Here is a 115,343-nt window from a genome sequence, read left to right as displayed (position 1 = left end):
TGAAGTTGAGAAATAACATGTATGAAAAGGTGAAGATGAGTATGCTCCCAAACATCATCCAATTGGTTCTGGGCGTGATCTGTCTATCGGCCATTTTAAAAAATCGATTTTTTTTCATCTGTTATCAAAGCCATCCATTCTTAATTCATTTATTTTGCGCAAACAGTTCTTTATTAAAATAGTCTAATTTTTGATTGCTGCTACAAATTGTTTATCGCAACTTTGATTTCAATTATTATATATCACTTCATAAATAAATATTGTACCTGCATCATTCTGACTTTGTTTGATAAAGGAAATATTTTGATTGCTAAATTTCTCTAATGGATTATAAGAAACAATATATTTCACATCAAGTTTTTCTAAATCATTTATGCTCAGTATGATTTTTATATGATCTGTACCAATCAGCTCAAACTTAGTTTCCTCCAAGTCATTAAACTCTATTTCAATATGTGCAAAACGATTATATATTGCGTAATCATCTGTATTGTTGCTTATCTGCGCCCACAATCTATTGTTTGGATAGTAATGGACACTGTTGAGTACTTTTCCGCCTTGAGCAAGTATATAATCAGGCAATGTTATCGAATCATACCCTATCCATAGACCTTCCGGATCTTCTTCAACCACTGCCTGTATTGATTTAGCAAGTGCCGTTTCATAAATCGGCGCGAGCCCTACATTAATTGGATTGACAAAGAATCCCGGAATGACTGAAATAAAACAAACACAAATCAAAACTGGATATTTTTTCCCCGCAATGAAAAAATAATTCGCCATTAAGAAAATCATTATTGTCATTCCTGTTCCAATTATTCCTAAATAGCTGATTGCTTTGTCAAAATAAAGCGCCAACAGAAAATAACAACCTAAAAATGAAAGAAAAGCGATGATTCCTTTTTTACTGAAGCCCTGACTCTCGTTCAACTGACTAATGACAATGCAACTAATATAGACACCCAGTAATCCTGCCCCCATTAATGACATTTGAGGGGTGACCATATACAACAATGTATATTTTGCAAAAAATTCTGGAAAGGGTAGTAGTATCCATAATGCAAACATAATATAAAATGCTATAAATATCTTCAAATAGTTATTGTCAATGTACTTTTTTTCTTTCCATCTTTTCAGAATAATGACTAGCGATGCCGGAATAAAGGTCACGTAAGCACTGGCAATGCAATTATTCAACAATGTTTCCGGTGGAACATCAACGTGAGGGATTAACCAGTTGTACAAATATCTGGATAAATCAAATATGCTCATTCCGCCGCCTGTTATCATTCTGCTACCGGGATATGAAGTTGACATCATAATGGTTATATCAGAAATTGACGGAATAATCGTAACTGCTACGACTACTATTACGAAAATAATCGATAGGCTAATGAAGGCAATATCTAACTTTCTGATCTTCTTGTAATTTTTACATACTAAATAACTGAACAATCCTAAAAAAACATATCCTAATACAATTTGAAAAGCGGGATATAAATCTAAAATAAAGTTCAGTCCAAAAACAATAACCATGGCCAGCAGCAATATCTTTTGATAAACCCGACTAACCCTAAAATAATAAAAAACCGCTACAAACAACGCTTGAAAGGCAATGACTATTTCAATAACTGAAGTATCGTACCACCAGGCTATCGTTGGTGAAAAAGCTATCCAAAACGCACCAATAAAGGCCACGTATCGACTTTCCTTCGTAATTATATACAAAAACTCATATGAAAACAAAAGCAATAATAATAATTTTAAAACCCAATGCCAGGCATAACCTTGTTCAATGGACAAGAAAAAGTATCCCCAATTATAAGGATTACCAATTGTAGAAATATGGTTTATTGGCGTTTTGGTACTCATAAACAGCATATTTTGGCCATCAACTCGAATGTCCTCATTCTCTGTTGGAAAGCCCTCGTTATACTGAGATAAAACCCACGGTGTTTCCACCAGCCACTCATCAGATCGAATTGGTCTTTCCTGTCCAAATATGACAGAGTGAGATTCCTCATGAGTGGTTGTCTCCCAAAATGCCAGAGATGAAAAATTGATTCCTAATACGACCAATATGACAAATACAATCGCTGCTATTCGATATCGATAGTCAATAAAAAAGTCGAATAGAATTTTTGTTGATACAAAACAACTCTTTCCCTGTTGATTCATTTTTATAAAATACAGTGTCAAAATCAAAATCATAAACACACACACTGCAAAAAAACTAAATGCTATTTGGTTTCCAATAACAACAATGTTCTGAAACTCATTTTTCCAATAATATATTAAACCGCACAGCAAGATCGCAATCAGAAATCCCAATACGCAGAAGAGTATTTTATTTTCTATATCTCTACTCAATATTTTTGCTTTTTTATTCATCCTTATATTTTTCTCTTTCATTATTTATATTACTAATCAAGGTGATTTTAATACTTTTTTGTTTTATAATTCCAGGCAGTCTCAATTATTTTTTCAACACGTGTATAGTGGGGTTTCCATCCCAATTCTTTCTTCGCCTTATCACTCGATGCAATTGAAACTGCGATATCACCTTCCCGTCGTGGTGATATTTTCACTGGAACATCTCTTTTTGTTACCTTACGAGATGCTTCAATCATCTCTTTAACAGAAAAGCCCTGTCCGTTCCCAAGATTATAAATTCCACTTAAATTTCTATTAAGTTGCATGATTCCTAAAATATGCGCATCTACCAAATCCACGACATGAATGAAATCCCGGACGCCAGTGCCATCCGCCGTTTCGTAATCATCTCCGTATATTTCTATATACGGTCTCTTTCCCGCCGCTACTTCCAGTATAATTGGTATCAGAGCAGTATTCTTTACCACATTCTGCCCAATTGGATATTTTTCATGTGCTCCTGCAACATTGAAGTATCTAAAAATACAGTAATTCATCCCATATGCCTGTCTGCAACTCTCCAAAATGTTCTCAACCATCGCTTTGGTCATACCGTATGGACTAATGGGTGAAATTGCATCCATCTCCTCCACCGGTATTTTTTCTGTATTTCCGTATACAGCCGCCGTTGAAGAAAATATAATTTTCTTTACTTCGTTTTCAATCATCACTTCTAATAAAGAAATCGTTCCTGACACATTATTGTTGAAATATTTTAAAGGATCTTTTTCGCTCTCGGCAACCACAATATCTGCCGCAAACTGCATAACAACATCAATTTTTTCTTTTTTAAGAACCTCATTTAAAGACTTTTTATCACGAATATCACATTGATAAAATACTGCCCGCTCATCAACCGCATGTCTGAAACCTTTAGATAAATTGTCCACCACAACGACATCGTAACCTTGATCTAACAACTGGACGACTGCATGACTACCTATATAACCTGCCCCGCCTGAAACCATTACTTTCATAACATACTCCCAATTTTTCTATAAAATATTAATTCAATTAAACTTTATTTTCTCGACAATGCTATATTATTTATATTAAACTTTCATGCTATAATGTATGCCAATGAAACACTCGTTCCCCCTAGCAGATATTCCTTTTGTGTCATAATTGCTCTTGGCACTACCCCAATATAATTTACCTGTTTTAAAATCATTACTAACAGAAAAATGGGGACATACGCTAACTTACTTACTGTTATTAAAACAAAGTAACTTGTTATCATTGCTGTATCGATTATTGTCAGCGTCTTTTTTTTAATATCCATTCTATAATTAAAGCAAAACAAAAAAGCTTAAACCATTAATTACAACAACCGCTGAATAGGCAAGGTGCAAATATATAACCAATAGCCAAGCTTGGTTGATATACCATTCATATTATCAGTTTTTTCTGTATCATTATAAGTTATCTCAATATTAACATTTTGATTAAAAGAGTTTATATCAAACTCCAATTTGTTAACATACTGATGAATATCATCTAACTGAATATAGGCTCCATTATCAAGGATTTTGTAATTTCCATCATCCATAACCATAAGATCCTCTGTGGTGATGGATAAAATTTCCACACTTTGGTTTCCTCCGGTAAAAAAATTTATATTAAATACAAAAATATCTATTACAAGCGATACGATCAGTATCATAATTCCTATTATGATTGATTTTATAAGATATTCGACTTTTCGCTCTTATGATAAAAATGAAAGATGATCCTTGCAATCGGTGCCGGCCAGAATTTTTTCAGCATCATCAGATCTTCCGCCGCTCTTTTCTTGTTTTCAATCGTATTGGAGGTTTCACTTTCTTCATGGATGCGATGATACATCAGGGGTTCCTGAATATAAACGAATCGTCCCCTGCATTTTGAAATTTTCTCCCATGCTGCCCAGTCCAAACTCGTAGTCAACTGCGTATCAAACGCGAAATTTCCAAGCAAATTTTTATTGTAAGTCACTGCTGGACAACAGATCGGATTGCCGAGGGAAAGTATTCTTCTCCGCATAAATCGATTTCGGTTCAGATGTTTCAATGGCGACAGCATCAATTCTTTGATCCTGATATTGACGTTTGGATCTGCTATCTGACTATTTCTGATTTCACGATAATTGGAAAAGGCAATCAGGCAGTCTTCATATCTGTCCAGTTCGGTCAGAACCTTCTCTCGATAGTTCTTTTTATATACATCATCCTGATGAACCAGGGTAACATATTTTGAATCGGCACATGCGTAACCGGCATTCCAATCGATTCCAATGCCGCTGATTTCATGCGTTCTGATCGCAATCCGATATTTTTCTGCAATGCCTTCGATGTGAGCATTGGGTGTTGACGTCGATATGATAATATTTTTTCTCTCTGTCTGTTCAAGCAATGAAAGAATGCACTCTTCTAGAAACCGCGATTTTCCATAGGCGCAAACGATAAAAATATGATCATTCATCTTTTTTATTCTCGATTCTGTGATTTTCCAATACTCTGACTCTTTTTTCCAATAGTGCGACAGCTTGTATGAGTTGTCTGTTTTTTTCATTTAAATGAGAAACAATCGCAGTTAATGACAAAACAATCAGCAGTACAAACATGCCTTCCAAAACAAATACACTATTTACAACATCAACAATACCTACGAATGAAGTAAACGTGATGATAATTTCCGGAAAAATCGATACAAGCAACATCGACACTGCCGAAAATATCCATATCAATGAATACCTGAGATTCAGCTCTCTTTTTTTAAGAAAATGTATGATTATTCCCAAATAAATCAGAATGCTAACAATTAAAAAAAATCTTAAACTTATATTCATAGTTTCCGCTCTCTCACATTTTTAAAAGATCCAATTCGGTAAATAAATATAGCCAGTGAAACCTTTGCCATATAATAAATAGATTTAAACGCGTTTATTGATGATTCACCACCTTGACGTTCATGCATAATAACAGGCACCTCGCAAACCCGGTAGCCATTTAAAACTGCTGCAATTATTGCCTCGGGTTCTGGATAATCCTGAGCATATTCAAGAGAAAAATGTTTCGTTAGTTCTTTTGAGCTAGCTCTGAATCCACTGGTCGTATCATTTATTTTTACTCCGCAGCAAATCTTTATCAACCATTTTAAAAATCTTATACCCGTTCGTCTCATCACTGAAGATTGGAATCCATCATTGGTTATAAATCTTGAACCAATTACCAAATCAAAACCATCCTCTATAATTGGTTTTATAAGACGATCAATGCCTTCAGGATCATGTTGTCCATCTCCATCCATTTGAATAGCAATATCATAATCATTTTCAACTGCATACCGATAGCCGGTCTGAACTCCCCCACCGATTCCAAGATTAACAGGTAGATTGATATAATTAAAGCTATTATTTTTACATATTTTCACCGTATTGTCTGTCGAACAGTCATTAATAATAATATAGTCTACCTCAGATTGAGTAATTTTCAGTTTATTCACCACTTCTTCAATTGAATCTTCCTCATTATATGCCGGGATAATCACCAATATTTTCATTTTTTCTCCAGTCATCATATCTATACGGTTTTAACATTCATCAGAACCACTCCACCCAAAACCAGAGCGATTCCCAGCCATTGAAACGTCCCGATTTTCTCACCCAGGATAAAAATCGAAGCTGCAATGATCAGTACTTGCGATAAACCAGTTGCCATGGGTGCAATGTAACTCAAATTGTATTTCTGCACAATCACAATCCACATTAGAAAGCTGATGATATACAGAAACAATCCCAATAACGTGGTATACGATAATGATAAATTAAAGAAGCTGCTGTTCAATGCAAAGGCATTATTATTCGCTCCAAATTTTACCAGTGTCAACCCACTAACTGTGCAGACCAAATAACATAAAAATAATATAATCATAAAATCCTTTCTCTCATGGATAATCAGTACCCACTCTCAAACACTGCTTTGAATGTCATAAAAAACACTTTTATATCAAACCACAATGTCCATTTTTCAATATATTCGATGTCGCACTCAATTCGTTTATGAATCGAAGTGTCCCCGCGCCAGCCGCTGACCTGAGCCCAGCCGGTGATTCCCGGGCGGACATGATGCTTGATCATATATTTCGGAATCTCATTTTGAAACTGGGTCACATAATGCGGTCTTTCCGGCCTTGGCCCAACAATGCTCATATCACCTTTTAAAACGTTAAAAAACTGGGGCAGCTCATCAATGCTTGTTTTCCTGATAAAAGCACCGAATTTTGTTTTTCTGGGATCATTCTCGGTGGTCCATCCCACATCACCCGATGCAACAGATGCCTCACACCGCATCGACCGGAACTTATAAATCCAGAATTCTTTGCGCCCCATGCCAACCCGGATCTGTTTATAAATAACCGGACCGGGTGAAGTCATTTTCACAAGAATCGCTGTCACAAGCATGATCGGCGAAACCAGAATCAGAATAACCAGGGAAAGTATGATATCCGCAATTCGCTTGATCCACTTGTTAGAAGGCTGATCAAGCGGAATATACCGTGTATTGATCAGCGGTATCCCATCCAGTTCATCAAAATAGGCTTTTCTTCCCTGAATCAGATGGAAATAATCCGGGATAATCTGAGTTTTTATGCCCTGATACTCACAAATATCAATCACTTCATCGATTCGCTTATAACTGGTATTGGGCAGGGCGATGATCACTTCATCGACCTGAAACTCTTCCAGGATTTCATTCATTTCATGCGTCGTACCCAGGATGGGAATGCCATTTTTTTCGATTTTGTGATAATAGTCATCCACATAACCGGTGATTTTATACCCCAGTTGCCGATCGCCGGTTATTTTCGATGCGAAAGTCTGGCCGATACTTCCCGCTCCAACGATGATGACGTATTTGATGTTAAAGCCTCGTTCCCGAGCCATGCGTAGTATTTTTCTGATTGAACCGCGTTCTATCATCATGACGATCGTCGACGTTGCAAAGAAAATTCCCAACATATAGCGGGAAAAATGGATGTTCTTTCCGGTAAACAGTACCGCCATCAGAATGGTAATGCCAATGATATTGGCAACAATTATTTCGCGGCACTCTTTATAGAAAGGCTGTTTTCGATATGGCTTATAGAGTCCAAAAGCAGTAAAAAGAATCAGATAAAGCGGTATGATAATGCCAAGCAAGTCCACATATGCCCGGAGATCCATGGTCCGGACCCCATCATCAAAAAATGGTGACACAAATCGAATGTACCATGCAAACAACAGGGAAGCAGTAACAACGGAGACATCAAACAATACCAGTATAAAATTAAAAAAGCGCTGATTACTTTTAATCATTTGTATTTTTCCTCGTCTGTCTTTATTTTCTGTGTTTGTTTTTGTGCAAAGCCATTTTTTTCATCAGGGATGTTCCCGTCATCACGCACCAACGCGTCAATTTGCTGTACTTGTTCTGGTAATGTTTACTGTAGAAAATACCCATGGAATCATAAAAAGCTTCAATCACCTTGGGGTTTCTCTTGCCAATGCCGCTGGCTTTTTTATGATGAAAAATCCGGACTTCCGGGTAATACATGATCTGATAGCCCGCATTTTTTATCCGATAGCACCAGTCCACATCTTCCCCATACATAAAATAATCCTCATCCAGCATACCAACCTCATCGATCACTTTTCTGGGCACCATCATAAATGCGCCCATAATACAATCGATGGAACAGGTTTTATTTTCATCTGCGTAAGTGAGGTTATAAGCGCCGAGACGTGTATTATCCGGAAAAGCGGTATCCAAATTCAGGCTGTGATAAAGACCGTTTGCAGGTGTCGGAAAACTCCGTTTGCAGGCCGCATCAAGCTTTCCTGAAGGCAACAGTATTTTACAGCCTAACGCCCCGATGTGTTTGTGATCTTTAATGAATTCCAGCGCGCCCTTAAGTGTATTAAACTCAACAATCGTATCGGAATTCAATAGCAGGATGTAATCCCCTTTTGCTGTTTTAATGCCCAGATTATTGGCCTTTGAAAACCCCTGGTTTTCACGGTTCCTGATAATTTCAACCTGCGGGAAGGCCTTTTCGATTGCTTCAATGCTGCCATCTTCAGAAGCATTATCGACAACAATGATTTCGTAGTTCAATCCTTTTGTATTGCTTTTGACGATCGAATCAATACAATTTGATGTCAATTCCTGTGTTTTATAATTAACAATAATAATTGATAAATCCATTTTCAGCCTTTCCTATGCGTTTTTTCATCTAAAAGACATTATATTATACCATGCGTATTTTGAATATGGAAGAAAAGAAATGAAATTGCGCCCTATCGCACTAATTTATTGAAAACATGTCGAAAGAGATTATGAATCAGCAGAATCTCAATCAGTATATAGTGGCCCAGATTTTTTGATTGGACCGGTACTTTTTTCATCTGCCGGCAGTTTTTTAAGCCCTCTTTAATCCCTGCCGAGTAGTCCTTGCCGTAACCTCGTTTCCAAAAAAGCAGGTATTTGATGAAAAAACCAAGCAGCAAAAAAGGACTGTTGATCAGAAGCTGGAACGTCGGCATATTTTTATAAGCCACATAAATATTATTTCTTGCTGAAATTTTCACTTTAAAAGGACTGTATTTTTGCCCGTCAGCCGTGGTGGCGCTGCCAATATGATAACAGACCGCCTGTGGTTCATAATGATTCTGATACCCATAAATCAGTCCCCGGTAGGAAATATCCACATCTTCTAGATAGGCAAAAAATGTTTCATCGAACAAGCCGATCTCATCCAGTACCGAGCGACGGTAAATGCCGGCACCGGCACAGGTGCTGAAAACTGAAGTCCGTTTTTTATATGCCTCAACCGGTTTTCCATCGCCCCGCTTGTACGCCCAGCCGAAAATATTATAAAAATCCCCTGTATCATCCAGTTTATTCCGCTCGTAATAGCGCACCATTTTTGAGCTGACAGAAAACACATTGGGATTTTCGTCGATGTGTCGGTACAGGTATTTGACAAAATCGCGGTCGACCACTACATCATTGTTCAAAAGCAGACAATAGGTCCCGCTGCTCGCCTTGATACCCTGATTGACCGATTTATCAAAGCCTGAATTGACCGGATTTATCTCCAGCTTTACTTCTTGATATCTTTTAATAATATTGACGCTGTCATCGCTGGAGCAGTCATCCACCACGATGATTTCCATCTGACCAAATTCATAAAAACTTTGGTCGAGAATACTCTCCAGGCAATTGGCAATATATTTTTCCCCATTGAAATTTGGAATAATAACCGAAACATCACTTTTCATATAAACTTCCTTGCACCATGATATTAAATTCGTTCTATTATAACACAGGATCTCATTTTCGCTAAATAAAAAAGAGACTATTATCAGTCTCTCTTTATTGCTATTTCTTTTAGTTGATATTATTGTAGGGATTATGGAAATCAATCCATATTTCCGGATCAACGCAGGCATCGTCAGCATTGGCAATGGCGCCAAAATGAAGATGGGATCCATAGGCATTATCGATGTAATTCCTGTTGGCATCGTATCCCGATCCACCAACTGATCCAATCTTTGTTCCTGTTCCGACCGCTTGGCCGACACTGACATTTATTTCCTGAAGATGACCATAAAAGAAAGAAACACTCTCTCCGTAGCGGTCAGTCGTGCGAATTCTGACATATCTTCCGTATCCCATAAAATAGCCTGCTCGTTCAACGATTCCGTTGCCGACTGAATAGCAGCTGGCGTAGCGATCCGCCGGTATATCGACGCCTTCATGAATATCTCCCCACCGCGCACCAAACCAATCGGTGGGATCATCGGGATTGGGCTGATACTGTGTATCTAAAGGATAGGCGAAGTAGCCATAAACCGTTACCGTGTTTTGTTTGATCGTTCGGAAAGACTGTGCTGCCATCACCGAATTACCGTTGCCATCAACCAGATAAGCATGGGTAATAAAAGTATCGACAATTTGATTGTATTTTTTTAAATCCACCGTTGTTTCCCAGGTATGATTTCCAATATAAGTTGTCGGTTCCCAGCGGATATCATCCTGTCCGTTTGCCTGGCTCCAGGTTGGCAACATGACTCCGGAGACGCCATTTTCATTGCTGACATTTTTTATCCTCATTTTAAACACATTATTTAAGACGGCGTTGTCATACTCAAAGGTCGGCGTCGTTTGCTCCAGCGTGAATGAATTGCTCGAAAATGCAATGTTTTCATTGCCATTGCCACGCAGGTAAGCATGGATCTGATACGGGCCTGTTTCAAAGCCATGATTTTCGATATCCACCACTGCACTGTACTCGCCGTTGCCTCCCAATGTCCCCTGAAGCCACTGGATATCATCCTGCCCGTTTCTTGTCGTCCAGACCGGAAAAAGCACATCGCCGATGCCGGATTTGCCGCTGCAATTCGTTGTGCTGACGACAAACTTTGAGACATCAGGATCCGGCTGGATCTCCAATTCCAGCGGTTCTGCCGCAAAAGGATTGTCGATGATCATTTCCGTTTTGGCGATATATTGCAACTGTTGATTCCCTTTAACCACATAGGCATGAGTTTCAAAGGTATCATAACTGCTCCGGTAATTTCTGAGATTGATCGTTGCTTCCCAGGTGTCGTTTCCCACATAGGTCCCGCTTTCCCAGCGGATATCATCCTGTCCATTGGCTTGGCTCCAGGTCGGAAATAAAACACCGCTGACCCCTTCTGAACTGCTGACACCGGTAACTGCCACTTTGTAGCTGTCATTGCTCACTTCACCGGCACTGATGTTTGGCGTTGAGGCCGCGACGGTATAGGTATCAACCGCTGTTTTGATCACATCTCCCCGCAAACCGTAAATGTAGGTATGGACATTATACGTTCCGGTTTCAAAGTGATGATCCTTAGTGTCGATGGTCACACTGTATTCTCCATCGCTTCCCAGGGTTCCCTGATACCACACGATCTCATCCTGTCCATTTCTTTCTGTCCATGTTGGAAACAGCACGCTGCCAATCCCGTTTTTTTCCGCACAGCCAAGCGTACTGACCGTGAATTGCGTTGTACTATCCGGATTCTGGATGATATTGACAGCAACATCACCAAGCGGATTTTCGATGGTTTTCTCGGCAATTCCTGAAAACGTCATTTTTCCTGATTTATCAATCACATAGGCGTGACTGATAAAAGTATCAAATGTCTGTTGATAGTCTTTTAAATGAATCGTTACTTCCCACGTGTCATTTCCCACATAGGTTCCGCTTTCCCATCGGATATCATCCTGTCCATTGGTTTGGCTCCAGGTCGGAAACATAACCCCGCTGATTCCATCCGGATTTCCGACCCCGGTAATACTCACAATATAGCTGCTATTGACCGCTTCACCGGCACTGACGCTGACGGCATTGTTTTCCTGAGCCTCAATATACTCGGGCAAACATCCCGAAATCAAAACAAAGGCCAAACACAAAATAATCCCTTTCATTCCGAACTTCTCACGTATCATTTGCATTATTCCCTCTTCTCCCACAATTCGATTATTTACTATATATTTATCGACCGATTCAGCATAATTATTAGCATCCACTCGAAACGTCATAAAAAAAAACAGGATTGATTTTCATCAATCCTGTTTTTTTATCTAGAACTTATTCATGATCGCTTTGACTTTTCCGGCATAGGTCTTATCCGCAGCCCACGTTCCTGCCAGTTCTTCAACCGACAACGCTCTTAGTCTTAACGAATTATTCCACCTTGGATCAACTTTTGTCTGATTTAAAGGCTGATCACTGGCATAACACTTCAAATGCTGGACATGACCTCTAATTCCGGTCTGAAGCCCAGCGCTGGAATTGCCGTAGGTTGTTGAAAAATCGTAACCTGGCACGCCGCCAGTTGCCCCTAATCCGGCAAAATTAAACTGACTGACCTTGACATCGCCGCCAAATTGAAGATTGCCGGTTTCAAGCATTGCCTGGGCAAAAGCTACCTCCGCCCGAACGCCTTCAACCGCGCACTCCTGGATATACATATTGACAAAAGTATCCAGATTCACACCAATATTTCCATATATCTGCGGGAATGTACATCCGGTAGCCTTGTAATAGGCAATCAGATCGGCCGCCGTCACGGTCGTTGCTCCCATAATGGGTGTTTCCACATATCTGACACTCACCGATGTATTGCCAAGAAATACATTTCGGCCATCCGCTTCCACCCCATAAACATGGACGGAATAATTTCCGCTGTCTCCATTATGATCTTTTGCATTGATCGTTGCCTGGTAATTGCCATCGCTTTGTTTGATTGCAGTATACCAGACGATATCATCTTGTCCACCGTTGTCACTCCATGTTGGTACCAGCATATTCTGAATGCCATTTGGCGCAGTAATGCCATCGATATTGACGGTAATGATATTATCCGCAAACGTCGCCGTGATATCATTTGCCGTCATGGGTGAAGTAACTACCGAAACACTTGTATTCCCCAAAAACGTCGTTACATTTGATGCATCAGTTCCATAGGTGTGAATCAAGTAGCTGCCGCTATCATAGTTATGATCTTTGATATCAATAGTCACTTGATAGCTGCCATCACTTTGTTTAACTGCTGTGTACCATTTCAGATCGTCCTGTCCATTAACATCACTCCAAACTGGCACGCTAATGGTTTTAATTCCGTTTGGTGCAGTGATGCCCTGAATTGTTGCTATAATCTGACTTCCACTTACACTGGCTTTCACACTGCCGGCCGTCATTTTCTCAACCACAATACTGGCCGTTTTCATTTCTTTCAGTATTGTAAAATTCCCGGAATCATCCACGCCATAGCAATGAATATTATATACGCCGGCATCATTGTTATGGTCTTTGATCTCAATGGTCAGGCTATAGCTTCCGTCGCTTTGTTTAGTTGCTGTGTACCATTTGATATCATCCTGTCCGTTAACCTCGCTCCATGTGGGTACATAAACAGTCTGAATGCCATTCGGCGCCGCAATCCCGCTGATACTTACATTAATCTGATTGCCGGATACCGTATTGGTAACACTGCTGGCACTCATCGCCTGGACACTGCCGCTGACACTGACCGTTTTTTCTCCCAATAATGTATATTTTCCGTTACTATCGACACCATAACAGTGAACATGATAGATTCCACTATTATAATTATGATCTTTGACGTCGATACTCAGGCTGTAGCTTCCATCACTTTGTTTGGTTGCTGTATACCATTTGATATCATCCTGTCCACCGGTTTCACTCCATATCGGTAGATAAATCGTCTGCAAACCATTCGGTGCCACAATGCCGTTTACCTTTACGTTAATCTTGTCACCAGTCGCGCTGGCAGTAAGATTTCCTGTTATGAATTTCACCGTTACATCCGCTGTTGTTGCTCCCAGCATTGTCATCTTCCCAAAGTAATCTGCTGCATAGCAATGGATGTTGTAGGTGCCAGTATCATTGTGATGTTCTGCAATATCAAAAGTAACTTTATAACTGCCGTCGCTCTGTTTGATGCCCTCATGCCATGTGATATCATCCTGCCCGTTATTGTCGCTCCATACCGGGAAATAAAGGGTGCTTACCGCATTCGGTGCATTGATACCGGTGACCATAGCCGTAACCTTGGTATCGGAAACTGTAGCTTTGACACTGTCTGCCGTAAGAACGACATTTTCCGTTCCAAACAACTGATTGACGCCGGCCGCTATCTGATTAGCCATTTTCTGCTGATTATTGCCATCTGCCAGTGCCAGAGACTCGGCATCATTGGATACAAAACCGCCTTCAATCAAAACCGAAGGCATACTGGTCTTTCTGGTGAAAGCATCATCCCGTTCAACAATCCTGTTTCGGCTGGGAACATAATCCAAATTACTGAAATAAGCATTTAGAATATTAGCAAATTCCTTTGATTTTAAAGCAATTACCGAAGGCGTCGAATCCAATGTTGCCGTCGAGCCATCCCCCCATAACCCAGTTTCCTCATAGAGGCCGTCGTTGTCAACCGCCGGGTGATAACTGCTCCAGTAGAACTCATAACCGCTGGCCGATGAACCACCGGAATTATGATGAATACTGATCAGCAGATCCGCGCCCAGTTTATTGGCCGCATTGGCGACCTGCGTTGAATTGTTGGTTGTCGTCGCCTGTAAAGTCGGCAAGCCCATCGTATTTTCTGGAATCTGATGACTTAACATGGCATTGTAACCACTGTTTCGCAAAGTTGCCACCACCTTGACTGCCAGTGCATTGTTCAGACCCACTTCAGTAATACCGGTATCACCGTTTGCCGCTCCAGAATCCGTTCCTTCTTCATGTCCGGGATTAATGACGATTGTTTTTCCTGCCGCATCGGCTGATGGAGTATAATATGAGAAAAAAGTCAGAAATAGAAGCAATAACATTACCCCCAAACTCACTAACCGATTTCTTTTTTTTGCGCTTTCCAAAATAATCCTCCTTTCCACTTTATTTATAATTTCGAATATAAAAATCTTCAATTATACTTGTCACGATAATATCACGAAACCGCAGTTGCGTCAATTTTTTTGTTACATCTGTTACGTTTATTTGTGGCTCTTTCCATCGTCTGTTTCATCAAAACCCAAATCTGATTCTTTTCCTTTTACATACCCTACAATATCAACGCAAATCGCGTAATTTCCATCGACTCTGGTCAGATTTGTGTTGTAATAGGGATCATTTTTTATAAAATTCAACCAGTGCTTTTTCATGTAGTTGATTTCCGTATTGAAGCGTTTATATTTCTGATAGGTATCTTCCGCTCCTCTCGATTTCGATTCATAATGGTACAATTCAACATCATGCAGCCATACATTAAACTTGCCTTTTGCATAGAGTTTCAGGCAAAAATCAACATCATTAAATGCTACCGTCAATTTTTCCTCAAATCCGCCAACGTCATCAAAATCTTTGCGTTTCACCATCAGGCAGGCTGCCGTGACAGCGGAATAATTATTGTTGATTACCAGTTTTCCAAAATAACCATAATCGCCACGGGGATACCCACAATGCCCATGGCCGGCAACCCCACCCATGCCGAGCAGAACACCGGCATGCTGAATGGTATTGTCCGGATAGTAAAGTTTCGCCCCAACGGCGCCAATCCGTTCCTGCTGGGCAACGCTCATCATCCGTTTAATCCATCCCTGGGTGATGACTTTAATGTCATTATTCAAAAACAGCAGATATTCACCATTTGATTCCCGAACAGCCAGATTATTGATCTGCGAAAAATTGAATGGCATATCCAGCCGAACCACTTTAAACTGTTCCTTATATTTTTTCGTATAAACTTCAAATAACTTGAGCGTTTCTTCTTTTTCACTGCCATTATCGGCAATGATGATTTCAAATTTTTCGTCTTCCGCTTTTTCGAAAATCGAATCCACGCATTCCTTTAAATCTGCTGCATTGTCCCGGGTTGGGATGATAATCGATACCAGTCCGTCATTGACGATTTCGTACGCCACATTATAGACGCCCGGAAAAGCGCCGTGAGAAACAGATCCTTTAATGCCTCTTCTATCCAATGCATCTTCCAGTGATTTTTTCCCGGCTTCAAAGGCATAACCTTTGGAATCCGGATTAACCGCTGTTGAATTGCTGATCATGCGCCAGTGATACAAAACTTTTTGGATGTGATAAATGTGCTTCGTTTTTTCGGTAAAGCGAAGCACCAGATCATAATCCTGAGCACCTTCATAGCCTTTTCTGAAGCCACCGATTTCATCGATGATCGTTTTTCGATAGACACCCAAATGACAGATATAGTTTGTTGCCAGTAATATATCCGGCGCCCAGTCCGTTTTAAAGAAAGGCTGGCTCCGTTTGTTGTCTTCGCTTAGTTTATCTTCATCACTGTAAATAAGATCAGCTTGCGGATGTTCATTTAACAGTTTGACCACTTCATACAGGGCGAAATCCGCCAAAGTGTCATCATTATCAAGCAGGGCTACAAATTCACCGGTTGCAATTTCCAGTGCTGAGTTGGAAGATTCTGAAATATGTCCATTTTCTTTTCGATACACGACCTTGATTCGGGAATCCTGTTTTTCATAGGCTGCCAGTAACGGCTTGATATGTTCATCCGTTGAACAATCGTCGGCGATGCACAATTCCCAGTTTTGATAATACTGACTCAAAACGGAATCGATACAGGCGCTCAGCCACTTTTCCTCAACATTATAAACCGGCATAACGATCGATATTTTAGGTGAATAGCTGAATTTACTTATCTCTTCCAGCACTTTCTTGGTATCGTAATCTTCATGGACCTCAATCCAGAAATCATAATTCTCCTGATTTTTGTATTTCAGTTCAAACTTGATTTTTCGAATCGTGTTCTTTAATCCGTTCCGGTTAAAATAACCAACGGTTCGTGTGACCGCATTGGCAGCTCTGACGGCATTAAAAAGATTTGGCTTTTTGAGATAATCGTAATCTTTTTTTAAATTTAATTTAACGATCCTTGATATCCGGTTGTCCTTAAGTTTCAGTCTTAACTTTTCACCATAGGTGTTTTCATCGAATTCAATAATAAAACCAACTTTTGCATCGTCCGGCAGAAAATACTTATTATTCACATCAATTCTAAAATCCCGTTTAAAATTAACGCCTTCCGATTCACGACCGACGATATACAAATCAACCGGTTCTTTGGTTTTCGTATTAAAAGCCCACCCCTGAACACTCGCGCATCGACTTTCTTCATCTTTCACGATTTTATCGATAAAATATTTTATCTCTTCCTGTTCAACAACTGATTTTTTCGCCATTTTTCAAACCCTTCTTATCATTTCTCATTAATTTTCCAATGGTGTTCCATATGTACCAAACCTTCAGTAAAATAATCGGCTGAAACGGTCAATACAAAGGCTCCCGTTCTGTAATCAAGATTCACAATGCTCTTATTGGCAAAAAGGCCGATATCGACTTCATATTTACCTCCCAGTAGAGGCAATTTCGGTACCACATAACTGACATGATGGATGCCCTTTGTTTTGGGAATGTCAATACCATCCAGGTAGGTATTGGGACCAAAAATATACTGTCGGTCAAGCGTATAGAAGGCCACCCCCAGTAACGGTTCACTGGCAAGATCGTCATACAATTCATACTCGATATCGACTGCAAAATCATCAAACGTATTAAGTAATTCGTTGGTGCAGCTCACTGATTTTATTTTCCCCAGATTCGCTTCAAACTCACCTGGATTCACAGGCGAACTTCCATTTTCGCGTTTTTTCTGCTCCATCGATTCTTTCAGCATTTCACTTTCGTACATATCGATGACGTGATTCACGTCCCCAACCATACGCATTTCGCCTTTGTCAATCCAGACGCCTTTGGTGCAAAACCGTTTTATTTGTTCAAGCGTGTGCGAAACAAATAAAACCGTTTTGCCGGATGCCTTGAATTCTTCCATTTTATTGATGCATTTAATCTGGAACTTGGCATCCCCGACCGCCAGCACTTCATCGACAATCAGAATCTCCGGATCGACATTAATCGCGGTCGCAAATGCCAATCGCGCAAACATCCCACTGGAATAAGTCTTGACCGGCTGATAAATATACTCTCCGATCTGAGCAAAATTGATGATATCATCCAATTTTTCATCCATCTCTTTTTCACTGTAACCCATAATGAGACCATTCGAATATATGTTTTCAATTCCCGTATACTCCGGATTAAAACCCGTTCCCAATTCAAGCAGCGCTGAAACTTTTCCATCGACATAAACATCGCCTTCACTTTGAGTTAAAACGCCCGAAATTATTTTTAAAAGTGTCGATTTTCCCGATCCATTCTTACCAATAATGCCAACGGATTCCCCTTTAAGGATTTCCAGATTGATGTTTTTGAGAGCATAGAATTTATGATGATATTCTTTTTTTCTGACCAGACTCATCGATTCCTTCAAGCGATCCATCGGACGCTGATACAAACGATATATCTTTGTAACATTTTCGATTTTTACTGCAACTTCTGACATCTTTTCCTCCAATGATACTGCTCACTTTTTCTATAAAACATCAGAAAAATGTGGTCTTAATTTCCGATACACTGCAATTCCAACGAGTAGCAGCACCAATGTGAATACCCAAAAATAGGCCGTCATTGCCGGATGCTGCCAAAACCACCCTTGTCCGAAAAAGGACTCCCGATATCCCTGAACGATATAGTAGAGCGGGTTCAATTTCAGAATCGTCAATAATTGATCAGGAAAACTCGGAAACATGCTTACATCCCAGAGAAAGGGTGTTCCCCAAAACAGAACCTGCATCCCGACATTGATGAACTGCAGGATATCCGTAAAAAACGGCTGCAAGGAAGCTGTTATCCAGGTCAATCCGGTTAAAAAAACAATCAGACAGAACAGATAATAAACAATCTGAAGCATATATGGTGTGATGGAATAACCATACAGCACGACCATCACCAATGCAAAAACAATGAAGAAAACATGCGTATACAGTGATGATATTATTTTTACCGTCGGTAATATTTTTATGTTGAACGTCACTTTTTTGACCAGGTAATTATATTCCCGAAAACAGTTGGTTCCGTTGACCAGACCTTCCGAAAAGAAAAAAAACACAATAATTCCGGTTATCAGGTATACAACAAACGGAATATTACCAGCTGGTGCGGATTTCAACCCATATGAAAAGACAAACCAGTACACACCAATGGTGACAGTCGGCTGAATAAACGCCCAGATAATGCCCAGAAAAGATCCGGCATATCGGGATTTAAAATCATTTTTTGAAAATTTTTGAATCAGTTTCCGATTTGCATACAAATCCTTGAAATAATCCAATAAATCTTTAATCAAATACAAATTGACACCTCATATTAACTCTCAATTGAAAAAGCACAATAAATGTGCTTTTATTCTAAATTATTTCACTTTTTTTGAATACATATTTTCATAGTATTCTTTATACCCACCGGATTTCACCCGTTCCAGCCATTCCTGGTTATTTAAATACCATTCAATGGTTTCAACGATACCTTCTTCAAAGGTATAGGATGGTTTCCAGCCCAGCTTTGTCGTAATTTTCGTGTTGTCGATGGCGTATCGTCGGTCATGTCCCAAGCGGTCTTCCACATAGGTGATGAGATCCTTGCTGATTTTTGAGCCGTCATTATCGATATCATATTTTCCGGTTCGCAGCTTTTCGCCCACATTTTCAATAATAAGATTGACAATCTCGATATTGGCTTTTTCATTGTTGCCGCCGATATTATAGACTTCGCCTGCCACACCTTTTTCCAGGATGGTATCAATGCCGCTGCAATGATCCTTCACATGAAGCCAGTCTCTGATCTGCATGCCGTCGCCGTAAACCGGCAGGCTTTTCAATGCGATGACATTCGAAATCATCAGGGGGATCAGTTTTTCCGGAAAATGGTAAGGACCATAATTGTTTGAGCAGCGGCTGATCGTTACCGGCAGTTTGAAAGTCTGACCGTAAGACCGGACAACCAGATCCGCGCTGGCCTTGGATGCTGAATAAGGACTGTTGGGCGCAATCGGTGTAGTTTCCGTGAACATTCCCGTTTTTCCCAGCGCCCCGTATACCTCGTCGGTAGAAACCTGATGGTAGCGGACGCCTTCCCGATAGGTTGGATAGCCATTTTCATCTTTTCCTGTCTGCCAGTGATTTTTGGCTTCATCCAGAAGCACCAGCGTTCCCATAACATTGGTCTGGACAAATATTTCCGGATCCTCAATGCTTCGGTCCACATGCGATTCAGCGGCAAAATTGACCACCGTGTCAAAATCATATTTTTCAAAAAGATCCTGAACAAAGGGGCGATCAGCAATATCTCCTTTGGCAAAGACATAATTCTTATTCTCTTCAATATCCGATAAATTTTCAAGATTCCCGGCATAAGTCAGGACATCCAAATTCACTATTTTATAATCCGGGTGCTGATTCAGCATGTATTTTACAAAGTTAGAACCAATAAATCCGGCACCACCGGTGACTAATACTGTTTTCATCGTTACTCCATTCTATTTCTTATTCAAATCTCAAGGTATCTTTGATCTCACTCAAAAAAGGCAGTTTTGTATCCTTTTCTGAAAGCAGCAGATCGCCGATTCCATCAAGTGGCCATTCAATGCCAATTTCCGGATCGTTCCAGCGGATGCCGCCGTCGTATTCCGGTGCATAAAGATTGGTGCATTTATAGTTGAACACCGCTTCATCGGACAAGACCAGGAAGCCATGAGCGAAACCTTCGGGTACATAGAACATTTTTTTGTTTTCTTCAGTTAAAACTACGCCAGCCCATTGTCCGTAGGTCGGCGAGCCTTCCCGCAGATCCACCCCGACATCGTAGACGGCGCCTCTGGTTGCGCGCACCAGTTTGCCCTGACAGAATTTCCGCTGAAAATGAAGCCCTCTGAGAACGCCCTTGCTTGATTTTGATTCGTTATCCTGAACAAAACGCATGGTCAATCCCGCTTGATGGAATTCCTCTTCGTTGTAAGTTTCCATAAAATAACCGCGTTCATCGCCAAAAACGGAGGGTTCAATGATAACCAGACCTTTGATGTTTGTTTCTGTGATATTTATTTTTGCCATAATGTCTCCTACTTTTCTTCTGCACACTGGATCAGGTATTGCCCATAAGCAGTTTTCTTTAATGGTTCCGCCAGTTTCAAAAGTTGCTTTCTGTCAATAAAACCGCGTCGGTAAGCAATCTCTTCAATACAGGCCACATAAAGTCCCTGTCTTTTTTGAATGGTCTCAACAAAGTTCGATGCTTCAATTAAACTGTCATGTGTGCCGGTATCAAGCCAGGCCATACCGCGTCCAAAGAGTTCAACCTTCAGATTGCCCTGTTTCAGATAGGTTTCATTCACCGTGGTGATTTCCAGTTCGCCCCGTGCCGACGGTTTAATGTTTTTCGCAATTTCAACAACCGAATTGTCATAAAAATAAAGCCCCGGCACTGCAAAATGGGATTTCGGTTTTTCCGGTTTTTCTTCAATCGAAAGCACCGTGCCGTCTTGGGCAAATTCCACCACGCCGTAACGTTCCGGATCCGTAACCGGATACCCGAAGATAATCGCGCCGCCTTCTAACTCAGCGGCATTGCGAATCGCACCGGTAAAGCCATGTCCGTAAAAGATGTTGTCACCCAATACCAGGGCAACTTTCTCATCGCCAATAAATTTTTCACCAATAATGAAGGCTTCTGCCAATCCATTCGGTGCATCCTGCACTTCATATGAGAAATTCAAGCCCAGTTCTTCGCCGGAACCAAAAAGCCGTTCAAACATCGGAAGATCGTGCGGCGTTGAAATAATCAGTATATCTTTGATTCCCGCCAGCATCAAGGTCGCCAGCGGATAGTAAATCATCGGTTTGTCGTAAATAGGCAGCAGTTGTTTTGATACCGCCCGTGTGATCGGATAAAGTCGTGTGCCGGAACCTCCGGCCAATATAATACCTTTCATGATTGCCTCTTTCCTTTTATTATGCGTTCAGTTTTTTCAAATATTCGGCTAATGATTCACGCCAGGGTCTGAAATGATTCATCTTCAAGTCCTTCAGCCCTTTATTATCCAGGACCGAATATTTGGGACGCGGCGTCTTGCTGACAAATTGCTCCGAAGTGATGGGTTCCACCGAAATGTCAATTCCGGACATTTTAAAAATCTCCACCGCAAAATCATACCAGCTGCACTGGCCTTCGCAGGTTCCATGATAAAGCCCGTAATTCTCGGTCTGAATCAAATCGATGATCGCAGCTGCCAAATCCACGGTGCTTGTCGGCGAACCGATCTGATCATTCACAACCGTGAGCTTCGGATGCGTGGCTGCCAGCTTCAGCATGGTTTTTACAAAATTGTTGCCGTCGCCATACAGCCAGGCTGTTCGAATGATGAAATGCTTCGGGGCAATTTCCGCAACCGCTTTTTCTCCGGCTGCTTTGCTCTCGCCATAGACCGTCAGGGGATCAATCGGATCAGTTTCCACATAAGGCCGCAGCTTCCCGTTTTCTGCGATGCCGGCTCCTTCAAAAACGTAATCGGTTGAAACCTGCACCAGAACAATATCCTGATCGCGGGCAATTTCCGCCAGATATTGGGGCCCCACGGCATTGATCGCGAAAGCCGCTTCTTTCTGGGTTTCACAGCCATCCACATTCGTCAGGGCACCACAGTTGATGATAACAGTCGGCTGCTCTTTATCGATTATATCGGTAATCTTTTTTTTATCAGTAATGTCAAACTCGGGAATATCATAGCCAACAAAGTTTATCTTTTTTTCATTAAGCTGTTGCGTGAGTTCCCTTCCAAGTTGACCGTTAGAACCTGTCAATAATACTTTCATACTTCACCTGATTTCTTAAGTTTTAACCCATAAAAATTCATTGTCATTATACTCGATATCCCATTAAAAGTCTATTTTTTTCTGGATTCTTTCTCCTTTTTAAGATTGCCAGGGAAATTCAAAAACCCGCTTTTTCCCAACAATTTGCATTTTCCCTTCGTTTTAAATGTATTTTTAAGCAAGTTTATGGTATTATATATTGATATGATTTTAACTCGTAAAGCGAAAGGAAACTTTATGAAAAAGAAAATAATTCTGGTCATACTATTCTTGATTGCCTCACTCATCGGCACCGGAATCGTCTATGGCTTTAACACACTCGGTCAAATCAACCAAATGGTAGCAGAACCTAAACTTGATGAATCAACATTAAATGTAAATAATAATCTGGATATCGATACCGTAAACATTGCTGTTTTTGGCATCGACGGACGAAGTGATCTTGATGGTGATCGTTCCGATACGATCATGATTGTATCAATGGATTTCAGGAATGGGAACATTCGCGTCACTTCGATTATGCGTGACTTACTGGTTCAGATTCCAGCCGGCAAATCGAACAATGAAACCTTCGACAAGATCAATGCCGCTTATTCATATGGCGGTCCTGAACTTACGGTTAAAACGCTCAACCAGAACTTCGATCTGAATATCACCGATTATGTGGTTGTCAATTTTGATGCGATGGTGGATACAGTTGATGCTCTCGGTGGCGTTGAGATCAATGTCCTCGATGAAAATGTCCTTGAATGGACCAACAAATACATCGATGATGTCAATGACAAAGTTGGAAAAGGCGACGCCTACCTTGAAACGACCGGTGTTCAAACCGTAACCGGTGTTCAGGCATTGGCCTATGCCCGAAACCGCTTCAGTGATGACGACTACCATCGAACCGAACGCCAACGCGAGGTGGTCGGACAGATTGCCAAAAAAGCATTTAAAATCGATGCGATAACCGGTGTCAACCTGATCAGTAAAGTGTATCCCTATATCAAGACCACCCTTTCGATCAGTGAAATAACGACTTATGCCAAGGCATTTTTAGGGTCTGCCGATAAGCAGTTTCTGGAATTCAGATTGCCGACCGATGCCTACGTCAAAAATGCCATGATCAACAGTATTTCTTATGTGGTGCCCAACACCCTTTCAGAGAATGTGGTTGCACTTCATGCGTTTATTTACGGTCCCGCCACAACCGCTGCCACCTCGGGGACCAGCAGTTCAAGTACCGACAGTTCTTCCAGCACCGGCAGTTCGAGTGCGAGCGGTACATCCGGCACCAGCAGTTCCGGTACCAGCAGTTCTTCCGGCACCACCGGTTCCAGCGCAAGTTCTTATACCGCCTATGTTCCATCTGATACGGTGGAGGAAATAAGCAAGGCCATTGCCGCCTATGCCGGTTCCGGATCGTCTTCATCCTACACCGAATCAACCAGCTCGGACAGCACCTACGAAGAACCATCGTCCTATTCAAACAGCTCTGGTTCATCCAGTTCAAGTTCTTCCGGATCGGGTTCTTCCAGCTCAAGCTATACTGACTCCGGTTCAAGCTATACTGATTCGGGTTCCGGTTCATCCAGTTCCGGCTCCACCGGATCAAGTTCTTCCGGGTCAGATTCATCCAGTTCCAGTTCTTCCGGATCGAGTTCATCTGACTCCGGTTCGTCCAGTTCCGACTCCTCTTCAGGCGGAAGTAGCTCCAGCTCCGGTGGCAGTTCTTCCTCTGACAGTTCAAATTAAAACAGACCATAAAAAAAGCATACTCCCGAATTTTTGGGAGCATGCTTTTTTTTAGTTTAATTCTCGATTAAATCCGTTACTATTTTTTTCAGAAGTTCTTTTTTTGTTGCCGCTTCAGCTTCGCTTTTTCCAGTCACTGAGAAATATATTTTCAGCTTCGGTTCCGTCCCCGATGGCCGAAGCGCAAACCATGAATAATCATCAAAAACGAATTTCAGAACATTCGACTTGGGAAGATCAATCATCTCTTCGGCACCGGTTTCTAAATCCCGGCTGATACTTTCTTTGTAGTCATTGAATTTCGCCAATCTGGCATCAGCAAACCCCGTCAGCTCAGCCTTCCGGAATTTGTCCATGATCGCAATGATTTTGGCCTTTCCCTCTATCCCTTCGAGTGTCAATGCCATCACATCTTCTATGAAATAGCCATGTTTTTCATACAAGGCAATCAGTGCCTCAAAAAGGGTCAGCCCCTGTTTTTTGTAATAGTCCGCCATTTCACAAACCAGTGCTGACGCCACCACCGCATCCTTATCGCGAGCGTAGTTTCCCGCCAGATACCCATAGCTTTCTTCATAACCAAAAGCAAATGTGTATTCACCGGTTTTCTCATACTCCGTCATGCATTCGCCGATGTATTTGAAGCCGGTTAAAACATCGACCACATTGGCACCGTGACTTTTGGCGACGATTCCGCCGAGTTCACTGGTCACAATGGTCTTGATGATGACTTTGTTCTTGGGCAATTCCGGGCGGGTTTTGAGATAATAATCCACCAGCAGCGCTCCGGTCTGATTGCCGGTAAAGACATCAAATTCACCCTTGGGATTTCTCCCCACCACGCCAACCCGGTCACAATCCGGATCGGTGCCGATGATGATGTCGGCCCGGCACTGATCAGCCAGCGCCATTGCCAAAGTAAATACGGAACGATCCTCCGGATTGGGATATGGCGCCGTGGTGAAGTTGCCGTCCGGCAGCTCCTGCTCCGGCACAACCACCACATCCTGATATCCCAACTCTGCCAGAACCCGGCGAACCGGTTTGTTTCCCGAGCCATGAAGCGGCGTATAAACTACTTTTAACGGACTACCCGGATTGGGATGGCAAATTGATGTCACCGCTTTGGTAAAGGCCGCATCCATTTCTTCCCCCACCATTTGAATCAACCCCTGATTCAGTCCTTCTTCTACCGACATCCTCTGGATATCGAAAATATCTTTAACGGTTCCGATTTCAGCAATCAGTGCATCCGCCGCAGCCGTGACCATCTGCCCCCCGTCCGGGCCATATACTTTATACCCGTTGTACTCCTTCGGATTATGGGATGCGGTAATCACAACTCCACCCGCCGCATTTAAATACCGCACGGCGAAGGAGAGCTCCGGCGTCGGGCGAAGCTCTTCAAAAAGATATGCTTTCACACCCATTTTTGCCAGCACACCAGCCGTTGTTTCGGCAAAGGTTCTTGAACAGTTGCGGGAATCATAGGCGATGACCACGCCCTTTTCCGAGTTTCTTTTATCCATTTTCAGAAGATAGCTTCCTAATCCGTAGCTCACCTTCCCGATCATGTAGATATTCATCCGGTTTGTGCCGGCCGCCATTTTTCCCCGCATGCCGCCGGTTCCGAATTCCAGTTCCGTATAAAAACGGTCCTCGATTTCTTTTTCATCCGTGACGGCTTCCAGTTCCTTGCGCAGACCCGGTTCCAGGTCCTTCTGATTGAGCCATTCCTGATATGTTTTTGTGTATTCCATCCTGCTTCCTTTCTTCACCATACCCGGGGCGATTAGCTATCGCCCGTAAACCTCATGGTTGCAACTGACGCACGGGCGGGTAATACCCGCCCCTACAAATAAATAACCAAACTATTCACCCTATAATATATTGTTCTTCACCATACCCGTAGGGGCGATTAGCAATCGCCCGTGCACGTAAATTTAAAAACTCGACGTCTGCGGGCGGGCAATGCCTGCCCCTACAAAACAATATTAATTTTTCAGTTATGCTAATAAGGTCTCCAGATATTTCCGGAAATCCGCACCCAGCTTCTGATCTCTTAAACCAAATTCAACCGTCGCTTCCAGGAAACCCAGTTTATCGCCCACATCGTAGCGTTTTCCGATAAAATCATAAGCAACCATTTTTTCAATGGTTGCCAGCGTTTTAAGTCCGTCGGTGAGCTGGATTTCACCACCCGCCCCTTTACCGGTATGCTCCAGAATTTCAAAAATCCCCGGTGTAATAACATAGCGGCCCAGTATCGCCATCGTGGAAGGCGCCGTTCCAATTGCCGGCTTTTCCACCAGATCATTGACCTGATGAACCCGTTCTGCGACCTTCGTCCCGGAAACGATCCCGTATTTATTGACCTGATCCGGGGCTACCTGCTGAACCCCGATGACCGAAACCCCGTAGGCTTCATAAACCTCAACCATCTGCTGCAGTGCCGGTTTGCCGTCATGATAGACAATATCATCCCCCAGCACTACCGCAAACGGTTCATTGCCGACAAATTCTTTGGCACAAAGCACGGCATGACCCAATCCCTTGGCTTCATTCTGCCGGACCGAAAATATTTTAGCCATATTGGTAATGGCCTCCACTTCTTTCAGGGCATCGTTTTTTCCGCCCGCTCTCAAAAGTGCTTCCAGTTCCGGTACCTTATCAAAATGATTGATGATGCTTTCTTTGTTGCGGCCGTTGATAATCAGGATTTCTTCAATTCCAGATGCCACAATTTCTTCAATGATATACTGGATCGTCGGTTTGTCGACGATCGGCAGCATTTCTTTTGGCACTGATTTGGTAATCGGTAAAAATCGGGTTCCCAAACCGGCAGCCGGAATAACCGCTTTACGTACCTTGCTCATCTAGAGCACCTCCTTCTCTGGAATTCCCAATCCCGAATAGATAAAGCCTTTCGGCGGATGTTCGCCAAAGATATTTCTTAAATCAAATAGATAACGTTCTTTCATCACCCTTTTCACCCGTTCCGGATCAATGCCCTTGAATTCGCGCCAATTGGTTAAGATCACCAGTGCGTTTGTTCCTTCGGCTGCCTCGTAGACATTGTGGCAATAGGTAATCTCATCTTTTTCGTTATGCAGACGCCATTTTGCTTCCTGGATGCCTTCCGGACAGTAAATACGAATCGTAGCGCCAGCTAAAACCAGCCCTTTGATGATGTTGATCGACGGGGCCTCCCGCATATCGGTCGTTTCCGCTTTATATGAAAGGCCCAGAATCCCGATGGTTTTACCTTCCAGATTGCCCAGAACGCGTTTGATTTTTTCAAGCATTTTGTTCTTTTGTCTTTCATTGGCATCAATCGCCCCCTGCAGCACCTTCAATTCTTCGCCATACGCTTTGGCAATCCCGATCAGCGCTTTTGAGTCCTTGGGCAAGTCGCTGCCCCCATAACCGGGTCCCACATCCAGGTACTCCGGCCCGATTCGCGAATCGCGGCCGATCCCCTTTGCCACATCAATGATATTCGCATTGGCATTTTCGCACAGCAAAGCGATTTCATTGATGAATGAAAGTTTGATCGCCAGAAAGGCATTGACGCCGTATTTTATCATCTCCGCACTCTGCGGGTTGGTGATGATATAGTTTTCATCATGAACATGAAGACTGTCGTAGAGACTTTTCAACCGTTCGACCGCCACGTCAGATTCTGAACCGATGACCACCATTTCCGGGACTAGACAATCCTTGATCATCGAACCTTTTCTGGCGAAATCCGGATTGCTGACCACATCAAAAGGAATGTCAGCCTTGCGCTCATCCAGCGTCTTTTTGATGATATTCTTGATAATCTGGCAGGTTCCCGGTGGCACCGTCGATTTGATAACCACGGTCGCATAATTATCGATATGGTTTCCGATGCTCTGGGCAATGGGTTTCATAAACCGCAAATCCGGGAAACCGTTGTCATCAATTGGCACTAAGCAAGTAATAAAAATAATTTCACTCTTTTTTATCGCACGCTGAATATTTGAACTGAATCGGAGCCGTCCTGTAGCCTCGGATGCCGCCACCAGAGCCCTGAGTCCCGGCTCGTAGATCGGCATTTCCCCCTCTTTCAACATGTTAATGGTTTCCTCATCTGTGTCGGCACAGATAACATTGACGTCTGAATCAGACAAAATCGAACCATAAGTGATGCCTAAAATGCCCATTCCGATAATACAAATATTCATCTTTTATCCTCCCTAAAATTGTGTTTTCCAACCGTTTCATAGATCATTGCCAGTATAATCGCATTCCGATTCTTTTGTAAATTATAGCATATAAATTATTTCAATTAAACACCTCTACCGAATAAAATGCCAAAAGCCGGGATTCTTGCGAATCCCGGCTTTCATTTTTGATTGTACTTTTTATATTATTTTCGTTCTTTTGTACTGATTCGAATAATTGCTCTCTGCAAGGCAACTTCAGCCCGATCTGCATCGTACTTGCTGTCTTTAAGACGCTGCAATGCTCTTTCCCTGGCTTCTCTGGCCCGTTCGATATCGATATCTTCCGGCCATTCAGCTGCATCGGTCAAAATAATCGTTTCATCGGAGTTGATCGTTGCAATACCGCCCAATAGCGTGCCGTATTTTTTCGTCCCATCTCCCATGATAATATTAAATGTCCCCAGTGCAAGAGTGGTAGTGAAAGGAATATGATTCGGAAGAACTGCAAATTCTCCCTCTGTTCCTCTGACTACAATCCTTTCTGTTTCACCTTCGTAAAAGACGCCGGTAGGAGAAATGATTTTTAATTTGAAAGTACTAGCCATTAAAGCTCACCTCAACTAACCTTGTAATTTTTTTGCTTTTGCAACGGCATCTTCAATGGTTCCAACCATTAAGAAAGCATTTTCTGGTAACTCATCATGTTTGCCATCAAGAATTTCCCGGAAACCTTTAATGGTATCGCCAATCGGAACATACACACCTGGCGTACCGGTAAATTGTTCGGCAACGTTAAACGGCTGAGACAGGAAACGTTCAATTTTTCGGGCCCGGGCAACGGTAATTTTATCCGCATCACCCAACTCGTCCATACCTAAAATAGCGATGATATCCTGCAGCTCTTTATAACGCTGGAGAATTTCCTGAACTTCACGGGCCGTTTCATAATGTTCCTTGCCAACAACCTTTGGTGTCAGAATATTGGATGTCGAATCCAGTGGATCCACCGCTGGATAGATTCCTTTTTCTGTAATCGCACGGTTCAGTACCGTTGTCGCATCCAGATGGGCGAAAGTCGTCGCCGGAGCCGGGTCAGTCAAGTCATCGGCCGGTACATAGACAGCCTGAACCGATGTGATGGAACCCTTGCTGGTAGATGTGATCCGTTCCTGCAGAGCCCCCATTTCAGTAGCCAGTGTCGGCTGGTAACCAGCAGCACTTGGCATACGGCCCAATAGCGCCGATACTTCAGAACCTGCCTGGGTAAATCGGAAAATATTATCGATGAACAGAAGCACGTCCTGTCCTTCAACATCACGGAAATATTCAGCCATGGTCAGTCCGGAAAGGGCGATACGCATTCTGGCTCCTGGTGGCTCATTCATCTGGCCGAAGCACAAAGTTGTCTTGTCGATAACTCCTGATTCGATCATTTCGTAGTAAAGGTCATTCCCTTCACGGGTACGTTCACCAACCCCGGCAAATACGGATAAACCACCATGCTGGGTTGCGATATTGTTGATCAGTTCCTGAATCAATACGGTTTTACCAACACCGGCACCACCGAAAAGACCAATCTTACCACCACGAACGTAAGGGCAGATCAAGTCAACAACTTTAATACCGGTTTCGAACATTTCCGGTCGTGTCTGTTGTTCTTCAAACGTTGGTGGATGACAATGAATCGGATTCGTTTGAACCCCGGTCATATCAAAAGGTTTCCCATCAATCGGTTCGCCCAAAACGTTAAACATTCTGCCGAGGGTTGCTTTCCCTACCGGCACGCGTATTGGCCCTCCGGTATCTACTGCCTCCTGGCCTCTTACAAGACCATCAGTAGAGTCCATCGCAATACATCTGACTACATCATCCCCGAGCAACTGAGCTACCTCAATTACCAAGGTATGACCATCTTTTTCTATATTAATTGCATTGTTCAATTTTGGCAGCTGGTCTTTTTTAAATTTGACATCGACGACCGCGCCAATAACCTGAACAATCTTCCCTTTATTTTGGGCCATTCCCTGTAACCTCCTTGTGCAAATCATTTACACTTCTAATTTATACATTCATCACGATATCGCCTCTGTTCCATCGACGATTTATTACTTAGCTTAAAGCATCAGCGCCACTGACAATTTCAGAAATTTCCTGTGTAATTGCCGCTTGACGGACTCGGTTGTATTGAAGCGTTAACTCATCGATCATTTCATTGGCATTTTTAGTTGCCGATTCCATGGCGGTACGACGAGCACCCTGTTCACTTGCAGCACTTTCGATCATCGCACCATACAATGTATTTGCGATATAATTGGGAATCAGATATTCCAGAAGCGATTCCGGGTCCGGTTCATAAATCATCCCCGTCAAACTCTTCTTTTCCGCTGCTTCTTCAAACTTTTTCTTCGGTTTCAGTCCCTCTGCATCGAGAGGCAAAAGCTTCATCAGATATGGATGCTGCGAAATCGTCGACAGGAATCGGGTATAAACCAGATAAACCTCATCAAATTCTCCGTTTTCATAAGCTTCCATGATGCCGGCCGAAATCTTTTTTGCATTGAAGAAATCAGGGTTTTCAGATATTCCCAAATATTCACCTTGTATATTGTAATCACGATTTCTGAAATGATCCCGTCCGCGAGATCCAATCGTGTATAAAACAGCATTTTCCTTGCTCTTTAAGTGGGACTCAACCCGTTTGCAAACATTTCCGTTATAGCCGCCCGCCAGACCTTTATCGCCGGTTATGACAATATAGGCCGTCTTCTTGACATCGCGCTGGTTCATGAAAACATTCTTGCTTTTTCCAGTTCGCTCCACAATATGACCCATACTAACAATCATTGCTTCGAAATAAGGATATCGTTTCTCAGCAAGCTCACGACTTTTTCTCAGCTTTGCTGAAGCTACCATCTCCATGGCATGGGTGATTTGTTTCGTGCTGTTTACACTTTTTATCCGACGTTTAATATCTTGAACATTCTCTGCCACTAGAAATCACCTCCGATGACAATCTATTTAGATTGCAAGAAAACTTTTTTATAAGCCTCTAAGCATTCTGCAAAACCTGCAACAACCGCATCAGAAAGGCCTTCTTTTCCTCTAGCCTTTGCCATGATTTCCGAGTAGTTTTTATGGGCAAACGGCATCAAGCCTTTTTCAAATTCACGAATATCTTTTACTTCGATATCCAGCAGGAATCCGTTGGTTGCAGCATAAAGGATCAAAACCTGATCTTCAACTGCCATCGGGTCATTGACGTCCTGTTTCAGGATCTCAACGATTCGTTCCCCTTTGGCCAGCTGCGCTTTGGTCGCTTCATCCAGATCTGATCCGAACTGGGCGAAAGATGCCAACTCACGATATTGAGCGTACTCAATACGCAGCGGTCCAGCAACTTTTTTCATCGACTTGATCTGAGCGTCGCCACCAACACGGGATACCGAGATACCAGGGTTAACAGCCGGACGAATACCGGAACGGAACAGTTCCGCTTCCAGGAAGATCTGTCCATCGGTGATGGAAATAACGTTGGTTGGAATATAAGCGGATACGTCACCGGCCTGGGTTTCGATGATTGGCAGCGCCGTGATGGAACCACCGGCTTTCAACTTGGCGGCCCGTTCCAAAAGTCGTGAATGCAGGTAGAAAACGTCTCCCGGATAGGCTTCACGTCCTGGTGGACGACGAAGAATCAGGGACATGGCACGATAAGCAACCGCATGTTTTGATAAATCATCATAAATAATCAGGACATCCTTCTGCTGTTCATTCATGAAGTACTCACCCATTGTTACCCCGGTATAAGGTGCCAAATACTGGAGTGGCGCCAATTCGGCGGCACCAGCGGCTACGATAATGGTATAACCCATGGCATCATTTTCTTCCAGTTGTCCAACAATCTGGGCAACGGTTGATTCTTTTTGTCCAATAGCAACATAGATACAGATAACATCTTCACCTTTTTGATTGATGATGGTGTCGACAGCCAAAGCTGTTTTTCCGGTCTGTCTGTCGCCGATGATTAACTCACGCTGGCCACGTCCAATCGGAATCATCGAGTCGACCGCTTTGTAACCTGTCTGAATCGGCTGATTTACACCTTCACGGGCAATTACGCCAGGTGCCTTAACTTCAACTGGGCGACGAAGGTCTGTGACAACTGGGCCTTTTCCATCAATTGGAGCCCCCAGTGTATTCACAACACGACCGATCATGGCCTCACCAACCGGTACTTCAACAATACGACCGGTACAACGAACGATATCGCCTTCAACAATGTTGTCATCATAACCTAACAGAACACAACCAACGTTATCTTCTTCAAGGTTCAGTACCATCCCATAAACATCGTTCGGGAAAGCCAATAGTTCGCCAGCCATGGCATTTTCCAGGCCGTGAACACGAGCAACTCCATCCCCTACTGTTATGACCGTACCGACATCGACGACTTCAAGTTTATCCTGATACCGTTCTATTTCATTTTTAATAATTTGACTTATTTCCTCTGGTCGGAGATTCAACTTTACTCACCTCGTTTATCATAGTCTTAAACTGTTCATTTGCGTTTTCATTTGATTTAACTGATTTTTTATGCTGCCATCGATAATCTGATCCCCAACATAAACCACGGCACCGCCGATAATGCTTTCGTCAATCTGATTCTTGAGAAGGACTTTTTTATCAAAGCGTTTTTCCAGGTTTTTTTCGAGAGCAGCTCGAAGGGTTTCGTCCAAGGGCACCGCCGTTTTCACAACAGCTTCAACGGTATTTTTATAAGGAAATACCAGCTGTCTGAAAGTTTCATTAATTTCTTCCACATATTCAAAGCGATTCTTATCCAGAAGGATATTCAGAAAATTCTTCAAATATAAATTAATTGATTCTTCCCCGTAAACCCGATTTAAAATTTCCTTCTTTTCAGAAGTATTAATTGAAGGGGTCAGCATGAGATTCATTAACTTTTCCTCGGACTTGAAAAGATCAATTACCGTCGAAAACTCATCGAACACCTCATCAACAACATTTTTATCAACGGCAGTGTCAAATAAGGCCTGGGCATATCTTTTCGCTACTAAACTCATTTAGCTTCTCCTACCTTGTCAATGAAGTCCAAAATCATGGCTTCATGTTGTTTCTGATCCATTTCCTTATGAATAATCTTTTCAGCTGCAAAGAGCGAAAGATCAACGATGTTCGTTTTAACCTCATTCATGGCCTTGCTCTTCTCAAACTCGATTTCAGCATTCGCCTTATCAAGAATCGCTTTCGCTTCGCCATGTGCCTTATCAAGAATTGCCTGCCGCTGAGCCTGCGCTTCGGCATTGGCATCCCGGATAATTTCACGTTCTTTTCCTTTGATGTCAGCCAATAAACCCTCGTATTCGAGTTTCAATTTTCCAGCTGAAGCATTTTTTTCTTCAGCACCGGTAATATCAGCGTCGATACTATCCTGCCTTTTTGTGATGACATCTTTTATCGCTCCATAGAAGAACTTTTTGATGATCAGAAAGAAAACGAGAAAGTTTATCAGTGTTGCGAGCATTACTCTAGCGTCGATGCTAATTAGTCCTGTTGTTTCCAATGTTATAGCCCCCTTTCCAATTTAAAAGCATTGAAGTGTTTCATATCAGAGCCACCCAATCTTAAATAAAGGGATTAGCAAAGATTAAAATTAATGCAACGATTAATGAGTAAATACCGCAGGTTTCACCTACCGCCTGACCAATAAGCATGGTTTTGATGATGTCGCCCTGTGCTTCCGGCTGACGTCCTACGGCTTCTGACGCTTTACCAGCTGCATAACCCTGGCCAAGCCCTGGTCCGATACCGCCGATCATTGCCAATCCTGCTCCAATTGCTGAAGCTGCTTTAATAATACTTAATCCGTCCATGTTTTTCCTCCAAATTTTTAATAAAATTTTCTAATTTTCTGAGTTCTAAACTGCTTAAATAAAAGGGTTTGCAAAGATTAAAATCAATGCGACGATCAATGAGTAAATACCACAGGTTTCACCTACCGCCTGACCAATAAGCATGGTTTTGATGATGTCGCCCTGTGCTTCCGGCTGACGTCCTACGGCTTCTGATGCTTTACCAGCTGCATAACCCTGGCCAAGCCCTGGTCCGATACCACCGATCATTGCCAATCCTGCTCCAATTGCTGAAGCTGCTTTAATAATACTTAATCCGTCCATTTCTTCCTCCTAAAAATTTCCAAACTATTTTTCCCCGAAAAAGGGATTCACAAATAACAAAATCTTCCCGATAAAATGCTACAACTGCTACAGGCTTTGGCCATTGCTGCCTGTGCCAGTCTTAAAGCGCACTGTCAACCATCATCCTATTCGTTTTTTCGAATATTATTCGACATCCATTCCTCTGGCAATGAAAACCATCGTCAGGGTTGTAAAGATAAATGCCTGGATACATCCAACAAATAGATCTAAATAGAAATGCAGTGGAATTGGAATAAATAACGCCAAGCCCATTAAACCAGTCAAGCCTTCATAACTCAGAATCATGATGATGACTCCGCCTAATAAGTTTCCGAAGATACGAAAAGTCATCGAGACCGGTCTTGAAAGTTTTTCAATAATGTTAATCGGAAACATAAAAGGGAATGGTTCTATGTATTCCTTGAAATAGCCTTTTGGGCCTCTTCCCTTCCAAGTAAAGACTTCAATCAATACAAATGTAATTAATGCTAGCGTCAATGGAAAGCTGATATCTGCTGTTGGTGCTCTCAGATCATACATTCCGCAGGTATTTGCAAAGACAAGAAACATCATCAGCGATAGTATGTATGGTGCAAAAAACATTTTATCTTTGCCCATATTTCCAGCGACAAGATTATCTATGGCATTTATAATCATTTCCCCTATTACTTGAAGCTTCCCCGGGTGTTTTTTCAAATTTCTTGTGAACAGAAAACACACCACAAAAGCAATGGCCATGGTTATCCATGTATTGACGATTGTTTCGGTTATCGGAATTCCAAAAATATAACCGTAAAGCTCTGGACCATTCATTGTTCTTTCACCTCATTGTCCAGACTCGTTTGAATTGCCTTTTCAAACGGTCTTTTGTGATTTTTCACGCTTCATTTCCTGAAACGCTTTTTTTTGATAAAAATTCATTAAGATAAATTGAGAGTCTTACAGCAATTAAACCCAGAAAAACCGCGATGACATTCACAAATGGATTAATAATTGCCACATATATAACAACACCGGTAATCAGGTACCTCAAGAAATATCTGGCCTGAATATAATTTGAAGCCTTTCCCGGTGGCATTTTTATTGCCTTATTACAAGTCAATTGCAACAATCTGAAATTGAGAATACTGTAGAGTCCTCCGAAAAAAACCCCAAGTATATATTTTACAGGCTCTGCTGTCATAAAAGCAAACAGCATGAGTACCAGACAAATAAATCCGGCGCCAATCATTATTTTGGCCGGAAAAGACAGATTAGTCGTTTTCATTCTTGTTCACACTATCCTTTTTGTTCTCTTTTTCTTTTTTCTCGTCATATTCTTCTTGCTCTCGCTTATTATATGCCATCGTCTTCATATTCATTTTCATAGGAATTTCATACAGCTCCCGAAGGCCTGCAATTACACCCAGGAGGATGCAGATAATCATCACCATCGGTCCGGTGTTGAAAAAGTAATTCAGCGCTTTCCCTACAAAAATCATCAGGATGATCGGCATAACCGTCGATATCGCAAGTTGTGTAATTATGGTAAGATACTTGTAAGGCGACTCTTTTTTAGGGGAATCTTTTTTTGAATTCATTGACCTACTCCATTCTCCTAAGCAGCAGCAATATTTTCGTCTTTTTTTCTCTTCTTTTTATTGAACAACTGCGTTCCAGTAAAAAACCGCATTTTTTTTATAAAATCCGGCGCATTTTTGTAACTTTCACCCATAATATCACAATTTTTTAGACTTGTATATACAGCAAGCTGTTTTTTTAGCTTTTAGTATACTTTTTCTCAATGTCATGAATCTTATCGATCCGGCGTTGGTGACGCCCGCCTGCAAATTCAGTATCCAACCAAACCTTGACAATTCGCATCGCCAAACCTTCACCTAAAACGCGTGCTCCCAATGCCAGCACATTGGCATCGTTGTGTTCCCGTGACATCGCCGCCATAAATTCATTGGTACATACCGCGCAGCGGATGCCGGGTACCTTGTTCGCCGCCATGGATATGCCCAAACCGGTGCCGCAAATGACAATGCCCCGGTCGCAGTCACCAAAGCTCACCGCTTCCCCCACTTTTTCACCATAGATTGGATAATCACAGGACTCATTGGAATTCGTTCCGAAGTCTTCAACTTCGAGACCCTGTTCAATCAAATAAGTTTTGACAGCGTCTTTCAAGTCAACGCCCCCATGATCGGCACCAATTGCTATTTTCATTATCATCCTCCTTTTTTAAATAAATGTATAACCTGCCGCTTTATACAGCCGATTTATCAAAGCCAGTGTTTCATTGTTCAGCGGAATATCCTCGGCAAATATCCTTTCCACCCCAAGCTCGTCAAAGGTGCGTAACCGTGAAAACAGATTCTTGGCCATTTCCCTGGGATCCTTCTGACTCCCCAGTGAAATAATGAATCCTTCATGGTAACAGCCCATGGTCTCATCGCTTGCCAGTATCCCAACCGTCATGGGTTTCCCCCGATAGCGGGCAACTGCATTGTTGATTTTCTCGCTGATCTCCTTCTTTGTCCCTTTAACCACCACCATCTCGCCCTTGGGAGAATAGTGGGTGTATTTCATTCCCGGCGAAGAAACCTTTTCCGGTACCACATTTTTGGTGACATTGGATGAAACCGCCACCTCGCCCAGAACCTCACGAAGCTCGGCCACCGTCACATCCCCAGGCCGCAGCACCACCGGCGGTTCCACCGTCATATCAATCACGGTGGATTCCAGCCCGATTTCCGTATCCGCAGACAGGATAATCGCCGCTACCCGGCCATCCAGATCTTCAAGCACATGTTTTCCCTGCGTCGGACTGGGCCGTCCCGACCGGTTCGCACTGGGTGCGGCGATCGGACAACCCGACATTTTTATGAACGCCCGGGCAATTGGATGATCCGGAAAGCGAATGCCGACCGTATCCAGCCCCGCACTGACCTCATCGGGAATCCGCGCTGATTTTTTCATGATCAGCGTCAGTGGTCCCGGCCAGAAGACTTCCATGAGCTTGATCGCCTTTTTCGGAATTTCAGCAACCAGCGGTTCCACTTGTGCTATTTCCGAAATATGGACAATCAGGGGATTATCATTGGGGCGCCCCTTGGCGACAAAGATTTTTTTAACCGCTTCCGGATCAAAAGCATTTGCCCCCAAACCATAAACCGTTTCGGTCGGAAACACAACGGTTTCGCCGTTTTTTATCAGCGCTGCCACTGCCTGCAGCTCTTTTTCGCCAGCCTCGTCGAGACTTTCTATATCAATTATTCTCGTTTTCATTTTTTTATTTCCATTTTCTGCCGAAATGACGTTCTGATTTATTCAGCATCACTCAGCAACTGTTGTTTCAATGACCAGAGTTTTTCAGACAGATCGACATGGTAAACATGCGGATTGACCATCCGTTTGAAAGCCGGCCACAGATTTTCCTTTTCATTCTTGAGGTGCTGCTGAATTTCCGATATGGTCGGACAGTCGTAAACACATTCTCCCTTGATGAAAACCGGAACCAGCAATTCCCGGACATAGTAGTCCGTGATGTTTCTTTTCTTCCAGGTATAAACCGGATGGAAAATCGTCAATGGTTCATCCTGATTGATCACTTCGTCTTCCAGGGTAATCAGATCCGCCAGAGCCATATCATTGCTCTTGCCATAAATCCGGTATATTTTTTTGTAGCCGGGATTGGTGATTTTGCCCGGATCATCAGAAACCTTCAATTTTGGTTTGCCGGCAATCTCGGAAAGCTTGTACACCCCGCCCAGCGAAGGACAGTCATAAGCGGTAATCAGCTTGGTGCCGACTCCCCAGGAGTTGATTTTAGCCCCCTGGCTTTTCAGATCCTTGATCAGATGTTCATCCAGATCCGAAGATGCCACGATCATGGCCGACTCCAGACCGGCTTCATCGAGCATCTTTCGGGCTTCTGTACTAAGGTAGGCCAGGTCTCCGGAATCGATCCGAATCCCATACCCGCTTGTCACGTTTCCATCTGCCAGCGCTTTTTTGAACACCCTGATGGCATTGGGAACGCCCTGGGAAAGCGTATTGTAGGTATCCACCAGCAACACCGCGTTGTCGGGGTTATACTGGACAAATTTCTCAAACGCCTCCAGTTCGGTGTCATAACTCTGAATAAAGCTGTGGCTCATCGTTCCCATCGATGGCCGTTCCAGCATTTCTTCAGTTTCCACCACACTGGTGCCGGTACATCCGCCGATGACGGCCGCCCGGGCGCCATAATAACCCGCTTCTGTTCCGTGAGCCCGGCGCAGTCCGAACTCCATGACCACATCCCCCTTGGCTTCCTCAATGATCCGGGATGCCTTGGTCGCGATCAGGGTCTGATGGTTGATGATGCTCAGGATGGTCGTTTCAACAATCTGGGCCTGAACCAGCGGCGCCTTGACGCGGATGATCGGTTCCATCGGGAAAATAATGGTCCCTTCCGGAATTGCAAAAATTTCCCCTTCAAATTTAAAGTTCTCTAAATAGTCCAAAAACACATCTGAAAATTCCGGATGATTTTTTTTGAGTAATGCCGTATCTTCCCTTGTAAAACAGAGGCCATTGATGTAGTCGATGACCTGTTCCAAACCAGCTGCCACGGTATAACCGCCCTGAAAAGGGTTGGTTCTAATAAAAACATCAAAAACGGCCTCTTCTTTAGCTTTGCCATCTTGAACGTATACATTCCCCATGGTAAATTGATAAAGATCCGTTGCAAGTTGAAGTTTTCGATCAAATTGCATACTAAATTCTCCTTCTTTTCACGCTGCACATTATTTTATCACTTTATTATGATAAAATACAAACATTTTCAATATAAATATTTGCAGGCTTTACCCGATGTTCCCGCTATTTTTACGACATTCGTTTGCTTTTATTTTCTTTGTTAAAAAACATACAATCGGACCAACAAATTTTTGCTTGAAAAACAACTGAAAAAAAGAAATGCTTTCGCATTTCTTCCTTTTTTACGAATAATTTTACCCAATCAGCTGCAGCTGCCGCAATCGCCGTCACAATCACAGTCGCATTCTTTGTCTTCGCCATCATCAGCATCCAGGACTTCAAATCCCATCATTGGGCTGGCCAATTCCCGTTTTTCACGTTCTGCATAAATTTCCAGATCGCTCCAGGGCAGGCCGGCCCATTTGGCCAGCTCGAGATCGGTCGGGTATTCGCCCTCGGATTCGATCTTGCCTTCAACGATCACCAGCGGCAGGCATTCGAGCCCTCTGGTTGCCAGCGCTTCCTTGACCAGATCACTGGCCAGAAAAGCCGGCCCGTCATCCATCACATTGAAACGGGAGACGGAAACACCCCGTTCCCGCAAATCCTGAACCATGTGTTCCATCCGGGTTAACGTTCTTTCAATCATCGGATCGCAGGCGCCGGATGCGCAGCCTGCCGGTTCATATATTTCAATTCTTTTCATAGTTTGCCTCCTGTGTTATAGAAACATGTTAACATAAGCTCGTTTTTTTGCAACACCGAAAAAGTATTTTCTGGATTTTTATTGTTATCAATACTAAGCAACGCTTTTCACAGTCTATTTCGTAGTTGATTAATGTTTTTCAATTTTTACCCAATACTTACTTGCAGTCGGATCAGTCGGCGGAATAACCGTAGTGTCTTCGTTTGTCCAGATATAGACCGAATTGTTGTATTCATAGAGATTGCCAAATGACGGCGGTAATGTTGTTGTCCACCCGGTTTCGTTAACATTTTTAGACTTATATACTGGTGTCTTATCGGTTATTTTTATGAACTTCTTCCGGTCTTCCGGGCTTAACCATCTATAAAAACCATCAGTTGAAGGAAAAAAGCTATAAAAAGGTTTCGACAAATTATCAATTGATACATATGTTCCTCCTTCAATAAACCAGAATGAATAACTGTAAACCGCACCAATTCCTGTTTCAGCGTGCCAATTCCAGATCCACCCAAGTGGATGCCAATTTGAATAAAGGTTATTAAAATAGTCTTCTACGTCTGATACCCTATCGATCCCTTGCACCTTAATAAATTTAGCAGTATAGGTCATTTCCGTATACGCATCACCTTTTGGCGGAATAAAACTCATCTGCGTATCAATCTGTTTTCCACTGTCAAACCATCCCGCGAACATATAGTCCGCCTCGGGTGTGGCTGTCGAACCTGCTGCCGTACCCGTTACTGCTTTGATCGTTTCATTGTCCGGATTGACTTTCCCGCCAGATTCAGCCACATAGGTGATTTTGACATCCAGTTCTTTAAAATTGGCTGTGTACGTTGCCGTTTCCGTCGAGTTTGGAACAAATGTTGGCGTTGCAATAACAAAGCTGCCATCCCTGGTCCAGTTATCAAAAGTATAACCAGCATTAGCCGTGGCCGTTGATCCCGTTGCCTTTGAGTGCTGTGTATCGATGGTATCGCTCTGGTTGGATACCGTACCGCCAGTACCGGCAATATATCTGATCGTCGCGTTGTTTTCCCCCGGATCGTCTGGGTTTTGTGGAACCGGAGCCACAACCGTATCTGGCTTCACGCCATCATGCTTGTCGCAATAAATATTGATGCTGCCATTCTCTGTCTGTGTGTAATAGTTGCCGCCATCTTTACAGATTCCTGCGACCATTATTTTTCCGCCTTTTTCAATTACTTTTATATCCGACACTTTATCAGTTGCAAGATCCACATTGAATTCGTCATCAATAGCTTTAAAGAAAATTCCATATTTAATTGCTACCTGCTCGCGATCACTTCCGTCAATCCTGACGATCTCAGTTGGTGATTTTGTCAGGTCTTTTTGTGCCTGCTGGCAGTCCCGTGTCAGCAGGGCCGTATTCGCGGCACATTCTTTGGCCTGGGAATCCCTCACAAACCCCAGATAGGTGGGGATCGTAAAAGCCGCTATGATCGCCAGGATTACCAATGTCACGATCACTTCGATCATCGTAAATCCATCTCTATTTTTAAAGCTGCCCGACTTTGAAAACATCTGAACCACCACTTCTTTCCTTCCCCTCATATACTGCAACCTGAAAATGCTGTCTGGAATACCGCACTTTCCAACCGGTTTGTTGAACTGCTTACCAGAACATCTGCTCTACTCTGAATCATCCAAAGTTAATACCAGGTATTGTTTAACCGTCCCACCATTGTCATTAAGCGGTACCCGATTAACCAAATTCTTACCCGCCGCATTCGTCACATTCGGCGCATTATTGTTGCTTTGTTTAATATTATTCATTACCACGCCGCCTTTTAAGATACTCATCGTTTTATCCGCCGGTACTAATTCATAGCTTAAAGTATAGGCATCTATTGCAGTAGTTGTTCCATCAGCATTTGTCTGCATTTGTTGAACGGCCGCCACTTTTATCTCCGAAATCCGAGGAATGGTATTGACGCTTTTAGAAAATTGTTTCCTGTTTTGACTATCCAGTACCGGTTCACCCTTGGCATTGACTACTAAAGACATGATGACTTCTTCACAAGTGCCATCTGGTTTAAAACCGATGCTGTAACTCTTTTCAGTATCCTCTTTTGGCTTATCTGCAAGTACCACGAGGATTGCCACCGGCAAGACTTCTTGCAGATTCGTTTCCGTATTCGTAATCGTGCCTTCTTTATTGCTGATGGCCACGCCACGCATATAAATTTTCTGAGACATCAGAAAAACCGAAGATATTGTTGCCAGCAAAATCCCCGTGATCAGCAGAGCGACCAATAATTCAATCAGTGTAAACCCCTTGGTTGAGCGAGTATCAATGAGTTTTTTCAATCAAAAACACCACCCTTTTTAGCAAAGGCTTTTAAATCAACACAGGATTCACCATTGTTATAGTAGACTCGGCTATAAATATTATAACCAATTACCGTCCCACCAGCTGTTACTTCATTTATATAATACTGCTTTGGATTTGTTGTCTTTTTTGAATCATCAAAGCTTGCTGCCATTTTTGTGGCACCATCAACGACAGTATCATTCGGAGGAGTGCCTGCTCCAAGCTGTGTCATTATTCCGTCTACAAGATCCTGGGCTTGTGCCGCAGCATTGTTTTTTGTATCCGTAAAAACGATCATTTTTTGTCCATAGAGCAATGCACCGAGAACCGTAACCAACAGAATAGCTATGATGGCAGTCGCAACCACGGTTTCAATCATGGTAACACCATTTTGATTATTTAATATCTTTTTCATGATGCACCTTCTTAATAGTATTTTTCCAGTTTAATATTCCCAATACTGCCAGGATTGACTACAACACTGGTTCCACTTCCTGGTGCCGCTGGCCATACTGGTAATGAACTACCCTTATACGCAGTAAAATACTTGTGCATCAGTGTTCCTTGTGTTTTGTTTTCTCCGGAAGTATAATTGCCCGCCTTTAAAACACCCCCCTCATGAGTTCCAGTTTGAATATCTGATTTAATAAACACATTTGTTTGGGATGTATTATTTTCATATCTAAATAAACTAACCTTAGCAACATAATTTGAAGTACTATCTAAATTAATATTATCAGACTGCACATAAAGATCTGCATCTGCATCATCTAATTTCAATTCATCACCTTCAAACATTACCAATTGCGCATTATTAATATCTACCGTTGAATTGCACTGTTCATAACCACCATTGAAGCGGATATTAAGTTTGTTTTGAATTGCATTTATTTTTACAATACCCTCTATTTTACTTCCGTTGGGCCAAGTATCCTGAATATTACCAATATATGTTTTTCCTGTCACATCCAAATATTGTGTAGTAATTTCTATTGGATTTGTCATCCTAGATAATGACAAATAATTGGTTATCTTAACTACAGCTGAATTTAATACTAGGGTTGAATTACCATCTAAACTCATAGATTTGCATGTAACGGCTGCAAAGTTCGTAATCCTAACTGTGAGCGCATGATATTCTTCACTTTTAAAATAGTTTTCATCATTTTGATCTCCAGGTCCTCTTATTACACCGCTTACCATTTGGCTGGTTTTGTCCGAAATACCAGTAACTGTTAATTTTGTTTGATATTCTAAATGCATATCCCCCGAACTTAAATAATTCACATTTAAAAACTTTAGCTCCGCTCCTGAACTTTTTGTAGTAATATTTCCAAGTTTCATTTGATTTCTATCATTTGAGCCTTTAATGCATAAAGTCGAGCCACTGTCTAAGCTAACATTGCCACAACTAAAATAATTTAAATTATAATGAGTCGTATCATCGCTCCATCCATTACTTGAGTATGCAGCAAGAAAACCATTATTAACATCAATCAACGAGTTACTATTGCTTATATTTATTTTTCCGTTAGTTTTACTATCGTTTCCAACCCAAATATTTTCGCAATTTGTATAAATCTTAGACTGACTTCCTTCGATAGTAACGTTGCCAGAGATGATAACATTCTTTGCATTAATATAGAGTGCACTGGTGTTTCTTAAGGTAATATCTCCTTCAATAAATAGATTTTCACAATTAATTACAGTTGTTCCCTTATCCCCAATTACAAGTCCATCTTTAAATATAACATCTCCGCCATTTGCAGTAAGTGTATTTTTTCCATGATTCAACTGTGTATACTTTTTCACAAAATAAATTTCGCCTGGCTTTGTTTGATTTGTAGTGGTTTGTACTTTTCCTACAGCCGTCATGTTAAAATAGGATATTGGATCATCACTGTCCACTTCGCTTGTTGCAAATTGATTAGTTACACAAATATTTTGACCCGTTAACTTTAATGTTCTTCCGTTTACCCAAGTAAAGCCATTGCAAATATTCAAATCATTAGATGGATAGTTGAGCGTTAATATCTTATTTTCTTCATTTTGGGGTTGATTATTATTTAATCCTGTAAAATACCCACTGACCGTATTATTCAATGTACTATCATCTGGATTTTTATATATATTTCCTGAAATTCCAATTATCGGGTTATTGTCATATGTTGGTTTAGATGGCGGATCAGGAATGTCAATCGAACCGCCCGATGACGAAGTTTCTGTTTTACTTGATTGCAGATAATCAAAATTAACCTCATAATCTAAATTTCGCCGGAGGTTTTTGGTATCGATTTTATATGTGTAACTTGTCCCAGTTCCATTATTTTTAGACTCGACAGACAAAATACCAATCGCATCACTTTCGCTATCAATGGTTTTCAGCGTATCAGACACATTATTCTTATCCACACAGCCTATGTAAAAGGGACTTTTCATATAATCATCAATTTCTTTAATTTTATCTGCAATTTTCTTGTTAATATCTTCTGTTGATTGATCAGGCGTTTTTACAATTCTACTATACTCATCATACAACGCTTTCAGTTCATTATTCTTTATTTCCAGTTCGCTTTTCCTGTTTCGAATCTCAATCTTCCCATACTCAATCACCGATTTGGCATCGATATAAGCCTGCCGGCTTTCCAGCGACTGCTGGGTAAAGGTAAAATCGCTGTTGGCAATTGCCATAATGGAGGCCACCAGCATCAAAATCACCACACCGATAATGATGACAAATGCCAACGAACTACCTTCTTCACTTTTCAGTTTGCGGATGATTTTATGCTGCATGATCCCACCTCCTGCATTGCATCTTGATTCAGAAAAAGCCAGTTTTTAAACTGGCTTCGGGTTATCGGCAAACCGCCATACCCGCCAATTGTTGATTCGTTGTCGATAATGCTGTTTGCCTATGGTTCTGCCCGCTGTTTGGCCGGGTAAAACCAATTCTGTCTTATTTTATTTATCCATCATATACACATTAAAAGTGACGCTAATGGTGACTGCTCCGCCGTTCAGCCCCTGAGTTGCAACTGAACTATAAGTGCTGGTGCTCGTGCTACTAATTGCGCTTTTCGGTGCAATTTCGAATTTTGAAACGATCATATCCGGACGGGCTGACACGGCATCGAGCAGGCGGTAAAAATCCGCCTGGGTGCCGGTCAGCTCCATCGATACCACGCCGGTTGGAGTCGATACCCCGGATGAAACCGCCGTCGACTGCGTTGAGTCATTCGTTGCGGTGTTTGAGCTCGTTGCGCTGTTCGAATTCTCTGTTGCGGTAGTACCCGAGGTGCTGGTTGAACCGGTCGTGTTGCTGGAACCCGTGGTGGTATTTGTACCTGATGCGGTACTGGTACCGGTCGTATTGCTGGCGCCGGTGCTACTGCCGGAATTCGATGAAGGATCGCCTGACCCGACCATGCCTGCCGCCCCGGATGAATTGGCGACAAAAGTCGGCACATCCTGCGCGGAATTATCCTCAATCGACAGCATCGTGGGCGTCAGGCTGTAGCTCAGGCACAGCTGGGTCAGCAGCACATCAAGCCCTTCATTGGCCAGTTTGACCGAAAACGGGGCCTTGAGCGTCGTCAGCTTGGCATTGGCTTCGTTTCCCGCCGTCATCGTTGACGGCATGCTGTCAATGGCCATAGTCATTGATTCCTGGGTAAATTCCGCTTCCGCGGCCTGACTGCTGACGCTCGCATAGCGCGCATAGGCTGGCAGTGCGACAAAATAGATGCCGCCTGCCACAATCACCAGACAGGCCAGCACATAGATCAGCATTTTTTCACGTTTGGTCAGTTTTTTCATTGCTGATCACCTGCCTTCAAGTAAGCCTCCACCGCAAAGCTGTAACCCGTCACGGTGCTGGTGCCGGCGGCCGTTGTCCCCGTCGTTGTGGTTGTCGATGTCGACGAGGCGGATGTCATCTGGGAATAGCCGCCGTACTCCACCTGGGTAAAATAACCGGTAGCTTTCAGCCGCTCCACAAAATGGGCCGCTTCCTGCACACTGCTGGCGGTTGCGGCAATGGACAGGCATCCGTTCGCATTATCATAGGTCATGCTGTCCAAGGTGATCACACTGTTGCACAGCGTCGCCAGATGGGTCAGCTTGTCGGTTCCCAGGTTGGGATTGCTGGCCACCGCTTTGTTGATCGTCTCGATATCCGAAACCTGGCTATTGAGCTGATCAACCGCATCGGACAGCTGCTGTGCCTGCAGGTACTGCTGCTGGTTGTTTTCATCATTGATGTACGCGTTGGCGTCACTGAGCCGATGCTGGGCATTGATCTGGAGCACAAAGAAAACTGCAAAAACGAGTGCCAAAGCCACCAGCATGCCAATCGGGAGGACCAGGGCTTTGTTTTCAAAATGCCGTTCTTTCTTGACCACCAGGCTTTTTTTATAGGCGCTGTAGAGATTGATGGCTTTGGTGCCGGTAAAGAAGCCGGCAATGGGATAGATAAAGGTTCCAAAATCAAAGATTTCGTCGATGTTGAAGCTGTCCTTGATGTTCGGCGTCTGGGGAATGATGAACACACTGAGGTCCGGGTCAAACACCAGATTCTTCAGCGCGTTCAGTTCATCTTCGTCCAGGCCGGCGTACAGGCTCATGTTCAGCGAATACTCGGATTTCTGGGACTTGTTGAACTGAATCAGGGATGACAGCTTGGCCGACAATTCGTCGGCAAAGGCATCGGTGCCCCGATCCGCCATCAGACGGGAACGGGTCGAAAAAATATAAAGGCCGTTTTCAAATAATATCGACAGCATGTCTTTCCCGTCAAGGATGTTCAGCGCCAGGGTCATGCCGTGATAGTCTTTAGTTCCGGTCACATACTGGATGATCGCGTTCAGCCCCACGTCGATGCTCAAAATCCTGATTTTCAGGCTCTCCAGCAGTGTCACATAGGCCTCGATGACGCGCTTTTCCACGCCGCAGCAGAACATGTTGATCCCGTTCGGCCCGGGGATGTTTGAATAATCCACCACCATGTCTTCATAGTTTCCGGCGGTATCTTCAAACTCCGTGGCCGCCAGTGCCGCCAGCTCCTTCGGTTTGAGTTTGGGAACCTCCACATTTTTGACGGCAATCAGGCTGCTCTCGATCACCAGCTTGACGTTCCGTAACAGATTCGAGTTCTCAGCCATCGCCTCGGAGAGCGTCTGCCGGATGGCATCCTCGTTGGTGATGACGCCGTTGATCAGCGAGCCCGCTTCGACCGGCAATGTTTTAAAATGTTCGATGATCAGACGGCCACCCGTCATCGTCCCCTGGAGGACCTGGATGCCGTCGTTTGAAAAGAATACAATTGTCTGCATATTCTGCCTTTCTATCCGACGTTTTGGTATAAGGTCATAATTGGCAGCATGACCGACAGCATGATGCCGCCGATGATCACTGCCATAATAATAATCATAATCGGTTCAATAAAAGTTACCAACTGGGTGGTTGCCATCTCCGCTTCATAATCAAAGGCGTCTGCCACACTTTCGAGCATCTCATCCAGATTTCCGGATTCTTCTCCGATGTAGATGGTGGACACCAGTTTAGCATCGAACCCGTCGATGGTGTGAATCGAGGCCGACAGGGGCTCGCCATTTCGGACCTGTTCAATGGCCTGCGGAAACTGGTTCTGCAGGTAGCTATTGCCGATGGTGTTCCCGCTGATGGTCAGGGCGTTGATCATCGCCAGACCGCTGGAATAAAGCGAGCTCAGCGTTCTGGCAAAACGCGCCGTATAGATGATTTTCATCAATTTTCCGATTTTCGGTATTTTCAGTTTAAAATGATCCAGCGCCAGTTTGACTTTTGGCACACGGATCAAAAAGGTCACCAGTGCGATAACAATCAGCAGGCCGATCAGATAAAAAAGCCAGTAGGTGGTCATCGAGCTGCTGATGCCGATCATCAGCCTGGTGATCGCCGGCAGTTCGATCCCTTCAAACAGGGTAAAGAACTGGGGTAGAATCAGGGTGAAAATCAGGACCACCACCAGAATGGTCACCACAAACAGGATGACCGGGTAGGTCATGGCGCTTTTTATTTTGCCCCGCAGCTTATGTTCCTTTTCATAATGATCCGCCATTTTCCGGGCCGTACCCTCCATCTGGCCGCTGGCCTCGCCGGATTTGTACATATTGATCAGCAGCTCGGGAAACGAGCCGCCGGTCATTTCCATTGCAAAGGACAGCGTATTGCCGCGCTGAATCTCCTGGTAGAGGACGCCGTAGACCTTTTTGATGGCCGGTTTGATGTCCCGCTCTTCCATGATTTTGATGGCCCGGATCATCGTAATTCCCGACGACAACATGCTGGCGATCTGTCGGGAGAAGTCGGAGATTTCCATCGGTTTGAGTTTGTAGGGTTTCCGATTCTCCTCAACCTCCCGTATGCTGATGGCAAATTCATTGTTTTTGCGCAGGGTCCGGCGGACCGCCGCCGGGTCTTTTGCCTCCATGGTGCCCCGGATCACTTCGGACTGTAGATTTTTGGCTGTGTATTTGTAAACCGGCATGAAGGCCTCCCTCTTCGATATTTTGTCAGGCAATTACCTAAGTACCGTGAGCTTCGCTGCCGATTTACACGAAACAATTTTTACACTGTACGGCGGACAGTCTATCGACTGTTCGCCTACACGTTACAAAATTGTTTGTGTAAACCGGCATCAAAGCAATTTTTGTTCTTATTTTAATTATCTATAATATTGCTATTGTTTATTATAACCCAAACAGTCCTAAATACCAATTGATAATGATGTCGCCGAACAGTAAGGCGGTCATGATGCCCAGACAGAGATAAGGGCCGAAAGCCATGTGTTTGTCTTTGGTTTTTTTGGCCAGCAGGGTGACTGCCACTGCCCCGCCGATCAGCAGGCCGATAAAGGTTGCCAGCAGGGTGTTCTGCCAACCCAGCATGAAGCCGGCCACGGCCATGAGCTTGATATCGCCGCCGCCGAAGGCGTCCGGGATGAACAGCGCCAGCGCCAGCATCGGCAGGCTGACGATGAACAGGCCGATGAACCGCGACAGAATGCCCACCTGGGGAAAAAAGAAAAAGGCAAGCAGCGCCGGCACCATCAGGGCAATCACCAGACCATTGGGAATGGTCATGGTATCAAAATCGATCATGGTCACGCAGATCAGAATGGCACCTGCGGCAAAGGCCACCAGCCACTGCAGCGAGACTCCATAAAGCGCGAACATGAAGATGGCCATCAGGCCAGTGCACAGCTCGATCAGCGGGTAGCGCAGCGATATTTTGGCGCCGCAGTCGGCGCACTTGCCGCGCAGCTGGAAATAGCTGAAAATCGGGATGTTATGACAGCCCTTGATCTGGGTCCCGCAGCTGGGACAGAAAGAGCGGCCGCCAACAAACGATATTTCCTTGGGCACCCGGTAGATCACCACATTGAGAAAACTCCCGATGACGGCGCCGACGACAAAAACATAAAGATACAAAATAATTTCGATGAATATGAGCATAAAAACGCGGTCCTTTCCGACAAAATTGCTGGTCAGCAAATTTACTGTTTGTTTTCAGGCTTTGATTCCAGTTTTCCCGGCGCATATTCGGTCACGCGGCCATTTTTGGTGTAGACGATATAGTCGATGACGGCATCCCGATTGTCATCCACCACCCGGATTTGGGCATCGCGGCTGGTTTCCGCGCCGATAAGCTCGGTCAGATCAGCCTGCACCGGCACATGGTAGTGGCCGGTGGCCTGAAATTCGATGGCCTTGGCCTGGGCCGCCAGATAGACCAGCCGGACATTGGCCGCCTCGGCGGTCTGCTGGAAATCCCAGACCAGCCCGCCGATAATCAGCGCGATCACGGACAACAGCAGCACCACGGCCAGCGCAAACCCCCGGCCAAAACCGGCCATTTCGTGGTCTCTGGGAGGATACTGATAGTCATTGATGGGTTTCATGGTTACCTCCCGCAACCGGTGACGGACGTTTCGGCCACAGCCGGCACGCCCACGGAATCATCCAAAACAAACAGAGTTATTTTAACACAACTTGCCGGTTTTTTCTTTAAGGATTTTAACGGCGTGATGGTTTTTCAGCAGAAAATAGTGCTTGGCGTTTTGACGCCATTCTGCCGCCACCCAAAGTGCAATTGTTTAAAAGCCCCGCAAATAAAAAACACCTCACCCCGCAAACCCAGTACGGGTTTGCGCCTGGGATGGGGTGTCTGCCCTATGGCGCATAGGGAATTGAACAATAAATGAATTTTTATTTTAATCTAGCAATCACAGTTTCACAACGCTTGCATTTCCACCAGAAATAGTTACTTTATACCCAGCTTTGACATAAGTAACTTTAGTGACTTTACCATCTGTAACATCAACTGCCCATCCTGCTTCACCAGCTGTGATTCCAGTCATTGTTGTCGTTGTTGCCGTTGCAACATCAACATCAGAAGCGACAATATCACCTTTCAAATACTTTTGCATTTGATATGCTACTTTATTTTGCAGATTATACGCTGCCTTTCCATCATCAGTTGTTATAGTTGATGGAAATGTTGTAAAATCTTTATCTTGTGCAACTTTAACAGCTGGTGAACTCAAACCTACTTTCAAATTAGTATCCGTCATACTCATTGTTGCATTCATCTCGGTCGCTGTTGCCTGAGCAGCCACATAAACTTCTCTGGCTTCCGCAATATACGCTTTTCCTCTAGCATCATTGACAAATCCCAGCATTGCCGGAATCGTAAACGCTGCCAGAATCGCAAGGATAACCAGCACCACAATAATTTCCACCAGGGTAAAGCCTTTTTTGTCTTTCCGCATTCTGTTAATGAATTCCATATGCATTTCTCCTTTTTATGAAAAATTTATAATATCTATCGCATCACCGGCGCCACGCGGTGATTTATTAGCTCTCTGGATGCTGCTTCATTGATGATCTCAGACTAAACCGGCGGTTTTTTATCCACGTCTTTTGCACTAGTCTGATCTCAGCTGCTGTCGGAATTTTTTCTTGTTCATATTTAAATTTAGGCTCAAAAAAAACCACACCGCGTGTGGCAGCTGGCTGTCTTATTATGGTATCGTGTAGCAACTTAGACCCTATAGCTTTGCGTCGCAAGTTTTCGCTTGTTTTGCCTCATGTTATGAAGTTATAACTTATTTGTAAATATTGTATGTTATATTCATTCTAAAGTCAAGTTAATATTTCAGTATTTTTTTGATGAAACCCCATCATTTTTTTACAGGAAATAACCGAGCAATTCGATTTTTTTTAATTGACTGAAGCAATGATGCCTGCGGGCGATCAGGGATCGCCCCTACGAGTTTCCGGATCGGTCAAGGCTCCTTGTTTTGAGACCGTTTTACAAAAATTCGAGACCGATGACAAATACAAACGTAGTACCGACAATTGTTACATCGTGCTGCGATCGATGCCAAATTTAAAAGATACGAACAAATAGTGTTTTGATGGCGGTTTTCGCAACCAATTTGGTAACGTGTAGGCGAACAGTCCTAAGACTGTCCGCCGTACAGTGTACAAATTGGTTCGCGCAAACCGGCAGCAAAACTGACGGCAGTTTCGCAAATGCCACTGGCTACTTCCCGAAATACTGGTTGAACTCCTGCTTGTCGCTGGCCCAGTCCAGGCCGACGTCGTAGCTGATCTGCTGGTCCCGGACCAGCCGTGCCAGATCGGCGTTCAGGGTTTTCATGCCGTCCCGGCCGCCGGTCTGCATCACCGAGGCCAGCTGATGGGTTTTGCTGTCCCGGATCAGATTCAGCACCGCGTCGGTGCCGATTAAAACCTCCAGCGCTGCCATCCGCCCCTCGCCATTGGCCAGCGGGACCAGCTGCTGGGTCACGACGCCTTTGAGGACGCTGGAAAGCTGGGTCCTGATCTGCTGCTGGCTGTGCGGTGGGAACACGTCGATGATGCGGTCGATGGTATTGGCCGCTCCGATGGTGTGCAGGGTGGACAGCACCAGATGCCCGGTTTCGGCGGCGGTGACGGCGGCCGAAATGGTTTCAAAGTCCCGCATCTCCCCGACCAGAATCACGTCCGGGTCCTCCCGCAGCGAAGACCGCAGGGCAGACGCAAAGGATGGCACGTCGACCCCGACCTCGCGCTGGTGGACCAGGCTTTTTTTATGCTCATGCCGGTATTCCACCGGATCTTCAATAGTCAGGATATGCACCGCCTTGTTGAGATTGATGTAGTCGATCATCGCCGCCAGGGTGGTCGATTTTCCGCTGCCGGTGGGGCCGGTGATCAGAATCAGGCCTCGGGGCTCGTTGGCCAGCTTGCGCATAATCGGCGGCAGCTTGAGGTTCTCAAAGCTGGGGATGGTGTCGTTGAGCAGGCGGATCGCCGCGGCATAGCTTTCCTGCTGCCGGTAGATGTTCACCCGCTGCCGCAGGCCTTCCGGCGTCACATAGCAGAAATCCAGATCGGTTCCCGATTTCAGCAGCGCCTGTTTTTCCGGGGTGAGAATGCTCAGAATCAGCTCTTCGATGATTTGGGGATTGTGTTCAAAACTGCTCTGGTACAATTGTCCGTTTTTGCGAAATACCGGCGGCAGTTTGCTGGACAGATGGATATCGGAGCAGTCGTTTTTGCGGCCATAGTTGACCAGGTCTAAAATGCTTGTCATCATGCTTCCCCCTATTCCACGTAATATGATAATTTCAGGAATTCTTCCATGGTAGTCACACCGTCTTTGGTCAGTTTCGCCACGCTTTTCCTAAGCGGGATCAGCTTGTGGTTGGCTTCCACATAGGCGTAGATGCTTTCCGCCGGCTCTTTCCTTGAAATCATGTTGCGGATGTTCTTGTCGATGGCCAGAATCTCATGGATGGCGGTTCGGCCTTTGTAGCCGGTATGATTGCAGAGATGGCAGCCCTTCCCTCTGAAAAGGGTGGTGACGGTGGGATCCCGGAGCAGCTCCCGCTCGATATCGGACGCTTCATAGACTTCCCGGCAGTTGTCGCAGATTTTTTTGACCAGACGCTGGGCCACCACCCCGGTCAGGGAGTTGGCGACCATATAGGGTTCCACGCCCATGTCCTCGAGCCTGATGATCGTGGAGACGGCATCGTTGGTATGCAGGGTGGACAGCACCAGATGGCCGGTGATGGCGGAACGCACCGCAATCGACGCGGTTTCGTTGTCGCGGGTTTCCCCGACCATGATGATATCGGGGTCCTGTCTGAGGATCGACCGCAGCCCGGTTTCAAAGTTCAACCCGGCCAGCACATTGACCTGAGTCTGGTTGATGTTGAGCAGGTTTTTCTCCACCGGATCTTCGATGGTGGCGATGCTGACGTTCTTCTTACTCAGCATTTCCAGAATCATATAGAGGGTGGTGGTTTTGCCGCTGCCGGTGGGCCCGGTGATATAGACGACGCCGTGGGGGCTTTTGAGAATCTGCAGGATTTTCTCGTAATCTTCAGGATTCATCCCGAATTCTTCGGCATGATCCAGGGCGGTGTTCATGTTGAGGAAGCGCAGCACCATTTTTTCACCGTACACCGTCGGGATGCTGGCGGTGCGGACGTTCATTTCGACACCGTCGATCCGGACGCGGAAGTGTCCGTCCTGGGGCACCCGCCGTTCGGCAATATCCAGATTCGATAGAATTTTGATCCGGGCGATCAGGGATTGATGCAGGGACGGCTCCAGTTTCAGATACTCTACAATCAGACCATCGATTCGCATCCGAATGATGGTTTCCGCCTCGAAGGGTTCAATATGGATATCGCTGGCGCCGGCGGAATAGCCTTTCAGCAGCACGGAGTTGACCAGATTGACGACCGGGGCGTCCCCTTCGTTGGTGATGATGTCTTCGACAAAGGAGATGCTGCGCCCCTCCACGGCTTCGTTGGCGACGGAAGCCGCCCGTTTTGCTTCAATTTCGGTGTAGGCTTTATGGATCGTTTCAAAGATCACTTCCTTGGTTGCCAGCACCACGTCGATGGGCATGTTGGTAATCAGCCGGACATCTTCAACGGCATAAAAATCCAGCGGATCGTTCATCGCCACCAGCAGGCGGCTGTTCTCCTGACTGATGGGAATCAGGGTATATTTAAGCGCCATATTCTGGGGTATTTTGGCGGCGGCCTCCAGATCGATGACCGTTTCATTAAGATCCAGCACCTGGATACCGAGGCGCTGCGACAGCGCCTCGAGCAGCTGTGCTTCGGTTACATAACCGTAATCGACCAGGATGGCGCCCAGCCGCTTGCTGTGATCAATTTTCTGATAGGCCAGCGCCTCCTGAAGCTGCTCTTCTCTGATGAATCCGGCATTTTTTAGGACATCACCAATGCGAATGTTTTTTGTTTCCATTATTTTCCTCTTTCGCTGATATCTCAGCTCATTGTTTCTAAAATTTTCTTTTCAAAATCAGTAACTGTCATCGGTTTTCCATAATAGTAACCTTGAATGATGTCACAATCAAGCTCTTTTAATATTTCAACCTCTTCTTTTGTTTCGATGCCTTCTGCCACTACTGTCATTCCCAGTTTTTTGATCAGGTCGATCATGCTTTTCACCACGACGAGGGTATGCTCATTTTTGAGATTGCCTTTGAAAAAGCCCTGATCGATCTTGATGATGTCCAGCGGCAGAATTCCCAACAGGTTGATCGAGGAATACCCCGATCCGAAATCATCCATCGACATCTTAACCCCATCAGCCCGGAAGGTTTTTCCGACTTCGATCATCCGGTCGATGTCTTCAAAAATGCAGTATTCCGTCAGTTCGATCTCAATGCAGTCTCGCTTTATCTGATAGCGGTCCAGAATCTCCCTCACGTCTTCCACAAAGCTTGTTTTTTTGAGGTTTTTCCGGGAGACATTGACCGAAATACGCATCCTGGTACAGCTGTTTTCTTCCCATCGCTTGAGTAGCCGGCAGACCTCTTCGATCATGAACATGTCCAGTTTTTTCACGAAACCGGTCTGCTCGAAGATCGGGATGAATTCGCCCGGACTGACCAGCCCCTTTCGGGGACGATTCCAGCGGACCAGAGCTTCGCAGCCGCAGAATTCACTTTTGTGAAGATCGAACTTCGGCTGCAGATACATTTCAAATTCGTGATTCTCCAGGGCCGCTTCCATGGTGTCGATGATTTCCTTCTCGTTGCCGATTTTTTCGCGGAACTCATCAGAATAGAAAAACCAGGTATTGCTTTCCGATCTTTTGGCTTCAATTCTGGCCATATTCGCTTTTTCTCTGATTTTCTCGAGATCCTTGGCATTCTGTTCAACGATATAGAGTCCGAAATGACAGAAGATCTTTTCTTTGATTCCGAGAGCTTCTTTCTCACGGTTCAGGATGCTGAGAAAATCCCTGATGCGCTGGGTGATTTTCGCCCGGGTTGTCCAGCCGCACAGCATCACAAAATGATCCGCCGAGACCCGGCAGCAGGATTCGCGCTTGCCGATATTGACTTTCAGAATATCCATGATCTGTTTGAGTAGCCGGTCGCCGGTCTCCTGACCATATTCTTCATTGATAAAGCGGAACTGATCGATATCAAAGGTCAGCAGCACGAAGCTGGCCAGACTGTTTTTCTCGCGTATTTCTTCCACTTCAGACTTGAATTTATTCCAGTTGTTGCCTTCTGTGACTTCATCAAAATAAGCGATCTTTTCCAGCTCCTTTTTTGACCGGTTCTGAAAAATCAGAATCATCGCAAACAGCAGGCTGATCGCAAGCAAGGCCACGGCAATCAGCAAAAACGTATCCCTGATGATTGCGGTTGTCTGATTGCTGACAACTGTCGCGGGCACGACACTCATCATATACCAGTCGTTGCTTTTAAGCGGTTTATAAACAGTGTAGCGCTCCATGCCGTTATAAACACTGGTGTAGCTGCCAGATTCACCGTTTGCCATCCTGTTGGTGATCGTGTTCAGATCATCCCCGTCTTTGAACGCCGCCGTTTGCAGAATGCCAAAGATATTGTCGAATGCTCCGACACTGTTGGGATGAAGGGATTCCACCACGGTATCCCCGTTCGCTTTGACGACAAAGGAATAGCCCTGATTGTCAAAGGTATTGACGCCAAGCAGTTCTTTGAAGCTCTGCGTCTCCACCGATGCGGCGAGAACGGCCACCACCTGATTGCCGCTGAAAATCGGTACGGCATAAACGTTGATCTTTTTTCCGTCCGAATAGTCCGCCAGGGTATCCGAAACCGCTGACTTTCCGGCCAGGGCTGCCTGGAAATAGGCCCGGTCCCTGATACTGTAGGCCATTCCGTCCGAAGTTACGATATCGCCGTTAAGCGACGCGATCGCCATGCGCTTGTAGTCGCTTTTTTGCGCCTGAATCCGGATCAGGCCGAGCATCGCATCCTGGTTGTAATTTCCGCTGGCCTCGATCATTCTTGCCGTCGTCTCCAGGTTTTCGATCTGACTGTTGACCCGGGATTCAACCAGCTCGGCGCCCTGATTGCCGACTTCGGACAGGTATGAATAGGTTTCCGCCTTTAATTCCCGGTTGATCAGGGCCGAATAGTAATAGCTGGCGGCAAAAAAAAGTGCAATGATCAGAACTGAAATGCTGCTGATTGTCGTGATGCGGAATTTTGATTTCATCTTTTGCCCTCTCTCATGCTTCGCAATTTTTGTTTCTTAGCTTTGCCGATCCGGCGTCAACCATTTCATTTTTTATAGTTGTTTTTTAATTGTTTCTATTCTAACAAAATAAAAGAACTTATTCAATGTAAACGAATAAGTTCTTTTGCAGATATCGAATTTAGCGAATATCTTTAATATTGACCAGTTCAATCTCTTCCATGTTGCGGTTGGATTTCAGGCAGTCCAGCAGCGCCTGGGCGGTATCGAGCGAAGTCAGCAGGCTGATCGAGCTTTCCACCGATTTTCGACGCATCCGCACGCCATCATTCTGCGGCATTCTGCCTTTGGTTGAGGTCGAAATCACATAATTGACTTTCCGGCTTTCGAGCAGATCGCCGATGTTCGGCTGTCTTTCCGACATGCGGCGGACCACCTTGGTGGGAATATTGTTTTCATTGAGCACGAGCGCCGTTCCCACCGTTCCGTAAATGGTAAAGCCCAATTCATGGAATTGACGTCCAATCTCAACAATGGCGTCCTTGTCGCGGTCTTTGACCGTCAGGAGCACCCCGCCGGAACGTTCCATTTTGTTTCCCGAAGCAACCAGTCCTTTGTAGAGCGCATCGGCAAAGGTTTTGGCAACGCCCAGCACCTCGCCGGTGGATTTCATTTCCGGTCCCAGCTGGGTATCTACGTCCTGCAGCTTGGCAAAGCTGAATACCGGCACTTTGACTGCCACGTAGTCACCTTCCGGGAACAGACCGGGCGTGTAGCCCAGATCAGTCAGCTTTTCGCCAAGCATCATTTTGGTCGCCAGGTTGACCATCGGGATATCGGTCACTTTTGAAATATAGGGAACCGTCCGTGAAGAACGCGGATTCACTTCGATGACGTAAACAGCCCCTTCATAGATAACATATTGAATGTTGACCATCCCGATGATATCCAGCGCCTTTACCAGACGGCCGGTATAATCGACAATCGTATCTTTGGTCTGCTGATCCAGCGTCTGCGGCGGATAAACGGAAATTGAATCACCGGAATGCACGCCGGCCCGTTCAATATGTTCCATAATCCCGGGAATCAGATAGTTTTCGCCGTCACAGATGGCATCCACTTCCACTTCTTTTCCCATCAGGTATTTATCGATCAGCACCGGATTTTCCAGCTCATGGGTCGTGATGATGTTCATGTATTCCACCACATCCTCTTCCTCATGAGCGATAATCATATTCTGCCCGCCCAGAACATAGGAGGGCCGCAGCAGGACCGGGAATCCCAGCCGGTTGGCCGCTTTCACCCCTTCTTCGGTGGTATAGACGGTTTCTCCCTCTGGTCTCGGGATCTGACATTTTTCCAACAGCTGGTCGAATACCTCGCGGTCTTCCGCGGCATCCACATTGGCTGGGGAGGTGCCCAATACCGGCACACCCATGGCTTCCAGATAGCGGGTCAGTTTGATGGCGGTTTGCCCGCCGAACTGAACGATGGCCCCGATCGGTTTTTCCGTTTCGACCACGGAGCGGACATCCTCCTGGGTTAATGGTTCAAAGTAAAGCCGGTCGGAGGTATCATAGTCAGTCGACACAGTTTCTGGGTTATTATTGATCAAAATGGCTTCATAGCCTTTTTCCCGCAATGCCCAGGCGCAGTGAACGGAGCAGTAGTCAAACTCGATTCCCTGTCCGATCCGAATCGGGCCGGATCCGAGTACCAGTATCCGATCTTTGCCGGAGGGATGGTCGGCAATAAATAGCGCCGCTTCATTTTCTTTGTCCCGGGTGGAATAAAAATAGGGTGTCTGGGCTGCGAATTCGCCGGCGCAGGTGTCAACCATTTTAAAGGAAGCGTAGGTTTTTGTCGTTTCTTCAATCTTCTGTCCGGACAATTCCTCGATGGTTTTATCCAAAAATCCGATTTCCCGGGCTACTGTCACGCGTTCTTCTGTCAATCCCAGGGTGGTCAAGTCTTTTTCCATGACGGCCAGATGGCGAAGCTTGTCGAGAAACCATTTATCGATTTTGGTGATCGCAAAGATCGCATCCATCGAGACGCCCCGTTTGATGGCTTCGTAAACCACAAAAACACGCTCATCGTCTGAATCAGACAGCATATTCATGATTTCATCATCGGTCGCATCCACCAGTTTATCAATCGAAAGCGTTTCAAAGCCCAATTCAATCGAACGGATCGCCTTCATCATGGCATGTTCAAAGCTTGATCCGATCGACATGATTTCCCCGGTGGCTTTCATCTGGGTGCCGAGGGTTCGTTTGGCGTAGACAAATTTATCGAACGGCCAGCGCGGGAATTTGACCACGATATAATCGATCGCCGGTTCAAAACAGGCGGTGGTCGTTCCGGTTACTTCGTTGGTGATTTCATCCAGTGAAAAACCGACCGCAATCTGGCTGGCAACCTTGGCAATGGGATAGCCCGTGGCTTTTGAAGCCAGTGCCGATGAACGGGAAACCCGCGGGTTGACCTCAATAACAGCATAATTGAAGTTCTGGGGATTGAGGGCGAACTGACAGTTGCAGCCACCTTCAACGCCCAGCGCGGAAATAATCTTCAGCGCTGAAGTCCGCAGCATCTGGAATTCTTTGTCACTCAGGGTCTGGCAGGGTGCCACCACGATCGAATCTCCGGTATGAATCCCGACCGGATCGACGTTTTCCATACTGCAGACGGTAATGACGTTTCCTTTGGCATCCCGCATGACTTCAAACTCAATTTCTTTCCAGCCGGCAATTCCTTTTTCAACCAGGATCTGGGTAATTGGTGACAGTCTCAGTCCGTTTGTCGCTATTTCCTCCAGCTCCTGCTGATTATTGACAATCCCGCCGCCGGTGCCGCCCAAGGTAAAGGCCGGTCGGACGATCACCGGATAACCGATGGTCAAGGCAAAAGTAACGGCATCCTCAACGGTTGTGACCACCTTGGAGGGAATGCAGGGCTCTCCGATTTCACGCATCATATCTTTGAAAGCCTGACGGTCCTCCGCTTTTTCGATGGTTTCCAGATTGGATCCCAGCAGTTTGACGTCGTGGGCATCCAGGAAGCCTTCCTTGGCCAGCTGCATCGACAGGGTCAGTCCCGTCTGTCCACCCAGGGTGGAAAGAATGCTGTCCGGTTTCTCCATGACGATGATCCGTCTTAACACTTCCAGGGTCAGGGGTTCAATGTAGACCTTATCCGCCATCACCTTGTCGGTCATGATGGTGGCCGGATTGGAGTTGACCAGAATGACTTCCAGCCCCAGCTTTTTCAGGGCTTTGCAGGCCTGTGTCCCGGCGTAGTCAAATTCTGCCGCCTGTCCAATGACGATGGGGCCGGACCCGATGACGAGCACGCGTTTGATATCACTTCTTAAAGGCATCCCTGTTGCCCCCTTTCCATAAGGTCGTTAAACTTTTTAAATAAATAGCCGGTGTCGTTAGGCCCCGCGCTGGCTTCCGGATGGAACTGCACAGTGAAGGCATGAATGCTCTGGTATTCAATTCCCTCGCAGGTGCCGTCATTCAGATTAAAATGCGTCACCTTTCCGATTTTTTCCGGTATACTTTCCGAAACAACGGCGTAGCCATGATTCTGGCTGGTTATGAAAACCCGGTCTCTGGTTACGTCTTTCACCGGCTGATTCATGCCCCGATGGCCATATTTGAGCTTGATTGTTTCGCCGCCCATGGCCAGCGCCAGCAACTGATGGCCGAGACAAATGCCAAAAATTGGTTTGCCATAGTTAATGAAGTCTTTCAGATTTTCAATGATTTCAATGTTTTCGGCCGGATCTCCCGGTCCGTTAGACAGCATAATCCCATCCGGATTGAGGGTGCGTATTTCTTCAAGTGTGGTGTTCGCGGGCATGACGGTGACGTTGCAGCCCAGGTTCAGCAGCATCCGGCGGATATTATGCTTGTAGCCGTAATCGATCAGGGCGACATGGTTGGCCCGGTTAACCTGGGTGTAGTACCAGCCCTTGTTCTTCCTTGTGACGGCCTGTACCGGCTGGTCAACCTTGAACGTGCGGATTTTTTCCAGCAGCGCTTCTTTAACTTTGGGGTCGGAGAAATCTTCCGTTGTAATGGCGCCGTTCATGGTGCCATGTTCCCGGATGATCCGGGTGATGGCCCGGGTATCCACATCCCAGATGCCAATTTTATCCTGTTCGATCAGAAATTCATTGATGTTTTTGGTGTTTCGGAAATTCGACGGTTCTTCACACCATTCTTTGGTGATATAACCGTTGACCCAGCTTTTTTCCGATTCCATATCATCGGTGTTGATTCCGTAATTTCCGATCAAAGGGTACGTCTGAAGCACAATCTGTCCATAGTACGACGGATCGGTCAGTACTTCCTGATAGCCGGTCATCCCGGTGGTAAAGACGATTTCTCCAATGGTCGTGCCTTCGCACCCGAAATTATAGCCTTCAAAAACAGTGCCGTCTGACAAAACCAGCCAGGCACGCTTATCTCTTTTATAATAAGACATTTTCTACCTCCATTTATTTTCAAAAAATACCTGATTGCATGCAACCAGGTATCTCGTATCAGCATATTTATCGAATCGCTAAATCCTCTCGGTTCGGTCCAACGCCAACATAGGCGATGGTCGTTCCAACCAAGTCTTCAATTGTTTTTATATATTTTTTTGCGTTCTCAGGCAGATCTTCGATCCGGTGGATTTTTGACGTGTCGCTCAGCCATCCCGGAAGGGTGATGTAGACCGGTTCAACTCGTTCCAGGTCTTCGGTATTCGGGAATTCTTTGATGATTTTTCCGTCCAGTTTATAGTCAACACATAATTTGATTTCCGGTAGATCATCCAGCTTGTCAATCTTGCACAGTGCCAGTTCGTCAAAGCCGTTAATGGCATGGGTGTATTTCAGAACCGGAATATCAAACCAGCCCAAACGACGGGAACGACCTGTTCGGGCGCCAAACTCGTCATCCGGTTTTTCGCCGGTTCCGCGGAGCATATCAATGGTTCCGCCAAACTCTTCCGTCGGGAACGGCCCGGCGCCGACGGCACTGGAAAAGGCTTTGGCCACGCCAATGACTTTGTCTATTTTCTTGGCCGGGAAACCGCCGCTGACTGCCGCATAAGCCGCCACCGGATTGGATGAGGTGACATAGGGGAAAATACCAAGGTCGATATCCTTCATGGCTCCCAATTGGCCTTCAAATAGAATGCTTTTATCCGCTTCCATCATCTCGTGCAGGAAACTGGTGGGGTTCACAATGATCTGACTAAAGGATTTTGCCCAGGCCTCACATTTTGCGAACAGCTCATCAACCGTGTACGGTTCAATATCATAAGAACTCATTTGTCGGTTCACAACCGGCACAATGTTTTCAAGTTTTTTCTTTGCGCCGGCCAGATTCAGCAGATCTTCAAAACGCAGACTCTTTCGCATTGCTTTGTAGGCGTATGCCTGTCCAATCCCACGCTTGGTGGTCCCAATGCCGCCGCTGGCTTCCATTAATTCATCCAGTTTTTGATGATAAGGCATGAGGATATGAGCTTTGGCCGATATTTTCAATCCTGATAAAGTGACTTTTGCTTCCGTTAATTGTTGCATTTCTTCAAGTAAAACATCTGGATTGACAACAACACCTGTTCCAATCAAACATTGGCAATTTTTGTTGAAAATACCACATGGAATTAAATGAAACTTGAAAACACCGTAATCATTGATTACCGTATGTCCCGCATTGTCTCCCCCCTGAAACCGAACGATTAAATCCGATTGTTCAGCGAAGTAATCCACCATTTTTCCTTTACCTTCATCGCCCCATTGGGCGCCAACTAATACAGAAATCGACATATACTCTCATTCCTTCCCTATATCCCTCAGATTAAAACGCACCGCTGTAGAAAGCCGTGTCTTAATCAAACGCCATGACATGAATTGTTCTTTATAATTTATGGGCTCATTTTTTCCCAGAGTATTATAACATAAAGCCATCCAAATTGTTCACCATATTTTTAAATTTTACGATGATATTGTTTACAGTTTTATCATGCCTAACAATTGTCGGTACTACGATATTACGTACCCTATTGCGCAGGGGTCTTGTTCATCTGCGCCATCATCACCTGTCTCAATAATTCCATCGACCCGGTGAATTCTTCCAGCGTTAAACCCGGTACTTTTTCGGCCACCAATCGGTAGCCGTCTTCAAACGATTTTGCCTCATTCAAGGCAGTCATCAAATCCGCATCGCCCAGCAGTGCATCAAGCACCTTAATATGTTTTTCTTCATCAATCTTTATATTGTTCGTCATTTTTTTCTTCCTTTCGAACTGTACTTTTATAAATCGAACAATCGTTGCTTTGATGTCAGTTTACACAAACAATTGTGTAACGTGTAGGCGAACAGTCGACAGACTGTCCGCCGTACAGTGTAAAAATTGTTTCGTGTAAACTGGCAGCGAAGCTCACGGTTGTTTGGCAATTGCCGCTGTACTTCTTAATGATACTATTATATAGTAGGCTTTCGTTTTTGTAAATCATTCCCTTCATTACCGGGTAAATTGATAACATTTACATCTGGGTTCCACAAAAATTTTCTTTACAAGTTTTTTTTTGTAGTCTATAATGAAGGCAACTTAGAAAAGTGGTGGCTGCCACACAAATAAAAACAGCAACGGTGCTTTTAGAGTGTTTGTGTACGCTTCTAAAAGCATTTTTTTGTTCAACAGGTTTATACCCTGTTTGTCTGTTATGATGCATTGGTTATAGATATTCAAAACTAAAAAATAGGAGGACACTCACGTGCCAAATACAACTCACGAAAACATCGACGAAATTTTCGGATCAAAAGTTTTTAATGCCGGTGTCATGCGAAAACGCCTGCCCAAACACATCTACGCTTCACTGCTTAAAACAATGAAAGAGGATCTGCCTCTGGAAGAAAACGTGGCTGAAGTGGTCGCCAATGCCATGAAAGACTGGGCGCTGGAAATGGGCGCTACCCATTTCAGCCACTGGTTCCAGCCAATGACCGGTATCACCGCTGAAAAGCATGACGCCTTCATCACCCCAACCGAAGAAGGCAAGGTCATCATGGAATTTTCCGGCAAAGAACTGGTCAAGGGTGAACCGGATGCCTCATCTTTCCCCTCCGGCGGACTCCGCGTAACCTTTGAAGCCCGCGGCTATACCGCCTGGGACCCAACCTCCTATGCGTTCATCAAAGGCTCCACCCTGTGCATTCCAACGGTCTTCTGTTCCTACTCCGGTGAAGTGCTGGACAAGAAAACACCGCTGCTGCGTTCGATGGAAGTCCTCAATACCCATGCGGTCCGCATCCTGCACCTGTTCGGAAAAAATGATGTCAAAAAAGTGACCACCACCATCGGTGCCGAACAGGAATACTTCCTGGTCGAACGCGATCTGTTCACACAGCGCAAGGATCTGATCCTCACCGGCCGGACGTTGTTTGGCGCCAAACCGCCCAAGGGCCAGGAAATGGAAACCCATTACTTCGGCCGAATCCGTGGCCGCGTGGCCAACTACATGGCGGATCTGGACAAGGAACTGTGGAAACTGGGCATTGCTTCCAAAACCCGTCACAATGAAGTTGCCCCTTCCCAGCATGAAATGGCTCCTATTTTCACCAACACGAACGTTGCCACGGACAATAATCAGCTGGTTATGGAATTCATGCAGCGGGTTGCTTATCGCCACGATCTGGCCTGTCTGCTGCATGAAAAACCGTTCGATTTCGTCAACGGCTCCGGAAAACACAACAACTTTTCGATGTCCACCAACACCGGTGAGAACCTGCTTACTCCCGGGGACGATCCGGTCAACAACAAACAGTTCCTGCTGTTCCTCTGCGCCTGCATCGAGGCGGTGAACAAATACAGCGAACTGCTGCGCATCACGGTTGCCAGCGCCGGAAATGACCACCGTCTGGGCGCCAATGAAGCCCCACCGGCCATTGTTTCCATTTTCCTCGGCGAACAGCTGACTGCCGCGCTGAAGTCCATCGAAACCGGCAAACCGGTCAAGGAAGCGAAAGACCTCGTGCTTGAAATGGGCGTCACCACCCTGCCGAAGCTGATCATGGATGCGACGGACCGTAACCGGACCTCGCCCTTTGCCTTCACCGGCAATAAGTTCGAATTCCGGATGCTGGGTTCCAACCAGTCCATCGCCGGACCGAATATCACCATCAATACCATCGTCGCCGATGTGCTGTGCGACTATGCCGATACGCTCGAAAAAGCGGCTGACTTCGAAACCGCTCTGGATGCTCTGCTGCAGAAATCCGTCATTGAAAACAAACGCATCGTCTTCAACGGCAACAACTACTCCGACGAATGGGTTGAAGAAGCTGCTCGTCGCGGTCTGCCCAACCTGAAAACCACACCGGAAGCCCTGGCTGAATACACGTCCGAAAAGAATGAAAAACTGTTCAGTCGTCACAATATTTACACCCCGGCTGAACTGGAATCCCGTTGTGAGATCCATCTGGACGAATACAGCAAAACCATCAACATTGAAGCCCTGACCATGCTGAACATGGCCAAACGCGAAATCTCGCCGGCTGTCGTCTCCTACACCAAAGAGGTCTGCGACACCCTGCTGGCGAAGAAATCCTGCGGCGATTTCATCGATGTCTCGGCTGAAACCACGCTGGCCGAACGCATTTCCAAACTGTCCGGCGAACTCATCAAGGCCATTGACAGCCTGGAAACCACCCTGGCCGCTGCGCAGGACTGCGAATCGGCTCAGGCCGAAGCCACCTATCACTGCAACGCGGTTATTCCGGCTATGGAAACACTCCGCCAGACGGCCGACGCGCTGGAATCCATCGTCGGTAAAGAATACTGGCCATTCCCGAATTACGAAGACATTCTATTCTACGTTTAATACCGGCCTGATCAAAAAACACTGGAAGATTCTGCGAATCTTCCAGTGTTTTTAATTCTATCGATTGTTGATGGCCTGCTCCAATTGGGATAATGCCTGTTTGAGGACGTCTCTCGGAGTTGCGATATTGATCCGCTGAAAGCCTTCCCCACCAGCCCCGAACAGCGTTCCTTCATCAAGCCATAATCCGGCTTTGTTGACGATCAACGCATCCAGTTCCTTGTCATTCAGCCCCAGCTCATTGAAATCCAGCCAGATCAGATAGGTGCCTTCCGGCTCGACGAGTTTTATCTGCGGAAGCCGTTCAGCTAAAAAACTTCGCGCAAAATCCAGATTTCCCACAAGATATGTTTTAAGTTCTTCCAGCCATTCCCGACCTTTTGAATAAGCGGCCGCACAAGCCACAAGCCCCATAATACTCAGCTCGTTATAACCGCATTTATTCATTTCCCCGATGAATCGATGCCGCATCTCGCTGTTTTCAATAAAAATATTGGATACCTGCAAGCCGGCCAGGTTGAAAGTCTTGCTTGGCGCTGTGCAGGTAATGGTCATGCCCAAAAAAGCCGGCTTTAAAGCGGCGAAGACAAGGTGTTGATGGCCCGGATAAATAAAATCCTGGTGGATTTCATCGGCAACAACCGTTACGCCATGTTTCAGGCAGATATCACCTAAACGGATCAGTTCCTCCTTTGTCCACACCCGGCCGACCGGATTGTGGGGATTGCATAAAACAAACAGCTTGACGTCATTTTTGACGATTCTGTTTTCAAAATCATCGTAATCGATGGTATACCTGCCATTCTTATAAACGAGTTGATTGACAACCAGATTGCGTTCATTTTTTCTGATGATCTCCGCAAATGGATAATAAACCGGCTGCTGGATGATCACACTATCATCTTTTTGAGTCAGGCTTTGAACGGCTTTGGCAATGGCAAAGACCACCCCCGGTGTTTTCACCAGCCAGTCCGGTTGGATGTGCCAGTCAAAATTTGTTTTAAACCAGTCCTTAAGAATCGAAAAATAATCCGGTCCGCTTTCCGAATAACCGAAAATTCCATGCCGGCTTTTTTCGACCAGGGCTTCCACGACCGGTTCCGGGGTTTTAAAATCCATGTCCGCAACCCACAGCGGCAAAAGCCCCTCCGGTTTGCCACATTGACCGGCAAAATCAAATTTTATCGAATTGGTGTTGTCCCGTTTTATTATTTCATTAAAATTGTATCTCAAATCTAATTCCTCCTTTTCAGGCTCGTGTAACTAATTATACCGATTCAATATTCCCTTTAACAACCATTTTGTGAAAATTCACATGATTTTCACATAACTGTCAAAGCTCGACCACATGCAGCGGGTAAACTAAACGTAATGAGCAACACCGATTAATTAACTTTCCATAATTAATCAGTTTGATATAGATTTGGACAAAAATCCTCTCTCTCAAAAAAGGAACCCTATCTTAAATGACAGGTTTCCTTTTTTATTAGCCTGCCGACAAAAATTTTTCCATATCCCTGATGTAATCATCTATCAATAATTCCTGATAAGCACCCGTTCCTGATTGTCTTATGATTTCTACAGTTTCCAATAGTTCCGGTGATTCAATTCCATCCATTTTTTTTAACCGGGTTTCTGAAATATAACTCATGGACTGGATATCCGTATAGTCCTCAGGTTTAAAGTGCCAAAGTATTAATTTTTCGTTGTATCTTTTTTTTAGTTTATCTGCAATGATTAAACCTTCCGGATCTAAATCCCCTCCATAATAAATCAAACCGCCTCTCTGAACAATTTTATCCAGGAGTAACAAGGTTGCCAGCTTCAAATTTCCTGATGAGCAGATTATAGAACATGGTTTCCCTTGGAAAAAATCCACTATTTCACTGAATACCGTAGGATTTTCAAATACAAAGACCTGATTCTCAACACACTGGACGGTATCAATTTTACTCATATTCCAGAGCGATACATGGAGCGGTTCTCCGGATTCCACAAAACCTTCCCATCCCGGATGGTTATGATCTTTGATAGCGGCTTTTATTCCTCGACAAATTGTGTAATTGGAAACTTCATCATAGATAAGCCCTGCCCTGTATAACAGTTCGCTTTGTTCTTCCGCATTGATCGGGTATTTTGTGGAATAATAATAGCTCAATGCATGAAGAAGAAGTGTTCCGCCTTCTTTTTTCCGGTCAAATGCATGAGGATCTTTTGTTATTTGAGATGCAAAAAGAGCCAACCGTACCTTTTCAGAGTTTTCAATCAGTTTATTCAAACCCATGCACACATTATTAATAAGCGCTTGAAGCTTTTCTTTATCCTCATCATATTTTACGGCAAGAATTGAATAGGCATTGTTTTTCTCTTTAATAGTAGCTTCCAGCCACCCTGCTGCCGGGGTACTCCGATAGCTGGCAATAATCTCGATAAAATACTGACTTTTTGCCTCCAGATATTGGTTTTTCAGTTCCTTTTTCCAATTCAGTTCTTCCCCAAAATATTTTGTCAGCACTTCGGTAAAATCCATTCCGGCAAATTTTGTTTGATCAAATGATCGGATGAACTTTTCTGCCTGAAATGATGCGTTTTTTTTATGATACCCCTTCCTGAAAAGACTCCTCAGGACTTCCTGCTCATCTTGAGTAATGTTATCCAATTGAATAATGCCTCCAAAATGCCCGAGGGATTCATATTTGTTCTTTAATTTTATCAGAATGCGTTTGAACCCCGGATTTCTTTTGAGATAAGCGACAAATTCATCGACCATCATCAACCTACCAGTTCCATGGTTTTTCCATTCCAATGATAGCGGAGAACGGTCACAAAATCCACATTGTCCGGTCTTATCAGCTCACTGATAGCAACGGAATCCACCGTGTCATAATCGCCCCAGAGAATTTGTGAATTGATGATGTAGCTTAAGTCCAGATCATTCAACAATCTGAACATATCGCGTATGTTCTGTTCATCCACTCCGGCAAAGGCTTCATCCAGAGAAATAATTCGCGCACTTTCCTTCCCGGCACTTTCATACCTCGCATTAACCGCCGAAAACAAAGGTACATACATCGCCATGGCTTTTTCCCCACCGCTGAATTGAAAAAATCCATTGTTCGTAAGTTCTTTCCCAATTTGACCGGTTTTCTTGAAAAACAGTTTGAATTCAAACCATTTTCGATAATCCAGTATTTCTTTCATGATTGAATGAAAGGTCATGTTAATATTCTTATCTTCCATCGTCCGTCTTGCCAAAGCAATTTTTGATCTGAAATGCTCGGAAATTGCATTCAAATCCTGCTCTCTCAGCAGATTTCCATCCATTTTCAAAAGATCTACCAATTTTTTCGTATCCAGCTGATCTTCTGTTTCCGCTTTCTTACTGCTCCACTTAAGACTAAAGGAAAGCCCCATTGATGTATCCATCTTCTCCATGAGTTTATTCATGTTATGAACCCATTTTTCACTATGAAAAATTCGTCCGCTTATTTTTTTACTGATGTTTTTTACCAGAATATCTTCGAAAAGTTCTCTGTCACTTTCTTTCAATAGCTTTCCAGTTTCTTCCAGACTATCCGACAAATAGAAAGCCAAATCATAAAAATCAACCGTCTTCCCCAGTGCTTTCGCGGTGATATTCATTCTTCTTCTTTTGGAATAGGCATCTGCATAAACTTCTTCAAAAAGAGCACTTTCTTCAAATATATTCTGAATGTTTACCGCATACTCTCTCAGATATTGGCTGTTTTCATTGAAGCTTTCCAGGAGTTTATAAGTGTAGTATTCCTTGTCTTTTTTACCCTTTTTATCCGTATCCGGATTTTCCCGAACCAATTGTTCCGCTATATCAGCCAAATTCCGATCCTGATTTTTTATCACATAACCAAGTTCCAGTTCCGCTTTAAACGATTCTTTATAGATATCGCTGATTTCCTGATCACGACTGTACTCGCTCCTGAGTTTAACCAGTTCTGCAGTTAACAGCTCTATGCGACTCTGTTCCTGAACATTGCTTATCACCAACATTTCTTTTTCTTTTGGTATTTTCTCAAGATCCTGCGTGCATTCGTCAAGTTCGTTTTTTATTGTCTCATAATCCGTTAGTTTTAACTGGTCTTTTAAATTATCCAGCGTTATCTTTCCAGAAGACAGCTTGCGATTGATGATGCCCTGATCATACAGGATATCATCAATATCCCTCAGTATATCTTCATAGCGGCTTTTTATCATTGTCAGATTGCTTATGCTGTTCCTGATTTCAATTTTCAGGTTTTCGAGTATATGCAGGTCTTCATTATATTCCAGCGCAATTTCATATGCTTCGCGATAGGTTTCAAGGTCTAAATACAGGGATAGCCGAAGCGTAATTTTGAGGATCACTTCCTTGACTTTTTTAACCTCTTCATATAATTTTTTTTCTTCTGCCTTCTTTTTATCCAACTGCTCCTGATATTTTTCATGATCGAAGGTGATGCTTTTTACCTCATCTGCCGCTGTTAGCAGATCCGTCCCATCAGGAACACTGGCATATTCTACTTTTAAAACTTTCTGTTCATCTTCAAGTAGCTGAACAGCCAAATTTTTCTGATTCAAGCGACTTTGAATCTCTTCCAGTTCCTGACCTAAACATTTTAGCCGGTCTTCCCGATATTTCTTTCTGGCTGTAGAACCGATAAATTTAGGCGTATAGCCGCCACCAGTTTTTCCTCTTAGAATCCCCAGTCGAAAGTTTCCCCTCTCATCCATATAGGTATGATGATTCTCATCCATCAGAATACTGGTTAAGACATTTTCAACTTCTTCTTTAGGGATATCCGCCATGGATGGATCCACCCTCAGGTATTGGTTGATCGTATGTACCATGAATTGTGGAGATGCGCAAATGTATTTGTCTCCGCCTCTATCAGTCACCGTTTTTAATTTTTCCTGAAAGGCTTTGGGCACAATCAGAGCATCCAACAGTCCCATATCCACGATTGCCTCTTCTATGCATGCCCTCGTCTCAATATCCAGATCTTCAACATAATCAACCGTTTTATATAGGGGAATATGGGGAATTCCTAAAGCCGTTAGATTTTCTCTGTTTTTAAGCACTTTTTCAGCTCTGGCAGGTTCCGGATCCTTTATGTTTTTCCACTGATTGATTTCTTCTTGCTTTTCAGTACATTCTTGTTCTATTTTATTTCGGGCCTCTTTTTCCTGATAATACTTTTCTTTTTTTACGGCTTCCAGAGCATTGTATTCTTTTGAAAACAGGTTGAATATACTGTTAAAATTGCTGTTTGGTCCGAATTGATGTATTTCTCTGGAAAGAGCGGTAAGTCCATCTTTTGAGATGCGGTATTCCTTGTTTTTATCATTTCCCAGATAAACTTTTTCGACCATCTCATCCTGAATTTCAATGAGCTGTCTTCTGGCCTGTTCCAGAATCCTCGCCTTGTCTTCCAACGCTTTCTTCAGTTGATCCAGCTCTAAACATAAATTGTCGTAGTCTCTGGCAATCCGTTTTTCTTCCTCCATAGCTTTAATGGCACTCGAAAGAGTTCGGGTATGTTCTCTCAGCGTACTTTTGAGATAGGCAAACTCATAATCTCCAGATACATCTTTTTTCATTTCATCCATCATAAAAACATGCTCGTCAAAATCAAAGTTCTCCGAAAGGTCCTTCATCTCATCCAGCTTACGAAGGATGGCTTTTTCTCCAGCTTCTTTTTCTGCTTCACAATCGCAAATCTGGCTTTCAAATGCTCTTTCCTGGATACGCTTTGTTTCATGCTGTTGCTCTTTATCAGCCAGCTGTTTATACAAATCGCTTATTTCTTTTTCCAGATCAAGGATCTTATCCTGTATGCGAACGCTGTCATGCTTCTCCAGTTCCCGCTTTTTGTCCTGCTGAGTTTTAAGCCTAATTTCCAGCTTTTCAATGGCTGATTCTAAATCAACCACCTGCTTTTTTGATTTTTCCAGTTCTTTTATTCTGTTTTCCTGAAGATTTTTTTGCTGATTTAATTGGAGTTGATAATCATAAAACAATTTAGCTTTATCCATAACAACAAATTGATTATACCGGTCATATCTCTGTTTAATCCGGTCTGCTGCGCTCTTGCATTCCTGCAACTCTTCGAACCTGCTTTTGATGTTATCCATGTTTTCAATCGCTTCAGACATGGGCCTCAGATCATCTTCTGATAAAGGCTGCAGTGAATTTTCCATGATTTCATAGATAACCGTTGGCTTAAAATCCTTGGACAGTTTGGGACTTCTCAGCTGAACCAAAAGTTTCACCAGCTCATCGTATTCATCCAGATCCTCAAAACCGAAAATCAGATCATTGACCAGTTTCATATAATTTTTCTGACCTTCGACCACCTGTCCACCATCAGCGATTCGATTCTCCAATTCTTTCATAGTTAACGGTATTTTTTCACCCACCTGCTTATATAAATGCAGATCTTTCCCGATTCTTCTGCCATCCGTAACAGAAAAGCCCCAGGATTTTAATGGTTTCCCCCGATTGGCCTTAAACCCCATCCCAATGGTGGCAAACTGATCAGACTGCTTTTTCTTGAATTCCATATAAAGGTAGCCGATGGATTCGTCCTTGTCACCAGCCTCTTCACCAAGCAGATAATTTTCAATCTTTCTGGCCTTTGATCCAAAAGGATCCAATCTTTCCGGACTTTTATTTCCATCCAGTAGCAATGGAACAAAACTCTGCATGGTAACCGATTTTCCTGAACCATTTGAGCCCCTCAACAGCAATCTTCCTTTTGAAAATTCAAAGACCTCATCGTCATAGTACCAGAAGTTTATCAGCCCTGCGCGGTTAATAACCCATCTGTTATTTTGCATCTTGTTTCTCCTCCAATTGTCCAAAATCTTTTGGATATTCTCCCATCAGTTTACCAGCCAATGACAGTATCTCAATTTCTCTGCCATCAAGCATTAGTTTCAGCATCTTAAAACTTTCCATATAATCCAAAAGGCTGTTCGTGAGACTGGATACCGTCATCTCACGATATTCTTTGCTCCATCCTCTCCCAGCCAATTCTTTCAACTCCACCACCATGGTTTCAAATGCTGTTCGCGAGATAATAACACTGCCCTTTTGATTGACTGCCCACTTTCCTTCCTCAATTCCTTTTCGAATACATCCATTTAACAATAAGGTTATATCGCTGATCGCCTTGGCATCGGGAAAAGTATCCTTTAAATTCTTATCCGATGGAACAATAACCATCGCCGCATTTTTATGAACATGAAGGTTATAATCCAGATATTTCTGGATATCATTTTCGATCAGACCTCTTTGTTTTTTGATATAATCGTAATCCGCATCTTCGCCTCCCCGGTTATACACCGCCGGCTCCATAAGAAGCTTTCGGTAAACACGCTGACGTCGGATAAGTCCACGATCCATCTTCACTTCACCCCACTCCGGGTTTTCCATCTCTTGATAATCTGAAAACCCCATGATATCCGATGTGAAATGCCTGACAAAATATCGTGAAAAACCGGTACTTTCATATAGCACCTCTGTATCTGAATGATGGGCAAACATCTGTTCATCGCCATCATCAACCTTTATCATTCCCATGTTCTGGGCAAAACGCAGAACTTTAATAAAATGCTTGCGGTATTTATAAAGTGTCCAGTCAATTTTTTCAGTGCCGATGTAGTTTCCTTCAATAAATTCCGTGATTTCAGATAGAACAAACTGTTCTTCTCTGGATTTATCTTCCAGAAACATCAGTAAAAGACACAATAAAACATACTCTGTCGGATCATTAAATTCTACAATTCCCATGAAGCTTTCAGCGCTCCCTGGAATTTTCTCCAGCTTAATCAGATGCTGATTCATCAGAATCCGATATCCCAGCTTTTCATTTAGAAAAGCTTTGAATTGCAGAATGCTGTCTTTAACCCGATAAAACAGCTCCTTATCATCATCCTTGATAATCCAATAGTTATCCAGCAGCATTTCAAGTTCTTTCATTTACAGACCTCACAAAGCGAATCCGATAAGCCGGCATTTCCAAATCTCCATCTTCACAACGCACCACACATCTCTTTTTGTCCTCGGCAGGCGCTTCAACCTCGTAAATGCGACCATCTTCGGTTTTACATCTTCCTCCCGCACTGTTGATCCCTCTGCTTAGCCATTTTAACAAGGTGCTTCTTACATGCCGCTCGATAACCGGAAGCGAAGAAAAATCGATCGTGTCTCCCAGCATATAGTTTTCGATGGTCTGCCGTTCATTTTCCCGCTCTGTTTTTATCTTCAGCATCATGGCTTCCTTTTTCTCCGCATTACTTCGAATCGGACTGCGTTGCGCTTTTTCCCGATAGCCCCGCACTCTTGGCTTAACCGTAAGAACACCGGGCGATTCATCAAAAACATCACTGTTGATGCTCTCCGTTTCCCTGTGTGCATCTGATTTAATATGTTTCATATGAAAAATTCCAAATGATACACTTGATAATTTGTGGGCTTCCTTTATATCCTGACAATTGGAAAACATCTGGGCCAACTTTCTGTATTCTTCCTTGCGATTGATAGCGGTGTTTCTGCTTTCTGAAATCTGGAAAGCATACCGGGTGATCTTTCTGATAATATCATTTGTCATATTGAGCAGTCTTTCCGCTTCGCTTGCCCTTCCCCGTGTTCCCAAAAACCAGTTGTTCAGACTATCCCAGCGACCGTAAATATTTTCCCGGATAACTTTTTCATTTATTTCAATTTCGAGTCTGGGAATGGAAATTTCATAGTCCACAGCCTTCTTCAGCACACTATCGATATCCTGGAGATCTAGCTTTTTCAAACCATATTCAATTGCATTTGCATGATGTTGCAATCCTTTAACAAAATCCCTGAGATACTCAATAAATTTGTCTTTAAAAACCATAAACTCCCGAGTCTTCATCATTTCCTCGGCTTTTATGCTGTACAAATCTCTGATGTAATCCTGATAATTCTGATTCAGTCTTTTGAAATCACTGTTCAGTCCATTCCACCAGCTTCCCACCTCTTTTTCGCTGAGTTTCGCCATCTGTGGAATTTTCTTCAGTTCCTCTCTCAGCCGTTCCAGAAGAGATGGTTCCAGGGATGCACTTTTGCTGGAAAGGTTTTCCAGCCGGATGGTAAGACGTTCAATTTCCACACTGTATTCGGAAAGTTGGTATCTGAATTGCTTGTTTTTAAATTCCTGAACCGTCGATGCCCTGGATGTATCCTGTTGAGCTGTAAGGTTTTTCCAGGATAGCAGCACATCCAAATCCTGTTTACACATGTCGAGCGTATATTCTTTAAACTCTTCATGCTCCCTCAATTCTTCAAAAATATCTTCCTTATATAGCCAGTATTTCATTTTTTCAGATTCCATATAAAAGAACCGTAAAATACTTCGATACCGCCAGGCATTATCAGCCGTAAGATAACGAGTCTCATCAATCTGCTTTGTCAGTTTACTGGTGATTTCAAGCTTCATTCATTTTTCCTAACTTTTGATTTCTTAATTTTCTAATCCAAAACCATTAACTTCAAATGGCCAAACATTGTTCTTCTTTTCCGGCAATATATTTTATCAGCACTTTACCTTTATCAAAATATCGTTGCAACAATAATTGATTTCGTGTCACTCTACTGAGATCTCCTCATTCTTATAAGGCACCCGTGCCGAAGGCACAAATTCCGCTGCGGCATCGGTATGAAATGCCTGGTCGTCAAAATAGATATGTGCACCAAACGCCTTCAGTACTTCCTGTTTTCCCATGCCGCCCAGGAAAAAAGCTTCATCAATCCGCACATCCCAGGCTCTCAGGGTTCGGATCACCCGCTCATGGGCTGGCGCATTTCGCGCGGTTACCAGCGCGGTCCGAATCGGCGCGTCATTTTTATCAAACTGTTTTTGAAGGGTCGATAAAGTCTTCAGGAATTTAGCAAAGGGCCCTTCCGGCAATGGTTTTTTTGCATTCTTAACCTCATATTCCTGAAACGCTTCGATGCCGTGTGCCTGATAGATTTTTTCAGAGGCATCCGAAAATAGAACGGCATCGCCATCAAAGGCAATTCGGATCTGATCAATTTCTTTCACGTTTTCCCGCGGCAGATGCTGGGTATAGATAATTCCTGCCGCCACACCTGAATTGATGGCCTCCTGAACATCCTCCTCGTTGGCTGAAAGAAACAAATCAGTTTGGAATGCGTCGAGATAGGGCGAAAGAAAGGCTCCGCTTACCAGCGCGGCTCTGGTAATATCCAACTTGTAATGCCTGATGGAGTTGAAGATCCGCAGACTGGTATCGGCGCTGTTTTTGGACATGACGATAATCTCGGTCTTGCGTTTCTCTGGCTCGATCTTATTGAGATTGAGCAGCGCCTTGATTAAAGCAAAACCGGTTCCCGGAGTTAGAATCTCATTTTCATGTTCAATCTGGTATTGCGCATAGGCTTCAACGCCTTCCTTCTCGAAGATCCGATTCTCTTCCTCCAAATCAAAAAGTGCCCGGGAAGATATGCCGACCACCAAACAGTTTTCAAATTTATGCATCATGCGCCTCTTATCCTCTTTATTTTTTTATTGCTGTTGGAATATGCGCCCTGCGAAGGCCCAACTTATCCACAATTGTTTCATTTTCACCGGTAATTGTGGATATCTTTTCTGTATATTTTATCATTTTTTTATCAAAATGCCTATAAAAATCCAATTTTGCGTCATTTTATCAACAGCTGCCACTCGTTATGCCCATGACCGCAACAAGCCGGCTCCGCTTCTGCTGGCGTTTCAGAAGTAAAATAGAGCCGGTAAAACGCGCTGTTTTACCGGCTTTGCTGTGGATTAATTAAATATTTTGAAAGGCTCCTGCTTCAGGCAAAATAGTCCTTTTCCACCAGGGTCAGCTCGACAATCCGCAGGTTTGACACCTGTGATTTAAAGGCTTCTTTGCGCACTTTCAATTTTCCCAAAACCGCCTCCGGATAGACGCTGGCTTTATTGATGTCAACCAGTGTCCATGTCTCGTTTTCCGCTATTTTCAAATAGCCGTCATCCGATTTTAATGCGTAAAGATTCATTCTATCAGAGCACCTTTTCAGCCAGTTTTTCCAGCGTCGCCATTCCCTGGATGCCATCCCGATTCTGGTATTTCACCCAGGATTTTAGTTTATCCCAGGCTTTTCCATTGTGGATAAGTTCCCGGGACAGCTCATAGCCTTCACGTATGCTGGAGGCTTTATCACGCAGATAGAGAATCAATCCGGCATTCAGCGCCACAATATCTTCACGGCTCCTCGTTTCCTTTCCATTCAGCAACCGAATGATGCACAGCGCCGACTCCTCGACAGAATCAAACGTTCGGATTTCATCCACAATTCCGGGAGTTATCCCCATATCCTGTGGATTAAATGAGTAGTTTTCCACGGTTTTGTCTTCTTTCAACTCTGCAATATAGGTCGTTCCCAAGGTCGAGGCTTCATCCATGCACTGATCTCCCACTTCTCCGTATACCACCAATGCGCGTTGATAGCCAATTTCTCCCATAAGCTGAGGAATGAAATCCAGCATCTCCTTTGAATAAACACCGCGAACACCATATTTCGGCAGGGCTGGGTTAGCAAGCGAAGCCGAAATATTCAGCACACTCCCAAAAGAAATCTGTGATAAAATCCGCCCCAATGCCATCGGATGAACTTCCGGGCTCATACCGTTGAAGATGCCGATACCGGCTTTTTCGATGCTCTCTTTTACCACATCCACCGAGGAATTCATATCGATCCCCAGTGCTTCCAACACGTCAATGGTTCCGCACACGGATGTCAACGCCCGGGATCCGTGTTTTGCCATGGGAATACCTGCTGCTGCCGCAATGATGGATGCGATGGTACTGATGTTGAATGTTTTAAATGTATCCATCCCTGTTCCACAGTTATCCACAACCGGAAATTCGGTTACTGGATCAACCTTGAGCGTATCCACTTCGTAAATGGCTTCAAAACTTCCTGCCACCTCTTCCGGAGTCGCTCCTTTAGCACTGAGAGCCGCCAAGAACGCTCCCTGCTGCATTGCGGTCTGTTTGTCCGTTAAAATCTCCATAAACATTTCCTTTGAAACGCTCTTTGTTAAACTTTCCTTGTTGATGAGTTTTGTGATGACCTGTCCATAATCCTTCATACTGACTGATGATTCCATTTTTATCTCCTTAATAATTTTTATAGTAATTGCCAAACGCATAATATCGAACAACTATTGCTTGGTGATCTGCTTCTGTTTTTAAAATTTGACAATGGTTGAATAACCGTCGCTGTTTTTAACAAATTTCATTCCCAAAGCCAACTCATCCAGTCTGACACGATGGGAAATGAGCGGTTTCACATCAATTTTTCCACATTCCAGCAAGGCCTTCGCTTTGCGGCTATGAGCGCAGCTGCAGCCATAAGAACCTTTGACTGAAATTTCTTTGTAATGAATCAGATTGATTTCCGGTCGAACATCATCCTCATTTATCACGCCGCTGAAATAACCCAGCTGACCATTTTTTCTTAAAATCTTCAATGCCAGATCCAATGCCCCGGGTCCCGGACAACAGGGGATGACCACATCCGCTCCCATTCCTCCGGTGGCCGCTTTTATCTGTTCAATGATATCTTCCGTCTTTCCGCTGAATACCTGATCGAAACCGAGCTTCATGCCCGACTTGCAGCGCTTTTCATTTTCCTCAATGAGCAGTACCCGTTTTATCCCGGATGCTTTTGCCAGCAGGAGATTGAGCGCACCCATACGACCGCCCCCGATAATTACCATCACCGATGAAGGATTCATTTCCAGCGAATCCTGTATATTGACACAACATGCCAGCGGTTCGATAAAAGAGATCTCTTCAAAATTCAGGTCTTCGTTGCTGATGACATTGAGGATTCTGCCTTTTACCCCTTCGGCCGGAATTCTCAAATATTCCTGAAAACCGCCATCATAATTGAATCCCATAATCTGCACATGGTCACACAGGTTATCCTTTTTATCTGTGCAATAGTCACATTTCCCGCAGATAATACCCGGATGAACATGAACCCGCTGACCGACATGATATCCCATTGCCCTATTTCCCTTTTGTACGATAATCCCGGCTATTTCATGCCCCAACACTCTTGGGTAAATCAGGTCTCGCTGGCCCACACTGAAACACTTAAGATCCGTTTTGCAGATATTGCACGCTTCCACCTTCACCAAAATCTCATCGTCTCCGCAAACGGCCATCTCCCGGTCTTTTATCACCAATTCTCCCGGACGTTCTAAAACTGCTGCTTTCATTGCTTTCCACCTTTTATATTTTTCTGTTGATCAAGACCAACTAAAAAAAGCCCACGCTTATAAAAGCGTAGACTCTCCACATCTCACATAATCTGGTTTTTCCGGCAGGTCTTCTGACTTATGTTCATCGTTCCTGTCGCCTTCCCGTTCTAAAACAGTGGCATTCTGACAGCAACTCCCAATTTACAGCGGTGGGCCCGTATAAGCATCTCACTTATTTCCCTATTCTCCCCGAAGGGCACCCGAAAAACAAACATTTAATTAGTTTGTATTATATCACATTTGTTCCTTTTGTAAATAGAACGCATTCTATTTTCGTTGCCAGTTATTCAAATCAACCCCTTATTTTATGATGTTTTTTCGCGGTGAAATCATTTACAGTCAATGCCCTTCATTTTTTATTCAAATTCTCTCATCAGCTGCCATCCCTTCCTATTGACAAATTCTCCTGCCATGATATAATTCGAGAAATTGAATATTTATTTGCGGGGGGACTTATAAAGTTGAGAAGGTTAAAACCTGACCCTTTGAACCTGTTAGTTAACACTAACGTAGGGAAGCAGGACGTTCTATCTAACTTCGTTAATCATGTGCTTTCCTTACTGGGAAAGCACTTTTTTATTTGCAAGAAGAGCATTATAGAAAGGAAAATGAGATGAAAAATTACAAAACACAAATGGAGGCGGCTAAAAAAGGAATCATTACGCCGGAAATGAAAATTGTCGCTGAGAAGGAATTCATGGAAGTGGAAAAGCTCATGGCGCTCGTTGCCTGCGGACAGGTTGCCATCCCGGCAAACATCATGCATACTTCACTGTCTCCAGAAGGCATCGGAACCGGACTGAAAACAAAAATCAACGTCAATCTGGGGGTATCCGGAGACTGCAAAAACTATCAGCAGGAACTGGAGAAGGTAAAACTGTCCCTCAAATTTGGCGCCGAAGCGATTATGGATTTGAGCAATTTCGGGAAAACCAACACCTTCCGCCAGGAACTCATCAAACTGTCGCCGGCGATGATCGGCACGGTTCCGATGTACGATGCCATTGGCTATCTTGAAAAAGACCTGCTGGCTATCACGCCGCAGGATTTCATGCGGGTTGTCCGGGCTCATGCTGAAGAAGGCGTTGATTTTATGACCATCCATGCCGGTATCAACCGACGGGCGATTGAAACGTTCAAGCGCGATGGCCGCCGCATGAACATCGTCTCCCGCGGCGGCTCGCTGCTCTTTGCCTGGATGGAGATGACCGGCAATGAAAATCCCTTCTATGAATACTATGATGAATTCCTGGAGATTCTGCGGGAGTACGATGTCACCATCAGTCTCGGTGATGCACTGCGCCCCGGCTGCATCGATGACAGCTCTGACTCCTCGCAACTCGGCGAACTGATTGAACTGGGACATCTGACCAAACGTGCCTGGGCTAAAGACGTCCAGGTCCTGGTGGAAGGCCCCGGACATATGGCCATGAACGAAATCGCCGCCAATATGGCCATTCAGAAACGGCTGTGTCACAATGCGCCCTTCTATGTTTTAGGCCCATTGGTAACCGATATCGCCCCTGGTTATGACCACATCACCTCCGCCATCGGCGGAGCCATCGCCGCCGCAAGCGGTGCGGATTTTCTCTGCTATGTTACCCCGGCCGAGCATTTGCGACTGCCGGACATCGATGATGTCAAGGAAGGGATCATTGCCAGTAAAATCGCCGCCCACGCTGCAGATATTGCCAAAGGCATTCCCCATGCAAGAGAAATCGACAATAAAATGGCCGAGGCGCGTCGCAAAGTCGACTGGGATGCCATGTTTGAAATTGCCATCGATTCTGAAAAAGCCAGAGCTTATTTTGAAAGCACCCCGCCGGAAGACAAGCACAGCTGTTCAATGTGCGGAAAAATGTGTGCCGTGAGAACAACCAATATGATTTTGGAAGGAAAGACGGTCGCATTCTATTCTGAAAATTAATTGCAAACTTTCAAACTTATCGCTCATCTTTTCGATTGACCGGCCGATATAACTGTTATCAGTTTCCGTCTATTATGGCGAAACAAATTCGAATAATATGGAGGTAGGTTTATGAAAATTGCAAGTTCAAGTGTAGCCCTGGCCAGCCAAAGCAGCTACACCGAAGCAACCACGAGAACGCAATCCATCAATACCTGGGTCAACGCAGGGAATACTTCAGCCAATCCGACGCGGGCGCAATCACAACAAGACACCCTGCAAATATCTGAACAGGCAAAGAGTCTGCAGTACAGCACAAACAGTGGTGTCGCCACCACCGCAACGGTCGGCGAGAGCTCAACCGCACAGCTTCCCAGCAAGGATGAGCAGATGATCTCGCTGCTGCAGAAGCTTCTCCAGGCCCTGACCGGGAAAAAGATCAAATTCATGATTCCCAAAAATGAAGTGACTACCGACCCCAATGTCACACTCAATATTCAGAGTTTCAACGCGGGAAGAGCGTTGAATGTGCGACAGTCCCAGTCGGTCAGCTGGGGTCTGAACTATCATGAAAGTGTCTCCCACTATGAATCGGCCAGCACGTCTTTTAGCGCCCAGGCCGCCGTGACTACCGAAGACGGCAGAGCCATCAATGTCGGTCTTCAATTGAATATGAGCCGGGAATTCATCTCCCAGAACAGTCTCGATATCCGCGCCGGTAATGCCGCTCAGCAGGTGGATCCACTGGTGATCAATTACGCTGCCCCGACGGCATCGGTTACCGATACCAAATACCAGTTTGACATCGATGCCGATGGTACGAAGGATCAGATTTCTTTTGTCGGCCAGGGCAGCGGATTTTTGGCGCTGGACCTGAACAACGACGGCACCATCAACGATGGGAAGGAACTCTTCGGACCGGAGAGCGGCAATGGCTTCTCCGATCTCGCCAACTACGATACCGACCACAACAACTGGATTGATGAAAATGATGCGATCTACGACAAGCTGCGTATCTGGTCAAAAGACGAAAACGGCAAGGACTATCTTTTTGCCCTCGGTGAAAAAGGCGTCGGCGCCATTTACCTGGGCAATGTCAGCACCAGCTACGCCCTGAAGGATGCCAACAACCAGACCAATGCCCAACTGCAGCGAAGCGGAATTTTTCTGAACGAAGACGGCTCGGCCGGAACGGTGCAGCACATCGATCTGGTCGTCTGACAAAATCATTATCTGCTTGACTTCCTTTGTTTTTTTTGATCCTGACAGGGTATATCAATACCACCAGATATCAATTAATCAGAGAAGGAGGAAGTATGTGATGACGCGAAAAAAATTCGGACCACTTGCCGTGGCCATCATCGTGTTCGTTGGCCTCTTGTCCGGTTGTGGTCAAAACAGCTCACCAAACAGTAATACAGCCAATCATGACCCAGCCAATTTTTACAACCAGGTTCAGCTGAATCAGACCAAAGATGCGGTTGGCTCTGCGCTGGGTGTCACACCAGAATCCGATGACAGTTACTACAACTACATTGACCAGAACACCGGTTTTGGTGTCAGGATCACTTACAATGACAGCAACCAGGTAACTGGTAAATGGTTTTATGCGCTTGACAGTGATTTACCGCAGTTGCGCAATGCAACCGTGACGGCAGAACAGGCTGCTGCGATTACCGAAGGCATGACTTACGATGAAGTAACCAGTATGCTCGGCGGCGAAGGCATGGAATTTGCCTGTGTTCAAAATCCTTCCGATAATGCTAATCCGATCACCATGCACGTATGGATCAATGATGACGGCACGGTGCTTTACGTGACCTTCATCGGTGCAAAAGGAACGGTTGCCAGTTCCAAGTTTTTCAGCAAATGATCTTGAATTCTGTCTGCACGTTAAAGGGGCCTTTGCATGGCCCCTTTTTTTCATTCACAAAGCTCATCATCCTCTTTATAAATTTTTTCAAAAACCGTTTTTTTAAATTGGCGATATCTTTCCGCTGAAAGGGCTTCGGGGTAGCTCATGATGCGCAGTGGTATTTTTTTATTTGCGTCCCCTCTTAAGACCGGCTGGAGATAGCCGAATTCGGACAGAAAAAAGCCCATTCGCTGATAAAAAGCAATCCGTCTTCTGTCGATTTCCGTTTTGTTGTCCTCAACTTCAATCACAACCGGTTTTGATGTCTTTTGCAAATACGCCTTCAGTATTTCGGAACCGATTCCTGTTCCCCGCAGTTTTTCTCTGACGGCAAAATGTTCCAGGAAAACAAAGCTTCTGAAATTCCACTCGGCAATAAAACCGGCTATCACATCCTGGCTGTTTCGTGAAATCAGAATTCGGTACTCCTCTTTATTTAATTGTTCCAGTCCGTTTTCGTAGGTTCTAATTTCTTCTTTTATAAAAGAGACTTTCATCAGCTCGTAAATTTGCCAAAAGTCTTTTACTTCCAATTCTGTCAGTTTCATTTCCATGCCAATCTCCTGTTCCGACTAAATGACCAAATGATTTTTATCATTTTTCACAAGCTGGTTCTGTTATCAATTTTTTCTCAGTATAACATGGACGATTTGCAAAATCACAATATTTATCTGGGAAAATTCATTTTGCTGAATTATAATGAAGACATAAAAAAAGGAAGGAGGAAACAGATGGCTCAATGGAACCCCTGGCACGGCTGTCAAAAAATAAGCCCTGGCTGTCAAAATTGTTATGTCTACCGGATGGATGCCGTTTTTGATCGAGATGCTTCAGTTGTGCACAAAACAGGCAATTTTAATTTGCCGTTGAAAAAAACACGAAACGGCGAATACAAACTGAAACCTGGAGAAATTGTGTACACCTGTTTCAGCTCCGATTTTTTTCTTGATGAAGCCGATGACTGGCGCATTGACGCCTGGCAGATGATTCGATTGAGAAGGGATCTGCATTTTTTCATTATTACAAAGCGGATTGACCGGTTTGAAGTGAATCTACCTCTGGATTGGTGTGACGGCTACGACAATGTGACCATCTGCTCAACCTGCGAAAATCAGGACCGGGCCGATTACCGTCTGCCCATCCTTTTAAGCCTGCCAATCAAACACAAGGGCATTACCTGCGAGCCCTTATTGGAACAGATTGATCTTTCCCGCTGGCTGGATACTTCAATCGAACAGGTAATCGTGGGCGGAGAATCCGGGAGCAATGCGCGCATCTGCAATTACGACTGGATTCTCGACATCAGGGCTCAGTGCATTGAAAAGAATATCCCTTTTCATTTCAAACAGACCGGGGCAAAGTTTGTCAAAGACGGACGTTTATACCGCATTGACCGAAATCTTCAGCATTCTCAGGCTAAAAAAGCCGGGATTGATTTTACTCCCGAAACACCCCGTTAGGCGAATAGCTGATTGCAAAAAGCCGGCATCATCGGCCTTGGCCTCTTGATGCCAGGCAGGTCTTTTCATAAAGCCCCCGGAAGATGTTGTCGGGATCGGTCCTGGCTTTGACCAGATCAAAGTTCTTTTTATTCCAGATCTGCCAGAATTCCGCTTCGGAATAGAAGTTCCCCGATATCAGGGTCTTGATGGCACCGAGCTCAAACAGCTCTTTTTCGATGATCCGGTAATAACGCTCGGGATCTTCGGTCGGCATCCCATAGATTGCGATGTCCAGAAACAGTTCATCCCCGACCCTGCCGAAAAACTCATCAGATATCCATTCATATTGATGCCCGAGCCGATAAGGCACGCACCACAGTGGGAAATGATTGACTTCTTTCTCATACCATTCCATGAACTCCGCCATCCTGGAGAACGGTATGAAGGTATCGACGGTGATCTGATTCGTGATCGCCGGAATGACTTTCCTGAACTGATTGGCGATCTTCAATATGCTGCTGGAATTGATGAACTTTCCGAACAGCAGCCTGATGATGAATGAATTTGAAAACACGGTTGTCACGCCCTTGTCGTAGCGGAAGAAATAATCCGGGGTCTTCAGGTAATCCTCTTTTCGCGTTGTCGTGCTGAGAAAATAGACCCTCGTCCAGTCATAACGGTGGGTGTATGGGGCTTCGTCGACAAAATTGCCGGTGCTGAGAATATACTCTGCCGGCGAGTGGATAATGCCGTCCATAAAATCGATGTCTTTTTGGGTGAAGTGCGCCCAGATCGCAGCCTTGTATGCTTCAAGGCTTTGGTAGCGCTCATAAGTCACCTTCACGAACGGCTTGGCCGGGATCAGCCTGAATTTAAGCCGGGTGATGATTCCCAAGGTGCCGAAAGTCCCGTGCACCATCTGGAACAACCGCTGATTCTCATTATCGGGGGTACATGTCAGCACTTCACCCTTTGCCGTCATGACCTCATATTCGAGGCAGTTGTCATGGAATCCCCCATATTTGTATGACATGGATTCAATGGAACACCCGACAACAGCACCGCCGATGGTAATCGTCTTGAGCTCCGGCACGACAACCGGAACCAGACCATGCTTGATGGTCGCCTCCACAACCTTTGTGAAGGTCGCGCCGGGTTCCGCGATGCAGTAGCGTTTTTCTGTATCGATGCAGAGTATCTCATCAAGGTCGCTGATATCAAGCTTCTCGTCTGAATACTTCTTGTCTTCAAGCTTCGGGACTTCATGAGAGACCGCTTTCTTCTTCAAGGCCAAGGGTGCCGTGCTTTTGCGCTCTTTCAGCTGCTTTGCAATCCTACCGATTTTTTCTTCATGGGTCCCCATCGCTTTAACCTCTTTCACCGTACTTTACTGACTTCATACCCATATCTTCAAGCTTTCAGTTACAGAATAATGTGAACGTCAAATTTTTCCTGACATCGGGGACATTTCACCGTATTTTTCCCCCGTTTAATGGAGAGTTGAAGGGTCTTTTTACAATGGGGGCATTTGCGAAAACGATGGACGCGAATCTCCCTGATTCGTCGGTAAAACAACCGCACTTTTCGTTTGACCGGATTCCAGACTTTCAGAAATTTGTCATTTTCTGCTGCCCGCCGGGATATATTTCTTGAAAACCCTCTGAAAATCGCCAGCACAATAAACACATCCGACACCGCCATCAGGATCAATGAATCGACTTTGATGTTGACGAGCGTCAACACCACCCAAAGCGCAAACATTGCATAATAAAGCTGATCCACACCATAGCGGCCAGTCATAAATTTTACCAATTTTTCTTTTATACGTTCCACTTACAATCTCCTAATCTGTATAACACGCAATGCCCTAAAATATAAAATGTAAAAACGAAAACAGAAACTGAATCACGTAAAACCCGACAAAGAACTTAACAACGGTTCCGAGCGGCGAAAAAGCTGATTTGCGACGGCCAAAGCCGCCTTTTCCTTTTTCAATCTGACTCAGGATACTCTGATATTCGGCATTGTCAGGTTCCATTTCGACCGCCATTTTGGCATGATCACAGGCCGTCTCCCGGTCACCGACGCCATAATTTGCTATGGCACTGTAGTAATACCATTTTGCACTTCGGTCAGACATATGATTAAGGGCATTCAAGGCCTCCCGGTAGTACCCCGAATTGAGATAGCTGATCACCGCATCAAAACCGCTGCTGCTGTTCTGATTCTGGTTGGAATAGGCTCCGAAAATCCATTCAAACGGGTCGAATCCTTCAAATGGATCAGATTGTCCGCCTCCGGCAGTTCGATAACTGCCATAGCCGCCAAACGGATCATAGGTTGTGCCGCCCTGATAGGTCCCCGGATTTCCAGTCGTTCCATGAGCATTTCCGTAGGCATAGTTCGCCTTGCCGCTCTTGATATCATCGTAGGCAGCGTTGATCTGGCTCATTTTCTGGGCTGCTTCCTGATTTCCCGGGTTCAAATCCGGATGGTATTTTTTCGCCAGGTTTTTATATGCTTTTGTGACGTCCTCATCACTGGCATCATGAGCAACGCCCAATATTTGATATGGATCTAAATTCATTTCCAATTTACCTCTTCAAAATTATTATAGGTTCAAGTATAACCGTCAAATATTATATTTTGTTTAAACAATTATGATGACGACGATCAATTCAGCAGCCGACACATTATACCCGTCTGGCTGCCGATCATTGCAATCGGTTTTCTGCACTAATCACTCAAGCTGATATTAAAAAACATACAAAAATGGATTGCCAAAACAACTTTTTATGGTAAAAACGTACATTTAGGTATATATTCTAATTTAGACAAAATCGTTAGAGGGGTTGAGCATTTTAAATGCATCCCATATATTTTTAAATCCGGAAATTTTAGGAGTGAATTTACAATGAAGTATTCATCTGTATATGAAGAGCTGATTCGAGATATTAATGAAGATATAAAGGCGAACATCATTTCGCCAGACGACACATTAAAGGTGATCCGCAAAAGAAAGGCAGTGAGCGAAAACTATCATCCCATTATCGACTATTACTATGCCGACAGCCACCCTGAACAAAAGCACGAGTTAATGCTGGTTAAGGATGTCTTGCAGGAGATGGTTTATCACTGCATGCTTGCCAAATAATCCGATATTCTGTGCCCAACACCGTGTCCCAACGGCTTTCAGTCTGATCTGTCAGGCAACGTCGCTCTGATGCTTTCCCGCGTATTTTATAAGTTGGTGGCAGGCACAGTTCTCCTGTTTTCTAATAATCGTCCGCCAATAGGAAATCAATAATATTTAGATGCTTTATTCCATTCCTTGAAAAATCATACTTATCTAAAGACAATACATATTTGGGGTAATTATCCTTGACCGATTCATATGCGCCAAACTCTCGATCCACCACCTTCTCGTCTGCAAGTAAATAGGCCACCTGGTAATAAGCACGTTTATTCCCATCCATGACAATAAAATCAACCTCACCTTTGGGAGTTTTTCCCACATAGACCTCATACCCCCGGTGGTTTAACTCATTGAAGATGAGATTCTCAATAAGAGCGCCGATTTCTGTTTATGTGTACTTGTTGTTAATTTATTTCGTTCAAACAAAATAAATTTGATTTTCTTCGTTTTGTTTTGTTTAGGCTTTGTTTGAACTAATTTCTCCAGGAAGAGGGTATCTTTAACCCAAAATAGCAGGCACCCATGATATTCCCGTCAATTCATTGTTTATGGAAAGCTAGCTTGACATGCGTCGATAATTATGGTATCTTACTAATGGAAAGCGCACTTTCCATTAGTAAGACAGTGAGGTGATCCTTTGAAAAACAGGTTGGAAGAAATACGTAAACAACGGGGCATAAAGCAGGAAGAGCTGGCAACCGCTTTGGAGGTATCCAGGCAAACAATTGGCTCTCTTGAAAATGGGAGATATAACCCTTCTATCCTATTAGCTTTTAAAATCGCCCTCTTTTTTGATATGTCAATCGAAGAAATATTTATTTATGAGGAGGAAAAATCATGTTAAAAAAATGGTCATTCTATATTGTCATGCTGATTATCGGTATTTGCTGCATTGGCACAAGCTTCTTTTTTAATGATGCCACGATGAAACCCATCGCAGGCAGTTTAATTGGAATCGGTGCCGGTTTGATTGGGATGAGTCTGGCAAATCTGGTCATGAAGCAGATGGAGCGAAAAAATCCCACACTTGAAAAGCAGTCCCAAATAGACTATCACGATGAACGAAATACCATGATTCGTAATCGGGCAAAAGCTAAAGCCGGTGACATCACCCAATGGTTGATTATGGGTATTGCCTATATTACCATCCTTATATCTGCACCTTTATGGGTTACTCTGGTTGTGGTTATCGTGTTTCTTATTTACCATTTTATTGGTCTTTATTTAATCAACAGATACCAAAAGGAACTGTAATGATTCATCGATTCCACCGCATCCGGTACGGTATTACCAAGCTTCAGCCCAAAATAAAATCTACGTATGTATTGGCGTGTCTATCATATTATATAGCAGATCAATAAAGTAACTGATGATGGCGGGAATGGCGAGCGTTACAACCGCCTTTCTGACCAGCATATTCTCAAATACTGCTTATTTCTTTTAGGGAATTTCCACTGTCAACGGATACACTCCCCTACTAAACAATTGCTGAGTGTAAAAGAATCGGCAGAAGTTCTGGGCGTTGGCGTTAACTCAATTTATGACCTAATTCGCAATGACTCAACTTTCTCCTATATCGTGATCGGTTACCGGAATATCAAGGTTCTACCAGAGCAATTGCCTAAATGGAAAAACAAATTATTGAATAAACAAAGGTTAGATCGAAAATGATGCCAAACATCATAAATAAATCTCAAGCAATGTAAATCTTTGGGATAGGAGTGAGATAAAATGTTTTACATCCCAAAAGAATGGCTAAAAAACAAAGATAATGATCAAAAGGTCCATGACATCCTGGACAAGTATCTCGTGAGTGATCTTAATTTAGATACTGGCCCTGTGATACAAGGGCTGAAAGAGATCGGCGAAACAACCGTCATCGAAAAAATAAAAGATGGCACAATAATAATTTGATCCGTGTGGTCTGCCCTAATCCGTCGTTTTGACGGGTATAATCTCAGGGCTCAAAATTGAGCGCACCCATTATAGCCGAAAACAGCTCATACAAGGCTTCAAACGGTAAGACAAACCCTGAATATCAAGATGAGCCCAGATTTGCTATCCAAAATTGGATGGGCAATCGTAATATAATAGAATATTAAGGTACTTGGGAAGAAATTAGCAATCCGGGTTTTAACCGTGTGCAATTCGAGGCGGTTAAAAAAGAAGCGGGTAATTTTTTATTTAAAATATTTATAGGAGCAATTCATGGAAAATATTATCGAATATAGCGAAAGTACATTTGAAAACATTAAACATATTGATGAATATGGCGAAGAGTATTGGCTTGCCAGAGAGTTACAAACTGTACTTGAGTATACCAAGTGGGATAATTTCTCAAGAGTCATCGAAAAGGCAAAAGAATCCTGCAAAAATAGTAACAACATTATTTCTGAACATTTTGCCGACGTCGGGAAAACATCTGCAATGCCACAAGGTGGCGAAAGAATCATTGACGATATTGAGTTGTCACGGTATGCGTGTTACCTCATTGTGCAAAACGGCGATCCAAAAAAGCCGGTCATCGCTCTGGGCCAAACGTATTTCGCAATAAAAACGAGGCAACAGGAAGTTATTGAAAACTTTGAAAACCTGACTGAGGAACAAAAACGTCTTGCTATCCGAAATGAAATTATAAACCATAATAAATCATTGGCGGAAGCGGCAAAGCAAGCTGGTATCACAAAACCTATAGAATACGCCGTATTCCAAAATTGGGGCTATAAAGGTTTGTACGGCGGTATGGACATGAAGGCAATTCATACTTACAAGGGCCTAAAGAAAAGCCAGAAAATACTTGATCATATGGGAAGCACCGAGCTTGCCGCAAACCTTTTTCGGGCAACCCAAACCGAAGAAAAGTTGCGTCGTGATGATATCCAGGGGGTTGACAATGCCAATAAAACCCATTATGAAGTAGGGACAAAGGTAAGACAAACTATTCATGAATTAGGCGGAACGATGCCGGAAGATTTACCAACACCTGAAAAAAGCATCCAGGAAATCGAAAAAGAACAAAAGAAACAGCTAAAATAAATGACAGGTATAATCTCACCCGCCAATTTTGACGCACGAAAAAAAACCTGAGCTGCAGCTCAAGGACTTTCCCAACTTTGAAAAAAGTAGGTGCTATTATGGCAAACAAAAATCCAAACGGTGCCGGTACGATCCGGCAAAGGAAAGACGGCATCTGGGAAGCGCGTTATGTAAACGGGCGTGATCCAGCAACCGGAAAGCTGATTCGCAAATCGAGAACCACATCAAGCCAACACTGGGCCAAGTGAAGCTGTCAACACTCGCACCGCACCACATCAAGAAATTTTATAACAAACTGAATGAAGGTTACTCCCCCAAGACGATCAAGAATATTCATGGTGTGCTGCACAAGGGATTGCAACCGGCGGTCACCCTGGGCTACATCCGGGTTAATCCGGCTGAATCATGCAAGCTTCCAAAGGTCGTAAAGGCTCATATAAAGCCGATGGATAAAACGATCATCCCCACATTTATAAAAGCCATTAAGGGCCATCAGTTCGAAAATCTGTACCTTGTGGATCTGTTTATCGGTTTACGGCAATCGGAAATTATCGGTCTGACCTGGGATTGTATCGACTTTGACGCTGATACAATATTTGTATACCGCCAATACCAGAAATTAACAGGCGGTTACAAGTGGGCTACCCTGATCTGCGCTTTCACGATCTGCGGCACTCTTTCGCCGTGTCATCCCTTCAGGCCGGTGATGACATTAAAACCGTACAGGAAAACCTCGGTCATCATTCAGCGGCCTTTACAATGGACACCTACGCCCACGTTACCGAGACAATGAGAAAAGCCAGTTCTGAACACATGGACGCTTTTATTGGCATATTGTTGGATAAATTACAATGCTCTAATTAGGGCGTTTTTTTATATTTTTTCTGGTTGGGGTAATAGTTGGGGTAGTAAGGCAATTTATAAAAATAAAAGACGGCCCCAATCGACCGTCTTATCACATTCTTTTCAATTTTTATCTGGCGGAGAGAGAGGGATTCGAACCCTCGGTACGCTTACACGTACACACGCTTTCCAGGCGTGCTCCTTCGACCTCTCAGACATCTCTCCAAGGTAGAACTGTTTGTAAAATTATTTTGAATTTTTCATGCCTTATGATTATAAGGTTTTATCATTGAAAAGTCAATCTTTTCTTTTTACAATCCATCTGGCATCACATATTTTTGCATCATACCCGATCTGGTTTCTTCACTATCAAAGCGGTTTCCGAATGAGTATCTGTTCTCATCCGAAGACCGCCTTTGATTGCTTGCTATCCATTATTTTTTAATTCTTGATGCCTGCTTTACGTAGCATCAGCCAGCTAAAGCCACTGAAGATCACAGTCAGGGCGAAAAAGCTAACCATTGCCATGATCGGATTCTGACTGGGTATTCCCAGCATCCAGGCTAATCCCTGCAAAACAATCAGTGAATATGGTGTGGTGATCACTCCCGCCTGATAAAGCATGGTATCCAAAAACGGGAGCACATAGGTCAGGCCAATTGGGACACCGACACTCACGGCAATTCTTTGACTTTTATTCATCCGATAATAGCCAATCCGGATGAAATAGCCGACTGAAAGAGCGAAAGCGTACAGAAATATTTTAAAGCCGATATCAACCAGCAGGATCATTCCCGAACTTGCCGTTGAAAAAAATGTTCCATAAACCATTTCTACGAGCCCTGATATCGGAAAATTCTGAATCTGACTTCCCAGTACGTTGAGAAGATTCAGTATGAGTTCATCCACCAACGCCATAAATGTCGCCAGGATCATTACCATCAGCAGCCGATTTTTAAATAATTCTTTTCGCGTGATGCCGTTTTGAAGGGTTAAATAAAAAGCTTCTTTAAACCCGTTAAGCCCACAGACAAAGAGAAAAATCATCGTTGCGATCTCTAATCCGGTGAACTCAACTTCCACTCCCTGAAACGAAAGGACTGATCCCGTTGAAAGGATAATCACGCAGAGCATCACAAAATAATAAATCATAATTCCTTTTTTATGTTCATTTAATTGAAATTTTAATATCGCGTTCACTTTCATCTTCACTCCTGTTCATTGGTCAATTTAATGAATAATTTCTGCAGATCCAGTTTCCCTATTTCTATCCCATCGGGAACGCTGGAAGCCTCAATTTTCCCCATAACCGTTGCCGATTTCAGGCCGCCCAGCGTGTCAATCCCGATTACTTCCATGCCCTCAATAAATTTATCGACTTCACTGGCCGATCCGGAAACGGTATAACCCTGCGACAATAAATGCTCGCAGGAATCATTTTGAATGATCTCTCCATTTTGAATGATGATGATTTCTTCGATGATGCTGGCGATTTCTTCGATCAAATGAGTGGACAGCACAACGGTGAATGGATTTTCACTGTATTTTTCAATCAGTCGTTTATAGAATAGTTCCCGATGATTGGCGTCCAGCCCCAGCACCGGTTCATCGAAGAACACATAGGGCGTATTCACGGATAAGGCAATGATAATCTTGTAGATCGATACATAACCGGTCGATAAGGATCGCACTTTCTTTTTCAAGTCGAGCCCAAAATCATTGGCGAGTTTCCTGGCATAATCCATATCAAAATCCGGATAAAACTCACGACTCCATTTTAAAGCAGCTTCTCCGTTCATGTTTTCCGGATACAATACTTTTTCCGACATCATATAAATTTTTCTTTGCGCGTCCGAATTCTCCCAGGCTGATACCCCATCAATTAACACTTCCCCGCGGTCGGCGTTCAAACGATTGGTAATGATGTTGAGCAACGTTGATTTCCCTGCCCCATTTCGCCCCAACAAACCGTATATTTTGTCCTGTTCAAATGAAATACTGACGTCATTGAGCGCCTTCGTTTCTTTGAAACTCTTTGAAATATTTTTTATTTCAACACCATTCATTCATCAAACCCTCTTTCCACCATTCTTAAAATTTCTTGACTTGAAATTCGCAATTTTTTTGCTTCTTCAATGAGATTTTTGACATAATGATCAAAAAACTGTTCTTTTCTTTTATTTTTCAGTTGCTCCACGGCACCCTTTTGCACAAACATACCGACGCCTCTTTTCTTAAAAATAATGCCTTCTTCCACCAGTAAATTGATTCCCTTGAGAGCTGTCGCCGGGTTGATCTTAAAATTCACCGAGAATTCCGTAATGGATGGGATCTGTCCCTCTTCCACATACGCACCCGTTAAAATGGCATCTTCAATTCCTTCTGCAATTTGGATAAAGATTGGTTTTTCATCTTCAAAACTAATCTGCAAGTCGGCACCTCCTGTTCATCAGTTAGTTGCTTGACTAGTTAACTATAACGCAATTATAGATTGCTTTGTTTCTTTTGTCAAGCCCTGTATCAAAATTTTCAACACAAAAAAGAAGCTTCTGTACAAGCTTCCGGGTATTCAAACAAATTTTATCGTTGTCCTGATCATTTTTAAATCGTGCTGTGCGCATCAGTTAGCCAGTTTGACTTGATGCACACAGCTGATAATTGCGGTACTGCTCAGCCTAATCGATGATCTCCAGCACTTCTTCGATACATCGTCTTGTTTTCGGCCGATGTTCTCTGTTTTTATATCCGAAGGCGATCATGCAGGATAATCCGAAGTGCTCGGTATCAAGGATTCCCTCTTCAACAAGGATTTTCTCCACTGCATCATAGTTAAAACCTTCCATCGGCGTTGAGTCCACCCCCAGCAGGGCTGCCGCTGTCAGCATATTTGCCAGCGGAATGTAGGTCTGTCGGCAGGCCCAGTCAAAAAACGAACGTTCGCTCTCCATCAGTTTCAAGTCGTTCTTTTGAAAATTTTTCAGTTTGTTCTTTCTGGTCTGTCTTAATTCATCCGTAAAATGCTGGACGTCATTCATCATATACTCGACGTATTCGGAATCGCATTTCATGTCTTTGGGTTTTCTTGCCAGAATCAGAACAAAATGACTTGCCCCAGCCAGACTCGCTTCTGCACCCCAGGCAAAGGGTTTAATTCTTTCTTTAATTCCTTTGTTGTTCAGCAGAATAAATTTCCACGGTTCCAACCCCATGGAACTGGGCGAAAGTCTGGCCGCCTCCATGATCACCTTAAAATCCTCTGCGGATACCTTTTTCTTCGGGTCGTAGCCCTTGCAGGCATAACGGTTGTTAAAGGTACTTAGAATCAATGCTCTCATTTCCTGTTTATCGTTCATTATTTCCTCCTGGTATTGTATTCAGCCTGTGATTATTGCCGGCATTTTCATTTCCGAATTATTATCATTATTCCCAAAATTGCATCATTTAACCTGTTTTTTTACTGGCTGTCCATTTGCCCGGCCACCTTTTTAACCGTTTATTTTTTTTTCAATCGGGTATACAATATTGTAAACCGTTAATTAAAATGTTCGTTTAAAGAAAGAGGTCGCTTATGAATGTAATAGAAATTAATCAGCTGACGAAATATTACGGCAAACATCGCGGCATTGAAAATGTATCTTTTTCTGTGGAAGAAGGTGAGATCTTCGGCTTCATCGGTCCCAACGGATCGGGCAAATCCACCACCATTCGGGCTTTGCTGTCACTGATTCATCCTACCAGCGGCAGCGCCACTATTTGGGGAAGAGACTGCATTAAATACGGTAGTGAACTCCGCCGGGATATTGGCTATTTGCCATCGGAAGTTTTTTATTATGAACACATGAAGGTCATTGAAGTTCTCAATTATTCGGCCAGTTTTTACGACAATGTGGACTACACGCGCATTCAAACCCTGGCTGACGTCATGGATCTGGATCTGAACAAGCGCATCGATGATCTTTCCTACGGCAATAAAAAGAAGGTTGGTATTGTCCAGGGGCTGCTCCATGAACCGAAACTGATTATTCTCGACGAACCCACCGGCGGTCTGGATCCACTGATGCAGCAGAAATTTTTTGATCTCATCCGAACCGAAAACAAGAAAGGTGCCACGGTTTTATTTTCCTCCCATATTTTATCCGAGGTACAAAAACTCTGCGGTCGGGTTGCCATTATCAAAGATGGCACCATTGTGAAAATTGAGAATATCCGGGATATGCAGAAACACAATTACAAAAAATTCACGCTGGAATATAAGGGACTTATTGATGTTCATCACTTCAACCTTGAAGGCATCACCAACTTAACGCTGAATGAAAACACCCTCCATTTTCTATTTAAAGGTGATATCAACCGGATTGTTGCGCGACTTCAGGACCAGGCGCTGCTGAATTTGCTCGTGGAAGAACCAAGTCTTGAGGAGATCTTTATGCATTATTACCAGAAGGAGGACTAGCCATGAATATTCTCAAGCAGGAACTGCGAATGGGCAGAAAATCTCTGATCATCTGGTGTCTGTCCCTGGCGGGTATTTTAATGCTGTTTATGCTGCTCTATCCGTCCATTTCCAGTCAACTGGAAGATTTTCAAAAGGTCTTTAAAAGTTTTCCCATTGAATTTCAACAGGCTTTGGGGGTGGTTAATCTGCAACTTGACTCGATTCTGAGTTATTATCAATTTCCTTTTACCTATATCCTGCTGGCCGGTGCCGTCCAGGCCATGAACATGGGTGTTGCTGTCATTTCTTCCGAAGTCAGAGAAAAAACCGGTGATTTCCTGTTTGTAAAACCCGTGACCCGCAACCGGATTGTTTCAATGAAAATACTGGCTGTCCTCGTTCAGATTCTGATTACCAATGCGTTTGTTTTCGCGACAGCGCTTATCCTAGTCACCATTCTCAGTACCAAACCCTACAATGTTGGGCTTTTTGTCCTGATCACCTGCAGCCTGCTATTTATTCAGATCTTTTTTGCCAGTCTGGGGCTTTTTATTTCCGCCTTTCTAAGACGGATTCGCACCGTTCTTCCCATCAGCATGGGCGTGGTCTTTATTTTTTATATTATTTTTTTACTCAACGAAACATTAAAAGACGAAAAACTCGGGCTTATCTCGCCGTTTGGTTATTTTGATCTTTCCGAACTTTCAAAAACCATGAATTATGACTCGCTGTATTTACTGCTCTGGTTTGTATTAGTTGGTCTGTTTGTCTTTTTAACGTTCCGGCTTTTTGCCCGAAAAGATCTGCCATCCATATAGAATATGAAGGAGGCTCCCTATGAATGTATTCAAAAAAGAAATGAAAGCAAATGTCACATCTCTGATCATCTGGTGCTGCGCCCAGGTTTTTATTATCTATGCCGGCATGATGAAATACCAGGGATTTGCAGATTCTAATGTGGATATGAGCAAACTGATGGCTGGCTTTCCCAAGGAAATCATGCTTATCTTTGGTGTTGGTTCCGTTGATCTGACCAAAGTCGCTGGCTTTTATTCTGTCTTCTTTTTGTACTTTATGCTTCTGGCCGCTATCCACGCCGTGATGTTCGGCGCGGTTGCGGTTTCCCGGGAAGAACGGGATCACTGTGCTGATTTTCTCTATACCAAGCCGATCCGTCGGTTTCAGATCATCATGCCCAAACTCATCGCTGGTGTCATTAACATCCTGATTTTTAATATGGTCACCTTCGGCGCGTCGGTATTCTTTATTTCCCTCCATAACAACGGCGACGGTTTGTTCAGCCAGGTGTCCGTCACAATGCTCGCCCTGTTCATCCTGCAACTGTTCTTCCTGGCGCTGGGTGCCATGTTTGGCGCCGTACTCAAGAACACCAAGCTTGCCACCTCGGTATCGGGTGCTTGCATCCTGGGTTTCTTTCTTGTTTCAGTGGCGGTTGATCTATACGATAAACTGGCATTTCTGGAAATTATCACCCCCTTCAAATACTTTGAGGGTTCCACCCTGATGATTGATGAGCAGCTTTCCTTCCCTTCCGCTGTAATCCTGCTGATTGTCTCGCTCATCCTTTTCACTCTGACATTTTTTGCTTTCAACAAGCGGGATTTGAAAACCTAGATGAATGATCATGACTGGCAACTGGCTGTTCCGGTCTTCGCTGAATCATCTGCAATTTGACCAAACAACGCTCCTTCCCGATGCCCTTGAACTCGGAATTCTTAACTAAATCTTTTAGTTTGAGCACATCCGCAAAATATTATTTAATATTTTGTGGATGTGCTGCTTTTATGCTAAAATGATTGTAATATACTGAGGTAATCGATGGAAATTTTTTCGACACTGGATTCAATCCAGAACTTTTTATTGCAATTTGGCATTTGGACCCCATTGGCATTTTTTTTACTGCAGCTCCTTCAGATCATCGTTGCTCCTATTCCGGGGGGAACCATCGGTCTGGTCGGCGGTGCACTTTTTGGTACGATCGGCGGTTTTTTGTTAAGCGGATCCGGCACCATCATCGGTTCATCGATTGTTTTTCTTTTATCCAAGCGGTTCGGCCGGCCTTTTGTTTTAAAATTTGCGAGTGTCGAAGTGGTTGAAAAATACGATCATATTAAAGAATCAAAGCTGAATATCATTCTTTTTCTTATTTTTCTTTTTCCTCTTTTTCCGGATGATATGCTTTGTTTTATTGCCGGTCTTTCGGCAATGCCGTTTAAAACATTTTTAATTATCGCCGTCCTGGCCCGAAGTCCCAGCGTCTTTATCAACACCATGGTGGGTGCCGGCATCATGGATGATACCCCCACACAATTCATTGTGGCGGTGTCCATTTATGCCGTTTTTATTCTGATTCTTTACCTGAACCGCAAGCGACTGGACGCGTTTATACGGCACAGCAAAAAAAACAAAGATGAGCTTTCTGACAAGGAAACTCATCACAAGGAGCACTAAATGGCAGAAAAATCAAAAAAAGAACTTTATCGTTTATATATGAGTGAACTGGTAACCGCGATGATCTGTGGACTACTGATGTATGCACTTACCGATTCAACGGATCAGCCGCTGGATTTGCGCCTTTTGTTGCCAGGTTTCATTCTGATCTTTATTGTCCTCCAAAGTGCCGGTTACTGGTATTACCGGCATTACCAGGTTGATCATGCCGGAGCCTCTTTTGCCTGGATCATGCCACTTTATTCCATCCTGAAAAAACTCAATCGTTTTTTGTTTGTTCTCTATCCACTTTTTTGCCTGTATCTTTTAGTTACCGATCCGTCAGGCTTTTTTGTGACAATGAATATTTTTGGTTTGATTCTTTATGTGTTTTCGATCATTGAACACATCAATTATTATCATTACAGTGTTCAATTGGCAAATCTCGGTCACAAAATCCCGTCGGAATTATCCGTTGAACTTTCCGACTATGAAAACAAGCATATCAATAAAAAATGAACTTATCAATTTAAAGAAGGGTGTGGCTTCACCAATCAACGTGTCGCCGAAATTAATTAACAATGAATTATTCAATTTCTCTTTTTAGTACGATTAATCCACTTTTTTTTGCCTGTCTGGCTGTCGTCGTCTTACTGCTGGCAAAGGCTGTTTATACCTATAAGAACTTTGAAACGCTGCATGGCAAAGCAATCAAGGAGCTGGTACTGGGCGGTCTTTGTCTGATTTTTGTCTTCGCCGTCTTTATTGTACTGCCTCTTCTCGCAGGAATAACCGTCAATGAAAATGATCTTGCCCTGCGGCTGCCTTCGGGGATGACCTATGAAACCATCAGCCAGGACGATATGATTTCCGCCAAGATCGTCAATCTCAATGATTACCCTGAACTGGCCATCAAATCCAAGGTGGTGGGGGCTGAAACCCGTGATTATCGGGAAGGCAATTTTAATCTGGAAAACGGCACCGAGGCAACCGTGTTTTACAGCGGCAATACCGTTTTACTGGTGGAAACCGCCAATCGCACGTTACTGCTGGGACCCGACCATTTCGATGAATTTGTGAAGTATTTCGGCGAAAAGCTCGTTCCTGTTGAATCGAGCATTTAGCTAAAAAGGACGTGCTTTTTAAAAAGCACGTCCTTTTTTATTTGCAAAAATATCCCGGAATATTTTCAATACCGATTATTCTTTCAATTTTTTTCACTCAAGTATCTGTATTGTTGTTTTAACCGATAATTTCTTGTATCTGTGCATCGGTAAAATCATACTTAAGGAAATGACTATAAAAATACTTGATATCATCGGCAAGATCTTTATTTGACTTTATGTTCGGATATAACTTGTTCATCGTCCACATGATTGTCAGCGGCTGCTCCGTCGTACGATTTCCCCAAACATGGGCAACGCGCGGCATGATATAAATTGCATTGTTTGTAACTGCTGTAAGACCGACAAAACGCTCATCCGCTAATATCTTTTCTTTCTCCGATTGCGCTGAAACAATCATGACATCGGGTTTCCATTGAAGCAGATCCTCCATTGTGTAAGTCAGTGTTTCACCAGTCGTCGCGGTTCTGGCAGCACTTGTCGCACTGATCCCACCGGCTTCGGGAATCCACCACTCGGCAATAATATGGGGCTGTTTAAACTCGGATATTGTACCGTAAACGACTTTTTTCTTGTCCGCTTCAGCGATATTCTTGGTCAATTTATCGGCTTTTGCAACCATTTCATCAAAATAAGACAGATAATCTTTTGCCACATCCTGTTTATTCAATACTTCTCCCAGCAGGGTAATACATTCCTTAACATCTTCAGTTTTTGTCCAAGAAAGCTGGATAACCGTCAATCCCTGCGCCTCAAGCTGAGCTGTCATCGCCGAATCCATCGTCAGACACAAATCAGGTTTTACCGACAATACATTTTCCATCAGCACTTCGCTGTCCGCGCCCTGAAACGGAAGGCAGTTTGGCAGCTGCGGCGCAAATAAATACTGATACTTCGACCAACTTGGCGTTTTTACAAAAGAGGGTGATCCTTCGTTGCAGATCTTATCGCCGGCGCCCATCGTTTCGACAAAGGTATTCAGTACCCCGATAGCACCGAACGTACCGATTTTATTTATTTCGGCCGGCAGGGTGACGGTTCTTCCGGCCATATCGGTAACGGTCCGCTCGGTTGATCCTGATGTACTGGTTGATTTATTCTGTGTACACCCTGAAAAGCAGGGAATGATCAGCAACATTGCCAATAGCAGCACCATCATTTTTTTGATTGATTTCATATTATTTCTCCTCTTTCTTTTTTATAATCGTTCATCACCGGAACACAGACTTTAATAAACCGATCCGGATCATCCAATCGCGCCTCGGTTACCGAAACAGGGGTTGCATAAAGCTTTGATAAATTCTCGGTGGTTACCACCTCTTCCGGAATGCCCTGAGCCATGATGACCCCATCCCGCATCAGCACGGCCTTGTTGCAGGCCAAAAACGCATGATCCGGGAAATGCGATGTCATCAAAATTGAATAGCCCCGCTCCGACAATGACTTAATCACCTGAAGCATCCTGATTTGGTTGCAGTAATCAAGATTCGCAGTGGGCTCGTCCATAATCAGGATTTGCGCCTGCTGAGCTAACGCTCTCGCGACCAGAACCATCTGCTTCTCGCCGCCACTCATTTCATTGAACAGATAGCGGCTCATATGCAGGATTCCCAGTTTTTCCATCGCTTCATCGGAAATCATGCGGTCTTTTTTAGTCGGACGTTTCCCAGTAGACAGATGCGCGACGCGTCCCATCAGCACCACTTCTCTTGCTTCATAGGGGAAAGCCATCGTTGTCGCCTGGGGAACATACGCCATCATTTGCGCCCGTTTTTTCGCTGATGTTCGCGTTAAATCAAGCCCGTCAATTTCAATCCTGCCACTTTTCATTTTATTAAGTGCGAGCAGACAGCGTAACAGTGTCGTTTTTCCCGTCCCGTTCGGTCCCAGCATACATAAAATATCATGACTTTCCAGGGCAAATGAAATATCTTTCAAAATGATCCTGTCCGGATGATAGAAATAACTCAAACCCTTAACCGTCAACATTATGACCACCCCTTCTTGACTCTTGACAACAATATGACAAATACCGGCGTCCCAACCAAAGCGGTCATCACGCCAAGCGGCAGTTCAGCGCCTTCAACTCCGCGGATAACATTATCGATAATCAATAAAAATGCGCCTCCCACGATAAAGGAAGTGGCCGCAAGCTTCGAAAAATTTGCTCCGGTAATCATTCGGGCAATATGTGGTACCACCATGCCAACCCATCCCACGATACCGCAAATGCTCACTGCCGAAACGGTCATCAGTGTCGAACTGATAACAACGACCAGTTTGACCAGCGGCACGTTAACGCCCATTGTAATGGCTTCATCTTCTCCTGCTGCCAGCGCATTGATCTGGTGTCTGAAAACAAAAATCATCGCCAGTGAAAAAATCAGCGCCGGCAGCATCACTAAAATATCTTCATTCGTACACTTTCCCAGACTCCCCATCAGCCAAAATGTGATCGAGGGCAACTGATTTTCGGTATCGGCCAACGTTTTCACGATCGAAATCAATGCCTGAAACAGACTTGAAACAACAACTCCTGCTAGAATAAGGACCGTAATCGAATGATCGCCAAACATATGTGAGATAAAATAAGCGGCTGATACTGCAATAATTCCAAAAATAAACGCCAGCACCTGAACTTCCCACCAGGAAGCATTGTTAATCATTGCTAACGCTGCGCCAAAGCCAGCGCCTGCTGAAACCCCCAGGATATCCGGTGATACCATCGGGTTTTTAAATAATGTCTGATACGAAGCGCCCGAAACTGAAAGCGCTCCGCCCACTAGAATTGCCAGAACAATTCGGGGAAAACGCACCTGTAAAATAACGGTATTAAGGGTAGCATCCCAATACTGCGGTATATTGATAAATTGTGCCAGGATGATGTCCCAAACCGTTTTAATTGACATTTCAAACCGTCCTATTAAAAATGATGCAAAGAACAAAAATATCGTCAGGCAAATCAATAAAATGGTTTTGATTATAAAATAATCATTGCTTCTAATTTTCAATCCGTTATTCCTCTTTTTTTAAGTTTTAATCTGTTTTTTATATTAGACTTCACCTCAACGATTAATTTTCATCTGTAAACGCACACCTCCTGATGCGCTAACAATTGATCGATGCTACGGTGTTCAGAGCTTTTCACATTTTTCTGACGGCGGTTCTTTCTGCATATTTGCTAAAGAAATGGTACCCGGATCCACCCTCACTGATAATATCAAGAATTTCGTCTGCTTTTGTGACGATGATTCCGCCCAAAAGCGTCACACCGTACTTGAAAAAAGCATCCGGTAACATGCTGGCAGTTGGACCGGTAACAATGATTTCTGCCCCTTTTTTGGCCATTTTCAACAAATCATTGAGGGTATTGTTCAGGATTGTCACGCCGGTAATCACAATCAGATCCGCATCCGGAATATAAAGCGGTGCATCTGTCGCCGGTGCATAATGTTCCAGTTCTTTTCCTTTAAGCGTTCTTGAATCCATTTCCAGAACCTTGTAGTCCGCATCTGCCTGGGTGAGCTTTTTCAGCATCGGTACCAGGGCCCCGATGACCACTGTTTTTTTAAACTGGGTCGGATCAACCTTATCAAAGGCATCTTCACCCATGACAATTTCATAATCCCGATCACCAGCATTTTCCTTTTCCCAGCACAGCGTGCTGAGTGCATTTAATGTGGCAATACCCAGTGTTTTTTTTAATGGATTCTTCGAATGAACGTCTTCAATATATTTTGTAACCGCCCGTCCGGCAAGCTTTCCGGACAGGGGCATGGCTTTTGCCGTGCTGGGGCAGCAAACCGCCTCAGGCATTTCCTTTATCGGTGTAAAACAAAGGCCGCCATGTCCGGTGGATAGTTTCACTCCGGAAAAAAACAGGCCAAATACCGCTCTTTCCACCGTTATCTGGTCCAATTCCGCGCCAATTATGCTTGCTATTTTCTTGATCGTTTCGTCCAGAATTATATTTCTTTTGTCTTCCATCCTCATACCACCTCAATATATTCTTTGGGATATTGCATTTCCACTGCAATCTTTGTTCCCGCTTTGATTGTCGCCTCTTTTTCGATAAGTTCCGCACATCCGGAATAACGGTATTAAAATCCTCGCGAATGGCGACTCCCGTATTCTATCCCAATCACAATTTACGTTTCGTTGTGTTGAAAGGAGGCAACCATCTACTTAATTGACTTATATTTCCATGCTTCACTTTGCTCTCTGATTTTTTCATAATCTATAACCGTATCATATGCACAAATTATGAAATCCATTAACAAATCCACGCCATCATACCCGAATGCTAAACACGAAGGAAGCCGTTCAACAATGTGTTTTGCGCCTAAAGTATAACCGGAACTGAACCCGATGCAAAGACAATCGCCTAAATTATTCTTCATATTCATTATGTTAAAATTCCGACCATCTGCAATCTTGATATCAGGCCGATTTTCTCTCAACCATTCTAAATCTTCAACATCGCTGAAAATAATCGTCCCATCAAATACTAACTTTACATTAAAACCATATTTATCCAGTGCTCTTGCCAAAGGTATTGATCGACTCACCGCGCCATTATCAATAACGATCGGTATATTTTTTAAATATTTCACCGTATCATTGATTTGTTTCTTTGTATTATCTTGATAACTTCTTAACTTCGGCATTTTTTCATCAATGGTCATAAATATTTTTTTATAGTTTTCTTCAATAATGTCAAGATCGTAGGAATTATAAGTCAATAGAAATGGTATATCCAGCGCTCTTTCCATATGTTCTGCTGCATACTTTGCAATCGGATCAACCACGACATTTAGACTGCTTTTTCCCATTTCATTATACTCATCGAATGTTTTGCAAGCATTCATCTCTTTGATTTTCCAGCCTACGGAATTAATAATTCTTCTGAACTCACTTTTATCGGATAGTGGAAACTTATTTCCAACCAGGTTAATACTCTTCTCTCTAAGATCGCTTTTTTCCAATACACTGTAGAGCTGTTCCAACATTTTCATTCCCGGCTTAATCGATCTGTCCATAACAATGGGATCAACGTGACAAGTTATGAACCGAATATCCTGAAATCGTTGCTTAAGAAGCATTAACAATGCCTCGTGATCGGTTCCCAAAAGATCATCAATACAGGTTACATAAAGTATTATGACCCTTGGCCTTTTCTCCAGCAACTCCAATAAATCTTCAACCGCATCTGGAATGATATCTTCATAGGAGCCAGATATAATATCTTCTTCTGTAATATACAAATTTGTGATTCTGTCCTCAGCGTGTCGTCGATAAGCACCAATAGATAGCCGCCTTGCACATGCTGAAGGTCCGACGTGTAGTTCATGACTTTCTGGAATAAGCATTTTTGCATTTTCCTCTACCAGAGAGGCCTTTGGATTGTAATATTGCAGTGATTCTTCAAAATACTTTTGCATCTTATCCTCCCAATTTTTCTTTTTTTACCAATTTTATATTCCAAACTACTAAAAAAATATATAGCCCCGCTCTCCAAGTACCAAAATATTCCGAGCGGGGCTGGATAAAAAAATCAGGATGTATCTGGCGTATCGTTTTATAATCATAAATATGAGGTTACACCAGCTAAACGCGACCTTGCGTCGTTAGATCTTCGCTCCATCAGACAGAAATAAACAGCTTTCCAGATATGGACGCAGACGTGTCGAAATTCCGCCTTCTCCGGCAATACGGATCACATCAGCCGTTGAACCGACAAGGTTTCCAATCAGTGCATCGGCACCGAATTCAAAAAATACCTTCGTCAAGGGTGTGCTTGGTCCCCAAATCGCGGTGAACGGTTTTTGGCAAAGCTGCAGCAAACGCGGCATTGTTTTATTTTCCAATGCCGTTGCCGTTATAAAAACGAAGTCCTGTTCGGGGAGGAGATATTCACAAGCTGGGTCTGGATAGTCATCAGCCTGACAGATGCGCTCCAGAACTGACAGTTTACAGATTTTCCGTAATGGTTCCACTCCCGGGAAATGACCGATCACTGCCACCTTTTTCCCTGCCATTTGTGTTTCAAACTCTCCGAATATTGATCCATCTTCTTTTGGCTTGTTCTGCACCCGTTCAGGTTGGTTGTACCATGCGTTGATCGCGGCAAGCCCTATTGCTGCCTCTCCAAAATCCCAGGACTTTACCAGTTTGGCAAGCTCTTTGAGCGGTGTGCCCGCAATCGTCCCTGCAAATCGATTAGCATGTGGTGCATAAGGTGGTGTCATTGCCATTCCCGTGCCGACTGAGGTGCACACGACGGTCCAGATCGGTCCGATCATGCACGACTCAATTACAGCATCGTCAGGCAATGATTCTAACAGGCAATCATATAGTCTCCATGGATTAGTTTCCATTTTCAGCCTTACTTTCCTTCAGGGGTTTTAAAGGTCAGGATGAGATTGGCCTGTTCGTCCGTCAGTTTGTAGTTATAGAAATCGTTATAATAAGATTTGATTTCTTCGGTCATGTTCAAATCTTTAAATAAGTCTGGGTGAAGGGTCTTTGCGATCTGCTCCATCAACAGGAAACAGTCGGTCGAGTAATCCGCCACACCAACACCTTTGAGATTCACGTATACTTTTCCGTTTTTCACAGCCTGAATAGAGCTCCATGCCGGATCCTGGGTGATCAGCTCTATATTATTAACACGACCCATGAAAATATACTCGGGATTCCACTGAACGACCTGCTCCATGGTGGTAGTATAAAGCAGCTCATCGTCAGCCTTACTGACAAGGCTGCCGCCGGCCATATCAACTAGGTAATTGGTATAGGATTGCCCGCCATGGATGCTCAATGCTTCAGGGCCACGTACATAATAGACACTGGGGATCTCGTTCGCCGTCAAATTGGCCGTTTTGCTGGTAATGGAAGTTGTGGTTTTTTCCGCATATTCGCACCATTTTTGGGCTTTTTCAACAGCGTCACCACCAAAAACATCGCCCACCAGAGTTACTTCCTTTTCTTTCAATTTAAGAAAATCCGCATCTGTATTGACGCCAGTCTTATCCAGCTGCGTCACAACAACCGCTATACCAGCGTCTTCCAACGCCTTAATCACATCGGGATAAGCGTCCCAGTACAGAACCACCTGTGTCCCTTTGCTGACTAGCTCTTCCACATTCGGTGCCATGGCATTCTCAGAAACAGGAATATTGGCGAACTCAGGACAGATCACATTCGCCCAACCGGTGGCACCCATTTTGTTCCCTGTCATTACAACCTGGTCAGCTGCACCAAGCATGATGGCAGTCTCGTAGCTGGGACCGCATAGCGTGGCAACCTTGGTTACGTCGTTTGGAATAGTGACCTCACGACCGGCCAGGTCAACAACAGTATGGGTACCGGTTTTGGTAGAATTAGATGTCTTCGCAGTACTGTTGCTACTGCATCCGGTGGCCAGTGTTGCGACCATCGCAACTACCAACATCATACCAACAATTTTTCTTTTCATTTTTTTCTCCATTTAATGTAATCTCTCTTTCATTTAATTTATATGGAACGGAATTGCTTCCGATTCTCATCATTCAATTTTCCGGCTACGCAGGCGACCCGTTTAAGTTCGTCAATATAGACCAAATGCAAATCCGTATGGTAGAGCGCCTTCAGAGACGCCTCCGAGATTACTTCTTTTACCGGACCAACCCTCATATGCCCCAGGTTATCCAGAATTCCAACTTTTTCATCGATCATGATCGCGTGATCCGGTATATGGGATGTCAACACCACCGTCAACCCGCGATTCCTGGCCAGTTGAGAAATAATCTCGATAATTTTCAACTGATTGCCGTAATCCAGATGATTAGTCGGCTCATCCAACAAAATGATATCCGTCTCCTGGACCAGAATACGTGCTATCTGTGCCTGTTGGCGTTCACCTCCGCTGATGTTAGCGTAAATTTTATCAGCTAAATTACTGATCCACATATCTTTCATGACCTCATCCACCTTGTCATATTCAGCCGGACCAGGGACGTTGAGAATCCCCATGTGGGGTGCGCGACCCATGACGATATAATCCCTGACTGTGTAGGAAAACGTTGGAACAGAAATTTGCGGGACGTAACCCATTATCTTAGCTACATCGTTAATTGCATATTTCGCAATGTTCTTCCCTTTTAGTAGAATCTCTCCCCTTGTTGGGGTCAGCATATTGCTTATACAGTCAAGCAGCGTGGATTTGCCTGCGCCGTTGGCGCCTAAAATAACAAGGACCTCGCCCTTATGCAGTTTGAAATCAATATTGGAAAATATCTTTTTTTCTCCGTCATAGGAGTAAGAAAGGTTTTTCACTTCAAGAATTGCGTCATCACACATCAACTGATCCTCACTTTCTGACGAGCAAGTAACCAGACAAATAGCGGCGCACCCAGTAGTCCGGTGATGATACTTAAAGGGATTTCACTGCCGGTCAGATTTCTCGCAATCGTATCCACAACAATCATAAATACCGCCCCAATAATTGTGGAAATCGGAAGTAAATAGCGGTTGTCGTGCCCAATAATCAGTCTGCCAAAATGAGGAATAATCAAACCAACCCACCCAATGGTGCCACATAGACAGACCGCGCACGCCGTGAGGATAGTAGCACAAAAGATTGCCAGACCACGTGTTTTTCGAATATTGACACCCAGAGATCTTGCCTCCTTATCACCCAAAGACAACAGATTGATCCTCCAGCGCATCAGTAGCAGAATAGCCATCACGCTTAGGATAGCCGGCATCACCAAAAGCACCTGATTCATATTTGTCGTGGCAAAGGAGCCCATCGTCCAGTAAACAATCGCGGCCAACTGATTATCCGGATCAGCAACGTACTTGGTAATCCCGAGCAACGAACTCATAAAACCAGATACGATCACCCCACCCAGCACCAGCATCAGTGACGAATTGTTCTTGAAGAATCTAGGAATACTGGTTGAAATCAATACTGCCAAAAGGCCGGTCAATAACGCAAAACCCTGAATCGCCAATGACGGAAAACCAAGAAGAATTGCAACAGCCGCACCAACACAAGCTCCATTGGAAACACCAAGTAAATCAGGTGAAACCAGTGGATTTTTAAATATTCCCTGATAGGTCGCACCAGACAATGCCAGTGCACCACCCACCAATGAAGCCCCCACTAATCGTGGCAATCGAATATTAATGATCACATTTTCCATCTGCTCTGTCCAGGTGACCTCCATGCCTGTTGGGACTACTTGTGAAATCAATATTTTAACAACTTGAATGAGTGGTACATGAAAACGTCCGATAGACAACGAGATTAAAAACGCAGCCAAGAATAATATAATTAAAAGACAAATTATTTTATGGGCATCCCAAACCGCAGATATTTGCGCTTTTGGTTTATCTATGGGGATCGACTTGCTGCTTGATTCCAGATTTATCACACGATACTCCTTTCTTCCATTTCACATTATTATTCCTCTGTAATATATTCTTTTGGATACCGCATTTCTACAGAAATCATCGTTCCCGCTTTAATACTGGATCCCTTCTCTAAATAAAACTGTCCATTTTGGAGGTGATTAACTTCTGCCCGTGTTTTCCCCTGTAGCTCAACCGGTCTAGCATAATATTGGCCATCTTTAATAAACACTCTCATAAAACTAACAAAATCAATCTTGCGTCCATTTATATCTTCCTCAAGCATTGCAATGATTTGATATGGCGACTGCACTGGTTGCATCTGCATGAGACGCATGGCATTTTTTACATATAATGCGGCCGTAAGATCTGCCCCCATTGGCGGACCCGGCAAGCCGATAATGGGCGTATTGCCGGAATAAGCTAGACTGCAGTGTTTTCCCGGTCCATGACCCAGTTCATAGACCATGACATTGCCAATGCTTTCCAGCAGTTCGATTGTGAAATCCTTGTTGCCTTTTGACGAACCTGCACAGATCAAAACCAGATCCGCGACGGCAACGGCTGACAGAATCGCTTCTTTCAGTTTTTCCATCACATCCGGAATAATGGGATACAGAATCGCTTCGCCTCCGCATTCATTAATATATGCTTTCAGCATCTGACTGTTCGACTCCACATTTTTTCCTGGCGGGGTCTGATAACCGGCCGGCACCAATTCATCCCCCGTCGGTATAAATGCGACCTTCGGTTTTGATAGAACCTTGATACTTGTGATCCCACCGGTGAGAAGGATTCCGATTAAGGATGGACTGATTCTCTCGCCAGTGTAGACTAGCAGTTCTCCCTCTTTCACTTGCCCCCCTTCAACACCAACACCTTCCCCGCACTTTTCAGGAATCGATAAAAGTCTTACCTTTCCTGATTTATCAAATTCAACATTTTCAATCGTGATAACCGTGTCATAGTCGTCACTTATAGCAACCCCAGTATTGCTAAAACAATATTCTTTTTTATCTTTCCAGTCTGAAGTATCAGGAATTCCTTTTGAAAAATCGGAAAAATGCACGGCTATGCCGTCGCGTGCACTGACCGGTTTATTGGGAAGAGTATTTTTCGCATAAACATCCTCAGCACATATTCTTCCCAGTGATGTTACTACCGATACTGTTTCATCTTCTGACATCGGTTTAATCTTATTTTCAAGGATTCTCAACATTTCATCTCTACTTGGCTCAAAATCTGGTTTTTTATACATTTAACTTCTCCTCCATTATTAGCCTATATTTATAATCATACTTCTTTTTTTAACTTCATTGTTTCTATAGCACATTAAGCAATATGTATTATTTTCTTTTTTTATTATGTTTTATTGTGTTTAGTTCTTTTTAGTTATATGCAATTTTATATTACAACCTCTTTTATGTCAATTAATCTTATTCTTTTTATTGCACAAATAAAAAACAAAGCTACCGATTATGTTTCAAATCAGTAGCTTTGTCTGCCTTACAAACCTTTATTATTTTTCTTCTTCGTATATTTTTGCAACCCGTCCAACCTGTCCGTCGGTTAGCATTACCTTTATCCCATGGGGATGATTCGGGCTTTTGGTTAATAAGCGGCCAACCCGCCCCTGGGTTAATTTTCCAGTTCTCTGATCCGCCTTCAATACTATATCGACCAAGGCACCAATTTTTACGTCACTTCTTTTTTGTCCGTTCATCATGCTGTCTTTTGCGCTTCCTCTAAAGCGATTGCCAATTGATCCATACATGAACTCGTCTTCTTTCCACAGGTGTGGCCTTTAAACAAGTTGCTGATTTCGTCAACTGTTTTCCCCTTGATCATAATGGATAACGCTTTTAAGTTACCGCTGCAACCACCCACAAAGGATAAATCTATGATGGTATCACCTTCTAACTCAAAATCAATTTCCTGGGGACAAACGCCTTGGGGTTTATATCTGTATGTCATTTTTTCCTCTTTCTATTTAGTAGTTTTCAACTCGTTTTTGTATTTTTTTACTGTAATCCTCAATCGGATGCACGTATTCCTCACTCATAAATCGTGAATGAATCATAAAATCAGCCGTTGCCAGGTTGTTGGCTACCGGGATATCATAAACCGTGGCAATTCTCAGCAATGCTTTAATATCGGGGTCATGGGGTTGAGCTTCCAGCGGGTCCCAGATGAAAATGAGCATATTAACCTCACCATCAACAATTTGCGCGCCAATCTGCTGATCACCGCCGAGCGGTCCACTTTTAAAAATTTTTACTGGCAGTCCGGTTTTTTCCTGGATAAGGCGTCCCGTGGTTCCTGTACCGCATAAAAAATGGGTTTGCAGTATTTCTTTATTTTTAATAACCCAATCCAATAGTTCAGCTTTCTTTCCATCGTGAGCAATCAACGCTATTTTTTTTGTTTTTTCGATGATTACATCAACATAGTTATCTTCCATTCTACTCTCCTTAACCTTTCAATATTTATTGTCCACCTGCATTTTATCTGCAGACTTCATAATCCAAAAGTTCGATGTTCCTGGATAAATAGTGTGCCTTCATGGGTTCTTCGTTAACATAGTCGGTACTCAGATATTTTTTGTTGTCATCCGGGAAGACAGTAGCCACAACGGCTTGCGGATCACCCAGCAAATTCTGGGCGATGATGGAACCCAGGAAATTAGCTCCTGAAGAAATTCCAACCCCTAAGCCCAACTCTCGGGAAAGTCTCTGAGCCATGATAATGGCATCTCCATCGTTCACGGCGATAACTTCATCCAATTCGTCCAGTTTAATGAGATCCGGGACAAATTCATCTGAAATGCCCTGGATTCGATGTTTTCCCACGCGATATCCGGTTGATAAGGTTGGTGAAGTAGCCGGTTCCAAAGGATGTCCTTTAATTGCCGGATTCTTTTCCTTGAAATATTTGGCTAATCCCATAATGGTACCGCCAGTTCCAACGCCGGCAACCAACGCCTGAGGTTTCACGTGAAACTTGTTCAATTGGGCTTCCATTTCCGCTGCAGTACTCTCGTACTGTGCCTGTGTGTTCTCCTGATTGGAAAATTGACAGGGTAAAAATGCATGTCCCTCTGCAGCCAACGCCTCTGACTGGGCGATACTTCCTAAAAAGCCACCTTCTTCTTTTGACACCAGGCGAACTTCTCCGCCAAAGCCTTTAATGAGGTTTTTTCGCTCATCGCTCATCCAATCCGGCATATAAATTACAACCGGATGTCCTAAACATGCACCAATGGCAGCAAAAGAAATCCCGGTATTTCCGCTTGTTGCCTCAACGATGGTTTCCCCCTCGTATATTTCTCCTTTTTCATATGCTTTTTTTAAAATATGCAAGGCCACCCGATCTTTCAGACTTCCTGTCAAATTATAATGTTCTGCTTTTGCATAAACACAACGTGGTTGTCCTTGATATAAAATATTGATCTTTAACATGGGAGTATTTCCGATGAGCTTCTCTAATTCTGCGAATTTTTGTTCTGTTTCCATCAACCCTGTCCTTCACTCGTTATTCTCTCGTCGCTTGAGATTGCTTTAATCCTGAACTTTTTGTACTTTTTTTCAAATATAATCATACTAAATAAAGCTTAATAAATCAATGTTTATTCAAAGGTTGGGCTGGCGAGCAGTCATGAACTTTTCAATTTTTCTTGCAATTATGACACATATCCGTTATAGTAATAAGTGCTGAAAATGTAATCATCTTGTTTTCAGTCAATTTATTCGTGTGTTCGTGACCTTCCACACGTAAAACAAAACTAAAGGAGTTTTATGAAAAAAATTGGTGTTCTCTTTATTACCCAGGCAGCTGTCATCGCTGCAATGTATGTCGTTCTGACCTTTGTGTCCAGCTCATTGGGTTTGGCCAGCGGCGAAATTCAAATTCGGCTCTCCGAAATGCTCTGTGTCCTGCCGGCCTTTACACCAGCAGCCATACCTGGCCTTTTTCTCGGCTGTCTCCTGAGCAATCTCTTAACCGGTTGTACCGTGATTGATATTGTCTTCGGCAGTCTGGCAACCCTCGTTGCGGCCGTCATTAGTTACCAGTTGCGAAACCACAAGTATCCCCTGCTGGTTACCATTCCCCCTGTCATTGTCAACATGATCGTCGTCCCGTTTATTTTGAAATTCAGTTATGGTGTTCCCCTGCCGATTCCAGTCATGATGGGAACTGTCGGTATTGGTGAAATGATTTCATGTGTTGTTCTGGGAACCGTTTTGTACTTCGCCCTGGACAAGCGTCGGGTTATTTTTCATCAGAGCTAAAATAAGATGTTTAATATCGTTAAAAGACAGGCCCCAAAAATGGGCCTGTCTTTTTTAGTTTAACTACGACAGTCTAGACGCTGAAATATAAACTGGAGCTGGAAGCATTGCCACTGAAGAAAAAAAGCATTAAAATAGAAGCACACATAACAAACCCGAAACGAATAAAAAAAAGTTATAAATTTCTGTCACAACTCATGATTATCACTTGTCTAATTTAGTATAATGCAAAATTAGATAGAATGGAGATTAGTATGAATAACAAAACACATGAGACAAATAAGAAAATTGAACTGGCTCTAAATGGTGACAAGCGAGCATTGGAAAGCCTGCTCGTCGGTGTGCAGGATATGGTGTATAATCTGTCATTACGGATGCTCGGCAGTCCCCATGATGCGGAGGACGCTACCCAGGAAATCCTAATCAAGATAATGACGGGCTTGTCCTCTTTCAGGAAAGAAAGTGAGTTCTCCACTTGGGTGTATCGAATCGCAACCAATTACCTGCTGAACTACAAAAAATCATTTTTTGCAAAACAACCGCCACTTAGCTTTGAGTTTTATGGGGCGGACATTGAGGCCGGATTTTTGAAGAATAACCCAGGTATGACAAATGGCGTAGAAGAGGAAATTTTGGCCCATGAACTTAAAATGTCCTGCACCAACGTGATGCTCCAGTGTTTCGACCCAGAAAGCCGGCTGATTTATATCTTGGGCATCATGTTTAGAGTAGACAGTAAGGCAAGCGGCGAGATTCTGGGAATATCCCCGGAAGCATACCGCCAGCGTTTATCACGAATTCGTCAAATAATGGCTGATTTTATGAAGCAATATTGCGGTCTTGCGGCATCAGAAAAATGCAACTGTCAAAAGCGGATTGGCTATGCCATTACTAATCATCGCTTAAATCCTGCCAATTTAGAATACCATCAACTTGAACAAGTGGATGAAGTTGTTGCGTTAGACTATTTGGCGGCGATGGAAGAAATGGATACGGAATCGGCTATTTTTGCCAAATTGCCCAGATATCATTCTCCCAGGAAGACGATGGATTTTCTGCAAAAAATACTGCGCTCTGAAAACATGGCGACGATCATGGGGCGAGCTTAATGGAGCACCACTATGGCAAGAATACCAGAATATAAAAAATTGATAAACACACGACTGGCCAATACTTACGGTGGCTGGATTTATTGTGATGGTTGCAATAAGACGATTGGTTATCTGTGTTATGTTACTTACGACTTTTTTCGATTGGTCTATCAGTGCAAATGCGGAAATTGCGGAAGTGTTCATCTTGTGTTTTCGGGTGAAAATACGGACCAAATCAGTAGCGAACAATCATTGATAACTATAAAGAATCGTCTATGTTGTCCTGAAGACAAATCTCCATTGGTAACAATTTTGGAAAAGAATCTTGATTCATACAAATATGAGATCAACTGTAAAGCCTGTAATACAAAATATCAGGTGAAATAAGTTCAGCAGAATAACTATCATACAGATAATTGCGACTCGGTGATTACCTGTATGATTTTTTTGATAATCGCTGAAACTCGATAATCTGAGCTCCTCGCGTCAGTCGCCACCAGACTTTTAAAATTACTGCCGTAAAATGAAGACGTGCAACTCCGTCGCAGCCAGCGCTGCGCCTCCGTTTGGGGCTTCGCCCCATAAAAAAATAGATTCATAATGAAAGATATTAAGGTTCCTTATATCTTTCATTATGAATCTATTTTTTTGCACGGCTTCATTAAAAA

General features: G+C 43.8%; 107 protein-coding genes, 1 tRNA gene, 1 pseudogene and 3 riboswitches (1 of these 112 running past the window's edge). Of the genes and pseudogenes, 21 read left to right on the top strand and 88 right to left on the bottom strand.

What is annotated here, in order from left to right:
* The 20 genes from GH808_RS08585 to rfbD form a co-directional block, all read right to left on the bottom strand.
* A protein-coding gene (locus tag GH808_RS08585) for a DUF3329 domain-containing protein (RefSeq protein WP_186842370.1) crosses the window boundary here: on the bottom strand, positions 1–118 show its 5' portion. 1,247 nt of this gene lie to the left of the window's left edge; 118 of the gene's 1,365 nt are visible here — the first part of the coding sequence; its start codon is at positions 116–118; its stop codon lies off the left edge, out of view.
* Between the two features lie 110 nt (positions 119–228).
* Positions 229–2,391, bottom strand: a complete 2,163-nt coding sequence (locus tag GH808_RS08580; RefSeq protein WP_186842369.1) for a DUF7657 domain-containing protein — start codon at positions 2,389–2,391, stop codon at positions 229–231.
* A 47-nt stretch (positions 2,392–2,438) separates the two neighbouring features.
* Complete coding sequence (gene galE, locus GH808_RS08575) at positions 2,439–3,410, bottom strand: UDP-glucose 4-epimerase GalE (protein ID WP_186842368.1); 972 nt, start codon at positions 3,408–3,410, stop codon at positions 2,439–2,441.
* 344 nt (positions 3,411–3,754) lie between these two features.
* Entirely contained in the window at positions 3,755–4,021 is a 267-nt protein-coding gene (locus tag GH808_RS08570) for a hypothetical protein (protein WP_186842367.1), read from the bottom strand.
* A gap of 95 nt (positions 4,022–4,116) precedes the next feature.
* Positions 4,117–4,893, bottom strand: a complete 777-nt coding sequence (locus GH808_RS08565) for a glycosyltransferase (protein WP_186842366.1) — start codon at positions 4,891–4,893, stop codon at positions 4,117–4,119.
* The gene (locus GH808_RS08560) at positions 4,886–5,260 is read right to left on the bottom strand and encodes a DUF2304 domain-containing protein (protein ID WP_186842365.1); all 375 of its coding nucleotides are present in this window, start codon (positions 5,258–5,260) and stop codon (positions 4,886–4,888) included. Before GH808_RS08560 ends, GH808_RS08565 begins: the two co-directional genes overlap by 8 nt.
* Positions 5,257–5,973 carry a glycosyltransferase family 2 protein gene (locus GH808_RS08555; protein ID WP_186842364.1) on the bottom strand — a complete coding sequence of 239 codons (717 nt, stop codon included), beginning with the start codon at positions 5,971–5,973 and terminating at the stop codon, positions 5,257–5,259. The genes GH808_RS08560 and GH808_RS08555 overlap by 4 nt, the downstream gene beginning before the upstream one ends.
* A gap of 20 nt (positions 5,974–5,993) precedes the next feature.
* Positions 5,994–6,344 carry an EamA family transporter gene (locus tag GH808_RS08550; protein WP_186842363.1) on the bottom strand — a complete coding sequence of 117 codons (351 nt, stop codon included), beginning with the start codon at positions 6,342–6,344 and terminating at the stop codon, positions 5,994–5,996.
* A gap of 23 nt (positions 6,345–6,367) precedes the next feature.
* Positions 6,368–7,768, bottom strand: a complete 1,401-nt coding sequence (locus GH808_RS08545) for an undecaprenyl-phosphate glucose phosphotransferase (RefSeq protein WP_186842362.1) — start codon at positions 7,766–7,768, stop codon at positions 6,368–6,370.
* 22 nt (positions 7,769–7,790) lie between these two features.
* Positions 7,791–8,657 carry a glycosyltransferase family 2 protein gene (locus GH808_RS08540; protein WP_186842361.1) on the bottom strand — a complete coding sequence of 289 codons (867 nt, stop codon included), beginning with the start codon at positions 8,655–8,657 and terminating at the stop codon, positions 7,791–7,793.
* A 92-nt stretch (positions 8,658–8,749) separates the two neighbouring features.
* Positions 8,750–9,733 (bottom strand): glycosyltransferase family 2 protein, encoded by a 984-nt coding sequence (locus GH808_RS08535; protein ID WP_186842360.1) that lies wholly within the window; start codon positions 9,731–9,733, stop codon positions 8,750–8,752.
* 109 nt (positions 9,734–9,842) lie between these two features.
* Positions 9,843–11,939, bottom strand: a complete 2,097-nt coding sequence (locus GH808_RS08530) for a GBS Bsp-like repeat-containing protein (RefSeq protein WP_186842359.1) — start codon at positions 11,937–11,939, stop codon at positions 9,843–9,845.
* A gap of 129 nt (positions 11,940–12,068) precedes the next feature.
* Positions 12,069–14,888, bottom strand: a complete 2,820-nt coding sequence (locus tag GH808_RS08525) for a GBS Bsp-like repeat-containing protein (protein ID WP_186842358.1) — start codon at positions 14,886–14,888, stop codon at positions 12,069–12,071.
* A gap of 117 nt (positions 14,889–15,005) precedes the next feature.
* Positions 15,006–17,237, bottom strand: a complete 2,232-nt coding sequence (locus tag GH808_RS08520) for a glycosyltransferase family 2 protein (protein WP_186842357.1) — start codon at positions 17,235–17,237, stop codon at positions 15,006–15,008.
* Between the two features lie 17 nt (positions 17,238–17,254).
* Positions 17,255–18,457 (bottom strand): ABC transporter ATP-binding protein, encoded by a 1,203-nt coding sequence (locus tag GH808_RS08515; RefSeq protein ID WP_186842356.1) that lies wholly within the window; start codon positions 18,455–18,457, stop codon positions 17,255–17,257.
* 30 nt (positions 18,458–18,487) lie between these two features.
* Entirely contained in the window at positions 18,488–19,306 is an 819-nt protein-coding gene (locus GH808_RS08510; RefSeq protein WP_243166158.1) for an ABC transporter permease, read from the bottom strand.
* A 60-nt stretch (positions 19,307–19,366) separates the two neighbouring features.
* Positions 19,367–20,476 (bottom strand): dTDP-glucose 4,6-dehydratase, encoded by a 1,110-nt coding sequence (rfbB, locus tag GH808_RS08505; RefSeq protein ID WP_186842355.1) that lies wholly within the window; start codon positions 20,474–20,476, stop codon positions 19,367–19,369.
* A 19-nt stretch (positions 20,477–20,495) separates the two neighbouring features.
* Positions 20,496–21,062, bottom strand: a complete 567-nt coding sequence (gene rfbC / locus GH808_RS08500) for a dTDP-4-dehydrorhamnose 3,5-epimerase (protein WP_186842354.1) — start codon at positions 21,060–21,062, stop codon at positions 20,496–20,498.
* A gap of 8 nt (positions 21,063–21,070) precedes the next feature.
* Complete coding sequence (gene rfbA / locus GH808_RS08495) at positions 21,071–21,940, bottom strand: glucose-1-phosphate thymidylyltransferase RfbA (protein ID WP_186842353.1); 870 nt, start codon at positions 21,938–21,940, stop codon at positions 21,071–21,073.
* 19 nt (positions 21,941–21,959) lie between these two features.
* Positions 21,960–22,820 carry a dTDP-4-dehydrorhamnose reductase gene (gene rfbD / locus GH808_RS08490; protein WP_186842352.1) on the bottom strand — a complete coding sequence of 287 codons (861 nt, stop codon included), beginning with the start codon at positions 22,818–22,820 and terminating at the stop codon, positions 21,960–21,962.
* 237 nt (positions 22,821–23,057) lie between these two features.
* Here rfbD and GH808_RS08485 point away from each other — a divergent pair, with 237 nt between their 5' ends.
* Positions 23,058–24,563, top strand: coding sequence for an LCP family protein (locus tag GH808_RS08485; RefSeq protein WP_186842351.1), 1,506 nt, complete (start codon positions 23,058–23,060; stop codon positions 24,561–24,563).
* A gap of 56 nt (positions 24,564–24,619) precedes the next feature.
* Here GH808_RS08485 and GH808_RS08480 read toward each other — a convergent pair whose 3' ends face one another.
* The 35 genes from GH808_RS08480 to GH808_RS08310 form a co-directional block, all read right to left on the bottom strand.
* Complete coding sequence (locus GH808_RS08480; protein WP_186842350.1) at positions 24,620–26,323, bottom strand: phospho-sugar mutase; 1,704 nt, start codon at positions 26,321–26,323, stop codon at positions 24,620–24,622.
* Between the two features lie 246 nt (positions 26,324–26,569).
* A complete protein-coding gene (galU, locus tag GH808_RS08475) occupies positions 26,570–27,439 on the bottom strand; it encodes a UTP--glucose-1-phosphate uridylyltransferase GalU (protein WP_186842349.1) in 870 nt (289 codons plus the stop codon).
* The gene (locus tag GH808_RS08470) at positions 27,440–28,771 is read right to left on the bottom strand and encodes a UDP-glucose dehydrogenase family protein (protein WP_186842348.1); all 1,332 of its coding nucleotides are present in this window, start codon (positions 28,769–28,771) and stop codon (positions 27,440–27,442) included.
* A 185-nt stretch (positions 28,772–28,956) separates the two neighbouring features.
* Positions 28,957–29,358 carry an ATP synthase F1 subunit epsilon gene (gene atpC, locus GH808_RS08465; RefSeq protein ID WP_186842347.1) on the bottom strand — a complete coding sequence of 134 codons (402 nt, stop codon included), beginning with the start codon at positions 29,356–29,358 and terminating at the stop codon, positions 28,957–28,959.
* Positions 29,359–29,373: 15 nt separating this feature from the next.
* Entirely contained in the window at positions 29,374–30,774 is a 1,401-nt protein-coding gene (atpD, locus tag GH808_RS08460; RefSeq protein WP_186842346.1) for a F0F1 ATP synthase subunit beta, read from the bottom strand.
* Positions 30,775–30,862: 88 nt separating this feature from the next.
* Complete coding sequence (gene atpG / locus GH808_RS08455) at positions 30,863–31,744, bottom strand: ATP synthase F1 subunit gamma (RefSeq protein WP_186842345.1); 882 nt, start codon at positions 31,742–31,744, stop codon at positions 30,863–30,865.
* Positions 31,745–31,767: 23 nt separating this feature from the next.
* The gene (gene atpA, locus GH808_RS08450) at positions 31,768–33,276 is read right to left on the bottom strand and encodes a F0F1 ATP synthase subunit alpha (RefSeq protein WP_186842344.1); all 1,509 of its coding nucleotides are present in this window, start codon (positions 33,274–33,276) and stop codon (positions 31,768–31,770) included.
* A gap of 18 nt (positions 33,277–33,294) precedes the next feature.
* Complete coding sequence (locus GH808_RS08445) at positions 33,295–33,837, bottom strand: F0F1 ATP synthase subunit delta (protein ID WP_186842343.1); 543 nt, start codon at positions 33,835–33,837, stop codon at positions 33,295–33,297.
* Positions 33,834–34,337 carry a F0F1 ATP synthase subunit B gene (gene atpF, locus GH808_RS08440; protein WP_186842342.1) on the bottom strand — a complete coding sequence of 168 codons (504 nt, stop codon included), beginning with the start codon at positions 34,335–34,337 and terminating at the stop codon, positions 33,834–33,836. Before atpF ends, GH808_RS08445 begins: the two co-directional genes overlap by 4 nt.
* Positions 34,338–34,398: 61 nt before the next feature.
* Complete coding sequence (atpE, locus tag GH808_RS08435) at positions 34,399–34,647, bottom strand: ATP synthase F0 subunit C (protein ID WP_186842341.1); 249 nt, start codon at positions 34,645–34,647, stop codon at positions 34,399–34,401.
* A 54-nt stretch (positions 34,648–34,701) separates the two neighbouring features.
* Positions 34,702–34,950 (bottom strand): ATP synthase F0 subunit C, encoded by a 249-nt coding sequence (gene atpE, locus GH808_RS08430; protein WP_186842341.1) that lies wholly within the window; start codon positions 34,948–34,950, stop codon positions 34,702–34,704.
* Between the two features lie 165 nt (positions 34,951–35,115).
* Positions 35,116–35,784 carry a F0F1 ATP synthase subunit A gene (atpB, locus tag GH808_RS08425; RefSeq protein ID WP_186842340.1) on the bottom strand — a complete coding sequence of 223 codons (669 nt, stop codon included), beginning with the start codon at positions 35,782–35,784 and terminating at the stop codon, positions 35,116–35,118.
* Positions 35,785–35,848: 64 nt separating this feature from the next.
* Positions 35,849–36,202: an ATP synthase subunit I gene (locus GH808_RS08420; RefSeq protein WP_186842339.1), complete on the bottom strand. Its 354-nt coding sequence runs from the start codon at positions 36,200–36,202 to the stop codon at positions 35,849–35,851.
* Positions 36,203–36,224: 22 nt separating this feature from the next.
* Entirely contained in the window at positions 36,225–36,551 is a 327-nt protein-coding gene (locus GH808_RS08415) for an AtpZ/AtpI family protein (RefSeq protein WP_186842338.1), read from the bottom strand.
* 178 nt (positions 36,552–36,729) lie between these two features.
* Positions 36,730–37,182, bottom strand: a complete 453-nt coding sequence (gene rpiB, locus GH808_RS08410; RefSeq protein WP_207722287.1) for a ribose 5-phosphate isomerase B — start codon at positions 37,180–37,182, stop codon at positions 36,730–36,732.
* A 15-nt stretch (positions 37,183–37,197) separates the two neighbouring features.
* Positions 37,198–38,244: an L-threonylcarbamoyladenylate synthase gene (locus GH808_RS08405; RefSeq protein ID WP_186842337.1), complete on the bottom strand. Its 1,047-nt coding sequence runs from the start codon at positions 38,242–38,244 to the stop codon at positions 37,198–37,200.
* A gap of 38 nt (positions 38,245–38,282) precedes the next feature.
* Complete coding sequence (locus GH808_RS08400; RefSeq protein ID WP_186842336.1) at positions 38,283–39,716, bottom strand: nicotinate phosphoribosyltransferase; 1,434 nt, start codon at positions 39,714–39,716, stop codon at positions 38,283–38,285.
* A 245-nt stretch (positions 39,717–39,961) separates the two neighbouring features.
* Positions 39,962–40,405, bottom strand: a complete 444-nt coding sequence (locus tag GH808_RS08395) for an arsenic metallochaperone ArsD family protein (protein ID WP_186842335.1) — start codon at positions 40,403–40,405, stop codon at positions 39,962–39,964.
* A gap of 129 nt (positions 40,406–40,534) precedes the next feature.
* On the bottom strand, positions 40,535–41,980 hold the full coding sequence (locus tag GH808_RS08390) for an InlB B-repeat-containing protein (protein WP_186842334.1): 1,446 nt from the start codon (positions 41,978–41,980) through the stop codon (positions 40,535–40,537).
* 78 nt (positions 41,981–42,058) lie between these two features.
* On the bottom strand, positions 42,059–42,736 hold the full coding sequence (locus tag GH808_RS08385) for a type II secretion system protein (protein WP_186842333.1): 678 nt from the start codon (positions 42,734–42,736) through the stop codon (positions 42,059–42,061).
* Positions 42,733–43,155 carry a type IV pilus modification PilV family protein gene (locus GH808_RS08380; RefSeq protein ID WP_186842332.1) on the bottom strand — a complete coding sequence of 141 codons (423 nt, stop codon included), beginning with the start codon at positions 43,153–43,155 and terminating at the stop codon, positions 42,733–42,735. The genes GH808_RS08385 and GH808_RS08380 overlap by 4 nt, the downstream gene beginning before the upstream one ends.
* An 11-nt stretch (positions 43,156–43,166) precedes the next feature.
* Positions 43,167–45,533, bottom strand: coding sequence for a hypothetical protein (locus tag GH808_RS08375; protein ID WP_186842331.1), 2,367 nt, complete (start codon positions 45,531–45,533; stop codon positions 43,167–43,169).
* Positions 45,534–45,701: 168 nt separating this feature from the next.
* Entirely contained in the window at positions 45,702–46,556 is an 855-nt protein-coding gene (locus GH808_RS08370; RefSeq protein ID WP_186842330.1) for a hypothetical protein, read from the bottom strand.
* Positions 46,553–48,070: a type IV pilus biogenesis protein PilM gene (locus GH808_RS08365; RefSeq protein ID WP_186842329.1), complete on the bottom strand. Its 1,518-nt coding sequence runs from the start codon at positions 48,068–48,070 to the stop codon at positions 46,553–46,555. The genes GH808_RS08370 and GH808_RS08365 overlap by 4 nt, the downstream gene beginning before the upstream one ends.
* Positions 48,071–48,081: 11 nt before the next feature.
* A complete protein-coding gene (locus GH808_RS08360) occupies positions 48,082–49,266 on the bottom strand; it encodes a type II secretion system F family protein (protein WP_186842328.1) in 1,185 nt (394 codons plus the stop codon).
* A gap of 202 nt (positions 49,267–49,468) precedes the next feature.
* Positions 49,469–50,233 (bottom strand): prepilin peptidase, encoded by a 765-nt coding sequence (locus tag GH808_RS08355; protein ID WP_186842327.1) that lies wholly within the window; start codon positions 50,231–50,233, stop codon positions 49,469–49,471.
* A 41-nt stretch (positions 50,234–50,274) separates the two neighbouring features.
* A complete protein-coding gene (locus GH808_RS08350) occupies positions 50,275–50,679 on the bottom strand; it encodes a hypothetical protein (protein WP_186842326.1) in 405 nt (134 codons plus the stop codon).
* 324 nt (positions 50,680–51,003) lie between these two features.
* Positions 51,004–51,567 (bottom strand): type II secretion system protein, encoded by a 564-nt coding sequence (locus GH808_RS08345; RefSeq protein WP_186842325.1) that lies wholly within the window; start codon positions 51,565–51,567, stop codon positions 51,004–51,006.
* Positions 51,568–51,781: 214 nt separating this feature from the next.
* Positions 51,782–51,875, bottom strand: a riboswitch (cyclic di-GMP riboswitch).
* Positions 51,876–52,325: 450 nt separating this feature from the next.
* Positions 52,326–53,381 carry a type IV pilus twitching motility protein PilT gene (locus GH808_RS08340; protein ID WP_186842374.1) on the bottom strand — a complete coding sequence of 352 codons (1,056 nt, stop codon included), beginning with the start codon at positions 53,379–53,381 and terminating at the stop codon, positions 52,326–52,328.
* Between the two features lie 11 nt (positions 53,382–53,392).
* Positions 53,393–55,075 (bottom strand): GspE/PulE family protein, encoded by a 1,683-nt coding sequence (locus tag GH808_RS08335; RefSeq protein WP_186842324.1) that lies wholly within the window; start codon positions 55,073–55,075, stop codon positions 53,393–53,395.
* A gap of 23 nt (positions 55,076–55,098) precedes the next feature.
* The gene (locus GH808_RS08330; RefSeq protein ID WP_186842323.1) at positions 55,099–57,333 is read right to left on the bottom strand and encodes a bifunctional diguanylate cyclase/phosphodiesterase; all 2,235 of its coding nucleotides are present in this window, start codon (positions 57,331–57,333) and stop codon (positions 55,099–55,101) included.
* Between the two features lie 160 nt (positions 57,334–57,493).
* A complete protein-coding gene (gene carB / locus GH808_RS08325) occupies positions 57,494–60,694 on the bottom strand; it encodes a carbamoyl-phosphate synthase large subunit (RefSeq protein ID WP_186842322.1) in 3,201 nt (1,066 codons plus the stop codon).
* Positions 60,685–61,809 carry a glutamine-hydrolyzing carbamoyl-phosphate synthase small subunit gene (carA, locus tag GH808_RS08320; RefSeq protein WP_186842321.1) on the bottom strand — a complete coding sequence of 375 codons (1,125 nt, stop codon included), beginning with the start codon at positions 61,807–61,809 and terminating at the stop codon, positions 60,685–60,687. The genes carB and carA overlap by 10 nt, the downstream gene beginning before the upstream one ends.
* 67 nt (positions 61,810–61,876) lie before the next feature.
* The gene (locus GH808_RS08315) at positions 61,877–63,145 is read right to left on the bottom strand and encodes an adenylosuccinate synthase (RefSeq protein WP_186842320.1); all 1,269 of its coding nucleotides are present in this window, start codon (positions 63,143–63,145) and stop codon (positions 61,877–61,879) included.
* A 233-nt stretch (positions 63,146–63,378) separates the two neighbouring features.
* Entirely contained in the window at positions 63,379–63,606 is a 228-nt protein-coding gene (locus GH808_RS08310) for a hypothetical protein (protein ID WP_186842319.1), read from the bottom strand.
* 556 nt (positions 63,607–64,162) lie between these two features.
* Here GH808_RS08310 and GH808_RS08305 point away from each other — a divergent pair.
* Positions 64,163–66,202: a glutamine synthetase III family protein gene (locus GH808_RS08305; protein ID WP_207722291.1), complete on the top strand. Its 2,040-nt coding sequence runs from the start codon at positions 64,163–64,165 to the stop codon at positions 66,200–66,202.
* A gap of 57 nt (positions 66,203–66,259) precedes the next feature.
* Here GH808_RS08305 and GH808_RS08300 read toward each other — a convergent pair whose 3' ends face one another.
* From GH808_RS08300 to GH808_RS08260, 9 genes are all read right to left on the bottom strand, one after another.
* The gene (locus GH808_RS08300; protein WP_186842317.1) at positions 66,260–67,435 is read right to left on the bottom strand and encodes a MalY/PatB family protein; all 1,176 of its coding nucleotides are present in this window, start codon (positions 67,433–67,435) and stop codon (positions 66,260–66,262) included.
* A gap of 253 nt (positions 67,436–67,688) precedes the next feature.
* Positions 67,689–68,975: a TIGR02679 domain-containing protein gene (locus GH808_RS08295; RefSeq protein ID WP_186842316.1), complete on the bottom strand. Its 1,287-nt coding sequence runs from the start codon at positions 68,973–68,975 to the stop codon at positions 67,689–67,691.
* Positions 68,975–73,054, bottom strand: coding sequence for a TIGR02680 family protein (locus GH808_RS08290; protein ID WP_186842315.1), 4,080 nt, complete (start codon positions 73,052–73,054; stop codon positions 68,975–68,977). Before GH808_RS08290 ends, GH808_RS08295 begins: the two co-directional genes overlap by 1 nt.
* Entirely contained in the window at positions 73,044–74,198 is a 1,155-nt protein-coding gene (locus GH808_RS08285; protein ID WP_186842314.1) for a TIGR02678 family protein, read from the bottom strand. The genes GH808_RS08290 and GH808_RS08285 overlap by 11 nt, the downstream gene beginning before the upstream one ends.
* On the bottom strand, positions 74,185–75,690 hold the full coding sequence (locus GH808_RS08280; RefSeq protein ID WP_186842313.1) for a TIGR02677 family protein: 1,506 nt from the start codon (positions 75,688–75,690) through the stop codon (positions 74,185–74,187). The genes GH808_RS08285 and GH808_RS08280 overlap by 14 nt, the downstream gene beginning before the upstream one ends.
* 147 nt (positions 75,691–75,837) lie before the next feature.
* Positions 75,838–76,755, bottom strand: coding sequence for a 5'-nucleotidase (locus GH808_RS08275; RefSeq protein WP_186842312.1), 918 nt, complete (start codon positions 76,753–76,755; stop codon positions 75,838–75,840).
* Between the two features lie 314 nt (positions 76,756–77,069).
* A complete protein-coding gene (locus GH808_RS08270; RefSeq protein WP_186842311.1) occupies positions 77,070–77,276 on the bottom strand; it encodes a hypothetical protein in 207 nt (68 codons plus the stop codon).
* 4 nt (positions 77,277–77,280) lie between these two features.
* Entirely contained in the window at positions 77,281–78,390 is a 1,110-nt protein-coding gene (trpD, locus tag GH808_RS08265) for an anthranilate phosphoribosyltransferase (RefSeq protein WP_186842310.1), read from the bottom strand.
* 81 nt (positions 78,391–78,471) lie between these two features.
* Positions 78,472–79,509, bottom strand: a complete 1,038-nt coding sequence (locus GH808_RS08260) for an alcohol dehydrogenase catalytic domain-containing protein (RefSeq protein ID WP_186842309.1) — start codon at positions 79,507–79,509, stop codon at positions 78,472–78,474.
* A gap of 86 nt (positions 79,510–79,595) precedes the next feature.
* A riboswitch (cobalamin riboswitch) is annotated at positions 79,596–79,770 on the bottom strand.
* Positions 79,771–79,986: 216 nt separating this feature from the next.
* Positions 79,987–80,085: riboswitch (TPP riboswitch) on the top strand.
* Between the two features lie 79 nt (positions 80,086–80,164).
* Here GH808_RS08260 and thiC point away from each other — a divergent pair.
* The 3 genes from thiC to GH808_RS08245 all read left to right on the top strand — a co-directional run bounded on the left by thiC (position 80,165) and on the right by GH808_RS08245 (position 83,330).
* Complete coding sequence (thiC, locus tag GH808_RS08255) at positions 80,165–81,478, top strand: phosphomethylpyrimidine synthase ThiC (RefSeq protein WP_186842308.1); 1,314 nt, start codon at positions 80,165–80,167, stop codon at positions 81,476–81,478.
* Positions 81,479–81,589: 111 nt separating this feature from the next.
* On the top strand, positions 81,590–82,678 hold the full coding sequence (locus GH808_RS08250) for a hypothetical protein (RefSeq protein WP_186842307.1): 1,089 nt from the start codon (positions 81,590–81,592) through the stop codon (positions 82,676–82,678).
* A gap of 100 nt (positions 82,679–82,778) precedes the next feature.
* Positions 82,779–83,330 (top strand): hypothetical protein, encoded by a 552-nt coding sequence (locus GH808_RS08245; protein WP_186842306.1) that lies wholly within the window; start codon positions 82,779–82,781, stop codon positions 83,328–83,330.
* Positions 83,331–83,380: 50 nt separating this feature from the next.
* Here the strand turns inward: GH808_RS08245 and GH808_RS08240 are convergent, their stop codons facing one another.
* Positions 83,381–83,926 carry a GNAT family N-acetyltransferase gene (locus tag GH808_RS08240; RefSeq protein ID WP_186842305.1) on the bottom strand — a complete coding sequence of 182 codons (546 nt, stop codon included), beginning with the start codon at positions 83,924–83,926 and terminating at the stop codon, positions 83,381–83,383.
* Positions 83,927–84,103: 177 nt separating this feature from the next.
* Here GH808_RS08240 and GH808_RS08235 point away from each other — a divergent pair, with 177 nt between their 5' ends.
* Positions 84,104–84,832 (top strand): DUF5131 family protein, encoded by a 729-nt coding sequence (locus tag GH808_RS08235; protein ID WP_186842304.1) that lies wholly within the window; start codon positions 84,104–84,106, stop codon positions 84,830–84,832.
* 28 nt (positions 84,833–84,860) lie between these two features.
* Here GH808_RS08235 and GH808_RS08230 read toward each other — a convergent pair whose 3' ends face one another.
* The 3 genes from GH808_RS08230 to GH808_RS08220 are packed head-to-tail and all read right to left on the bottom strand — an operon-like array spanning position 84,861 to position 87,401.
* Complete coding sequence (locus tag GH808_RS08230; RefSeq protein ID WP_186842303.1) at positions 84,861–86,177, bottom strand: FAD-binding oxidoreductase; 1,317 nt, start codon at positions 86,175–86,177, stop codon at positions 84,861–84,863.
* 59 nt (positions 86,178–86,236) lie between these two features.
* Entirely contained in the window at positions 86,237–86,647 is a 411-nt protein-coding gene (locus tag GH808_RS08225; RefSeq protein ID WP_186842302.1) for a hypothetical protein, read from the bottom strand.
* Positions 86,648–86,681: 34 nt separating this feature from the next.
* The gene (locus GH808_RS08220) at positions 86,682–87,401 is read right to left on the bottom strand and encodes a DnaJ domain-containing protein (protein WP_186842301.1); all 720 of its coding nucleotides are present in this window, start codon (positions 87,399–87,401) and stop codon (positions 86,682–86,684) included.
* Between the two features lie 327 nt (positions 87,402–87,728).
* Between GH808_RS08220 and GH808_RS08215 the strand changes: the two genes are divergently transcribed.
* On the top strand, positions 87,729–87,968 hold the full coding sequence (locus GH808_RS08215) for a hypothetical protein (RefSeq protein WP_186842300.1): 240 nt from the start codon (positions 87,729–87,731) through the stop codon (positions 87,966–87,968).
* Positions 87,969–88,089: 121 nt separating this feature from the next.
* Here GH808_RS08215 and GH808_RS08210 read toward each other — a convergent pair whose 3' ends face one another.
* On the bottom strand, positions 88,090–88,329 hold the full coding sequence (locus GH808_RS08210; RefSeq protein ID WP_186842299.1) for an ATP-binding protein: 240 nt from the start codon (positions 88,327–88,329) through the stop codon (positions 88,090–88,092).
* A gap of 318 nt (positions 88,330–88,647) precedes the next feature.
* Here GH808_RS08210 and GH808_RS08205 point away from each other — a divergent pair, with 318 nt between their 5' ends.
* The 6 genes and pseudogenes from GH808_RS08205 to GH808_RS08180 all read left to right on the top strand — a co-directional run bounded on the left by GH808_RS08205 (position 88,648) and on the right by GH808_RS08180 (position 91,910).
* The gene (locus tag GH808_RS08205; protein ID WP_186842298.1) at positions 88,648–88,854 is read left to right on the top strand and encodes a helix-turn-helix transcriptional regulator; all 207 of its coding nucleotides are present in this window, start codon (positions 88,648–88,650) and stop codon (positions 88,852–88,854) included.
* The gene (locus GH808_RS08200; RefSeq protein WP_186842297.1) at positions 88,848–89,264 is read left to right on the top strand and encodes a DUF2178 domain-containing protein; all 417 of its coding nucleotides are present in this window, start codon (positions 88,848–88,850) and stop codon (positions 89,262–89,264) included. Before GH808_RS08205 ends, GH808_RS08200 begins: the two co-directional genes overlap by 7 nt.
* Positions 89,265–89,741: 477 nt before the next feature.
* Positions 89,742–89,924, top strand: coding sequence for a hypothetical protein (locus GH808_RS08195; RefSeq protein ID WP_186842296.1), 183 nt, complete (start codon positions 89,742–89,744; stop codon positions 89,922–89,924).
* 294 nt (positions 89,925–90,218) lie between these two features.
* Entirely contained in the window at positions 90,219–91,046 is an 828-nt protein-coding gene (gene dinD / locus GH808_RS08190; RefSeq protein WP_186842295.1) for a DNA damage-inducible protein D, read from the top strand.
* Between the two features lie 205 nt (positions 91,047–91,251).
* Positions 91,252–91,332, top strand: a pseudogene (locus GH808_RS15780) (tyrosine-type recombinase/integrase); the annotation flags it as partial.
* Positions 91,333–91,682: 350 nt separating this feature from the next.
* Entirely contained in the window at positions 91,683–91,910 is a 228-nt protein-coding gene (locus tag GH808_RS08180; RefSeq protein ID WP_311135769.1) for a tyrosine-type recombinase/integrase, read from the top strand.
* A 114-nt stretch (positions 91,911–92,024) separates the two neighbouring features.
* Here GH808_RS08180 and GH808_RS08175 read toward each other — a convergent pair.
* The 5 genes from GH808_RS08175 to GH808_RS08155 all read right to left on the bottom strand — a co-directional run bounded on the left by GH808_RS08175 (position 92,025) and on the right by GH808_RS08155 (position 95,242).
* A tRNA-Ser gene (locus GH808_RS08175) sits at positions 92,025–92,114 on the bottom strand.
* A gap of 216 nt (positions 92,115–92,330) precedes the next feature.
* The gene (locus GH808_RS08170) at positions 92,331–93,095 is read right to left on the bottom strand and encodes a hypothetical protein (protein ID WP_186842294.1); all 765 of its coding nucleotides are present in this window, start codon (positions 93,093–93,095) and stop codon (positions 92,331–92,333) included.
* Positions 93,096–93,097: 2 nt separating this feature from the next.
* Positions 93,098–93,955 (bottom strand): ATP-binding cassette domain-containing protein, encoded by an 858-nt coding sequence (locus GH808_RS08165; protein ID WP_186842293.1) that lies wholly within the window; start codon positions 93,953–93,955, stop codon positions 93,098–93,100.
* Positions 93,952–94,320, bottom strand: coding sequence for a GntR family transcriptional regulator (locus GH808_RS08160; RefSeq protein ID WP_186842292.1), 369 nt, complete (start codon positions 94,318–94,320; stop codon positions 93,952–93,954). Before GH808_RS08160 ends, GH808_RS08165 begins: the two co-directional genes overlap by 4 nt.
* Before the next feature lie 244 nt (positions 94,321–94,564).
* Positions 94,565–95,242 carry an NAD(P)H-dependent oxidoreductase gene (locus GH808_RS08155; RefSeq protein ID WP_186842291.1) on the bottom strand — a complete coding sequence of 226 codons (678 nt, stop codon included), beginning with the start codon at positions 95,240–95,242 and terminating at the stop codon, positions 94,565–94,567.
* 215 nt (positions 95,243–95,457) lie between these two features.
* Here GH808_RS08155 and GH808_RS08150 point away from each other — a divergent pair, with 215 nt between their 5' ends.
* The 6 genes from GH808_RS08150 to GH808_RS08125 all read left to right on the top strand — a co-directional run bounded on the left by GH808_RS08150 (position 95,458) and on the right by GH808_RS08125 (position 99,899).
* On the top strand, positions 95,458–96,342 hold the full coding sequence (locus GH808_RS08150) for an ABC transporter ATP-binding protein (protein WP_186842290.1): 885 nt from the start codon (positions 95,458–95,460) through the stop codon (positions 96,340–96,342).
* Between the two features lie 2 nt (positions 96,343–96,344).
* Positions 96,345–97,142: an ABC transporter permease subunit gene (locus tag GH808_RS08145; protein ID WP_186842289.1), complete on the top strand. Its 798-nt coding sequence runs from the start codon at positions 96,345–96,347 to the stop codon at positions 97,140–97,142.
* A gap of 19 nt (positions 97,143–97,161) precedes the next feature.
* Positions 97,162–97,959, top strand: a complete 798-nt coding sequence (locus GH808_RS08140) for an ABC transporter permease subunit (protein ID WP_186842288.1) — start codon at positions 97,162–97,164, stop codon at positions 97,957–97,959.
* A gap of 204 nt (positions 97,960–98,163) precedes the next feature.
* Complete coding sequence (locus GH808_RS08135; protein WP_186842287.1) at positions 98,164–98,796, top strand: TVP38/TMEM64 family protein; 633 nt, start codon at positions 98,164–98,166, stop codon at positions 98,794–98,796.
* Positions 98,797–99,294 (top strand): hypothetical protein, encoded by a 498-nt coding sequence (locus GH808_RS08130; RefSeq protein WP_186842286.1) that lies wholly within the window; start codon positions 98,797–98,799, stop codon positions 99,292–99,294.
* A 62-nt stretch (positions 99,295–99,356) separates the two neighbouring features.
* On the top strand, positions 99,357–99,899 hold the full coding sequence (locus GH808_RS08125; RefSeq protein ID WP_186842285.1) for a PH domain-containing protein: 543 nt from the start codon (positions 99,357–99,359) through the stop codon (positions 99,897–99,899).
* Between the two features lie 118 nt (positions 99,900–100,017).
* Here the strand turns inward: GH808_RS08125 and GH808_RS08120 are convergent, their stop codons facing one another.
* From GH808_RS08120 to GH808_RS08055, 14 genes are all read right to left on the bottom strand, one after another.
* Positions 100,018–101,076: an ABC transporter substrate-binding protein gene (locus tag GH808_RS08120; RefSeq protein ID WP_186842284.1), complete on the bottom strand. Its 1,059-nt coding sequence runs from the start codon at positions 101,074–101,076 to the stop codon at positions 100,018–100,020.
* A complete protein-coding gene (locus GH808_RS08115) occupies positions 101,073–101,888 on the bottom strand; it encodes an ABC transporter ATP-binding protein (RefSeq protein ID WP_186842283.1) in 816 nt (271 codons plus the stop codon). The genes GH808_RS08120 and GH808_RS08115 overlap by 4 nt, the downstream gene beginning before the upstream one ends.
* Entirely contained in the window at positions 101,888–102,865 is a 978-nt protein-coding gene (locus GH808_RS08110) for a FecCD family ABC transporter permease (protein WP_338000872.1), read from the bottom strand. Before GH808_RS08110 ends, GH808_RS08115 begins: the two co-directional genes overlap by 1 nt.
* Positions 102,866–103,043: 178 nt before the next feature.
* Positions 103,044–103,886, bottom strand: a complete 843-nt coding sequence (locus tag GH808_RS08105) for a DUF364 domain-containing protein (RefSeq protein ID WP_186842281.1) — start codon at positions 103,884–103,886, stop codon at positions 103,044–103,046.
* A gap of 194 nt (positions 103,887–104,080) precedes the next feature.
* Positions 104,081–105,340, bottom strand: coding sequence for a nitrogenase component 1 (locus GH808_RS08100; RefSeq protein WP_186842280.1), 1,260 nt, complete (start codon positions 105,338–105,340; stop codon positions 104,081–104,083).
* Between the two features lie 186 nt (positions 105,341–105,526).
* A complete protein-coding gene (locus tag GH808_RS08095) occupies positions 105,527–106,276 on the bottom strand; it encodes a Rossmann-like domain-containing protein (RefSeq protein ID WP_186842279.1) in 750 nt (249 codons plus the stop codon).
* A gap of 8 nt (positions 106,277–106,284) precedes the next feature.
* The gene (locus GH808_RS08090) at positions 106,285–107,355 is read right to left on the bottom strand and encodes an ABC transporter substrate-binding protein (RefSeq protein WP_186842278.1); all 1,071 of its coding nucleotides are present in this window, start codon (positions 107,353–107,355) and stop codon (positions 106,285–106,287) included.
* A gap of 59 nt (positions 107,356–107,414) precedes the next feature.
* Entirely contained in the window at positions 107,415–108,239 is an 825-nt protein-coding gene (locus tag GH808_RS08085) for an ABC transporter ATP-binding protein (protein WP_186842277.1), read from the bottom strand.
* A complete protein-coding gene (locus tag GH808_RS08080) occupies positions 108,239–109,318 on the bottom strand; it encodes a FecCD family ABC transporter permease (RefSeq protein WP_311135768.1) in 1,080 nt (359 codons plus the stop codon). Before GH808_RS08080 ends, GH808_RS08085 begins: the two co-directional genes overlap by 1 nt.
* A gap of 29 nt (positions 109,319–109,347) precedes the next feature.
* Entirely contained in the window at positions 109,348–110,553 is a 1,206-nt protein-coding gene (locus GH808_RS08075) for a molybdopterin molybdotransferase MoeA (protein WP_186842276.1), read from the bottom strand.
* A gap of 261 nt (positions 110,554–110,814) precedes the next feature.
* Positions 110,815–111,018: a YwbE family protein gene (locus tag GH808_RS08070; RefSeq protein ID WP_186842371.1), complete on the bottom strand. Its 204-nt coding sequence runs from the start codon at positions 111,016–111,018 to the stop codon at positions 110,815–110,817.
* Entirely contained in the window at positions 111,018–111,269 is a 252-nt protein-coding gene (locus tag GH808_RS08065; RefSeq protein WP_186842275.1) for a TIGR03905 family TSCPD domain-containing protein, read from the bottom strand. The genes GH808_RS08070 and GH808_RS08065 overlap by 1 nt, the downstream gene beginning before the upstream one ends.
* 16 nt (positions 111,270–111,285) lie before the next feature.
* Positions 111,286–111,756 (bottom strand): methylglyoxal synthase, encoded by a 471-nt coding sequence (locus GH808_RS08060; protein WP_186842274.1) that lies wholly within the window; start codon positions 111,754–111,756, stop codon positions 111,286–111,288.
* A gap of 43 nt (positions 111,757–111,799) precedes the next feature.
* Positions 111,800–112,807 carry a PLP-dependent cysteine synthase family protein gene (locus tag GH808_RS08055; protein WP_186842273.1) on the bottom strand — a complete coding sequence of 336 codons (1,008 nt, stop codon included), beginning with the start codon at positions 112,805–112,807 and terminating at the stop codon, positions 111,800–111,802.
* A 282-nt stretch (positions 112,808–113,089) separates the two neighbouring features.
* Between GH808_RS08055 and GH808_RS08050 the strand changes: the two genes are divergently transcribed.
* Both GH808_RS08050 and GH808_RS08045 read left to right on the top strand, forming a co-directional pair.
* On the top strand, positions 113,090–113,584 hold the full coding sequence (locus tag GH808_RS08050) for a QueT transporter family protein (RefSeq protein WP_186842272.1): 495 nt from the start codon (positions 113,090–113,092) through the stop codon (positions 113,582–113,584).
* 254 nt (positions 113,585–113,838) lie between these two features.
* Positions 113,839–114,693: an RNA polymerase sigma factor gene (locus GH808_RS08045; protein ID WP_186842271.1), complete on the top strand. Its 855-nt coding sequence runs from the start codon at positions 113,839–113,841 to the stop codon at positions 114,691–114,693.
* Positions 114,694–115,343 lie beyond the last annotated feature (650 nt).

The sequence above is a fragment of the Acetobacterium fimetarium genome, assembly GCF_014284475.1.
Lineage (GTDB): Bacteria > Bacillota > Clostridia > Eubacteriales > Eubacteriaceae > Acetobacterium > Acetobacterium fimetarium.
Note: the sequence above shows the minus strand (reverse complement) of the source record. Positions and strands in the feature narration are given on the sequence as shown.

Coding starts and splice junctions, on each gene's coding strand:
- GH808_RS08580 (WP_186842369.1), bottom strand. CDS start 2,391: ATGAATAAAAAAGCAAAAATATTGAGTAGAGATATAGAAAATAAAATA.
- galE (WP_186842368.1), bottom strand. CDS start 3,410: ATGAAAGTAATGGTTTCAGGCGGGGCAGGTTATATAGGTAGTCATGCA.
- GH808_RS08565 (WP_186842366.1), bottom strand. CDS start 4,893: ATGAATGATCATATTTTTATCGTTTGCGCCTATGGAAAATCGCGGTTT.
- GH808_RS08560 (WP_186842365.1), bottom strand. CDS start 5,260: ATGAATATAAGTTTAAGATTTTTTTTAATTGTTAGCATTCTGATTTAT.
- GH808_RS08555 (WP_186842364.1), bottom strand. CDS start 5,973: ATGAAAATATTGGTGATTATCCCGGCATATAATGAGGAAGATTCAATT.
- GH808_RS08550 (WP_186842363.1), bottom strand. CDS start 6,344: ATGATTATATTATTTTTATGTTATTTGGTCTGCACAGTTAGTGGGTTG.
- GH808_RS08545 (WP_186842362.1), bottom strand. CDS start 7,768: ATGATTAAAAGTAATCAGCGCTTTTTTAATTTTATACTGGTATTGTTT.
- GH808_RS08540 (WP_186842361.1), bottom strand. CDS start 8,657: ATGGATTTATCAATTATTATTGTTAATTATAAAACACAGGAATTGACA.
- GH808_RS08535 (WP_186842360.1), bottom strand. CDS start 9,733: ATGAAAAGTGATGTTTCGGTTATTATTCCAAATTTCAATGGGGAAAAA.
- GH808_RS08530 (WP_186842359.1), bottom strand. CDS start 11,939: ATGCAAATGATACGTGAGAAGTTCGGAATGAAAGGGATTATTTTGTGT.
- GH808_RS08520 (WP_186842357.1), bottom strand. CDS start 17,237: ATGGCGAAAAAATCAGTTGTTGAACAGGAAGAGATAAAATATTTTATC.
- GH808_RS08515 (WP_186842356.1), bottom strand. CDS start 18,457: ATGTCAGAAGTTGCAGTAAAAATCGAAAATGTTACAAAGATATATCGT.
- rfbB (WP_186842355.1), bottom strand. CDS start 20,476: ATGAAAACAGTATTAGTCACCGGTGGTGCCGGATTTATTGGTTCTAAC.
- rfbC (WP_186842354.1), bottom strand. CDS start 21,062: ATGGCAAAAATAAATATCACAGAAACAAACATCAAAGGTCTGGTTATC.
- rfbA (WP_186842353.1), bottom strand. CDS start 21,940: ATGAAAGGTATTATATTGGCCGGAGGTTCCGGCACACGACTTTATCCG.
- rfbD (WP_186842352.1), bottom strand. CDS start 22,820: ATGAAAGTATTATTGACAGGTTCTAACGGTCAACTTGGAAGGGAACTC.
- GH808_RS08485 (WP_186842351.1), top strand. CDS start 23,058: ATGAAAAAGAAAATAATTCTGGTCATACTATTCTTGATTGCCTCACTC.
- GH808_RS08480 (WP_186842350.1), bottom strand. CDS start 26,323: ATGGAATACACAAAAACATATCAGGAATGGCTCAATCAGAAGGACCTG.
- galU (WP_186842349.1), bottom strand. CDS start 27,439: ATGAGCAAGGTACGTAAAGCGGTTATTCCGGCTGCCGGTTTGGGAACC.
- GH808_RS08470 (WP_186842348.1), bottom strand. CDS start 28,771: ATGAATATTTGTATTATCGGAATGGGCATTTTAGGCATCACTTATGGT.
- atpC (WP_186842347.1), bottom strand. CDS start 29,358: ATGGCTAGTACTTTCAAATTAAAAATCATTTCTCCTACCGGCGTCTTT.
- atpD (WP_186842346.1), bottom strand. CDS start 30,774: ATGGCCCAAAATAAAGGGAAGATTGTTCAGGTTATTGGCGCGGTCGTC.
- GH808_RS08445 (WP_186842343.1), bottom strand. CDS start 33,837: ATGAGTTTAGTAGCGAAAAGATATGCCCAGGCCTTATTTGACACTGCC.
- atpE (WP_186842341.1), bottom strand. CDS start 34,647: ATGGACGGATTAAGTATTATTAAAGCAGCTTCAGCAATTGGAGCAGGA.
- atpE (WP_186842341.1), bottom strand. CDS start 34,950: ATGGACGGATTAAGTATTATTAAAGCAGCTTCAGCAATTGGAGCAGGA.
- atpB (WP_186842340.1), bottom strand. CDS start 35,784: ATGAATGGTCCAGAGCTTTACGGTTATATTTTTGGAATTCCGATAACC.
- GH808_RS08420 (WP_186842339.1), bottom strand. CDS start 36,202: ATGATTGGCGCCGGATTTATTTGTCTGGTACTCATGCTGTTTGCTTTT.
- GH808_RS08415 (WP_186842338.1), bottom strand. CDS start 36,551: ATGAATTCAAAAAAAGATTCCCCTAAAAAAGAGTCGCCTTACAAGTAT.
- rpiB (WP_207722287.1), bottom strand. CDS start 37,182: ATGAAAATAGCAATTGGTGCCGATCATGGGGGCGTTGACTTGAAAGAC.
- GH808_RS08405 (WP_186842337.1), bottom strand. CDS start 38,244: ATGAAAACGAGAATAATTGATATAGAAAGTCTCGACGAGGCTGGCGAA.
- GH808_RS08400 (WP_186842336.1), bottom strand. CDS start 39,716: ATGCAATTTGATCGAAAACTTCAACTTGCAACGGATCTTTATCAATTT.
- GH808_RS08395 (WP_186842335.1), bottom strand. CDS start 40,405: ATGAAAAGAATTGAAATATATGAACCGGCAGGCTGCGCATCCGGCGCC.
- GH808_RS08390 (WP_186842334.1), bottom strand. CDS start 41,980: ATGAGGGGAAGGAAAGAAGTGGTGGTTCAGATGTTTTCAAAGTCGGGC.
- GH808_RS08380 (WP_186842332.1), bottom strand. CDS start 43,155: ATGAAAAAGATATTAAATAATCAAAATGGTGTTACCATGATTGAAACC.
- GH808_RS08375 (WP_186842331.1), bottom strand. CDS start 45,533: ATGCAGCATAAAATCATCCGCAAACTGAAAAGTGAAGAAGGTAGTTCG.
- GH808_RS08370 (WP_186842330.1), bottom strand. CDS start 46,556: ATGAAAAAACTGACCAAACGTGAAAAAATGCTGATCTATGTGCTGGCC.
- GH808_RS08365 (WP_186842329.1), bottom strand. CDS start 48,070: ATGCAGACAATTGTATTCTTTTCAAACGACGGCATCCAGGTCCTCCAG.
- GH808_RS08360 (WP_186842328.1), bottom strand. CDS start 49,266: ATGCCGGTTTACAAATACACAGCCAAAAATCTACAGTCCGAAGTGATC.
- GH808_RS08355 (WP_186842327.1), bottom strand. CDS start 50,233: ATGCTCATATTCATCGAAATTATTTTGTATCTTTATGTTTTTGTCGTC.
- GH808_RS08350 (WP_186842326.1), bottom strand. CDS start 50,679: ATGAAACCCATCAATGACTATCAGTATCCTCCCAGAGACCACGAAATG.
- GH808_RS08345 (WP_186842325.1), bottom strand. CDS start 51,567: ATGGAATTCATTAACAGAATGCGGAAAGACAAAAAAGGCTTTACCCTG.
- GH808_RS08340 (WP_186842374.1), bottom strand. CDS start 53,381: ATGACAAGCATTTTAGACCTGGTCAACTATGGCCGCAAAAACGACTGC.
- GH808_RS08335 (WP_186842324.1), bottom strand. CDS start 55,075: ATGGAAACAAAAAACATTCGCATTGGTGATGTCCTAAAAAATGCCGGA.
- GH808_RS08330 (WP_186842323.1), bottom strand. CDS start 57,333: ATGAAATCAAAATTCCGCATCACGACAATCAGCAGCATTTCAGTTCTG.
- carB (WP_186842322.1), bottom strand. CDS start 60,694: ATGCCTTTAAGAAGTGATATCAAACGCGTGCTCGTCATCGGGTCCGGC.
- carA (WP_186842321.1), bottom strand. CDS start 61,809: ATGTCTTATTATAAAAGAGATAAGCGTGCCTGGCTGGTTTTGTCAGAC.
- GH808_RS08315 (WP_186842320.1), bottom strand. CDS start 63,145: ATGTCGATTTCTGTATTAGTTGGCGCCCAATGGGGCGATGAAGGTAAA.
- GH808_RS08310 (WP_186842319.1), bottom strand. CDS start 63,606: ATGACGAACAATATAAAGATTGATGAAGAAAAACATATTAAGGTGCTT.
- GH808_RS08305 (WP_207722291.1), top strand. CDS start 64,163: ATGCGAAAACGCCTGCCCAAACACATCTACGCTTCACTGCTTAAAACA.
- GH808_RS08295 (WP_186842316.1), bottom strand. CDS start 68,975: ATGATGGTCGATGAATTTGTCGCTTATCTCAAAAGAAATCCGGGGTTC.
- GH808_RS08290 (WP_186842315.1), bottom strand. CDS start 73,054: ATGCAAAATAACAGATGGGTTATTAACCGCGCAGGGCTGATAAACTTC.
- GH808_RS08285 (WP_186842314.1), bottom strand. CDS start 74,198: ATGAAAGAACTTGAAATGCTGCTGGATAACTATTGGATTATCAAGGAT.
- GH808_RS08280 (WP_186842313.1), bottom strand. CDS start 75,690: ATGAAGCTTGAAATCACCAGTAAACTGACAAAGCAGATTGATGAGACT.
- GH808_RS08275 (WP_186842312.1), bottom strand. CDS start 76,755: ATGATGCATAAATTTGAAAACTGTTTGGTGGTCGGCATATCTTCCCGG.
- GH808_RS08270 (WP_186842311.1), bottom strand. CDS start 77,276: ATGAATCTTTACGCATTAAAATCGGATGACGGCTATTTGAAAATAGCG.
- trpD (WP_186842310.1), bottom strand. CDS start 78,390: ATGGAATCATCAGTCAGTATGAAGGATTATGGACAGGTCATCACAAAA.
- GH808_RS08260 (WP_186842309.1), bottom strand. CDS start 79,509: ATGAAAGCAGCAGTTTTAGAACGTCCGGGAGAATTGGTGATAAAAGAC.
- thiC (WP_186842308.1), top strand. CDS start 80,165: ATGAAAAATTACAAAACACAAATGGAGGCGGCTAAAAAAGGAATCATT.
- GH808_RS08250 (WP_186842307.1), top strand. CDS start 81,590: ATGAAAATTGCAAGTTCAAGTGTAGCCCTGGCCAGCCAAAGCAGCTAC.
- GH808_RS08245 (WP_186842306.1), top strand. CDS start 82,779: ATGACGCGAAAAAAATTCGGACCACTTGCCGTGGCCATCATCGTGTTC.
- GH808_RS08240 (WP_186842305.1), bottom strand. CDS start 83,926: ATGGAAATGAAACTGACAGAATTGGAAGTAAAAGACTTTTGGCAAATT.
- GH808_RS08235 (WP_186842304.1), top strand. CDS start 84,104: ATGGCTCAATGGAACCCCTGGCACGGCTGTCAAAAAATAAGCCCTGGC.
- GH808_RS08230 (WP_186842303.1), bottom strand. CDS start 86,177: ATGGGGACCCATGAAGAAAAAATCGGTAGGATTGCAAAGCAGCTGAAA.
- GH808_RS08220 (WP_186842301.1), bottom strand. CDS start 87,401: ATGAATTTAGATCCATATCAAATATTGGGCGTTGCTCATGATGCCAGT.
- GH808_RS08215 (WP_186842300.1), top strand. CDS start 87,729: ATGAAGTATTCATCTGTATATGAAGAGCTGATTCGAGATATTAATGAA.
- GH808_RS08200 (WP_186842297.1), top strand. CDS start 88,848: ATGTTAAAAAAATGGTCATTCTATATTGTCATGCTGATTATCGGTATT.
- GH808_RS08195 (WP_186842296.1), top strand. CDS start 89,742: ATGTTTTACATCCCAAAAGAATGGCTAAAAAACAAAGATAATGATCAA.
- dinD (WP_186842295.1), top strand. CDS start 90,219: ATGGAAAATATTATCGAATATAGCGAAAGTACATTTGAAAACATTAAA.
- GH808_RS08170 (WP_186842294.1), bottom strand. CDS start 93,095: ATGAAAGTGAACGCGATATTAAAATTTCAATTAAATGAACATAAAAAA.
- GH808_RS08165 (WP_186842293.1), bottom strand. CDS start 93,955: ATGAATGGTGTTGAAATAAAAAATATTTCAAAGAGTTTCAAAGAAACG.
- GH808_RS08155 (WP_186842291.1), bottom strand. CDS start 95,242: ATGAACGATAAACAGGAAATGAGAGCATTGATTCTAAGTACCTTTAAC.
- GH808_RS08150 (WP_186842290.1), top strand. CDS start 95,458: ATGAATGTAATAGAAATTAATCAGCTGACGAAATATTACGGCAAACAT.
- GH808_RS08145 (WP_186842289.1), top strand. CDS start 96,345: ATGAATATTCTCAAGCAGGAACTGCGAATGGGCAGAAAATCTCTGATC.
- GH808_RS08140 (WP_186842288.1), top strand. CDS start 97,162: ATGAATGTATTCAAAAAAGAAATGAAAGCAAATGTCACATCTCTGATC.
- GH808_RS08135 (WP_186842287.1), top strand. CDS start 98,164: ATGGAAATTTTTTCGACACTGGATTCAATCCAGAACTTTTTATTGCAA.
- GH808_RS08130 (WP_186842286.1), top strand. CDS start 98,797: ATGGCAGAAAAATCAAAAAAAGAACTTTATCGTTTATATATGAGTGAA.
- GH808_RS08125 (WP_186842285.1), top strand. CDS start 99,357: ATGAATTATTCAATTTCTCTTTTTAGTACGATTAATCCACTTTTTTTT.
- GH808_RS08120 (WP_186842284.1), bottom strand. CDS start 101,076: ATGAAATCAATCAAAAAAATGATGGTGCTGCTATTGGCAATGTTGCTG.
- GH808_RS08115 (WP_186842283.1), bottom strand. CDS start 101,888: ATGTTGACGGTTAAGGGTTTGAGTTATTTCTATCATCCGGACAGGATC.
- GH808_RS08105 (WP_186842281.1), bottom strand. CDS start 103,886: ATGGAAGACAAAAGAAATATAATTCTGGACGAAACGATCAAGAAAATA.
- GH808_RS08100 (WP_186842280.1), bottom strand. CDS start 105,340: ATGCAAAAGTATTTTGAAGAATCACTGCAATATTACAATCCAAAGGCC.
- GH808_RS08095 (WP_186842279.1), bottom strand. CDS start 106,276: ATGGAAACTAATCCATGGAGACTATATGATTGCCTGTTAGAATCATTG.
- GH808_RS08090 (WP_186842278.1), bottom strand. CDS start 107,355: ATGATGTTGGTAGTTGCGATGGTCGCAACACTGGCCACCGGATGCAGT.
- GH808_RS08085 (WP_186842277.1), bottom strand. CDS start 108,239: ATGTGTGATGACGCAATTCTTGAAGTGAAAAACCTTTCTTACTCCTAT.
- GH808_RS08075 (WP_186842276.1), bottom strand. CDS start 110,553: ATGTATAAAAAACCAGATTTTGAGCCAAGTAGAGATGAAATGTTGAGA.
- GH808_RS08070 (WP_186842371.1), bottom strand. CDS start 111,018: ATGAACGGACAAAAAAGAAGTGACGTAAAAATTGGTGCCTTGGTCGAT.
- GH808_RS08065 (WP_186842275.1), bottom strand. CDS start 111,269: ATGACATACAGATATAAACCCCAAGGCGTTTGTCCCCAGGAAATTGAT.
- GH808_RS08060 (WP_186842274.1), bottom strand. CDS start 111,756: ATGGAAGATAACTATGTTGATGTAATCATCGAAAAAACAAAAAAAATA.
- GH808_RS08055 (WP_186842273.1), bottom strand. CDS start 112,807: ATGGAAACAGAACAAAAATTCGCAGAATTAGAGAAGCTCATCGGAAAT.
- GH808_RS08050 (WP_186842272.1), top strand. CDS start 113,090: ATGAAAAAAATTGGTGTTCTCTTTATTACCCAGGCAGCTGTCATCGCT.
- GH808_RS08045 (WP_186842271.1), top strand. CDS start 113,839: ATGAATAACAAAACACATGAGACAAATAAGAAAATTGAACTGGCTCTA.